This window comes from Streptomyces viridifaciens, assembly GCF_001888885.2.
GTDB lineage: Bacteria > Actinomycetota > Actinomycetes > Streptomycetales > Streptomycetaceae > Kitasatospora > Kitasatospora aureofaciens.
Map to the genome: position 1 here is coordinate 1450751 of NZ_CP090841.1, position 115343 is coordinate 1566093.

The 115343-nt window shown below is 72.4% G+C and carries 96 protein-coding genes and 2 pseudogenes (1 of these 98 cut by a window edge); 43 read left to right on the plus strand and 55 right to left on the minus strand.

What is annotated here, in order from left to right; genetic code table 11:
* Window positions 1–120 precede the first annotated feature (120 nt).
* The 7 genes from BOQ63_RS13985 to tgmC all read left to right on the plus strand — a co-directional run bounded on the left by BOQ63_RS13985 (window position 121) and on the right by tgmC (window position 5975).
* Window positions 121–615 carry a phage terminase small subunit P27 family gene (locus tag BOQ63_RS13985; RefSeq protein ID WP_079183598.1) on the plus strand — a complete coding sequence of 165 codons (495 nt, stop codon included), beginning with the start codon at window positions 121–123 and terminating at the stop codon, window positions 613–615.
* A gap of 165 nt (window positions 616–780) precedes the next feature.
* Entirely contained in the window at window positions 781–2001 is a 1221-nt protein-coding gene (locus BOQ63_RS13990; RefSeq protein WP_079183599.1) for a helix-turn-helix domain-containing protein, read from the plus strand.
* 94 nt (window positions 2002–2095) lie between these two features.
* Entirely contained in the window at window positions 2096–2419 is a 324-nt protein-coding gene (locus BOQ63_RS13995; RefSeq protein ID WP_072654347.1) for a DUF7848 domain-containing protein, read from the plus strand.
* Complete coding sequence (locus tag BOQ63_RS14000) at window positions 2416–2673, plus strand: hypothetical protein (RefSeq protein WP_072654348.1); 258 nt, start codon at window positions 2416–2418, stop codon at window positions 2671–2673. Before BOQ63_RS13995 ends, BOQ63_RS14000 begins: the two co-directional genes overlap by 4 nt.
* 928 nt (window positions 2674–3601) lie before the next feature.
* The gene (gene tgmA / locus BOQ63_RS14005; protein ID WP_072654351.1) at window positions 3602–3874 is read left to right on the plus strand and encodes a putative ATP-grasp-modified RiPP; all 273 of its coding nucleotides are present in this window, start codon (window positions 3602–3604) and stop codon (window positions 3872–3874) included.
* Window positions 3874–4836 (plus strand): ATP-grasp ribosomal peptide maturase, encoded by a 963-nt coding sequence (gene tgmB / locus BOQ63_RS14010; RefSeq protein WP_072654352.1) that lies wholly within the window; start codon window positions 3874–3876, stop codon window positions 4834–4836. The genes tgmA and tgmB overlap by 1 nt, the downstream gene beginning before the upstream one ends.
* Entirely contained in the window at window positions 4833–5975 is a 1143-nt protein-coding gene (tgmC, locus tag BOQ63_RS14015) for an ATP-grasp peptide maturase system methyltransferase (protein ID WP_030280113.1), read from the plus strand. Before tgmB ends, tgmC begins: the two co-directional genes overlap by 4 nt.
* A 114-nt stretch (window positions 5976–6089) precedes the next feature.
* On the opposite strand, the gene BOQ63_RS14020 is transcribed toward tgmC, so the two are convergent.
* Window positions 6090–6443: a VOC family protein gene (locus BOQ63_RS14020; protein ID WP_072654353.1), complete on the minus strand. Its 354-nt coding sequence runs from the start codon at window positions 6441–6443 to the stop codon at window positions 6090–6092.
* A 230-nt stretch (window positions 6444–6673) separates the two neighbouring features.
* Here BOQ63_RS14020 and BOQ63_RS14025 point away from each other — a divergent pair, with 230 nt between their 5' ends.
* Window positions 6674–6871, plus strand: coding sequence for a hypothetical protein (locus BOQ63_RS14025; RefSeq protein ID WP_030280111.1), 198 nt, complete (start codon window positions 6674–6676; stop codon window positions 6869–6871).
* 153 nt (window positions 6872–7024) lie between these two features.
* On the opposite strand, the gene BOQ63_RS14030 is transcribed toward BOQ63_RS14025, so the two are convergent.
* From BOQ63_RS14030 to BOQ63_RS14045, 4 genes and pseudogenes are all read right to left on the minus strand, one after another.
* Window positions 7025–7702, minus strand: a complete 678-nt coding sequence (locus tag BOQ63_RS14030) for a peptidoglycan-binding domain-containing protein (protein WP_454129795.1) — start codon at window positions 7700–7702, stop codon at window positions 7025–7027.
* Window positions 7676–7945, minus strand: a pseudogene (locus BOQ63_RS14035) (peptidoglycan-binding domain-containing protein); the annotation flags it as partial. The pseudogene BOQ63_RS14035 and the gene BOQ63_RS14030, both read right to left, overlap by 27 nt.
* 299 nt (window positions 7946–8244) lie before the next feature.
* Complete coding sequence (locus tag BOQ63_RS14040) at window positions 8245–8730, minus strand: YbaK/EbsC family protein (protein WP_072654355.1); 486 nt, start codon at window positions 8728–8730, stop codon at window positions 8245–8247.
* A gap of 7 nt (window positions 8731–8737) precedes the next feature.
* Window positions 8738–10489 carry a 2-isopropylmalate synthase gene (locus BOQ63_RS14045; RefSeq protein ID WP_150475887.1) on the minus strand — a complete coding sequence of 584 codons (1752 nt, stop codon included), beginning with the start codon at window positions 10487–10489 and terminating at the stop codon, window positions 8738–8740.
* Between the two features lie 169 nt (window positions 10490–10658).
* Here BOQ63_RS14045 and BOQ63_RS14050 point away from each other — a divergent pair, with 169 nt between their 5' ends.
* The 7 genes from BOQ63_RS14050 to BOQ63_RS14080 all read left to right on the plus strand — a co-directional run bounded on the left by BOQ63_RS14050 (window position 10659) and on the right by BOQ63_RS14080 (window position 17931).
* Window positions 10659–11345: a FadR/GntR family transcriptional regulator gene (locus tag BOQ63_RS14050; RefSeq protein ID WP_072654356.1), complete on the plus strand. Its 687-nt coding sequence runs from the start codon at window positions 10659–10661 to the stop codon at window positions 11343–11345.
* A 225-nt stretch (window positions 11346–11570) separates the two neighbouring features.
* Window positions 11571–14618, plus strand: coding sequence for a sensor histidine kinase (locus BOQ63_RS14055; RefSeq protein ID WP_223885930.1), 3048 nt, complete (start codon window positions 11571–11573; stop codon window positions 14616–14618).
* Entirely contained in the window at window positions 14615–15061 is a 447-nt protein-coding gene (locus tag BOQ63_RS14060; protein ID WP_030280103.1) for a roadblock/LC7 domain-containing protein, read from the plus strand. The genes BOQ63_RS14055 and BOQ63_RS14060 overlap by 4 nt, the downstream gene beginning before the upstream one ends.
* A gap of 5 nt (window positions 15062–15066) precedes the next feature.
* Complete coding sequence (locus tag BOQ63_RS14065) at window positions 15067–15618, plus strand: DUF742 domain-containing protein (RefSeq protein WP_072654358.1); 552 nt, start codon at window positions 15067–15069, stop codon at window positions 15616–15618.
* 3 nt (window positions 15619–15621) lie between these two features.
* Window positions 15622–16221 (plus strand): GTP-binding protein, encoded by a 600-nt coding sequence (locus BOQ63_RS14070; protein WP_046386597.1) that lies wholly within the window; start codon window positions 15622–15624, stop codon window positions 16219–16221.
* A gap of 65 nt (window positions 16222–16286) precedes the next feature.
* A complete protein-coding gene (locus tag BOQ63_RS14075; RefSeq protein ID WP_072654359.1) occupies window positions 16287–17423 on the plus strand; it encodes an FAD-dependent monooxygenase in 1137 nt (378 codons plus the stop codon).
* Between the two features lie 61 nt (window positions 17424–17484).
* Entirely contained in the window at window positions 17485–17931 is a 447-nt protein-coding gene (locus BOQ63_RS14080; protein WP_030280098.1) for a VOC family protein, read from the plus strand.
* On the opposite strand, the gene BOQ63_RS14085 is transcribed toward BOQ63_RS14080, so the two are convergent.
* From BOQ63_RS14085 to BOQ63_RS14105, 5 genes are all read right to left on the minus strand, one after another.
* Entirely contained in the window at window positions 17918–18679 is a 762-nt protein-coding gene (locus BOQ63_RS14085; RefSeq protein WP_030280097.1) for a serine hydrolase, read from the minus strand. The two genes, BOQ63_RS14080 and BOQ63_RS14085, sit on opposite strands and share 14 nt — an antisense overlap.
* 83 nt (window positions 18680–18762) lie before the next feature.
* Entirely contained in the window at window positions 18763–18948 is a 186-nt protein-coding gene (locus BOQ63_RS14090) for a DUF397 domain-containing protein (protein WP_030280096.1), read from the minus strand.
* The gene (locus tag BOQ63_RS14095) at window positions 18941–19444 is read right to left on the minus strand and encodes a DUF5753 domain-containing protein (protein WP_143174717.1); all 504 of its coding nucleotides are present in this window, start codon (window positions 19442–19444) and stop codon (window positions 18941–18943) included. The genes BOQ63_RS14090 and BOQ63_RS14095 overlap by 8 nt, the downstream gene beginning before the upstream one ends.
* 150 nt (window positions 19445–19594) lie before the next feature.
* Window positions 19595–20830: a hypothetical protein gene (locus BOQ63_RS14100; protein WP_143174718.1), complete on the minus strand. Its 1236-nt coding sequence runs from the start codon at window positions 20828–20830 to the stop codon at window positions 19595–19597.
* Between the two features lie 130 nt (window positions 20831–20960).
* Window positions 20961–21689 (minus strand): GbsR/MarR family transcriptional regulator, encoded by a 729-nt coding sequence (locus BOQ63_RS14105; protein ID WP_072656253.1) that lies wholly within the window; start codon window positions 21687–21689, stop codon window positions 20961–20963.
* A gap of 233 nt (window positions 21690–21922) precedes the next feature.
* On the opposite strand from BOQ63_RS14105, the gene BOQ63_RS14110 reads away from it, so the two are divergent.
* A complete protein-coding gene (locus BOQ63_RS14110) occupies window positions 21923–23152 on the plus strand; it encodes a serine hydrolase domain-containing protein (RefSeq protein WP_030280089.1) in 1230 nt (409 codons plus the stop codon).
* 75 nt (window positions 23153–23227) lie between these two features.
* Here the strand turns inward: BOQ63_RS14110 and BOQ63_RS14115 are convergent, their stop codons facing one another.
* The 3 genes from BOQ63_RS14115 to BOQ63_RS14125 all read right to left on the minus strand — a co-directional run bounded on the left by BOQ63_RS14115 (window position 23228) and on the right by BOQ63_RS14125 (window position 29118).
* On the minus strand, window positions 23228–24838 hold the full coding sequence (locus tag BOQ63_RS14115; RefSeq protein ID WP_191093560.1) for a hypothetical protein: 1611 nt from the start codon (window positions 24836–24838) through the stop codon (window positions 23228–23230).
* A 78-nt stretch (window positions 24839–24916) separates the two neighbouring features.
* Window positions 24917–25732, minus strand: coding sequence for a leucyl/phenylalanyl-tRNA--protein transferase (locus tag BOQ63_RS14120; RefSeq protein ID WP_050366478.1), 816 nt, complete (start codon window positions 25730–25732; stop codon window positions 24917–24919).
* Window positions 25729–29118 carry an amino acid adenylation domain-containing protein gene (locus BOQ63_RS14125; RefSeq protein WP_079183600.1) on the minus strand — a complete coding sequence of 1130 codons (3390 nt, stop codon included), beginning with the start codon at window positions 29116–29118 and terminating at the stop codon, window positions 25729–25731. Before BOQ63_RS14125 ends, BOQ63_RS14120 begins: the two co-directional genes overlap by 4 nt.
* Before the next feature lie 183 nt (window positions 29119–29301).
* On the opposite strand from BOQ63_RS14125, the gene BOQ63_RS14130 reads away from it, so the two are divergent.
* The 3 genes from BOQ63_RS14130 (at window position 29302) to BOQ63_RS14140 (ending at window position 33728) form a co-directional block, all read left to right on the plus strand.
* A complete protein-coding gene (locus BOQ63_RS14130; RefSeq protein ID WP_150475892.1) occupies window positions 29302–32469 on the plus strand; it encodes a putative bifunctional diguanylate cyclase/phosphodiesterase in 3168 nt (1055 codons plus the stop codon).
* A gap of 204 nt (window positions 32470–32673) precedes the next feature.
* Window positions 32674–32832, plus strand: coding sequence for a hypothetical protein (locus BOQ63_RS14135; protein ID WP_157846542.1), 159 nt, complete (start codon window positions 32674–32676; stop codon window positions 32830–32832).
* Window positions 32833–33014: 182 nt separating this feature from the next.
* Window positions 33015–33728: an MFS transporter gene (locus tag BOQ63_RS14140; protein ID WP_191093562.1), complete on the plus strand. Its 714-nt coding sequence runs from the start codon at window positions 33015–33017 to the stop codon at window positions 33726–33728.
* Between the two features lie 63 nt (window positions 33729–33791).
* Here BOQ63_RS14140 and BOQ63_RS14145 read toward each other — a convergent pair whose 3' ends face one another.
* Window positions 33792–34763 (minus strand): DUF4331 family protein, encoded by a 972-nt coding sequence (locus BOQ63_RS14145; RefSeq protein ID WP_030280072.1) that lies wholly within the window; start codon window positions 34761–34763, stop codon window positions 33792–33794.
* Window positions 34764–34954: 191 nt separating this feature from the next.
* Here BOQ63_RS14145 and BOQ63_RS14150 point away from each other — a divergent pair, with 191 nt between their 5' ends.
* Together BOQ63_RS14150 and BOQ63_RS14155 are read left to right on the plus strand one after the other, a co-directional pair.
* Entirely contained in the window at window positions 34955–35317 is a 363-nt protein-coding gene (locus BOQ63_RS14150; RefSeq protein ID WP_037828516.1) for a hypothetical protein, read from the plus strand.
* A 322-nt stretch (window positions 35318–35639) separates the two neighbouring features.
* On the plus strand, window positions 35640–36878 hold the full coding sequence (locus tag BOQ63_RS14155; protein WP_030551836.1) for an alpha/beta hydrolase: 1239 nt from the start codon (window positions 35640–35642) through the stop codon (window positions 36876–36878).
* A gap of 72 nt (window positions 36879–36950) precedes the next feature.
* On the opposite strand, the gene BOQ63_RS14160 is transcribed toward BOQ63_RS14155, so the two are convergent.
* Together BOQ63_RS14160 and BOQ63_RS14165 are read right to left on the minus strand one after the other, a co-directional pair.
* Complete coding sequence (locus tag BOQ63_RS14160) at window positions 36951–37691, minus strand: hypothetical protein (RefSeq protein WP_072654366.1); 741 nt, start codon at window positions 37689–37691, stop codon at window positions 36951–36953.
* A gap of 214 nt (window positions 37692–37905) precedes the next feature.
* The gene (locus BOQ63_RS14165) at window positions 37906–39948 is read right to left on the minus strand and encodes an oxidoreductase (protein WP_072654367.1); all 2043 of its coding nucleotides are present in this window, start codon (window positions 39946–39948) and stop codon (window positions 37906–37908) included.
* A 225-nt stretch (window positions 39949–40173) separates the two neighbouring features.
* Between BOQ63_RS14165 and BOQ63_RS14170 the strand changes: the two genes are divergently transcribed.
* Window positions 40174–41469, plus strand: coding sequence for an FAD binding domain-containing protein (locus BOQ63_RS14170; RefSeq protein ID WP_143174720.1), 1296 nt, complete (start codon window positions 40174–40176; stop codon window positions 41467–41469).
* 71 nt (window positions 41470–41540) lie between these two features.
* On the opposite strand, the gene BOQ63_RS14175 is transcribed toward BOQ63_RS14170, so the two are convergent.
* A complete protein-coding gene (locus BOQ63_RS14175) occupies window positions 41541–42116 on the minus strand; it encodes a TerD family protein (protein WP_030280061.1) in 576 nt (191 codons plus the stop codon).
* A 258-nt stretch (window positions 42117–42374) separates the two neighbouring features.
* Between BOQ63_RS14175 and BOQ63_RS14180 the strand changes: the two genes are divergently transcribed.
* Both BOQ63_RS14180 and BOQ63_RS14185 read left to right on the plus strand, forming a co-directional pair.
* Entirely contained in the window at window positions 42375–42668 is a 294-nt protein-coding gene (locus BOQ63_RS14180; RefSeq protein ID WP_072654369.1) for a hypothetical protein, read from the plus strand.
* Between the two features lie 29 nt (window positions 42669–42697).
* Window positions 42698–43072 (plus strand): MFS transporter, encoded by a 375-nt coding sequence (locus BOQ63_RS14185; protein ID WP_030280057.1) that lies wholly within the window; start codon window positions 42698–42700, stop codon window positions 43070–43072.
* 3 nt (window positions 43073–43075) lie between these two features.
* Here the strand turns inward: BOQ63_RS14185 and BOQ63_RS14190 are convergent, their stop codons facing one another.
* Entirely contained in the window at window positions 43076–44632 is a 1557-nt protein-coding gene (locus BOQ63_RS14190; protein WP_072654370.1) for a glycerol-3-phosphate dehydrogenase/oxidase, read from the minus strand.
* Window positions 44629–45219: a TetR/AcrR family transcriptional regulator gene (locus BOQ63_RS14195; RefSeq protein ID WP_030280053.1), complete on the minus strand. Its 591-nt coding sequence runs from the start codon at window positions 45217–45219 to the stop codon at window positions 44629–44631. The genes BOQ63_RS14190 and BOQ63_RS14195 overlap by 4 nt, the downstream gene beginning before the upstream one ends.
* Window positions 45220–45239: 20 nt before the next feature.
* On the opposite strand from BOQ63_RS14195, the gene BOQ63_RS14200 reads away from it, so the two are divergent.
* The 4 genes from BOQ63_RS14200 to BOQ63_RS14215 all read left to right on the plus strand — a co-directional run bounded on the left by BOQ63_RS14200 (window position 45240) and on the right by BOQ63_RS14215 (window position 49052).
* Complete coding sequence (locus BOQ63_RS14200) at window positions 45240–46865, plus strand: FAD-binding oxidoreductase (RefSeq protein ID WP_435820433.1); 1626 nt, start codon at window positions 45240–45242, stop codon at window positions 46863–46865.
* Window positions 46866–47169: 304 nt separating this feature from the next.
* A complete protein-coding gene (locus BOQ63_RS14205) occupies window positions 47170–48078 on the plus strand; it encodes a diacylglycerol kinase (protein WP_072654372.1) in 909 nt (302 codons plus the stop codon).
* 14 nt (window positions 48079–48092) lie between these two features.
* The gene (locus BOQ63_RS14210) at window positions 48093–48449 is read left to right on the plus strand and encodes a hypothetical protein (RefSeq protein ID WP_050366481.1); all 357 of its coding nucleotides are present in this window, start codon (window positions 48093–48095) and stop codon (window positions 48447–48449) included.
* A 183-nt stretch (window positions 48450–48632) separates the two neighbouring features.
* Window positions 48633–49052 (plus strand): hypothetical protein, encoded by a 420-nt coding sequence (locus tag BOQ63_RS14215; RefSeq protein ID WP_072654373.1) that lies wholly within the window; start codon window positions 48633–48635, stop codon window positions 49050–49052.
* On the opposite strand, the gene BOQ63_RS14220 is transcribed toward BOQ63_RS14215, so the two are convergent.
* Complete coding sequence (locus BOQ63_RS14220; protein WP_072654374.1) at window positions 49021–49773, minus strand: helix-turn-helix domain-containing protein; 753 nt, start codon at window positions 49771–49773, stop codon at window positions 49021–49023. The two genes, BOQ63_RS14215 and BOQ63_RS14220, sit on opposite strands and share 32 nt — an antisense overlap.
* An 86-nt stretch (window positions 49774–49859) precedes the next feature.
* On the opposite strand from BOQ63_RS14220, the gene BOQ63_RS14225 reads away from it, so the two are divergent.
* Complete coding sequence (locus tag BOQ63_RS14225) at window positions 49860–50801, plus strand: LLM class flavin-dependent oxidoreductase (RefSeq protein ID WP_072654375.1); 942 nt, start codon at window positions 49860–49862, stop codon at window positions 50799–50801.
* Here BOQ63_RS14225 and BOQ63_RS14230 read toward each other — a convergent pair.
* The 5 genes and pseudogenes from BOQ63_RS14230 to BOQ63_RS14250 form a co-directional block, all read right to left on the minus strand.
* Window positions 50779–52137, minus strand: a complete 1359-nt coding sequence (locus BOQ63_RS14230; RefSeq protein WP_030280042.1) for a DUF2252 domain-containing protein — start codon at window positions 52135–52137, stop codon at window positions 50779–50781. The genes BOQ63_RS14225 and BOQ63_RS14230 overlap by 23 nt on opposite strands.
* 151 nt (window positions 52138–52288) lie before the next feature.
* Window positions 52289–52432 (minus strand): annotated as a pseudogene (locus BOQ63_RS14235) (multicopper oxidase domain-containing protein); the annotation flags it as partial.
* 101 nt (window positions 52433–52533) lie between these two features.
* The gene (locus tag BOQ63_RS14240) at window positions 52534–53322 is read right to left on the minus strand and encodes an aminotransferase class IV (protein ID WP_072654376.1); all 789 of its coding nucleotides are present in this window, start codon (window positions 53320–53322) and stop codon (window positions 52534–52536) included.
* The gene (locus BOQ63_RS14245; protein ID WP_157846541.1) at window positions 53315–54271 is read right to left on the minus strand and encodes a GNAT family N-acetyltransferase; all 957 of its coding nucleotides are present in this window, start codon (window positions 54269–54271) and stop codon (window positions 53315–53317) included. The genes BOQ63_RS14240 and BOQ63_RS14245 overlap by 8 nt, the downstream gene beginning before the upstream one ends.
* Before the next feature lie 104 nt (window positions 54272–54375).
* Window positions 54376–55311: a DMT family transporter gene (locus BOQ63_RS14250; RefSeq protein ID WP_030551855.1), complete on the minus strand. Its 936-nt coding sequence runs from the start codon at window positions 55309–55311 to the stop codon at window positions 54376–54378.
* An 81-nt stretch (window positions 55312–55392) separates the two neighbouring features.
* Between BOQ63_RS14250 and BOQ63_RS14255 the strand changes: the two genes are divergently transcribed.
* The 3 genes from BOQ63_RS14255 (at window position 55393) to BOQ63_RS14265 (ending at window position 58428) form a co-directional block, all read left to right on the plus strand.
* On the plus strand, window positions 55393–56271 hold the full coding sequence (locus BOQ63_RS14255) for a LysR family transcriptional regulator (RefSeq protein WP_072654377.1): 879 nt from the start codon (window positions 55393–55395) through the stop codon (window positions 56269–56271).
* Between the two features lie 195 nt (window positions 56272–56466).
* On the plus strand, window positions 56467–57780 hold the full coding sequence (locus BOQ63_RS14260; protein WP_150475894.1) for a carbohydrate-binding protein: 1314 nt from the start codon (window positions 56467–56469) through the stop codon (window positions 57778–57780).
* A gap of 321 nt (window positions 57781–58101) precedes the next feature.
* On the plus strand, window positions 58102–58428 hold the full coding sequence (locus BOQ63_RS14265) for a hypothetical protein (RefSeq protein WP_030280034.1): 327 nt from the start codon (window positions 58102–58104) through the stop codon (window positions 58426–58428).
* Between the two features lie 9 nt (window positions 58429–58437).
* Here the strand turns inward: BOQ63_RS14265 and BOQ63_RS14270 are convergent, their stop codons facing one another.
* Both BOQ63_RS14270 and BOQ63_RS14275 read right to left on the minus strand, forming a co-directional pair.
* Window positions 58438–58980, minus strand: a complete 543-nt coding sequence (locus tag BOQ63_RS14270) for a hypothetical protein (RefSeq protein ID WP_072654381.1) — start codon at window positions 58978–58980, stop codon at window positions 58438–58440.
* Between the two features lie 420 nt (window positions 58981–59400).
* Window positions 59401–60843: a glyceraldehyde-3-phosphate dehydrogenase gene (locus tag BOQ63_RS14275; RefSeq protein ID WP_030289960.1), complete on the minus strand. Its 1443-nt coding sequence runs from the start codon at window positions 60841–60843 to the stop codon at window positions 59401–59403.
* A gap of 448 nt (window positions 60844–61291) precedes the next feature.
* Here BOQ63_RS14275 and BOQ63_RS14280 point away from each other — a divergent pair, with 448 nt between their 5' ends.
* Window positions 61292–61687 (plus strand): hypothetical protein, encoded by a 396-nt coding sequence (locus BOQ63_RS14280; protein WP_030551866.1) that lies wholly within the window; start codon window positions 61292–61294, stop codon window positions 61685–61687.
* Between the two features lie 29 nt (window positions 61688–61716).
* Here BOQ63_RS14280 and BOQ63_RS14285 read toward each other — a convergent pair whose 3' ends face one another.
* Window positions 61717–61893: a hypothetical protein gene (locus tag BOQ63_RS14285; protein WP_157846540.1), complete on the minus strand. Its 177-nt coding sequence runs from the start codon at window positions 61891–61893 to the stop codon at window positions 61717–61719.
* 136 nt (window positions 61894–62029) lie between these two features.
* Between BOQ63_RS14285 and BOQ63_RS14290 the strand changes: the two genes are divergently transcribed.
* From BOQ63_RS14290 to fdhD, 3 genes are all read left to right on the plus strand, one after another.
* Window positions 62030–62224, plus strand: coding sequence for a DUF397 domain-containing protein (locus tag BOQ63_RS14290; RefSeq protein ID WP_072654382.1), 195 nt, complete (start codon window positions 62030–62032; stop codon window positions 62222–62224).
* Window positions 62225–62655: 431 nt separating this feature from the next.
* The gene (locus BOQ63_RS14295) at window positions 62656–63123 is read left to right on the plus strand and encodes a GreA/GreB family elongation factor (RefSeq protein WP_030289963.1); all 468 of its coding nucleotides are present in this window, start codon (window positions 62656–62658) and stop codon (window positions 63121–63123) included.
* A 244-nt stretch (window positions 63124–63367) separates the two neighbouring features.
* On the plus strand, window positions 63368–64222 hold the full coding sequence (fdhD, locus tag BOQ63_RS14300; protein WP_030289964.1) for a formate dehydrogenase accessory sulfurtransferase FdhD: 855 nt from the start codon (window positions 63368–63370) through the stop codon (window positions 64220–64222).
* 33 nt (window positions 64223–64255) lie between these two features.
* Here the strand turns inward: fdhD and BOQ63_RS14305 are convergent, their stop codons facing one another.
* On the minus strand, window positions 64256–65554 hold the full coding sequence (locus BOQ63_RS14305) for a YhgE/Pip domain-containing protein (protein ID WP_030551874.1): 1299 nt from the start codon (window positions 65552–65554) through the stop codon (window positions 64256–64258).
* Between the two features lie 593 nt (window positions 65555–66147).
* Here BOQ63_RS14305 and BOQ63_RS14310 point away from each other — a divergent pair.
* Window positions 66148–67869, plus strand: a complete 1722-nt coding sequence (locus BOQ63_RS14310; RefSeq protein ID WP_454129785.1) for a hypothetical protein — start codon at window positions 66148–66150, stop codon at window positions 67867–67869.
* Window positions 67870–67925: 56 nt separating this feature from the next.
* On the opposite strand, the gene BOQ63_RS14315 is transcribed toward BOQ63_RS14310, so the two are convergent.
* The 8 genes from BOQ63_RS14315 to BOQ63_RS14350 all read right to left on the minus strand — a co-directional run bounded on the left by BOQ63_RS14315 (window position 67926) and on the right by BOQ63_RS14350 (window position 83680).
* Window positions 67926–70133: a tetratricopeptide repeat protein gene (locus BOQ63_RS14315; protein ID WP_150475898.1), complete on the minus strand. Its 2208-nt coding sequence runs from the start codon at window positions 70131–70133 to the stop codon at window positions 67926–67928.
* Window positions 70134–70244: 111 nt separating this feature from the next.
* On the minus strand, window positions 70245–70679 hold the full coding sequence (locus BOQ63_RS14320; protein WP_030551882.1) for an ArsR/SmtB family transcription factor: 435 nt from the start codon (window positions 70677–70679) through the stop codon (window positions 70245–70247).
* A gap of 479 nt (window positions 70680–71158) precedes the next feature.
* Window positions 71159–71815 (minus strand): LuxR C-terminal-related transcriptional regulator, encoded by a 657-nt coding sequence (locus tag BOQ63_RS14325; protein ID WP_030289971.1) that lies wholly within the window; start codon window positions 71813–71815, stop codon window positions 71159–71161.
* Window positions 71779–73095: a sensor histidine kinase gene (locus tag BOQ63_RS14330; protein WP_030289973.1), complete on the minus strand. Its 1317-nt coding sequence runs from the start codon at window positions 73093–73095 to the stop codon at window positions 71779–71781. The genes BOQ63_RS14325 and BOQ63_RS14330 overlap by 37 nt, the downstream gene beginning before the upstream one ends.
* A gap of 57 nt (window positions 73096–73152) precedes the next feature.
* Window positions 73153–75141, minus strand: coding sequence for a cytochrome d ubiquinol oxidase subunit II (locus BOQ63_RS14335; protein WP_150475900.1), 1989 nt, complete (start codon window positions 75139–75141; stop codon window positions 73153–73155).
* Window positions 75126–75902: an ABC transporter ATP-binding protein gene (locus BOQ63_RS14340; RefSeq protein WP_223885932.1), complete on the minus strand. Its 777-nt coding sequence runs from the start codon at window positions 75900–75902 to the stop codon at window positions 75126–75128. The genes BOQ63_RS14335 and BOQ63_RS14340 overlap by 16 nt, the downstream gene beginning before the upstream one ends.
* Window positions 75903–76107: 205 nt before the next feature.
* On the minus strand, window positions 76108–76752 hold the full coding sequence (locus BOQ63_RS14345; RefSeq protein ID WP_141763853.1) for a hypothetical protein: 645 nt from the start codon (window positions 76750–76752) through the stop codon (window positions 76108–76110).
* A 58-nt stretch (window positions 76753–76810) separates the two neighbouring features.
* A complete protein-coding gene (locus BOQ63_RS14350) occupies window positions 76811–83680 on the minus strand; it encodes an RHS repeat-associated core domain-containing protein (RefSeq protein ID WP_050366484.1) in 6870 nt (2289 codons plus the stop codon).
* A gap of 419 nt (window positions 83681–84099) precedes the next feature.
* Between BOQ63_RS14350 and BOQ63_RS14355 the strand changes: the two genes are divergently transcribed.
* Entirely contained in the window at window positions 84100–88566 is a 4467-nt protein-coding gene (locus tag BOQ63_RS14355) for a LamG-like jellyroll fold domain-containing protein (RefSeq protein WP_072654387.1), read from the plus strand.
* Window positions 88567–88760: 194 nt separating this feature from the next.
* Entirely contained in the window at window positions 88761–89606 is an 846-nt protein-coding gene (locus BOQ63_RS14360; RefSeq protein WP_030289980.1) for a sigma factor, read from the plus strand.
* 150 nt (window positions 89607–89756) lie between these two features.
* On the opposite strand, the gene rpmF is transcribed toward BOQ63_RS14360, so the two are convergent.
* From rpmF to rpmB, 4 genes are all read right to left on the minus strand, one after another.
* Window positions 89757–89930 (minus strand): 50S ribosomal protein L32, encoded by a 174-nt coding sequence (rpmF, locus tag BOQ63_RS14365; RefSeq protein ID WP_030289981.1) that lies wholly within the window; start codon window positions 89928–89930, stop codon window positions 89757–89759.
* 46 nt (window positions 89931–89976) lie between these two features.
* Entirely contained in the window at window positions 89977–91164 is a 1188-nt protein-coding gene (locus BOQ63_RS14370) for a CobW family GTP-binding protein (protein ID WP_072654388.1), read from the minus strand.
* Between the two features lie 111 nt (window positions 91165–91275).
* Window positions 91276–91581 (minus strand): 30S ribosomal protein S14, encoded by a 306-nt coding sequence (gene rpsN / locus BOQ63_RS14375; protein ID WP_030551897.1) that lies wholly within the window; start codon window positions 91579–91581, stop codon window positions 91276–91278.
* Entirely contained in the window at window positions 91581–91817 is a 237-nt protein-coding gene (rpmB, locus tag BOQ63_RS14380; RefSeq protein WP_030289985.1) for a 50S ribosomal protein L28, read from the minus strand. Before rpmB ends, rpsN begins: the two co-directional genes overlap by 1 nt.
* A 150-nt stretch (window positions 91818–91967) precedes the next feature.
* On the opposite strand from rpmB, the gene rpmG reads away from it, so the two are divergent.
* The gene (gene rpmG / locus BOQ63_RS14385) at window positions 91968–92132 is read left to right on the plus strand and encodes a 50S ribosomal protein L33 (protein ID WP_030289986.1); all 165 of its coding nucleotides are present in this window, start codon (window positions 91968–91970) and stop codon (window positions 92130–92132) included.
* Window positions 92133–92161: 29 nt separating this feature from the next.
* Window positions 92162–92425: a type B 50S ribosomal protein L31 gene (locus BOQ63_RS14390; RefSeq protein WP_030289987.1), complete on the plus strand. Its 264-nt coding sequence runs from the start codon at window positions 92162–92164 to the stop codon at window positions 92423–92425.
* Between the two features lie 250 nt (window positions 92426–92675).
* On the opposite strand, the gene BOQ63_RS14395 is transcribed toward BOQ63_RS14390, so the two are convergent.
* On the minus strand, window positions 92676–93611 hold the full coding sequence (locus BOQ63_RS14395; protein WP_030551900.1) for an AraC family transcriptional regulator: 936 nt from the start codon (window positions 93609–93611) through the stop codon (window positions 92676–92678).
* A 106-nt stretch (window positions 93612–93717) separates the two neighbouring features.
* Here BOQ63_RS14395 and BOQ63_RS14400 point away from each other — a divergent pair, with 106 nt between their 5' ends.
* The gene (locus BOQ63_RS14400) at window positions 93718–94746 is read left to right on the plus strand and encodes an aldo/keto reductase (RefSeq protein ID WP_072654389.1); all 1029 of its coding nucleotides are present in this window, start codon (window positions 93718–93720) and stop codon (window positions 94744–94746) included.
* Window positions 94747–94879: 133 nt separating this feature from the next.
* On the opposite strand, the gene BOQ63_RS14405 is transcribed toward BOQ63_RS14400, so the two are convergent.
* From BOQ63_RS14405 to BOQ63_RS14455, 11 genes are all read right to left on the minus strand, one after another.
* Window positions 94880–96433, minus strand: a complete 1554-nt coding sequence (locus BOQ63_RS14405) for a Na+/H+ antiporter (RefSeq protein WP_030289990.1) — start codon at window positions 96431–96433, stop codon at window positions 94880–94882.
* Window positions 96434–96596: 163 nt separating this feature from the next.
* Window positions 96597–98048 (minus strand): GlnX family signal transduction membrane protein, encoded by a 1452-nt coding sequence (locus tag BOQ63_RS14410; RefSeq protein WP_072654390.1) that lies wholly within the window; start codon window positions 98046–98048, stop codon window positions 96597–96599.
* A 302-nt stretch (window positions 98049–98350) separates the two neighbouring features.
* Window positions 98351–99025: a response regulator gene (locus BOQ63_RS14415; protein WP_030289994.1), complete on the minus strand. Its 675-nt coding sequence runs from the start codon at window positions 99023–99025 to the stop codon at window positions 98351–98353.
* Window positions 99022–101589, minus strand: coding sequence for an ATP-binding protein (locus BOQ63_RS14420; protein WP_150475902.1), 2568 nt, complete (start codon window positions 101587–101589; stop codon window positions 99022–99024). The genes BOQ63_RS14415 and BOQ63_RS14420 overlap by 4 nt, the downstream gene beginning before the upstream one ends.
* Window positions 101590–101707: 118 nt before the next feature.
* Complete coding sequence (gene kdpC, locus BOQ63_RS14425) at window positions 101708–102337, minus strand: K(+)-transporting ATPase subunit C (RefSeq protein WP_150475903.1); 630 nt, start codon at window positions 102335–102337, stop codon at window positions 101708–101710.
* A 17-nt stretch (window positions 102338–102354) separates the two neighbouring features.
* A complete protein-coding gene (kdpB, locus tag BOQ63_RS14430; protein ID WP_150475905.1) occupies window positions 102355–104475 on the minus strand; it encodes a potassium-transporting ATPase subunit KdpB in 2121 nt (706 codons plus the stop codon).
* Complete coding sequence (gene kdpA, locus BOQ63_RS14435) at window positions 104475–106139, minus strand: potassium-transporting ATPase subunit KdpA (protein ID WP_030290618.1); 1665 nt, start codon at window positions 106137–106139, stop codon at window positions 104475–104477. Before kdpA ends, kdpB (BOQ63_RS14430) begins: the two co-directional genes overlap by 1 nt.
* A gap of 1 nt (window position 106140) precedes the next feature.
* Window positions 106141–106230 carry a K(+)-transporting ATPase subunit F gene (gene kdpF, locus BOQ63_RS14440; protein ID WP_037831562.1) on the minus strand — a complete coding sequence of 30 codons (90 nt, stop codon included), beginning with the start codon at window positions 106228–106230 and terminating at the stop codon, window positions 106141–106143.
* A gap of 388 nt (window positions 106231–106618) precedes the next feature.
* Window positions 106619–108448 (minus strand): APC family permease, encoded by a 1830-nt coding sequence (locus BOQ63_RS14445; protein ID WP_030290616.1) that lies wholly within the window; start codon window positions 108446–108448, stop codon window positions 106619–106621.
* A gap of 229 nt (window positions 108449–108677) precedes the next feature.
* On the minus strand, window positions 108678–108755 hold the full coding sequence (locus BOQ63_RS14450) for a 50S ribosomal protein bL37 (RefSeq protein WP_370863322.1): 78 nt from the start codon (window positions 108753–108755) through the stop codon (window positions 108678–108680).
* A gap of 47 nt (window positions 108756–108802) precedes the next feature.
* On the minus strand, window positions 108803–109624 hold the full coding sequence (locus BOQ63_RS14455) for an SDR family NAD(P)-dependent oxidoreductase (protein ID WP_030557265.1): 822 nt from the start codon (window positions 109622–109624) through the stop codon (window positions 108803–108805).
* A 616-nt stretch (window positions 109625–110240) separates the two neighbouring features.
* On the opposite strand from BOQ63_RS14455, the gene kdpB (BOQ63_RS14460) reads away from it, so the two are divergent.
* The gene (gene kdpB, locus BOQ63_RS14460) at window positions 110241–112412 is read left to right on the plus strand and encodes a potassium-transporting ATPase subunit KdpB (RefSeq protein ID WP_079183603.1); all 2172 of its coding nucleotides are present in this window, start codon (window positions 110241–110243) and stop codon (window positions 112410–112412) included.
* A 45-nt stretch (window positions 112413–112457) separates the two neighbouring features.
* On the opposite strand, the gene BOQ63_RS14465 is transcribed toward kdpB (BOQ63_RS14460), so the two are convergent.
* Window positions 112458–112889, minus strand: a complete 432-nt coding sequence (locus BOQ63_RS14465) for a hypothetical protein (protein WP_141763854.1) — start codon at window positions 112887–112889, stop codon at window positions 112458–112460.
* 155 nt (window positions 112890–113044) lie between these two features.
* Window positions 113045–115343, minus strand: partial view of a sensor histidine kinase gene (locus tag BOQ63_RS14470; protein WP_030557268.1) — the 3' portion only. The gene runs 83 nt beyond the window's last position; the window shows 2299 of its 2382 coding nt (coding positions 84–2382); its start codon lies off the right edge, out of view — the gene reads right to left on this strand; the stop codon is at window positions 113045–113047.

Below are 115343 nucleotides of genomic sequence, written 5' to 3' on the forward strand. Positions count from 1 at the left end.
ACCAGGGGGGTACTCCCCTCCATGGCCAAGGTTGATCGGCAGGGAGGGAAAAAACTCGCGCCGGAGCTGTGGCCATTCTTGGGGCTCCGAGTGCCATTACAGCGAGTTGGAAAGGAGACTATGGCTGATCGGTACCGCCCCAAGCCAGCGGCAATACGGGCCCGCGAAGGGAACCCGTCCAAGGCTGAGATCAGAGAGGGGGTGATTGTTCCGCGCGCTGTTCTCGCCGAGCCCGATTGGCGAGATCTGTTCAAGGACTCGCCGGCCGCCGAGATCCAAGAAGCCAATATCCGCTGTCGAGAAATAGCCTCGGCTGAGTGGCGGCGCGTTGTGCCGATTCTCGAAGTGGCCGCAGGGCTCGGCGAAGTGGACCACTCGACCGTCAAGGACCTGTGCGTCTGTGTGGCCCGCATCGACCAGGCCGAGCGCGACCTGTCCGAACGCGGACTCATGGTCACGGCCGAGCGCGGGACCGTGAAGAACGGCGCCGCCACCATCGCGGCACAGTACCGCTCCCAACTCGCGCGCTACATCAGGGAATTGGGTCTCTCGCCGAGTGCGCGAGTGTCCATTGCCCCGCCGGAGTCAGCAGACGACTCCGATATCTGGGACTGACCGGTCCCACCTTCCGCGAACGCCCCCGTCCCTTCCTCCCTCATCGGGTGGTTGGGGCGGGGGCCTTCTTGCGTTCCCGCTTGCTGCCCTGCCGTCACTCGCCCCTTCCCACGTGCTCGGTTCGAGCCGGTGTTAGCCCGGCAGCGCTGGTCCTACTCTTACCCCATGGCTATGGCTGTCGATCCGGCGCTGTCTGTTGGTCAGCGCATCAAGCTTTTCAGGGAGCGCGCGGGCAAGTCCCGTGCCGTGCTGGCCGGGCTGGTAGGCCGCTCAGAGGGATGGTTGAAGGCAGTTGAGAACGGCCGCCTCCTGCCGCCGAGGCTGCCCGTGCTCGTCAAGATCGCAGAACACGTGGGCATCGAAGACCTGTCGGCCCTGACGGGGGACGTGTCGATGCCCCGAGCATTGTTCTCCGGGGCGGAGCATCCGGCGCTGTCGGTGGTCCGGCGGGCCGTTGACTCGGCGCCGCTGGGCCTGGCGGCTGGCCCGGTCCCGAGCGTCAATCACGTTGCGGCTCAGGTGGCTGCGGCTTGGCAGGCTCGGGACTCCCGGGGCGACCACCGTACGGCTCTTGGGGACCTGCTCCCGGCGCTGGTATCGGCTGCCTCGGCCGCCGCATCGCACCCTGACTGCCCGGATCGTCGGCGCGCTGAGGTGCTTTATGCCTCGGCTCTGAATCTTGTTCAGATGTTCGCCGCCTACCAGGGGGATGGAAACCTGGTCTGGCGCGTGGCTGAGCGCTCCTTGGCGACCGCCCGAGCCTCCGGTGATGCCGTCGCCGTTGCGCAGGCTTGTTGGTTCCTGGTGGAGGCGTTCCGGAAGTCTGGGCAATGGGACAGCGCCCAGACGCTCACGGAGGAGGCTCTGCGGCTGCTGGGACCGGCCCGGGGTGATTCTCCGTCGCTTGCTGCGGCATGGGCAGATATGGCGTTCCACGCGGCCATTACGCACGCTCGCGCGGGAGAGTCGGGCGAGGCTTGGGGCTGGTTCGATCGAGCCGAGGAGGTCGCCAGGACCCTGCCGGCTGACTTCTGGCACTCGCCGACCTCCGCATCTGCGCGGGTAATCCCGGTGCACGCTGTGACAGTCGCTGTCGAGCTGCGACAGGTCGGTACCGCCTTGCGGTGGGCTGACCGGCTGGCACCGGCAGAACTTCCTGCACGGCCGAGGCGGGCACGGCACTTGATCGAGGTCGCACGGGCATACGCCCTGCGGGGCGAACCGGATTGGGTGGCGTCGCTGCTCACCGACGCAGTGGAGGCAGCGCCCGACACCGCCCGGTGGAACCACGAAACCCATGACTTGGTAAGGGGCCTGCTGGACGGCCCTCCGTCTGTTCGACCCGCCGCCCGTGACCTTGCAACCGCTACCGGGCTTGCCGCCTGACTGATAGATAGGGGCACAAACTGTGCCTCTCGGCCGCCTTGAGTGCCCGTACCGTCCATGTGACGTGACGGGCATTCAGCGTTTTGGAGGCCGAATGAGCAGCATGCCGACCAGGGAACTCCCGTCGGTGCTGACGCACACGGACTGCCAGGAGACGAACCGGATCGTTACTCGGTTCGGGGGCTGGAAGTTGCGCCCGGATGACCCTCGGGCCGTTCCGGCGCGCTACGTCCTGTCCTGCGTTTCCGAGGACGAGGACGGCACCATGTGCGGCGAGACGTCCCGGCCGAGTGCGGACGTGGGGGCCGTGGCGGAGTGGGCGCGCACGCACACGTGGCTCAACCAGGACCACCGGTCGTTCAGCCTGGACGCTGCCTCGGTCCCGATGGTGCTGGTGCCCGAGGACGAACCGGCGTGAGCCGCAAGACCCTTGCTGCCTGCGCCCTGGCCGTGGCGGTCGCTCTCGGGCCCGCCGCTCTGGTGGTCGCCCTCGCCAGGCTCGACCCGTACGCCGCGCGTCGGTGGGTCTGGTGGTTCTTCGCCCTGGCGGTCGCCATGCTCGGCATCGTCTACGGCGGGGACTGGGAAACGTGGTGGCGCCGAAGACGTGCCGCCAGGCGGTCTCGGTTGCGGGTCACGGTGCGCCACGTTCGCCCCGGAGAGCCGCCGTGACCCTCGCTGCCGAGGTGTTGCCCACGCTGGCCGAGATCAGCGCGGGACGGCTGCCGGAGCCGCCCGAGACAGGCGACGGGAACCCGTGGGCGGTCGGGGACTGCTGGCTCTACTGCGGGCGCACCTCGGTCCGCGTGCTCTGGCTCGGCCCGGTCACAGCAGCCGGCGGAGTCACGGCCGGGCTTCTCGCCTGCGGCGACTGCATATCGACCCTGCACAGCAAGGCAGTTGCCGCGATGGCTACGCGGGACAAGTCCGCGACCGAGCGCACCCACCGCGCTCGGCATGCCCGGCCCCGGTCGAGATGGGGCACCAGCGCTCGGCAGTAACCCGACCGCTCGACTCCCGGTGTTGCCTGCGCTGCGCCGGGCTGCACAATCCCCGCCCCGGTGACGGGACTTGGACGGCCTGGACGACCGGGGCGGGGCACAGACGGATCACGATGTGGAGCGGAGATGCGCGAGTGCCCCGAGGGCGCCGGACACGAGGTCGAGACGACCACGGAACCGGGTGCCTTGTTGAGCGGTCCGGGCGGGCTGGTCTGGCGGTGCCTAACGTGCGGCCGGTGGGGCGGTGCCATGACCGCCGAGTGGGCCGCGCTGTTCCCGGGCGAACCGGTGCTGTTCCCCCTCGGGTGGACGGTTCCCGGCGAGTTGGCCCCGCTCCGCAAGGCACGTCCCCTCGGGCGCGGGTAGCCGCACCCCCAATGAACTCCCGTTCCGGCGGGCGGGGAAGGGTCAACACCCCCGCCGGGATGGGCCCCAACTCCCGCTCCGGGCACTTCAACCCCCATGCCCGGAGCGGGGCACGGCCACTCCGGCCAGTTCGGCCCTGGACAGGGCGACTCGGGCGGGGTGGGATTGGCAACTCGGCCTCACGGCCGAGGTGTTGAACTTCGACGTTCGCAGAAAACGGAGGTACAGCACAGATGACGCAGACGCCCGCACCGTGGGGCACCCAGCGGATGGGGCCGTACGCGGCCACCACCACGGTTCCGCAGTACACGCCCGTGATCGACCCCGAAACCCAGATCGCGGTAATCGTGGACGAGCACGGCCGGACGGTCGAGCTGGGCAGCCACGGCACCAGCACGAGCGGCCTGACGCCCACCACGACCACCCCGGGTGACGGGTCGGGCCCGGGTGGCGCGACCGACTCCGACAGCACCGAGTCGTACGACCAGGACCAGAGTTCCGGCTGATGCGTGACAGCAGGTCGGTACTGGTGCTGACCAACCCCTACGACGTGACTGCGGACGTGGTGCTGCGGCTTCTCGCCGAGCGCCGGGTTCCCGTGGTCCGTCTCGACCCCGGCACCGACCTGCACGCGGGTGCCTCGCTGACTGCCACGTACCGCACAGGCGACCAGCGGGGCACCCTGCGCACGGCGAGCCGGGAGATCGACACCACGCGGATTCGGTCCGTGTGGGTGCGCAGGCCCTCGCCCTACGAGGGACCGCCGGAGTTGAGCGGCCAGGACCGCCGGTTCGCCGCAGAACAGGCCCTGTGGGGCGCGGGGGGCATCCTCGCGTCGCTGCCTGGCGCGCACTACGTGAATCACCCGTGGAGCAATCGGGCCGCCGAGTTCAAGCCCGCGCAGCTCTCAACCGCGCAGGGCTGCGGGTTCCTGGTGCCCAGCACGGTGATCACCGACGACCCGGACGAGGCGCGGACGTTCGCCGCCCAGCAGTCCGGCGGAGTGGTCTACAAACCCGTGTGGAACACGCCCTACCGCGTGGACGATCAGCCGAACAGTGTGTGGGTCCGGGAGGTGCGCGCGGCGGAGATCACCGACGCCGTGTCCGTCTGTCCCCACATGTTCCAAGCCAAGGTGGACAAGGCGTTCGACGTGCGCGTGACCGCCGTGGGCGCCCGACTGTTCGGGGTCCGGATCGACAGTCCCGATCTCGACTGGCGTTACCGTCAAGACCTGATGACGTGTACACCGATCGAGGTACCCGCGTCGGTCGCGCGTGCGGTCGCGGCCTATCTCGCCGAACTCCGTTTGCATTACGGCGCGTTCGACTTCGCTGTGACCCCTGCGGGTGACTGGTACTTCCTTGAGTGCAACCCGAACGGCCAATGGGCGTGGCAGCCGGCGCAGACCACCGCCGCCATCGCCCAAGCTCTAACCGACCAACTGGAGAAAGGCCCCGACACGTGAGCACATCGGCTCAGCTTCGCAGCGCCCTGGCGGACAGACTCGCCGAGGACGGCACCCTCACCGAACCCGAGTGGCGCAGCGCGGCCACCACGGTTCCCCGCGAGCTGTTCACGGGGTCCTACTTCCTGCCGGTGGCGGGCAGCATGCCCACCAGTTACCGGCCCGTCCGGGAGGGCGATCCCGGGTGGCTGGAGGGTGTCTACTCCGACGAGACGCTGATCACCCAACTGGACGGCCGGATCAGGCCCGACGATGTGACCGAGGACGCCGTGACCGGCTCCCCGTCGTCGTCGTCCACCTTGCCGTCCCTGGTGCTGCGGATGTGGCAGCAACTCGGCGCGGAGGCGGGGCAGCGGGTGTTGGAGATCGGCACCGGGACCGGGTACTCGACCGCCCTCGGCGCGCACCGCCTCGGGGACGCCAACCTGACCAGCATCGAGTACGACCCGGTGGTCGGCGGGGCTGCCGCCACGGCACTCAAGGCGGCTGGTTTCGCGCCCCGGCTGATCATCGGTGACGGGCTGCGCGGCGACCCGCAGGGCGGCCCGTACGACCGGCTCATTGCCACCTGTTCGGTTCGGTACGTCCCGCTGCCCTGGCTGCACCAGGTGAAGCCCGGCGGGAAGATCCTGGCCACCCTCTCCGGGTGGAGCTACGCCAACGCCCTCGCGCTGCTCGACGTGACCGGCCCCGGAGAGGCCACGGGCCGGTTCCTCCCCGGGTACACCAGTTTCATGATCGCCCGGCCGCACGACCGGCCGCCCCGTCCGACGCTGGCCCTGCTGCCCGGGGAGGAGCGTCCGAGTCAGATCGACCCCGCGAAGCTCGACGACTGGACGGGCGGGTGGGTCGCGCAGCTCGCGGCCCCCTCGGCCGAACGCATGGGGGCGGGGGCGGAACAGATCCTCTGGGACGTGTCCACCGGTTCGCAGGCTCGGACGATGCCCAACCCTGACGGCGGGTGGACCGTTGTCCAGCGTGGTCCCGTCCGCCTGTGGGACCGGGTGGAACGAGCGGTGCAGCGCTGGCAGGCCGTCAACGAGCCTCACCAGGAACGGTTCGGGATCACGGTCTCGGCCGCCGGACAGCGGGTGTGGCTCGGCGCCGAGGACGGCCCCGGGTGGGACCTGCCGATCTGACGCACGCGGGCCCGTGGGTCAACATCGTGCACCGCCCTGTCGGGTGGTCAGACAGCAAAACGCCCCGTTCGGCCAAGTGCCGGGCGGGGCTCTGTCGTTGCCGCTGACCTGCGGCTAAGCTGCACAGAACTGGTAGTCACGTGTGTTGGGGTCGGCGAGCACCGCCCACCCCGAGCCGTCGGGGTTCCGCAGATCGCTGACCATCGTGGCCCCGAGCCCCAGCAGCCGCTCCACCTCCTCCCGCGAGGTCTCCGGCCGCAGGCACAGGTGGACCCGGTTCTTGACCGTTTTCGGCTCCGGCACCTGGCTGAAGTACAGGACCGGTCCCTCCGCCAACACCACCGCGACCTCCCGGTCCCCCGGCCCATCACCCGGGCCCAGCGGACGACCGGTCACCCGGCTCCAGAAGCGGGCCAGCTCATAGGCGTCCGCACAGTCGATCGCCACGTTCCGCAGTACCGAGACCATGCCCCCGAGCCTTCCCGATTTACCCTCCGGACGCCACTGCCTGCCGCCGGTTCCCCTCGCACGGGACGGTGGCCGTGGAGCTCGGCCACGAGCCCGCGACCGTCGTCGACACCCGAAGCGGCCGTGATCCTGATCACACCGGGGAATGCGCTCCTCCTATTCAATGTGCATGACAAAGGCCCTAGCGTCATGCGGGCCAGGCGAGTCAACTCCGCTCCTCAGGAGGAACGTTGAACATCTCGACCCTGCTCCGAGGCCGCACCGGTCGTACCGGCCGCACCAGTCGCACCGGGCGTATCGTGGCCGCCACCGCGACCGCGGTTCTCACGGCCGCCGGGCTCGGCATCTCCGCCGCAGGCACCGCGAGCGCCGCGGAGACCGGCCGGGACACCCCGCAGAGCCTGAACGGCATCACCTACAGCGCATGAACTTCCAGACGTTCAACTTCGTGTAGCGGCAGACCGCCTCCCGGCTCCCGGCTCCCCGGCTCCCGGCTCCCGGCTCCCCGGGAACGGCACGGGGCGGGGCCACCGGGAGTGTCCGGTGGCCCCGCCCTCGCGTTCCGCTCGCCGCGGCCGGCGTCAGTTCATGAAGGTGACGTCCCAGTGGCTGCCCTCGTTGGCGTAGATGTTGCCGGAGGGGGCGGTCCACAGGTCGGCGCCGTCACCGCGGGTGCCGCTGTGGGTGAAGGTGCCGTGGATGTAGTTGGTGAGACAGCTCATCATGGCGAAGTCCATCTTGTAGCCGGTGCCGTGGCTGTAGGTACCGCTGGCGTGGCCGGTCTCGGTGCCGCCGGTGATGTTCAGCGGGCAGCTGCCGACGGCGTGCTTCAGGTTGATGGCGCCGTCGACCGTGGCACGGCGGATGCCGTCGAAGGAGGTGCAGCTGCTGCTGTTGCGGTCGGAGCAGTTGCCCGAGGAGGACCAGGTGATCCCGGCGGACGAGAGCATCGAGGCGGCCTGCGACTGGCTCAGGGTGTCGCCACCGGAACCGCCGGAGCCACCGGTGCTGCCACCGCCGCCGAGCAGGGCGCCCCAGGTGGCCGGACCGACGATGCCGTCGACCGGGTTCAGGCCGGCGGACTGCTGGAAGTTGCGCACCTTGGAGTCGGTGCCGGGGCCGAAGGCGCCGTCCACGGCCAGGCTGGCGCCGTGGGCGTTGAGCTGCACCTGGAGCGCCTTCACGGCGTCGCCGTTGTCGCCGCTGCGGACGGTGACGATCAGCTTGGACCAGGTGTCGGAGCCGACGACGCCGTCCACCGGGGTCAGACCGCTGGCGCTCTGGAAGCTCTTGACCTTGTCCTCGGTACCGGGACCGAAGGCGCCGTCGACACCGGTCGCGAAGCCGCGGGCCGACAGCAGGTACTGGACCGTGGTCACGTTGTCGCCGCGGTCGCCGTTGCGGACGATCGGCCAGCTCGCGGCCTGGGCGGCGGGGGCGACGAGCACGGCCGCGAGCAGCGCGGCGAACATCGCGGCGACGAGGGCCGGGATGCGTTTCATGGCGGTTCCTCACTGGTGGGACTGAGTGCGGGAGAGGGGAGCGGAGGCACGGGCACGGGAAGGTTGTCCGTCCACCGCACCGGCCGCCGAGAGGAGACGCTAGGAGAGCCGGACGGCGTCCCTCTAGCGTTCCCGGCGTCCCTGGGACGGCGAATCGCGCTGGGGGCGCCCCCGAACCCACCACGGTCCCGAACCCACGCCCCCCGGGCCCGCAACGGCGGGCCCCGGACCCACGACGGCCCGGAACCCGCGACGGCCCACCGCCGGCATCCCGGTGGTGGGCCGTCGGCCGGAGCCCCTCAGTCCGTCGACACGACGGTGCTCTGCACGCCGCCGGTGACCCGCAGCAGTTCCTCGTACGTCATCGGCACGACGGTGTGCGGGTGCCCGGCCGCCGCCCACAGCACCTCGTACTGCCGCAGCGCGGTGTCGACGACCGTGCGCAGCGGAACCGGGTGACCGGTGGGGGCTACGCCGCCGATGGCCTGGCCGGTGGCCTCGCGGACCTGGGCGGCGGAGGCCCGGGTGATCTCGACCGCACCCAACTGCCCGGCCAGGAAGGCGGTGTCGACCCGATGGGCACCGCTGGTCATCACCAGCAGCGGCTCGCCGTCGCAGCTGAACACCAGGCTGTTGGCGATCGCGCCGACCTCGCAGCCGAGGGCGGCGGCGGCCTCGACTGCCGTCCGGGCGGAGTCGGGAAGGACGACGATCTCACCGGCGACACCGGCCGCCGCCAGCGCCTCGGCGACCGCGAGGCTGCGCACGGGAAGGGATGGACTCATCGCCCCATCATGCCCTTCCGCGCCCGGAGGTGAGCCGCCCGGCGGCGACCCGGTCGGTTCCGGCCCGCCCGACGCCCGCCCGCGCGGCGGCGCTCAGCACCGCCCGGACGCCCGCCGTCAGCACCGAGGCGTCCCGCCCGGCGCCCCAGACCACGGTGCCGCCGATCCGGGCCTCCACGTACGCGACCGCGTCGGGCCCCGATCCGACGGCATGCTCGTTGAAGGAGAGGATCTCCGCCCCCACCGCCGCCGCCACCGCGTCCACCGGCCCGGCGCCGGTGCCCCGGCGGCCGTCCACCTCGGCCCAGTCGTCGCCGACCCGCCACTCCCGCCCGGCCCCCGCGTCCAGGTACTCGGCCCGGAACAGCCCGTACAGCTCCTCGCCGGTGATCTCCAGCCCACTGTCGTCCGTCGCCTCCTGCACCACCCCGGCGAACTCGATCTGCAGCCGCCGGGGCAGTTCCAGCCCGGCGCCGGTCTGCAGCAGGTAGGCGATGCCGCCCTTGCCGGACTGGCTGTTGACCCGGATCACCGCCTCGTAGTCGCGCCCGAGGTCGGCCGGGTCGATCGGCAGGTACGGCACCGACCAGGGCGCCTCCCGTTCGGGCAGGCCCAGTTCGGCGGCGGTACCGGCGTGCCGGGCGAAGCCCTTCTTGATGGCGTCCTGGTGGGTGCCGGAGAAGGCGGTGTGCACCAGGTCGCCGGCGTACGGGTGCCGCTCGTGAACCGGCAGCCGGTTGCAGTGTTCGACGGTGCGCCGGATCTCGTCGATGTCGGAGAGGTCGAGCATCGGGTCGACGCCCTGGGTGTGGAGGTTGAGCGCCAGGGTCACCAGGTCGACGTTGCCGGTGCGCTCGCCGTTGCCGAACAGGCAGCCCTCGACCCGCTGGGCGCCGGCCAGCACCGCCAGTTCGGCGCAGGCGACACCGGTGCCCCGGTCGTTGTGGGGGTGGACGGAGAGGATCACCGCGTCGCGCCGGTCCAGGTGCCGGTCGACGTACTCGATCTGGTCGGCGTACACGTTGGGCGTGGCGATCTCGACGGTGGCCGGCAGGTTGTGGATCACCGGCCGGTCGGGATCGGCGTCCCACAGCGCGGTGAGGCCGTTGCAGACCTCCAGCACGTAGTCCGGCTCGGTCAGGTTGAACACCTCGGGCGAGAACTGGAAGCGCAGGCCGTCCCTTCGCTCCCCCAGCCGGGCCATCCGCTCGGCCGCCGCCGTGATCAGCGCCCGCAGTTCGTCCCGGTCCTTGCCGAGGACGACGTCCCGCCACAGCGGCGCGGTGGCGGTGTAGAGGTGGACGACCACGTTCGGCAGTCCCTCGACGGCCTCGAAGGTGCGGTCGATGAGGTCGGCGCGGGCGGCGGTGAAGACGACGACGGTGACGTCCTCCGGAACCGCCCCGGGCTGCTCGGCGAGCCGGCGGACGAAGTCGAAGTCGGTGCGGCTGGCGGAGGGGTAGCCGACCTCGATCTCCTTGAAGCCCATGGCCAGGAAGAGGTCGAACATCCGCTGCTTGCGCGCCGGGTCCATCGGCTCGGCCAGCGCCTGGTTGCCGTCGCGCAGGTCGACGGGCACCCACAGGGGGGCCCGCTCGATCCGGTGGCCGGGCCAGCGGCGCAGCAGCGCGGGAACGTGGACCCGCTCGTGGGCGGGGCGGTAGCGGTGGAAAGGCATGGCGCCGCCGCGCTGGGGGTTCCAGGCGGGGGCGTCGGCCGGGACGGGGCCGGCGGGGGCTTGCAGGGTCGGGAACCGCATGGGGATGTCCTCGGGTGGAGTACCGGAGACCGGCAGGACGGCGCCCCGCAGCGGGGTGCCGGTCCGGTCACGCCCCGCTGCGGCCGCCAAGAAGGAGTGCGCTCCACGGCTGCATGGCGGGTAGAGTAACCACGCCACAAGTACTCAGACAACCTGACAGGTGACGACGATGACCCCGCTCCGCCCCTCCCCCCTCGCCGGACAGGCCGCCGACCTGATCGAGCAGCGGATCCGGGCCGGGGAGTGGCCGGTCGGCGGCAAGCTGCCCGGCGAGGTGGCGCTCGCCAAGGAGCTGGGCGTCGGGCGCTCGACCGTCCGGGAGGCGCTGCGCACGCTCGCCGCGGCCGGGATGGTGCACAGCCGCCAGGGTTCCGGGGTGTTCGTGACGGCCGACCGCCCGGCCGCCGGGGACTGGACCACCCGGCTGCGCGCCGCCGAGCTGGCGCACGTCTACGAGGTGCGCACGATGGTCGAGGTGCAGGCGGCCCGACTGGCGGCCGAGCGGCGCACGGCGACGGACCTCGCCGCCGTGGACGCGGCACTGGCCGCGCGCCTGGCGGCGGGCGGGGCGGACGACACCGCCTTCGTGGACGCCGACATCGCGCTGCACACGGCGATCGTGGCCGCCGCCCACAACCCCGTCCTGGACGACCTGTTCGCCCAGTTCGCCCCGGTCCTGAGGGAGCATCTGGTCGCGCTGGTGGGCCTGTTCGGACTGCGGGAGGGTGATCCGAACCAGGGGTACGCCTCGCACGCGGAGCTCGTCCGGGCACTCCACGACGGCGATACGGCGGCCGCCGGACGGGTACTGGCGACGGAGCTGGAGTCGACCCGGGCGCGGCTGCTCAGCCCCTGACTCCGCCGGGCGACGGAGCGTCACACAGTTTTCACACGGCTGCCATCCAGCGGTCGCAGGCGGCAGCGACACTGCGTCAGGCAGGGCGGAGCCCCGTTGCTTCGAGCGCAAACGGTCAACGTGCGGGTGGCAATGTGTCCGGTCCGTGCACAATTGCGGCCGAGGTGGCGAACGGGCTTTCACTCCAATCACACGGTATGACTAATATCGCATCGTCAAAAGCCCGTGCCCGGACGGCCCGCCCTTCACCGGTCGGCCGCCAGCCCCAAGGAGTCTGCTCTGCGCGCGCGTGCGAATCGGCGGCCCCCGACGCCGAAGGCCCCCCGCAGGCGTCCACGCCTGTCCCTGCGGTCGGCGCTGCTCGTCCTGGCCGTCGTCCCCAGCCTCGCCCTGGTCGCCCTCTGGGCCGTCACCAGCGGCGCCACCGTCTTCGACTTCCAACGCCAGGCCGCCCAGGGCATGCTCGCCCAGAAGGCCGGCCAGCCGTCCAACATCGTCTACTACAACCTCCAGGAGGAGCGCCGGCTCAGCGCCGAGGCGCTCGCCCGGCCCGGCGCCAACACCGACCAGCTGCGCCACCAGCGGCAGTTGACCGACGACGCGGTCCGCCAGTTCCAGGCCCTGTCCGGGGAGAGCACCGAGAACGCCCCCGACGACGTCCGCAGCGCCGTCGCCGAGGCCCGGCAGGCGATGGGCAAGCTCGCCGAGCAGCGCGCCGCCGTCGACAGGGGCTCGGTCGACCAGCAGACCGTCTTCGCCTACTACACCGACCTGATCGCCGTCGACCTGCGGCTGTTCACCGCGCTCAGCCACGTCGACGCGGGGGAGGTCACCTGGGTGTCCAAGACCCTGGTCAACTCCTTCTGGGCCAAGGAGATGCTGGCCCGCGAGGACGCCGTGCTGGCCCGCGGCTGGCCCAGCGGCCGGCTCAGCACCGCCGACTACCAGCAGGTCCAGCAGCTGATCGGCGCCGAGGACCACCTGTTCACCGTCCAGGTCGTCCCGTACGTCCCCGACGGCGAGGCGGCCGCCTGGCACGACCTGATGAACGGCCCCGCCTGGCAGGCCAAGGCCGCCGTCGAGCAGCAGCTCACCCGGCCCACCGCCGCCGAGTCCAACGGCACCGTCAGACTGCCCGCCGCCCAGGACCAGTGGCGCCAGGCCGTCGACCAGCTCAACCCGCAGCTGGTCAAGGCGATCGAGACCCGCACCAGCGCCATCGTCGAGGTCGGCAAGGGAACCATCCTCGACCTGCTCACCCGCGTCGTGCTGACCGCCGTCATCGGCCTGATCACCGTCGTCGCCGTCGTCATCGCCTCCTGGCGGATCAGCCGCTCGCTGCGCCGCCGGATCAAGGAACTCCAGACCCAGGCCGAGGAGATGGAGCGCACCCTGCCCGAGGTGGTCGACCGCCTCGGTCGCGGCGAGCAGGTCGACGCCGCGGCCGAGAGCCGGGAAGTCACCACCGGCGAGCACGGCAACGGCACCGACGAACTCGCCCGCCTCGGCCAGACCCTCAACCTGGCCCGCTCCGCCGCCCTGGAGGCCGCCGTCCGGCAGGCCGACCAGCACCGCGGCTTCGAACGCCTCCTCCAGCGCATCGCCCGCCGCACCCAGCTGCTGATCGGCCGCCAGCTGCGCAAGCTCGACGAACTGGAGCGCAGGCACGAGGACCCGGAGGTGCTGGAGGGCCTGTTCGACCTCGACCACCTCACCGCCCGCCTGCGCCGCTACGAGGAGAACCTCGTCATCATGGCCGGCGGCCAGCCGCAGCGGCGCTGGCGCAAGCCCGTACCGCTGCTGGACGTGCTGCGCTCCGCCCAGGGCGAGGTGCAGGACTACCGGCGGATCGTGATCGACGTCGAGGGCCACCCCTGGCTCTCCGAACGGGCCGTCGGGCCGGTGGCCCACGTGCTCGCCGAACTGATGGAGAACGCCACCACCTTCTCCAAGCCGCCCACCCCGGTCGAGGTCCGGGCCGCCATGGTCGGGCGCGGGCTCGCGGTCGAGATCGAGGACCGCGGCCTCGGCATGGACCCGGAACAGTACGACGCGGCCAACGAGTTGATGAGCCGCCCGCCGCGCACCGACGTGCTCGCCCGGGCCGACGACATCCGCCTCGGCTTCTACGTCGTCGCCCGGCTCGCCGCGCTCACCGGCCTGAAGATCGAGTTCCGGCCGTCGGCCTTCGGCGGCACCCGGGTCGTCGTACTCGTGCCGGACGAACTGGTCATCGACGGCGACGCCGGGCTCCCGGACGCCGCGCCCGCCGAACCGATCCCGCTGGTCCGCCGCTCGCGCCGGGCGGTGCGCTCCGCCTCCGACGAGGCGCCGCAGCCGACGGGGCCGCTCGCACCGCCGGTCGCGCCGGTGGAGGCCTTCGGGCAGGCCGAGGCCTTCGGAAGCGGCAGGGCCCTCGTGAACGGCGGTACCGTCGGGAACGGCGGTGCCCTCACGAACGGCACGGCCGTCGCGAACGGCGGACCGGTGGAGTGCGTCGCCGAGGCGTTCCAGGACCCGGCGTACCACCAGGAGCAGCAGCCCTACCCGCCCGGCCTCGCCGAGCAGCCGATCCAGCACAGCTCCCCCGCCGACCCGCCCCCGGTGTACGCGGTCGCCCCGCCCGGCCACGGCGCGCCCGGCGTCCCGAGCACCCCGGCCGGCCCGCCCGTCCCCGCTGCCCCGAACACCCAGGCCGGCCCGCCGCCCGGCCCGGGCGCCGCACCGGCTCCTGCCCCCGACGCCCCCGCCCCGGCCTACCCGGACATCGCCTACGCCCGGGTCACCGAGGCCGAGGCCCCGTACGCCGACGAGCAGTACCGCCCGGCCGACCACTACCGGCTGGCCGAGCGGCGCCGGGGACGCGACTACCCCTCCGCCGTGCCGCTGAGCCCGGTCGAGGGCGGGCAGCCGCCGCTGCCGCAGCGCGTCCGGCAGGCCAGCCTGGCCGCCGAGCTGCGGGTGCCGCCGCCGGCCCGCCAGCAGTGGGTCGAGCCGACCGCCGGACAGCCCGCCGCCGGCCCGTCCCACCAGCCCGTACCGCCCGGGAACGGGCGGCCCGTCCGGCGCTCGGGCGCCACCATCGGCGCCTTCCAGCGCCAGTCCCGCGCGGCCCGGGCCCAGGACAGCGTCGAGCACCCGCTGCCCGCCTCCGCCACCCCGCCGGCTCCCCCCGCTCTGCCCGCCGGCCCCCCAGCCCCCGCGTCCGCCCCCTCCCCCTGGGCGCTGCCGGCCGCGGAACCCCGAACCACACGAACGGATGACCAGCCATGAACCGCACGACCGCCACCCACCAGGACCTGGACTGGCTGCTGGACGGGCTCGTCGACTCGGTGCCCGGCACCCGCAACGCCGTCCTGCTCTCCGACGACGGCCTCGTGGTCAGCCACTCCCGCACCATCGAGCGGGCCGACGCCGAGCGCCTCGCCGCCGTGGCCACCGGACAGCAGTCGCTCGCCCGGGGAGTCGGCCAGCTGTTCGACGGCGGCCCCGTGCACCAGGTGATCGTCGAGCTCGCCGAGTGCTGGCTGTTCGTCATCGCCGCCGCCCAGGGCACCCACCTGGCCGTGGTCGCCTCCCAGGAGGTGGACGCCGAGGTGATGTCCGTCGCCATGCACACCCTGGTGCAGCAGGTCGGCCAGAAGCTCACCACCCCGGCCCGCGCCGGGGGCGCCCCGGCCTCCTTCGACGCCTTCTCCTCCCGGAACCGGGGCTGACCCGGGTGGGCCCGTACACCGATGCCCCTTACGGCGAGGACCCGTACGGCGGCGTTCCCCACGGCGACGCCCTCCACGGCAGCCGCCACGGCAGTGGCCCGGTCAGCGGCGAGGGGGACGCCCGGGCGCGCGGCCGGGTGCCGCACTGGAGCGAACTGGAGGATCCGGACGCGGAGGACGAGACGGGCGTCATGGTGCGCCCGTACACCATCACCCGTGGCCGCACCGCACCCGAGCGCGACGACCTCACCCTGATCACCGTGCTCACCACCGCCGGGGCCGAGGCCGACGCGGCCCTGGCGCGGGGCAGCCGCGCCGGTGCCCGCGGCCTCCAGCCCGAGCACCGGCTGATCCTCGACCGCTGCCGGCGCCCGGCCGCCGTCGCCGAGGTGGCGGCCGGCCTGGACCTCCCGGTCTCGGTCACCAAGATCCTGCTGGGCGACCTGGTCGCCCAGGGCCTGCTGAAGGCGCGGGCGCCGCTCTCGGTGGCCCGCGCCGCCGGGGGCGTGGACCTCGGCCTGCTCACGGCCGTACGCGAAGGACTCCGGAGACTCTGAACGATGGCGACACCCCACTCCCGCAGTTCCGTCGACGAGCCCGCCGCCGCCCCGGCCGCCGTCAAGATCCTGATCGCGGGCGGCTTCGGCGTCGGCAAGACCACCCTGGTCGGCTCGGTCAGCGAGGTCGCGCCGCTGCGCACCGAGGAGTACCTGACCACGGCCAGTGTCGGGGTCGACGACCTGGCCGGCGTCGACCAGAAGGACACCACCACCGTCGCCCTCGACTTCGGCCGGATCACCGTCAGCCCCGAGCTGGTGGTCTACCTGTTCGGCACGCCCGGGCAGGAACGTTTCTGGTTCATGTGGAACGACCTGGTCAACGGCGCGCTCGGCGGGATCGTCATCGCCGACACCCGGCGGCTGGACACCAGCTTCGCCTCGATCGACTTCTTCGAGAGCCGGGGCATCCCGTTCGTGGTCGCGATCAACTGCTTCCACAGCCACAACACCCGCACCCAGGAGGAGATCCGGGCGGCCCTCGACCTCGACCCGCAGGTGCCGATGCTGATCGGCGACGTGCGCGAGCGCGGCTTCGGCCGCGACCTGCTGCTGGCCCTGGTCGACCACCTGATGGACCTCGCCGCCGCGCCCGTCGGCTGAAAACCCGACGGCTGAAACCCAGCGGCTGAACCCGACGGCCTCAACCCCCCTTGGAGTGCCCCTTCATGACCACCGCACCCCTTCGCGTCCTCGTCCACGGCGGCGGCATCGGCGGCCTCACCCTGGCCACCGCCCTCGCCCGGCGCGGCCACCACGTCGAGGTCGCCGAGCTGCGCGACCGGCTGGAGGCCCTCGGCGTGGGCATCATCCAGCCCTCCAACGCCCTGCACGTGATGCGCGAGATCGGCGTGCTCGACGAGTGCCTGGCCGTCGGCTTCGGGTGGGAGGTGCTGACCATCTGCGACCCGGCCGGCACCACCCTCGCCCAGATCCCCCAGCCCCGGATGGGCGACGCCCCCTCCAACAACGGAATACCGCGCCCCGCCCTGGCCCGGGTGCTGGCCGCCGCCGCCACCTCGGCGGGCGCCACCATCCGCTTCGGGACGTCCATCTCGGAGCTCACCGACGACGGCTCCGGGGTAGACGTCACCCTCACCGACGGCCACGGCGGCCGCTACAACCTGGTCGTCGGCTTCGACGGCATCGGCTCGCCGCTGCGCCGGCACCTGTACGGGGAGAAGTACGCCCCCGAGTACACCGGCTTCGCCAACTGGCGTGTCACGCTGCCGCGTTCGCCCGAGGTCAAGGGCGTGGTGATGTCCGCCGGAAACCTCCGGGCCAAGGCGCTGCTCACCCCGATCAGCGAGGAACTCATGTACCTGGGCTCGGTGTTCGCCGAGGCCGAGGACTTCCGCCCGGACCCGGCGACCGCCCACGAGCAGCTCCGCGAGCGGCTGGCCGGCTTCGGCGGCCCGATCGCCGAGGCCCTCGCCCAGGTCACCGACCCGGCCGCGGTGGTCTACTCCCGCATCTCCCAGGTCACCGTCGAGGAGCCCTGGCACGTCGGCCGCGTCGTCCTCGCCGGTGACGCCGCCCACGCCTCCACCCCGCACCTCGCCCAGGGCGCCGCGATGGCCGTCGAGGACGCCCTGGTGCTGGCCGAGAGCCTGGAGGCCGGCTCCGACGTCCCGGCCGCGCTCGCCGTCTGGGAGGAGCGGCGCCGGCCGCGCGCCATGTGGGTACAGGCGATGTCCCGGGCGATCCTCAAGCAGGAGACCGGCAGCCCTACCACGGCGGAGGAGGACGAGCTGCTGAAGATCGGCATCCCCGGCGCGGCCCACGTGTTGGTCAAGCCGTACTGAGGCGGTGTCCGTTCCCGCGCGGGGTTGTGCCTGCGCGGGACCACGTTGCAGGCTGGCGATCATGACCGCCTTCTACCACGTCTGCTTCACCGTCCCCGACCTCTCGGTCGCCATGGCCGACCTCACCACTGCGGCGGGGGTGGAATGGCGCGAGCCGGTGGCCGGGCGGATCGGCGAGTGGGACTACCGGATCGTGTTCACCGCCGGGGACGCTCCGTACATCGAGCTGATCGAGGCGCCGGCGGGCGGGCCCTGGGGTGACGCCTCTGGGGCCCGCTTCCATCACCTGGGTTTCTGGTCCTCGGACGTCACGGCGGGCGCGGCTCGGCTCGACGCGGCCGGGTTCCCGGAGGCGTTCTCGGGCTGCCCGTACGGTCGCCCCTTCGTCTACCACCGGCTGGACAGCATCGGCGCGCAGGTCGAACTCGTGGACCTGGCGCGACAGTCGGACTTCCTGGCCGCCTGGAACCCGGACGGCGCAGCGATGCCCGCGATCAGCGAGGAGTGATCTCCTTGCGGCGCTTCCACACCGCCGCCGAGACGCGGGCCAGCAGGCGGGCCGCCGGGTCACCCCGGTCCGCGCCGGAGGCGAGCGGGCCGGTGTAGCAGACCGCGATCAGGTACGGCGGGCAGTCGTAGGGGTGGACCAGGCCGACGCAGTGGCGGGCGCCGGGGATCCAGCCGTTCTTGAACGCGATCCGGGTGCCCGGCGGAAGACCTGCGGCGAGGTCCACCCGGAAGTCGTTTCGCTCCAGTAGCCCCAGCAGCTCCGGCTCGTCGGCCAGCGAGTGCAGGAGGCGCACGAGATCGCGGGCGCTGACCCGGTTGTGAATGCCCGCAGCGCGCGCCGCGTAGTCCTCGATCCCACGCGGGCTCGCGCTGTGGGTGGCTCCCGCCTGGCGCCACACCTCGGCGACGGCCCGCTGGTCGGTGCGGCCCAGGCAGAGGTTGGTGGCGAGGTTCGAGGAGTGGGTGATCATCCGCTCGGCGAGCAGGCGGAGTGGGACATGGGTACCGAGGAGCTCCCAGGGCAGCGGATCGCTGTCCCAGTCGGGATCGTTGCCGAAGTCGCCGCCCACGACGGACTCGAACCGGTTCACCACCGGCACCTCGGCATCGAGGTTCGCCCCGCTGCGGGTGAGCGCGGCGAGCACCGCGATCTTCATCGTGCTCGCGGCGTCGTGCAGTTCATCCGGCGCACGCATGAAGACCGGCTCCGCCTCGCCCGCCCAGGGGGCAACTACAACAGAGAGCATGGCGGAAGGGTAGGGCATTTCGGGCTGAAAGTACGCCAACGGCCCGCCGCCGGGGAGACGGTGGGCCGTTGAGGGAGATCCGATCAGACCTCGGCGGTGGCGGCGAACTTCACGAACGCCTCCCACGCGGCCAGCTCGAAGGCCAGCTGCGGACCACTCTTGTCCTTGGAGTCACGCACGTGGACGACACCGGGGGTTTCGGCGACCTCGACGCACTGGGCGCCCTCATTGGTGCTGTAACTGCTCTTGAACCATGCCAGCTCAGACATGGCGGCCGGGCGGAGTGAGAAGCGTGAAGGGTCCGCCCATCCCCGCGTTCTGCTCCTTGGCGAGGGGCATGATCTGCAGCTCCAAGCCTCGAATCTCCGCAACCTGGAGCAGGTGACGCAACTGCTCCTGATGCGTATCCCATCCGCCGAGGGGGCGCCGAAGCACGCTCTCGTCCACGACCCAACTGATCGATGACATAGGCCACTTGGCCAGAATCTCCTGACGCCCCAATCTGGCGGCAACCCACTTGTCGATCTGCTCAGTGGAGAGCCACGGCCTGCGCATCTCATACAGAGCCCGGGCGTGCGACGCGGTCTGAAGCAGCCCAGGAATGGCGAACATGCTGTACTCGTGGACCTCCAAGGCCTTGGCCTCCTCGGACGTGAAGGCCTTGGAGAATGCCGGGTGCCGCTCACTCATCCGGACCTTGGCCTTCATCACGTCATCCGCGATGAGCCTCAGCAGACCCCCCGCGTTCAGCAGGTCATCGGCCATCTCCAGGAACCGCGATCGAGGACTGACAGCGGCCCGTGAAAACGAGAGGAGTGGGAAGTCGGACAGGCCGACTTCCCACTCCTCCTGCACTCCCAGGTGAACGGCTCACGGAAGCTCGGCGGGCCCCGCTACCCGGTGTCGCCCTTCCGCTCAGCCCCGGCCGGTGAGGGCCAGGGGCTGGTAGTCCTGGGACTTGGGCGTGCTGCCGGCGCCCAGGGCGGTGAGGCGGTTGTCCGGGGCGACGACGGCCAGGTAGGAGACGTCCTCGTAGCCGGTCACCGAGAGGTCCAGGTTCTGCCAGCGGCCGTGGGTGTAGCGGAAGCCGATCGGGCGATCCTGAGCACCGCTCGGGTCCCAGCCGACGGTGGCCATGCCACCGGGGACGGCGGTGACCGACCACAGCTTGCCGGCGACGCCTTCGGGGGCCTGGACGGTCGTCCAGGTGCGGCCGTCGAAGTGGGCGACCAGCGGATGGCCGCGGTCCTTGTCGGCGAGGATGGTACGACCGACGACCCAGACGTCCTTCGGCCCGCTCGCGGCGACGCTCTGGTACTCGCCGGCCAGGCCGGTGAAGGCGGGAGCGGCGACGCGGCTCCAGGCCTGGCCGTCGTAGTGCAGGAGCACCGGTTTGTCGTCGGGGGCGGCGGTGTTGCCCACCGCCCAGACGTCGTCGCGGGCGATCTCGGTGACGGAGTTGAGCCACCAGTCGCCGTCGATCCCGTCGGCGCTCATGCGGTGCCAGGCGGAGCCGTCCCAGTGCTCGATCAGCCCGGCGGTGCGGGTGTTGATGATCGTGCCGCCGTTGGGGCCGGGGGTGCGGCCGGTGACGATGCTCGCGGCACCGACGGCCCAGGCGCTGTCGGGGCGCGGCGCCGAGGACCCGAGAAAGTTGAGGTCGTAGAGCTCACCGGGCGGCGGCTCGATCGGGGTGGACGCCCAGTGGGCGCCGTCCCAGTGCTCGGCGAGGATCCGACCGGTGGTGGGCTCGCGGTCGCCGAACACCCAGGCATCGTGCGTCGAGCTGCCGGCGATCGTGTTGGAGCGCATCTTGAAGTCCGGTGCAGGGAGAGGCAGTTCCGTCCACTGCTTACCCCGGCGGTCGTCGTGGCTCACGACCACGGGCGTGAAGCGCACGTGCGGTCCGGTGACGGTGACCTGGTAGCCCGTGGCCCACGTGGTGTGGCTGTCCAGCTGCACTCCGGAACTCAACACCGCTCCTGACACGGGGAGTTTGCCGGGAGTGAATCCGCCGGCGACGGCCGCCTCGGACGCATCCGGTGCGTTCGAGGCGTCCGGACCGTCCGCGGCCAGGGCGGGCGGGGCCGCCAGCGCCGTCACCGCGGCAACCGCCAATGCCACTGCCGCCCGGCGCAGTATTCGCTTCATCGTTCGGTCCCCTCGCATCTCGTCGGAGTCGGCGGGCCGTCAATCGGCCTGCCCCCAGGAGGAGATGAGGAAGACCGGGCGTTGTGTTACGCGAGGTACTCCCGCCCGGCCGGTGGAGGACCCCGGCCGGTCACCGCTCCCGCTCAGCGTTCCGGGCGTCCGTTCGCTGGCGCCAGCGGTCCATTACCTGCTGGAGGGCCTCGCTCATGAGGAGGAGGAACTCCGCGGAGGCGCCGAAGCGGGCACCGGCCGGGGTGGTGGCGCCGAGGATCTCCGCCCCGCGCTGCGATGCGGTGATCAGGGCGCCGTTCATCCGCATCGCGGCGAGGGCGGAGCGGAGCCAGATGTCGTCGTCGATGACGTAGCGCTCGCGGCGCTCGCCGGGTGCCCGCTCGCGCCGGACGATTCCCTGCTGCTCCAGGACGTTGACGGCCTGTGATACCGACGCCGGGCTGACCCGGAGGCGCTGGACCAGGTCGGCGGCGGTGAGGGTGCCGGAGTCGGTGACGCACAGGCACGTCAGCGCCCTGGCCGCCATCCTGGGCAGCCCCTGCTGTTCGACGAGGACCGTGAAGAACTCCGTGAACTCCTGGACCTGCTGGGGGTCGCGCCCATCGCCGCCGGCGGGAACGGTCGACGTCGGAGGCCGGTCCTGCCTCCGACGGCGCGCGCGTTGCCGCGTGGCTTCCTGCGCCCGGCTCGCCCGGTACTCCTCCGGCCCGCCGTTGCGGGTGACCTCCCGCATGACGGTCGAGGCGGGCCGCCCCAGGCGTCGGCCGATCTCGGTGTAGCCGAGCCCTGCGGCCAGTCCCTCGGCGATGAGCCGGCGGTCCTCGCCGGTGAGTCTGCCCCCGGGCATCGGCACTCGCCCCTCCCTGTCGGTCTTCGCAGTATGCGTTCACTCGCACCTCATTGCAACATGAGTTCCGATCGTCCATTGCGTTCAGCGCCATACTCATTGCAATAAAAGGCCAAGTTGCCTTAATTGAACGGCCATAGAGACCCTCACCCGGCATTGACGGATTCATAAACGCAATGTAGCTTCTCAAGCGTTCAGCGATTGCCGAACACTCAGTCAGGGGGAGATCCATGATGGGAAAGACCAACGGCGGTTTCTCGGAGGCAGGGCTGCGCAGGATGCGCGACGTGCTGACGCGACACGTCGACTCCGGGCGGATCCCCGGGGTCGTCGCCCTGGTCAGCCGGGGCGACGAGACGTACGTCGAGGCACTGGGCACGATGGGCCACGACGGCGGCGCCCCGATGCGCCGGGACACGATCTTCCGGATGGCCTCGACGTCCAAGCCGGTCTCGGTGGCGGCCGCGATGGTCCTGCTGGACGAGTGCCGGCTGCGGCTGGACGACCTGGTGGAGCAGTGGCTACCGGAGCTCGCCGACCGGCGGGTACTGAAGCGGATCGACGGACCGCTGGACGACACCGTCCCGGCCAAGCGGCCGATCACCGTGCGGGACGTCCTGACCAGCACCTTCGGTCTCGGCATGGATCTGACCTCGCTGGGCACCCCGATCATGAACTCGGTCTTCGAGCAGGGGCTCACCCCCGACCTGCCGACGCCGATGCCCGAGCCGGACGAGTGGATCCGCCGCCTCGGCACGCTTCCGCTGATGCACCAGCCCGGAGAGCAGTGGCAGTACCACATCGCCAGCGACCTCCTCGGCGTGCTCGTCGCCCGGGTCACGGGCCAGCCCTTCGAATCCTTCCTCCACGAACGAATCTTCGACCCGCTGGGCATGGAGGACACCGGCTTCCACGTTCCCGCCGGCAAGATCGACCGGCTGCCGCCCCTCTACGCCCCCGACCCGCGGACCGGGGCGTTCACCGTGTGGGACGAACCCGCCGACGGACGCTGGAGCAAGCCCCCGGCGTTCCCCGGCGGCGGTGGCGGGCTGGTGTCCACCGTCGACGACTACCACGCCTACTTCCGGATGCTGCTCGACCACGGCGTGCACGAGGGCGAGCGGATCCTGTCCCGCCCCGCCGTCCGGCTGATGACCACCAACCGCATGACGCCCGAACAGACCGCCGTCCGCCGCGCCCTGGCCGCCGACAACGTCCATATCTCGTACGGCCAGGGGCAGCACGGCGGTTGGGGCTTCGGCATGGCGGTGCGCACCTACCGCGGCGACTACGCGCCGGTCGGCCAGTTCGGCTGGGACGGCGGCAGCGGCACCTCGACGTACGCCGACCCGGAGAACGGGCTCGTCGGCATCGTGCTCACCCAGGTCGGGATGTCCGTGCCGCACTCGGCGCGGCTGATCCACGACTTCTGGACCACGGTCTACCAGGCGATCGAGGACTGACACCGGCCCGCACAACGCAAGAGGAGCGGGAAGTCGGACCGGCCGACTTCCCACTCCTCTCTCAGCTGTGATCGATCAGGTGCTGCTCGGACGCGGGGCCGGGAGGGTGGCCGAGCCGGTGAGGAGGGGCCACTCGCGGTGGAAGGGCGGGAACGGGAGCTTGCCCTCGATGATCGGGGTGCCGAAGACCTTCAGGTGGGCGGTCAGTGCGCCGCTCAGGTCGACACCGCCGACCAGCGACCAGCTCCCCTGCAGCTGCGGCGTCTTGCCGGGCACGTCGACGGCGAGGGAGCCGTCCGCCTTGGCGGCCAGGTAGGGGGCGACGGTGGTCTCGACGCCGACGGTGTCGTAGAGGCCGAGGCTGACCTCGGCTCCGAGGGCGGCGCGGACGGAGGCCTTGCCGTCGAGGCGGACGTGCACCGGGGAGACCTTGGTGTCGGCGCTGGTGGTCGAGGTCCAGCCCTTGCCGCCGGTGTAGTCGGCGCGCACCGCCCAGGTGCCGGTGGCGTCCTGCTGGGCCTCCAGGTGGACCTGGCCGTCGGCGCCGACCTCCAGGTAGCAGGTGAGGCCGAGGTTGACGACCACCGGCAGACCGGCGACGGTCAGCACCGGGCTGGCCTGCAGCTTGGCGAAGGGCACCCGGATCGGCGCCGCGCCGGTGTTGCGGGCGACGTCACCGGTGACCTTCCAGTTCGCGTGGGCGCCGAGGTCGAAGCCGACGGAGGCGGTGCGCGGGGCCGCGGCGCCTGCGCCGTGGTAGGCGAAGTGGACGGCCGGGTGGAGCTGGAGGGAGCCGGAGGCGTCCAGGCTGGCGCCGCCGGGCAGCGGCACGGGGGCCTTCACGTCGACCTCCAGGGTGCCGGAGGCGTCGGCCTTCACACCGCCCAGGTCGGCGCCGACGGTCGCCTTGACGTCCTTGACCAGCGGGGTCACCTGGATGCCGTGCACGTCGATCGGCACCTGGCCGTCCGCCTCGGTGCCGCCGAGGAGTTCGGACAGGGTGGCCGGACGGGTGGTGAGGTTGAGGGTGTTGCCCGCGCCGGGGTTGACGCCGGTGACGGCGACCAGCGCGCCCTGCGGCGCGGCGGGGGTGGGCGGGCTGGCGATCAGCTGGCCGGGCTGGACGGCCGCGGCCGGGGCGTTGACGGACGCCGAGGCCGACGCCGAGACCGACGGGGTCGCCGAAGCTGACGGGGCCGACGGGGTCGCCGATGCTGACGGGGCCGCCGGGGTCGCCGGGGCTGACGCCGAGACCGACGGGGTCGCGGTCGGCGAAGCCGTCGCACCGCCGCCGGTGAGCACCGCGGTGCCCTTCCCCGGGTCGTACGAGGTGAGTTGGAGGGCCTTGTTCTCGGCCGTGACCGCGCCACCGTCCTTGCCCGGGGCGCCGATGACGGCCTGCTTGTCCCCGGCCGGCGCGGCCGTGACATTGGTGCCGGTCGGCGTCGGACGGCCGGAGGCCGGGGTGCCGGCCCGGGCGTGCGGGGCGCCGGAGGCGCTCGCGGCGTCCGCCGGGCTGCCCCCGGCGGTGGTCGCGGCCGTGTCGGCGGTGCTGGTGGCGGCGGCGGGTTCGCCGGCGGCCCGGGAGGTGCTGCCGGGGCTGGTGGGCCCGCACGCGGCCGTCCCGGCGAGGATGAGGGTGAGCAGGGCTGCGGGCGCGGCCCGGCCTATCGAGGGCTTGAACACGCAGCGTCATGTTACTGACGAGGAATAAGTTTGTCTAAGGCAGGCCGAGGCGGGGCCGGAACGAGCGGGAACCGCAGGTCAGACCAGCCGCGCGACCGGCAGCCGGTCCGTCGGCAGGATGCCCGCGCCGGGGGCCCCGGCCAGTTCGGCGAGGTAGCGGGAGCGCTCCATCGACACCGCACCGAGGCTGCGCACGTACGGCCCGTCCCACTGGGCGTCGAGCAGCCGCCCGCCCGCGGCGCCGAACCGCGCGCCGAGGTCGGCGACGGCGACCCGGGCGGCGTCCGGCCGCCGGTGGAACATGGAGTCCAGGCTCAGCACCGGCCAGACGGCCACCCCGAACACTCCGCCGACCAGTTCCTCGCCCTCCCACACCTCCACGCTGTGCGCCGCGCCGCGCGCGTTCAGCTCCATCAGCGCCGCTCGTAACTCCTCGGTGAGCCAAGCCGGTTGGCGCCCTTCGGCGCAGGCCGTGAGCACCGCCCCGAAGGCGGCGTCGGCGGTCGTGAACCACTCGGCCGCGCCCGCCGCCCCTGCTGCATCCGCTACCTCCGCTGCGCCCGCTGCCCTCGACCGGCCCCGCAGCCGCCGGGCGAGCCTGCGGGGCAGCCGAACCGAGCCGGGGCGCAGCACCGGCCGCGGGTCGGGGGACCACCATGCGAGCGCGTACGGGTCCTCCGCGCCCGGCAGCAGGACCACTTCCCCGGCCTCGACCGCCTCGCCGTACACCGCCTCGTTGTAGGCGCTCGCGTACTCGTCCGCCGCGGGCAGCGGGAACAGCCCGTACCGGTACGCTGTCAGCAGCTGCTCCGGTCCGAGCACCCCGCCGAAGGCCACCGGTCCTTCACCGTCGGCCGGCTGGAGGTCCAGTGCGCCGAAACCGGTCACGGTCACAGGAACCCCTCGTCAGCCAGCCGCGCCAGGTAGTGGTCCAGCAACGCACCGTCCACCTCCGGCAGTTCGATCCCGCTGCCCTGAAGCGCCGCCTCCGCGTTGAGCCGGTCGAAGCGCGGGAACACCGGCTGGAAGTACAGCTCGCTGATGGACAGGTCCGCTCCCGGCGCCCGGTCGACGAACAGCGGGACGAAGGGTGTGATCGGGTGCGTCGGGTGCCCGGCGGCGAACCGCACCAGCCGCTGCACCCATTCCCGGTACGGGAGTTCGGCGATCCGGCGGCCGCGCGCCCGGAGCCGGTCGGCCAGGTCAGGGAGCCCGGCCGGGTTCGGCGAGGTGAGGTGGTAGACCTCGCCGTCGGCGGGCGCGTGCGCGGCGATGTGCGCGACCGCGCGGGTGAACCGGTCGGCCGGGACGAAGTCCAGCGGCAGCTGCACGTCCGGACAGGTGCCGCTGTCGGCGAAGTACTTGATCAGCGCACAGAGTTCGGTGCCGGTGTTCATCACCCCGGTCACGAGGTCCCCGGTGACGTCGTTGGTGCGCAGCACGGTGACCGGCAGTCCGCCCGCCGCCGCGTTGTGCAGCAACTGCTCGGCGACCCACTTGCTCTCGACGTAGCCGACGCCGAGCCGCTCGGGGTGGGCCAGCGGCGTGCGCTCGGTGACCTCGCGGACGCCGGCCGCGCCGAACCCGGCGAGCACGGCGAGGGTGGAGAGGTAGTGCACCGGTAAGCCCCGGCTGTACCCCGCGAGCCGGACCACCTCCCGGGTGCCGCCGACGTTGGGTGCGCGCAACTGGTGGTACGGGTAGAGGAAGTTGACCTGCCCGCCGAGGTGGTACACGGCGTCCAGGTGCTCGGCCAGCCACTCGAACTGATGCCCAGTCAGCCCAAGTCGCTCGGCGGCGAGGTCCCCGACCAGGGGCACCACCCGGGCGTCCGCCAGGTCCCGCCGCAGGAAGCGCTGTCGGCTCGCGCGCAGCCGTTCCAGCGCGTGTTCCTGGTCGGGCGCCCGGACCAGGCAGTGGATCCGTGCCCGGGTGGTGGCGAGCAGGACGTCCAGCAGGTGCGCGCCGCAGAAGCCGGTGGCGCCGGTGAGCAGGATCTCGGCGGGCTCGGCCCGGGACGGTGCCGGGCTCCAGGACTGGCCCACAGTGTGGGTGAGTTGGGCCTCGGCATGCCAGTCGACGGCGGCCTCGCCCTGGGCGACCCCGGTGCGGGCGGCCTGCAGCGCGGTGGTGAAGTCGCGCAGCACGGGCGAGCGCAGCAGCGCCCGGGTGAGGGTGCGGACGTGGCCGATGTCCAGGCCGAACATCATCCGGGCCCGGGCGAGCATCTCCATGGCGAGCAGTGAGGTGCCAGCGAGGGCGAAGAAGTCGTCGTCGGGGCCGACGTGTTCGGCGCCGAGGAGCTCCGCCCAGAGGTGGCCGACGGCCGCCTCCACGGCGCTGGGTCCGACGGCATCGGGCTCGACGGCGCCGGGTCCTAGGGCGCCGGATCCGAGTGCGCTGACGGCAGGGGACGTTCGCACCGGGGTCTGCTGCACCGGGGCCGTCCGCACCGGGGCGCGCGGCAGGGACCGTCGGTCGATCTTCCCGGCCGCGGTGAGCGGCATGGCCTCCAGCGGTACGAACTCCGCCGGGACGAGGTACTCCGGCAGCCGTTCCGCCAGGAAGGCGCGCAGCAGCTCGGGCCGCACGACGGCGTCGTCCCCGAGCGTGTAGTAGGCGGTGAGCACCCGGCTGCCGTCCGGCGCGCTGCCGTCGGCCGCGACCCGGGCCTGCCGCACCGCCGGGTGGTCGGCCAGCACCGCCTCGACCTCCGCCGGGTCGACCCGGTGCCCGCGCACCTTCACCTGGTCGTCGAAGCGCCCGAGGATCTCCAGCTGTCCGTCCGCCCGCCAGCGCCCGGCGTCGCCGGTGCGGTACATCCGCTCGCCGGGCAGCGGTGCGTACGGGTCGGGCAGGAACGATTCGGCGGTGAGCCCGGGCTGCCGCCAGTAGCCGCGGGCCAGGCCCGGCCCGCCGAGGTGGATCTCGCCCCGCTCGCCGGGCCGCACCGGCCGCAGCCGCTCGTTCAGCACGTGCACCCGCACCCCCGGCAGCGGTCGGCCGATCGGCACCGGCGCGGTGGGGGCGTCCAGCAGCTCCGGGGTGACCTCGCAGCGGAGGGAGGTGACGGCCGCCTCGGTCACCCCGTACGCGTTGAGCAGCCGCACCCCCGGCAGCCGCTCCCGGCAGGCCCGGCAGTCGTCGGCGTGCAGCACGTCCCCGCCGACCACCACCATCCGCAGCCCCGCCGCGGCGGGCCCGCCGCGCGGCAGCAGGTCGAGCACGTGGTGCCAGTACGCGGGCGTGAAGTCGGCGACCGTCAGACCGAGCCGGGGCAGTCGCCGGACCAGTTCGGTGGGCGCCCAGGTGTCCCGGCCGCCGAGCACGACGGTCGCACCCGCGAGCAGTGCGGAGAACACCTGCTCCAGCGCGGTGTCCGCGCCGAGCGCGGCCAGCTGGAGCACCCGCTCGCCGGGGGCGAGGCCGTAGGCACGGACGACCCGGTCGAGGGTGAACACCAGTGAACGGTGAGTGACCGGCACGCCCTTGGGGCGGCCGGTGGTGCCGGAGGTGTAGATCAGGTACGCGAGATCGTCGGGCGCGAAACCGTCCTCGGGTGCGGAGCCGTCCTCCGACGCGGAGCCGCCCTCCGACGCGGATCCGTACTCCGACAGGCGCGCCGAAACCCCTTCCGACGGCGCCACCACCTCCACCCCGTCGAACCCGGCGCCGTCCGTGACCGCCACCCGCGCCCCGCAGTCCGCCACCAGCCCCGCGAGCCGCCGCGGCGGATGCTCCGGGTCGAGCGGCAGGAAGGCCGCGCCCGCCTTCAGCACCGCCAGCCAGGCCACCACCAGCTCCACCCCGCGCCGCAGGCACACCGGCACCACCTGCTCCGGCCCCACCCCCCGGCCCCGCAGCGCCGCGGCCAGCCGGTCGCTGCGCCCGTCCAACTCGCGGTAGCTCAGCGTGGCACCCTCCCCCTCCACCGCGACCGCCGCCGGATCGTGCGCGGCCCGGGCCCGGAACAGTCCGTGCACCGTCTCCGCGAAACCGGCGCGGGCACCGCGGACCGGCTCCTGCCGCCAGTTCCGTTCCACCCAGGCCCGGCACTGGGCCCGCCCGGTCGGCCCGTACACCTGCCGCCAGCCGGCCGGCAGGGGCAAGTCCCCCGGCCAGATCGCGTGCTGACCGTCGTCGTTCCGTACCACGGCGTGACGCCCGGGGTTCACATCCGTGCGTACGCCCCTTGCGCTGTGGGCTGCGTCGTCCACCGGCTTGACCTCTTGCTGAAGCGGCAGAATGCTGGGAGGTGCGACATTTCCGACTATACGCACTCACGGCACCCCGACAACGTCCGTCGCACAGCCCGCCGGACGTCGCCGGGTCGTGGGTGGATCGGCCCCGACAGACCCGTCCTCGCCCGAACTCCCCCGCCCCCGCGGCGGGGTGGCGCCGCGGAGGAGGGAGCCTCTTTGACTTTCCGGCGACAACGCCTGATGGTGTGTTACCTGTGCTGGATGGTGCTGTTCACCGGCATCTACTTCGCCGATCCCGGGCTGCGGATCATCTGGTGGACGGGCATGGGCCTCGGTGGCGTCGCCGCCGTCGTGGCCGGCGTCCGGCTCAACCGCCCCCGGCACCCGCTGTTCTGGTACCTGCTGGCGCTGGCCAACCTCAGCTTCACCACCGGCGAGGCCGTGCAGGCCCTCCAACTCGACATCCTGCACCTGAACAACCCGTTCCCGTCCGTCGCCGACGGCTTCTACCTCGCCGAGTTCGTGCTGTACGCCGTCGGCCTGCTCGGCTTCATCCGATGGCGAACGGCCCGTCAGGACTGCGCCGGACTGCTCGACGCCCTGATCATCACACTCGGCCTGGCCCTGCTCGTCTGGATCTACCTGATCCTCCCGTACGCCCTGAACCCGGACCTCACCTGGTTCCAGAAGGCCTTCTCGATCGCCTACCCGCTCAGCGACGTGATCGTGCTCGCCCTGCTGCTACGGCTGTTGACCCCACGCGGCGGCAACTCCCGCTCCCTGCAGCTGCTCACCGTCGGTGCCCTCGGCCTGCTCACCGCCGACGTCCTCTACGGGCTGATCCAGCTGCACGGCACCTGGCGCATCGGCACCGGCGTCGAACTCGGCTGGGCCGCCTTCTACACCGCCTGGGGCGCGGCCGCGCTGCACCCCTCGATGGTCGAGCTGACCAGGCCCGTCCCCACCCAGCAGCCCGACCTCTCAGCCACCCGGCTCGCCCTGTTGACCATGGCCTCGCTGATCGCGCCCGCCATCCTGATCATCGAGTCGCTGGCCGGGAACACCCACAACGCGGGCGTGATCGGCGCCTTCTCCGCCCTCCTCTACCTGCTGGTGCTCGCCCGGCTGGCGGTCGTGGTGGTCGCCCGCCGCCAGGCGGTGGCCCGCGAGCGGACGCTGCGCGAGGCGGGCGCCCGGCTGACCGCGGCCGTCACGGTGGCGGAGGTCGCGGACGCCGTGCAGTCCGCCGTCTCGACCCTGATGCCCGCCGAGCGCGGGCACGTCGCGCTGCTCGGGGTCACCGAGTACGGGGTGCTGCACGTCCGGCGGGCCGGGAACGGCAAGGGCGGCGAGGACCCCGGTTCAGGAGGAGGCCCCGGCCCGGACGGCGACTCAGGCCCGGACGGCGGCACCGGCCCGGACGGCGGCACCGGCCCGCCCCGGGAGGACGAGGTGCTCACCCGCCTCGCCGCCCACCGCGAGACCCGACTGCTGCCCGTCGGCTCCGTCGACCTGCCCGCCCACCTCGGCGGCATGCCCGCCGCCCTGGTCTGCCCCCTCGTGCTGGCCGAACGCCCCTCCGGCAACCCGCTGATCGGCGCGCTCGTGGTCACCGGCACCGAACAGGAGCTGACCAGCCTCTGGGGCTCGCTGGAGATACTCGCCGCCCAGGCGGCCCTGGCCGTCGAACGCCTGGTGCTGAGCCAGGAGGTCGCCCGGCGCAACAGCGAGCTGTACTTCCGCACCCTGGTGCAGAACGCCAGCGACGTCATCCTGATCCTCGACGCCGACGACGGCATCCGCTACGCCTCCTCCTCCGCCGAACGCGTGCTCGGCCGCGCCGACCTGGACGGCACCCGGTTCACCGACCTCGTCCCGCCCGAGGACAGCCGGGAGGTCGGCAAGGCGCTGGCCCGGATGCGCGGCCCCGCCGACCCGCCCCGGGGCGACCAACCGCGCGAGCACTGGCGGCTGCTGCGCCAGGACCGCACCCCGATCGAGGCCGAGGTCCGCTACACCGACCTGCACGACGACCCGACGGTCGGCGGCCTGGTGCTCACCCTGCGCGACGTGACCGAGCAGCGCCAGATGGAGCGTGAGCTGACCCACCGGGCCTTCCACGACTCGCTGACCGGTCTCGCCAACCGGGTGCTGTTCCAGGACCGGGTCGGCCACGCACTCGCCCGCGGCGAGCGCAGCGGGGCCGTCACCGGGGTGCTGTTCATCGACCTGGACGACTTCAAGGTGGTCAACGACACCCAGGGCCACGCGGTGGGCGACGAACTGCTGGTCGCCGTCTCACTGCGGATCTCCACCGCGCTGCGCAGCTCGGACACCGCCGCCCGGCTCGGCGGCGACGAGTTCGCCGTCCTGGTCGAGGACGCGCTGTGCCCGACCGACGTGGACACCATCGCGGGCGTGGTGCTCGCGGTGTTCGCAGAACCGTTCAAGCTCAGCGCCGGCGCCGTCCGGGTCAACGCCAGCATCGGCGTGGCGACCACCGAGGACAGCGTGGACGCCGCCGAACTGCTCACCCACGCCGACCTCGCCCTCTACTCCGCGAAGGCGGCCGGCCGCCGACAGTGGTGCCACTACCGGCCGGCCCTGCAGGCGGGGCTGGTGGAACGCCACGAGCTGAACGAGAACCTGGACTCCGCCATCGCGGAATCGGCCTTCCAGCTGTACTACCAGCCGATCGTCGACCTGCACACGGGCGACCTGGTGGCCTTCGAGGCCCTGGTCCGCTGGCCGCACGACCGGCGCGGCATGGTGCTGCCCGACGAGTTCATCGCCCTCGCCGAGGAGAGCGGCCAGATCGTGCCGCTCGGCGCCTGGGTCCTGGAACGCGCCGCCGAGGAGGCCGCCGCCTGGCACGCCGCCAGCTCCGCAGCCCGCGCCGCTGCCGGGCGGCCCCCGTTGCGGGTCAACGTCAACGTCTCCGCCCGCCAGTTCCGCGACGCCGGCTTCGTCGACGTGGTCCGCCACGCCCTGGACTCCTCCGGCATCGACCCAAGCACCCTCGTCCTGGAACTCACCGAATCCGTCCTGATGCGCCGCGACGACCGGCTGCGCGCCGACATGGCCACCCTCGGCGACCTCGGCATCGGCCTCGCCATCGACGACTTCGGCACCGGCTACTCCTCGCTGTCCTACCTGCGCGAGTTCCCGATCTCCCTGCTGAAGATCGACAAGTCCTTCATCGACGGACTCGGCCTCTCCCCCCAGCAGCACGCCCTGGTCGAGGGCATCACCCGGATCGCCGACACCCTCGGCGTCCAGGTCATCGCCGAGGGCATCGAACACCCCGACCAGCGCGACCTGCTCGCCGCCATGGGCTGCCCCCTCGGCCAGGGCTACCTCTTCGCCCGCCCGATGGACGGCCCCCGCGCCCAGGCCCTGGTCCGCCGGGCAACGTACGAACCCGCCTGACAGCGTTCCCCGGGGACGGCCATCAAGAAGGCTCCGGCCCACGCGAACACCAACGCACGCCGGGCCACATCCACGTCCACGACTTCGTCAACAAGACGGTCGGTCACAGTCCGAACGAAGCGCGAAAGACGCGCATCAAAGTGGTTGCGCGCCATGGCAGGGTAATCACTGCCCATCCGTTCTGCCAGGAAGCTGGAGCTCACCATGGGACTGGATGTCTTCCGGCATTCCGAACTTCCCGATCTGACAAGCTGGGAGGCCCTTCTGAGGACGGTCACCGAATCCTTCGGAGACGAGGACGACGTGCTGATGGACATCGCCATGGGACTCCGCCACGCGGACTTCCCCGTCCTTTCCCGCTGAATTTCTTCTTCAAGCCGTTCAACTTCTAGATTGTCCGATCAGTGGGCATTGATCCGCTGAATCAACCTGCCGGGGCGCCGTCCGATCTCCGGACGGCGCCCCGGCGCACAACGTGACTGTGGTAATACCATGCAGAAGCGGCGCAGTCCGTGGGCGATCGTCTACTTCCTGATCGGCCTCGTGTGCGCGCTGACCGCGGTCTCCACGGCTTCGTCACCCTGCTCACCTATCTCCCGAGCTACCTGACCGCCGTCAACGGCCGGGACACCGGCACCGCCGGTCTGCTCATGCTGCTGCTGACAGCCCCGGTACTGGTCTGTCCGATGCTCGCCGCCAGGCTGGTCGGCCGGGGCGTCCGCCCGCTCACCCTGGTCTTCCTGAGCCTGGCCTGCCTGGTCCTCGGTGACCTGGCGCTCACCGTGCTCTCCTCCTCGGTCGGGGCGCCGGTCCTCGCCGGCCCGATGCTGGTCACCGGTGCGGGGATGGGCCTGTCCGCCGGGTTGGTCGACGGCCAGGCGCTGGCGCTGGTCGACCCGGCCAAGGCGGGCATGGCGGCGGGCTTCCTCAACACCCTGCGCCTGGGCAGCGAGGCAGTGGCCGTCGCGGTGTACGGTTCGGCGCTGGCCACCGCGCTCGGGCGGCGGGTCGGCGACGGCATCGACGGGTACCCGGGGGCCGCCGACGCCGCACGGGTCGCCGACCAGGCGGCCGGGGGCGACCTCGTCGGCGCCGCCGGGCTCTCGGACGCGGCCGACCGTACGGGCTTCGCCGAGTTCCTCACCCGCGCCTACGACTCCGCCTTCCGCTCCGTGCTCTGGGGCCTGGCGGCCGTCGGCCTGGTGCTGGCCGCGCTGATCGCGGTACTGCTGCGCGCCGGGCGCAGGCCCGCTGACTGAGCGGATGCGAACGGCCCGCCGAGGGGCATCGCGGCGGGCCGGTCAACTCGGTTCGGATTGGCGCTACTTGACGGGATGCGGGTGCCCGAGGTGCGGAAAGGTCGGGAGCAGGTCGGTGTGCGGGCCGATGTGGTCGGTGGGGATCTTGCCGCCGGAGACCATGGTGAGCCGGGCCGAGGTCACGTCGTCCACCAGGGTGCGGCCGTTGGGGTAGCCGGCCGGGCGGGAGCGGTCGTAGCGGAGGATGTCCGGCAGGACGAGTTTCAGCGTCTCGGTGGCGGCCGCGGTGGTGTAGTCGCCGGTGTGCTGGAGGACGGCCGTCCAGGCCTCGTGGTAGGTCTCCCAGTCGTCGGCGGGCTCGCCCGCGTTGTACGCGTCCTTGACCTCCTCGGCGTTGAAGTACGCGGTGAGCGACGGGTGGGCGCCCCGGTCGACGGAGACCAACTGGCCGTTCTGACGCAGGCTCACCCGGCCCCAGATGCCGATGGTCGGGTCCGGGCCGAGGTCGGCGTCCGGGGCTTCGAGGGCGATTCCGAAGACGTTGGCGTCGGCCATCGCGTCCTTGCCGGTCCAGGTGAAGTTGTCGACGATGCCTTCGAGGTCGGCGAAGAACGGGTCGCTGCGCAGGCCGACGGACAGCTTGTAGCCGTTCGCCTCGATCACGTCGGGCGCGTCGCCGAACGCCACCAGAGCCTCGGAGAAGAGCACGTCGCCGGTGGGTTCGTGCTTCCGGGCCGCGGCGCCGGTGGACCGGTGGACGGTGACGCGCTGCGCGCCGGTGCCGCTCTCCGGCGTCGAGAAGGTGAACGAGTAGGCGACGTCGGCGCGGTGGTCGCCGTCGTTGTCGACGTTGATCCGGTAGACGGCGTCGGGGTGGAACTCGGCTGCCTGGGTGGGCGCGTACGGGTTGACGTTGAGGATCAGGACGGTGCGGCCGGGTGTGTCGGCGGCCGGGAAGGCGAACAGGTCGGTCATGTCGAGGCGGGCGTCGCCGCGCGGGGAGCGGAGGTTGGGGCCGCTGAGGTGGTGGGACATGGGGTTTTGGTAGCAGTCGGACCGCACCCGGCCCCCTCGACACACCCGGACACCGCCTCACCGGACCCGGTAGGACCCGGCGGCGCGCCGCAGCTTCACCCGCACGAGTGATTGCGACGCTCCGCATACTGACCGACACTCGGAGTATTCGGAGAGCTCTTGAGGCTCTCCCGGCGTAAGGAGTTGCCGCCATGACCGCAACCGAATCCTCCGCCTCCGAGATCCCGCAGATCGCGGACCACTCCCAGCCCACCATCCACAGCGAGAACCTCGCGGACGTCGGCGGCAACGTCGGTGCCGTGTGGCGGGCCTGGTGGACCTGGACCCCGGCGCACGGGATCTTCAACCTCCGGCTCCCGTGGAACGTCATCGGGATCAACTCGACCGTCGTCATCACCGCCTCCGAGATCGACTCCAACGGGAACCGTTTCGTGGGCGCCGCCGCCTTCCAGGTGTCGAGCATCGCCCCCGGCAACGGCGAGGTGACGTTCAAGATCAACATCGACTGGGGCAGCTCGCTGCCGATGCGCACCGACGTCCTGGTCTTCAACTGACCTGAGGGACAAGGCCGGAGAACCCGCCGGCAACCGAAGCCCGGGGCCGCGGAACCCAGCGCGCACCCGGGCTTCCGCGCGCTTCACTCCCGCACGCGTCGCTGTCGCGCGCCTCGCTGTCCCACGCCTCACGGCCGCACGCGTCGCTGTCGCGCGCCTCGCCGTCCCACGCCTCACGGCCGCACGCGCCGCTCGCGCGCGCCTCGCTTCCGCCGGGCGCGCATCAACCCGGGGATGTAAACCCGTGGGCCAATGCGTGTGGGCGGGAGATCAATCGGTGGGCCGATGCTGGTCCCCGGCGTCGCGTGACAGCGTTCGGCGCATGGACACCACGCCGTTCACCAGCCCCAACGGACCGACCCGCCGTCGCATGCTGGGCGCCGCCCTGGCTCTGGGTGCCGCCGCCCCGCTCGGCCTGGCCTCCACCGCCCGGGCGGAGGCCCCCACTCCCCCGAGCAGCACCCCCGGGCCCGCGGCCGGGCGGCTCACCCTGCCCGGGCCCACCGGCCCGCACCGCGTCGGCACGGCCGCCCTCCACCTGCGCGACACCTCCCGGCCGGACCCCTTCGCCGGCCCCGGCCGCTACCGCGAGCTGATGGCGAGCGTCTGGTACCCCGCCGAGCGCGCCGACGAGCTGCCGCTCGCCCCCTGGATGACCGACGGCGCCATGAGGGCCTACCTGGACGACTTCGGCTTCAAGCTCCCGCTCTCCGCCACCCCGCTCACCGCGGGCCACCTGGGCGCGCCCGTCCACCGTACCGGCCACCGCACCGGTCACCGGCTGCCCGTCGTCGTCTACTCGCACGGCGCCCACTCCCACCGGGCGATCAACACCGTCACCGTCCAGGAACTCGCCAGCCACGGCTACGTCGTGGTCACCGTCGACCACACCTGGGACGCCTTCACCGAGTTCCCCGACGGCCGCGTCCTCACCCCGTGGATCGACGGCGCGCCCAGGCTGGGCCCCCGGGACTACGCCGCCGACGCCCGCTTCGTGCTGGACTGCGTCGAGGAGATCGCCGCCGGACGCAATCCCGACATGGACGGCAAGCCGCTCCCCGACGGCCTGCTCGGCGCCCCCGACCCGTTGGACGTCGGCATGTTCGGCTGGTCCAAGGGCGGCTCGGCCACCGCCGCCGTCACCATGGCCGACCGCCGTGTCCGGGCCGGCCTCAGCATCGACGGACCGATGCAGGCGATCACCGTCACCGACCTCGACCGCCCCTTCCTGATGCTGACCGCCGAGTTCGGCCGCGACCAGAACCCGGACGCGGTCACCTTCTGGAACCACCTGCGCGGCTGGCGGCGCAACATCCAGGCCGACGGCGTCCGCCACAGCTCGTACAGCGACGCGGCGCCGCTGATGCCGCAGGTCGCCGAGCTCCTGGGGCTTCCCGCGCAACAGGTCCAGCAGATGGTCGGCACCCTCCCCGCCGACAGCTCGGTGCGCATCCAGCAGGCCTACCCGCTCGCCTTCTTCGACCTCCACCTCCGCCACCGCCGTGGCTCCCTCCTCGACGGCCCGTCGCCGCGCTTCCCGGACGTCAAGTTCCTGCCGTGACCCCCGCAACGGGCGGCCGCCACGGGGGTGCGGCCGCCCGTCCGTCCTCCTGCGTGCCCGAGGCCGGCGGCGTCAGACGGACATGCCCTGGACGGCGGAGGCGGTGGGTGGGGTGGTGCTGCCGGCGGTGGTGCCGAGGGTGCGTTCGACCTTGGCGACGGCGGTGCGGTACTGCATCGAGGCGGTCTGGGCTTCGGAGGACTCGCGCTGGAAGAAGCCGTAGACCATGCCGACGGTGCCGAAGCGTTCGATGCCGACGAAGGCGTTGAGCTGGACGCCGGCGAGGGTGCCGTCGAGCCGGACGGCGGGGGCGTCCTGGCGGTCGCCGAGGGTGACGGGAGTGACGGTGAAGGTCACCGAGTCCTCGGTGCCGGCGTTGAAGGTGATGGTGTGGCAGGTCTTGAACGCGTCGGTGGCGGTGTTGAAGTCCGTGGTGAGCCTGCCCGGGTCCACGGCCGTCAGGGACTCGGTCACCATCGGGCTGCCGTCCTGGCCGTCGAGTTCGGTCTCGGCCTGCGGGGTCACGGGGCCGGGCGCGGTGGCGTGCATGGTGATCAGGGCGCTGAGCGCGTCGCAGCCGGTGACCGGGGTCGGGTCGGCGCTCGGGCTGGGACTGGGACTGGGACTGTCAGGAGTCGGCGCCTCGGTGTAGTCCGGGCCGAGGTCGTCCACGCCGAGCAGCGCCGACTTCAGCTGGTCGGCGGAGGGCAGCGCCGGAGCCGGATCGGCGCCGGCGGCGCCTGCCGGGCCCAGGGTGGCCACCGCGACCAGGACCGCGACGGTGAGGGCGTGGAGAGGCCTCGGGAGGGACATGCTGGCCCCCGGTCGAGAGTTCGGGCAGGGACAGGGCACCAGTCTCCCACCGGGGGGCGCACGGGGCGCGCGGGCGGGAACCGTCGCAGGTCAGCGGCGATGATGCGAACGAAGCAGGCGGAAAGACGGACGGTGCGCGAGGCGGCAGCGGCCGGGGCCCGCAGCGCGCGGCTGCGGGCCCCGGTGCGCCGGGTAGCCCCCCGGCTACCCGACGTCAGATGGTCGCGGCGAGTTCCGTGCCCTGCTTGATGGCCCGCTTGGCGTCCAGTTCGGCCGCCACGTCCGCGCCGCCGATCACGTGCACGGACAGGCCGCGCTCGCGCAGCGCCTCGTCGAGGTCGCGGCGCGGCTCCTGCCCGGTGCAGAGCACCACGGTGTCCACCGGCAGGAGTTGGCGCTCGCCGTCGACGGTGAAGTGCAGCCCGGCGTCGTCGATCAGGTCGTACGTCGCACCGGCGACCATGGTGACGCCGCGGTGCTTGAGCTCGGTGCGGTGGATCCAGCCGGTGGTCTTGCCGAGTCCGGCGCCGACCTTGCTGGTCCTGCGCTGCAGCAGGTGGACGCTGCGCGGGGGCTTCGGCCGCTCCGGCGTGCGCAGGCCGCCGCGCTCGCGGTACTCCGGGTCGATGCCCCACTTCGCCTGGAAGACCGGCGGGTTGAGGCTCGCCTCGTCGCCCTGGTCGGTGAGGAATTCGGCCACGTCGAAGCCGATCCCGCCCGCGCCGAGGATGGCGACCCGCTCGCCGACGGGTGCGCCGTCGCGCAGCACGTCCAGGTAGCCGAGCACGCTGGGGTGGTCGATTCCCGGGATGTCGGCGGGAGTTCGGGGCGTGACGCCGGTCGCGAGGACGATCTCGTCGTGCCCCTCCCCGGCGAGCTGCCCGGCGGTCACCAGGGCGCCGAGCCGCAGCGTGACGTCCAACTCGGCCAGCCGGGTGCGGAAGTAGCGCAGCGTCTCGTTGAACTCCTCCTTGCCGGGGATGCGCCGAGCGACGTTCAGCTGCCCGCCGACGCTCTCGGCGGCGTCGTACAGGGTGACGGCGTGGCCGCGTTCGGCGGCGGAGACGGCGAAGGACAAGCCGGCCGGTCCGGCACCGACGACGCCGATGCTCTTGCGCAACTTGGTCGGCGCCAGGACGAGTTCGGTCTCGTGGCAGGCGCGCGGATTGACCAGGCAGGAGGTGATCTGGAGGTTGAAGGTGTGGTCCAGGCAGGCCTGGTTGCAGCCGATGCAGGTGTTGATCGAGTCGGCGCGGTCCTCGCGCGCCTTGGCGACGAAGTCGGCGTCGGCGAGCAGCGGGCGGGCCATCGAGACCAGGTCGGCGTTGCCCTCGGCGAGCAACTGCTCCGCGACCTCCGGGGTGTTGATGCGGTTGGTTGTGACCAGCGGGATGCCGACCTTGCCCATCACGCGCTTGGTGACCCAGGCGAAGGCGCCGCGCGGCACGGAGGTGGCGATGGTGGGGATGCGGGCCTCGTGCCAGCCGATGCCGGTGTTGATGATGCTGGCGCCGGCGGCCTCGACGGCCTGCGCGAGTTGCACGACCTCGTCCAGGGTGGAGCCGCCGGGGACCAGGTCGAGCATGGAGAGCCGGTAGACGATGATGAAGTCCTCGCCGACCCGCTCGCGGACCCGGCGGACGATCTCCACCGGGAAGCGCATCCGCCGCTCGTACGGCCCGCCCCACTCGTCCTCGCGGCGGTTGGTCGCGGCGACGACGAACTCGTTGATCAGGTAGCCCTCGGAGCCCATGATCTCGACGCCGTCGTAGCCGGCCCGGCGGGCGAGTTCGGCGCAGCGGGCGAAGTCCTCGACGGTCTGCTCGACCTGCTCGGCGGTGAGCTCGTTGGGTACGAAGGGGCTGATCGGGGCCTGGAGGGCACTGGGGGCGACCAGGTCGCGGTGGTAGGCGTAGCGGCCGAAGTGCAGGATCTGCAGGGCGATCTTCCCGCCGGCCGCGTGCACGGCGTCGGTGACCACCCGGTGCTCGTCGGCCTCCTCCTCGGTGGTCAGCATCGCGCCGCCCTCCCAGGGGCGCCCGGCCTCGTTGGGGGCGATGCCGCCGGTGACGATCAGGCCGACGCCGCCGCGGGCGCGCTCGGCGTAGAAGGCGGCCATCCGCTCGTAGCCGCCGGGGGCCTCCTCCAGGCCGACGTGCATCGAGCCCATGACCACCCGGTTGGGCAGGGTGGTGAAGCCGAGGTCGAGCGGGCTGAGCAGGTGCGGGTAGCGGCTGCTGCCGGGGGTCGCACTCATCGACGTCTCCTGAAGGGGGTGGCCGGTGGGAGGTGTCTCCCGGTTTGTTACCGCAGGGTAGGGGACGTCCGCCAGCCTATGCAACTAGTTGCATAGGCTCCGCCGGGCGAGGATGCCCGTACGGGCTCCGCGGGCGGGCCCGGCGGCGTATCGTCATGTCCGGGCAGCGCCGGCGGCGCCGGCATCACGGGCTCGGGAGAGGGGGCGGCCGTGCGGGGTGGCTCGGTGGCCGTGGTCGGGGGCAGCATCGCCGGAAGCGCGTTCGCCGGCGCGGCGGCCCGGCTCGGCGCGGAGCGGGTCGTGGTGCTGGAACGCAGCCCGGGCCGGCTCGAGGACCGCGGCCTGGGCATCTGCACCCACAACGACCGCTTCGCCGAACTCGTCGACGCCGGCCATCTGGCGCCCGACACCCGCCGCCACCGGCTCACCGTGCGCAGCTGGGTCACCCGGGCACCCGCCGGCCGCGGCGACGGTGACGGCGGCACCCGGGGGCGCGGACGGCTGCTCTGGGCCCAGCCCTTCCCCTTCCACTCCCACCACTGGGCGGTGCTCTGGCAGGCCCTGCGCGAGAGCGCGCCCGCGGCGGTGGAGTACCGGCTGGGCAGCACGGTCACGGCCGTCGGCGACGAGGGCGGAGCGAGCGAGGCTGGAGGGAACGAGGGCGGAGGGAACGAGAGCGGCGCGAGCGCCGGCGCCTGGATCGAGGAGGCCGACGGCACCCGCACCCCGTACGACCTGGTGATCGGCGCGGACGGCTACCGGTCGGTGGTCCGCGCGGCCGTCTGCCCGCAGGCCGTGCCCGAGTACGCCGGGTACGTGTGCTGGCGCGGCAGCTTCGACTCCGTACTGCTGGCCGAACTGCCCGGCGGGGCCGGGGTCTGGCCGGAGGAGGAGTGCATCACCGTCTGCTACCGCGGCGGACAGGTGGTGATCTACCGCATCCCCGGGCTCACCCCCGGCACCACCCAGGTGAACTGGGTCTTCTACGCCCCCACCCCGGACTGGCTACGCCTGGACGGCCCGACCGCCGTCGCCGCCGGCGCCCTCAGCGATCAACAGCTCGACGGCATGCGGGAGTTCGCCGAGCGGCAGCTGCCGTCGTACTGGGCGGGCGTGATCGCCCTGACCCCGCGCGAACGGACCCTGCTGCAGCCCGTCTACGACCTGGCGACCCCGCACCGCACCGCCGGGCGGTTGCTCATCGGCGGCGACGCGGCGACCGTCGTCCGGCCGCACAACACCAGCGGCGCGGTGAAGGCCCTCCAGGACGCACACGCCTTCGAGCAGGCCGGACGGCGGCTCGGCGGAGGCTCGTGGTCGCCCCTGCTGGCCGCGTACGACCGTGAACGGACCGCCGCCGGGCTGGAGTTGGTGAACCTTGGCCGCACGCTCGGCCGGGCACAGGTCACCGGGGCGCCGGACTGGTCGGTCATGGACGAGGCGTCGATGGCCGCCTGGTGGCGCGAACAGCTCACCGGCAGCGGGGGCTTCGGCGGCCACGCACTCCGGCGGACCGGCTGATCTACCGATCTGCCGATCAGGACGCACTCGGGCGGACCGGCTGAGCCGGCCCGCCCGTCGAGCCGGGTGGATCAGACGTTCACGCCGTAGTCGGTGGCGATGCCGCGCAGGCCGGAGGCGTAACCCTGGCCTATGGCACGGAACTTCCACTCACCGCCGTTGCGGTACAGCTCGCCGAAGACCATCGCGGTCTCGGTCGAGGCGTCCTCGCTCAGGTCGTAGCGGGCGATCTCCTGCCCGTTGGCCTGGTTGACGATCCGGATGAAGGCGTTGCGGACCTGGCCGAAGTTCTGCAGCCGGGCGTCGGCGTCGTAGATCGACACCGGGAAGACCACCTTGGCGACGTCGGCCGGCACCCGGGCCAGGTCGACCTTGATCTGCTCGTCGTCGCCGTCGCCGCCGCCGGTCAGGTTGTCGCCGCTGTGCTCGACCGAACCCTCGGGGCTGCGGAGGTTGTTGAAGAAGACGAAGTGCTGGTCCGAGACCACCTTGCCGAGCGCGTTGCACAGCAGCGCACTGGCGTCCAGGTCGTAGTCGGCCCCGGTGGTGGTGCGCACGTCCCAGCCGAGACCCACGATCACGGCGCTCAGTCCGGGCGCCTCCTTGCTCAGCGAGACGTTGCCGCCCTTGGCCAGCGAAACTCCCACAATGCCCTCCTCGGATCTCTCCCTGCGGACGAATCTACAGCACTGTAGAGATCACGAGAATCCGCCTGCGGGCGGGGCCCGCCCCGGGGATTTCTCAGGGACGGGAAAGGGAACCGGTCACCCCCGGCCCGGATCCCGGATCCCGGATCCCGGATCCCGCCGATCACCGTACCGCCGGGGCGCCGCGCCGGTAAGGCCGCCCTAGACTGGCGGTGGATCCCCTGGCCGTCCCGTCCCGAGGCTTCGCGGGAGGTTCCCATGCGCCGGCGGTACAGCTTCCACCTCGACCGGAGCGGGCACTCGGTCACCGTGAACGTCCGCTCCGGCTGGATCACCGAGACCGAGCTGCTGGTGGACGGCAAGGAGTGCGCCTTCCACCGAGTCCACGGCCACGGCAGCTACCCGCTGACGCTGTCCGGGCAGTTCGCCGAGGAACCGCCGTGCCCGCTGTCCGTACGGCTGGACCGCACGGGCCTGCCGGAGCACCCGCTGACCTGCGTGCTGGAACTCGCGGGCGCCGAGCACCCGATGCCGGAAAGCACCGCGCGCTGACACGCCACTCCTGACCTGCGGTTCCCCTGGTGGCCTACCTCCTGGTGGTCACCGTTCCGGCCACCCAGGTGGGCCGGCTCGGCGACATGTACGGCCGGATGCGGACGGCCGCCCCACCCGAACGGCTGGGGATCGCCTCCGGCGTGCTGCGGACCTTCGCCAGCCTCGGCATGGTGTTCTCCTTCACCGTCGCGATCCTGGTCGCCGCGCACGCGGTGCCGCGCAGCACGGCCTTCGCCGTCTTCGTCGGCACCACCAGCCTGCACGGGGCGGACGCCGAGGCGTTCACCAGCGGTCTGAGCACGGCCTTCTACACCCTGACGGGCATCATGGTGCTCGCCGCCGCGCTCTCCGCGGTCCGCGGCCGACCGGGTGCCGTGCGCCGCACGACGCCGTCGAGTTGACGCTCAGGCACCAACGGCGCCGGCTATCACCTCCTCGACCGCCTGCCGGGCCCGTTCGGCGTCCTCCGCCACCAGGCCGATCCTGGTACGACGGTCGAGGACGTCGGCGGCGTCCAGCGCGCCCTCGTGGGTGACCGCGTAGGCGACCTCCGCGCGGGTCACGTCCAGGCCCTCCGCCAGCGGCGTCATCTCCCCCGCTGCCAGCACCTCGTGAGCCGCCCCGCCGTACCGGGCGAGCAGCGCGGCGGGCACCCCGCCGGCGGGGGCCGGACGGCTGTCTCGGTGGCCCGGGGCGCCGACCAGCGGCAGCCGGGCCGTCCAGCAGGTCCGGGCGGGCAGGCCGCGCAGCCGGACGGCGGCGTCCACCGCGTCCTCGGCCATCCGTCGGTAGGTGGTGAGCTTGCCGCCGACCACGGTGATCATCCCGGACGGGGACTCCAGCACCGCGTGCTCGCGGGAGATGTCGGCGGTGCTGCCGCCCCCGGTGTCGATCAGCGGACGCAGTCCGGCGTGGGCGCCGCGAACGTCCGCCCTGGTCAGCGCGGTGGCGAGGGCGGCGTTGACGGTGTCCAGGAGGAAGGTCAGCTCGGCCTCGGTGGGCTGCGGCTCGTCCGGGACCGGGCCCGGGGCGTCCTCGTCGGTCAAGCCGATCGCCACCCGGCCGAGTTGCTGCGGCAGCGCGAAGACGAAGCGGCTGGTGGAGCCGGGTACGGGCACGGTGAGCGCGGCCACCGGGTACCCGAGGGTCGCGGCGTCCACCAGCAGGTGGGTGCCGCGGCTCGGCCGCAGCTTGATCGAGGAGTCCACCTCGCCCGCCCACACCCCGGTGGCGTTGACGACCGCGCCCGCGGTGACGGTCAGCGCCTGGCCGCTCAGCGTGTCCACCAGCCGGGCGGAGGTGCCGGTCACCTCCTGCGCCCGCACCCGGGTCAGCACGCTCGCCCCGTACTGCGCGGCGGTGCGCGCCAGGGCCACCACCAGCCGGGCGTCGTCGACGAGTTGGCCGTCGTGGGCGACCAGCGCCCCGCGCAGCCCGTCCGTCCGCACGGCCGGGACCAGCTGCCGCGTCCGGGCCGCGTCGATCCGGCGCACCCTGGGCAGCAACGCGCCCGGCGTGCCCGCGCTCAGTCGCAGCGCGTCCCCGGCGTGGAAGCCCACGCGGATCAGCGCGGCCTGCCCGGGGCGCAGCAAGTCCGGGAGCAGCGGCACCAGTTGGGGCAGCGCGCGGATCAGGTGCGGGGCGGTGCGGGTCATCAGCACGTCGCGCTCGACGGCGCTCTCCCGGGCCACCTTGACCCGCCCGGAGGCCAGGTAGCGCAGGCCGCCGTGCACCAGCTTGGAGCTCCAGCGGCTGGTGCCGAAGGCGAGGTCGCGGGCCTCCACCAGGACGGTCCGCAGGCCGCGCGCGGCGGCGTCCAGCGCCACCCCGGCGCCGGTGACGCCGCCGCCGATCACCAGGAGGTCGATCCGCGGGTCGTCGGCGAGGGCGTCGAGCTCGAGCGTTCGGCGCCGGGCGTCGAGTCGGGCGGTACCGGCGTACGGGCCTGCGGTGGGCGTCATGGCGCGAGGTATCCGTTCAGTGCTCTGGCCAGTTCGCGCCGCCAGGCCGCCTCGGGCAGCAGGGAGGCGACCATGCGGTGCGACTGGACGGTGGACTGGGTGATCAGCAGGACCATCGCGGCCAGCTCGGTCGGCTCGCCGGCCCGGATCGAGCCCACGGCCTGGCCCTGCTCGATGCCGGTGCGCAGCGCCTCGAGCAGGCCGCGCTGGCTGGCGCCGAGCCGCTCGACCACGTACCGGAGCAGCAGGTCGGAGTCGTCGGAGTGGAGCAGCGCGCCGAGCACCGGGTGGTCGCGCAGCCGTACGGCGACCTCGACGACCCGGTCCACGAAGGTCTCCCGGTCGTGCACCTCCAGCGAGGTGCCCTCCAGGGTGGCCAGGATCTCGCGGGTGAGCAGCGCGCCGATCACCGCCTGGACGTCCGGCCAGCGCCGGTAGACGGTCGGGCGGCTGACCCCGGCGCGGCGCGCGATCTCCGCCAGCTGGGTGCGGCGGACGCCGAGGTGGACGATCAGGTCGGCGGCGGCGTCCAGGATCGCGTCGTCGGTGCTTCGCGGCGCTCCGGCCGTGGCGTTACTACTTGACATGATGTGTGAAACTGTAACGCATGGCACCTGAGACGCAAGCAGGGGCAGCCGGCGCCGCGCTGCCGCTCCCCCCGATGAAGTGGGACGCCTGGGGCGACCCGGCCCTCGCCAAGGAGCTGTCCGCCGACATCAAGGGGCTGCTCGCCGCCGCCCTCGGTGTCACCGGCGACGCCGCCCCCGGGCCGAGCGCCGCCGAGGTCGTGCTGCGTCCCTCCCGGATCACCGCCGACGCCCTCGAGGCGCTGGCCGCCGCCGTCGGCGAGGCGCACGTCAGCGCCGCCGACGCCGACCGCCTGCCCCGGGCCGGCGGCAAGTCCACCCCCGACCTGCTGCGCCGCCGCAGCCGCGAGCCGCAGGACGCCCCCGACGCCGTGGTCGTACCCGGCGACGAGGCTCAGATCGCCGCCGTCCTCGCCGTGTGCGCCGAACACCGGATCGCCGTCGTCCCGTTCGGCGGCGGCACCAGCGTCGTCGGCGGCCTGGACCCCGAGCGCGGCTCGTTCGAGGCCGTCGTCTCGCTCGACCTGCGCCGCCTCGACCGCCTCCACGCCCTCGACGAGACCTCCGGCGAGGCCGTCCTCGGCGCCGGACTCACCGGCCCCGCGGCGGAGGCGCTGCTCGCCGAACGCGGCTGGGAACTCGGCCACTACCCGCAGAGCTTCCGCTTCGCCACCATCGGCGGCTTCGCGGCCACCCGCTCCTCCGGTCAGGACTCCGCCGGCTACGGCCGCTTCGACGAGATGGTCCGCGGCCTGCGCGTGGTCACCCCCGCCGGCACGCTCGAACTCGGCCGCGGCCCCGCCTCCGCCGCCGGTCCCGACCTGCGCCAGCTCTTCCTCGGCTCCGAGGGCACCCTCGGCGTGATCACCGCCGTCCGCCTGCGGATCCACCCGCTGCCCGCCGTCAAGGCCTACGAGGCGTGGAGCTTCCCCGACTTCGCCAGCGGGACGGCGGCGCTGCGCGCCGTCGAGCAGCAGGGCACCGGCCCGACCGTCATCCGGCTCTCCGACGAGGCCGAGACCATGGTCAACCTCGCCATGACCGAGCAGATCGGCGGCTCCCCGGCGGTCAGCGGCTGCCTCGCCGTCACCGTCTTCGAGGGCGACGCCGAGCAGGTCGCCGCCCGGCACGACCTCACCCGCGAGGCACTGCTCGCGGCCGGCGGCACCTCGCTCGGCGAGGCGCCCGCCCGGGCCTGGGAGCACGGCCGGTTCAACGCCCCCTACCTGCGCGACTCGCTGCTCAACGCCGGCGCGCTGTGCGAAACTCTGGAGACGGCCGCCGGCTGGAGCGACCTGCCCCGGCTCCGCACGGCCGTCACCGAGGCGCTGACCGGCGCCCTGCCCGGCGCGCTCGTCCTGTGCCACATCTCGCACGTCTACCCGACCGGCGCCTCGCTCTACTTCACCGTCGTCGCCGCCCTCGGCGAGGACCCGCTCACCCGGTGGGGCGCCGCCAAGCGGGCCGCCGGCGACGCCATCGTCGGCGCGGGCGGAACCATCACCCACCACCACGCGGTCGGCGCCGACCACCGGCCCTGGATGACCGACGAGATCGGCGACCTCGGCGTACGCATCCTGCGCGCCGTCAAGGCCGAACTCGACCCGGCAGGCATCCTCAACCCCGGCAAGCTGATCCCTTCATGAGCGAGCGCAGCGAGCGAGTCATCCGAAGGGGCGGACGGGCGAATGCCCCTGGCGAGCGAAGCGAGGCGGGCACATGAGCGAGCGCAGCGAGCGAGTCATCCGAAGGGGCGGACGGGCGAATGCCCCTGGCGAGCGAAGCGAGGCGGGCACATGAGCGAGCGCAGCGAGCGAGTCATCCGAAGGGGCGGACGGGCGAATGCCCCTGGCGAGCGAAGCGAGGCGGGCACATGAGCGAGCGCAGCGAGCGAGTCATCCGAAGGGGCGGACGGGCGAATGCCCCTGGCGAGCGGAGCGAGGCGGGCGCATGAGTCGGAGAACCGCTGTCCGCAGGGTCGCCGTTCTCACCAACCCGGCGGCGGGCACCGGCCACGCCGAACCCGCCGCCCACCGGGCCGTCGCCCGGCTGCGCGCCCTCGGCGTCGAGGTCGAACCGCAGGCCGGGCGCTCCGCCGACGACACCGTCCGCCTCGCCCGCGAGGCGGCGGCCGGCAGGGTGGACGCGGTGGTGGTGGTCGGCGGCGACGGCATGATCAACCTCGCCCTCCAGGCCCTCGCCGACGGCACCGTCCCGCTCGGCCTCGTACCCGCCGGCACCGGCAACGACCACGCCCGCGAGTACGGCCTGCCGCTCGGCGACCCCGAGGCCGCCGCCGACGTCATCGCAGCCGGACGCACCCGCAGCGTCGACCTCGGCCGGATCACCGGCCCGGACGGCGCCGTCCGCTGGTACGGCTCGGTCCTCGCCACCGGCTTCGACTCCCTGGTCAGCGACCGCGCCAACCGACTGCGCTGGCCCCGCGGCCGGATGCGCTACAACCTCGCCATCCTCGCCGAGTTCGCCAACCTGCGGCCCCTGCCGTTCCGGATCACTCTCGCCGACGGCACCGTCATCGAACGCGACCTCACCCTCGCCGCCGTCGGCAACACCCGCAGCTACGGCGGCGGCATGCTGATCTGCCCCTCCGCCCGGCCCGACGACGGCCTGCTCGACCTCACCCTGGTCGACGCCATGCCCCGCCTGCGGATCGCCCGCTTCTTCCCCACCCTGTTCAAGGGCACCCACGTCGACCACCCCGAGGTCACCACTCTGCGCACCGAATCCCTGCGGATGGAGTCCCCGGGCATCACCGCCTACGCCGACGGCGAGTTCATCAACACCCTCCCGGTCGAGGTGACGCTACGGCGGGAGGCCCTGCGACTGCTGGTGCCCTGAGACACGGTCCCGGGGTGACGCTTCCGCTCCCCTCCTGCCGCGCGCACGGCCCCGGTCTGGACTGCGCCGCACTGGTCGGCCGCCGGTCCGTCCGGCTCGCCAGCGGGACGGACCGGTGCCTCATGGTCGACGCCGAACCGCCGTACGAGGGCTACGACATGGGCGATTGGGGCCGCATCGAGGTGCTCCCGGCCGACACCGGGAGCGCCTTCGACGCGCACCTCGGCGAGCCCGTGCTCGCCATCCGCGACGAGTGCGAGCAGATGACCGGACGGATGGCGCTGGAGCTGGACTTCCCTTCCGGCACCGTCCGCTGCGAGAGCTACGGCGGCGAGCTGATCGTCCGCGCCGTCCTCACGGATGCGCCCTGATCCGCCGCACTCCTCCGCCTGCTCGGCACGGCCGGGTCGTCGCGGAAGCCGTCCCGGGCGGGGACGGGCGGAAACGGGCGGGGACGGGCGGGAACGCCCATTCCCCGTCGGGAATTGTCCGGCCGAAGCGCCGCTCCGATGATGGGCACACAGTGACCGACCGAATCCGTGAAGGAGCCGAGCATGACCACCAGTGCCCAGCAACTCGCCGACCGCTACGCCGCCTTGTGGACCGAGCGGGACGCCGGAGCGCGCCGGAAGGCGATCGAGCGGCTGTGGGCCGAGGACGGCGTGCACCTGGTGCACCCGCCGGAGGAGATCCGGGCCGAGGCCGTTCAGGTCGGCTTCCCCGAACCGGTGCTGGAGGCCCGCGGCTACCGGGAGCTGGAGTTCCGCGTCGCCCGGGCGTACCAGGAGTTCGTGGCCCCCGGGGAGTTCACCTTCCGGGCTCGGGAGGACGCCGTGCGGCTGCGCGACGTCGTCCGGTTCAGCTGGGAGATGGTCTCCGTCGGGACGGGGGAACTCGCGGGCGGCGGCGTGGAGTTCGTCGTCCTGGACACCGACGGGCGGATCACCGCCGACTACCAGTTCCCCGGGCTCTGAGCAGCAGCTCGGCGGTCCGGGCGTCGGCGGGCAGGAAGGCCTCCAGCTTCAGTTCGGCGAGGGTGACGTCGACGGCGGTGGCGAAGGTGGTCACCGTCGTCATCAGGTGCAGTTCGCCGAGACTGGTCCGCAGTTCCAGTGGTACGGCGAATCCCAGGTGCTGGTCACCCACCGCCACTTCGGGCACGTAGGCGCTCAACTCCTCGTGCAGCTCGCCCAGATGGCGGGTGCGTTCGACGATGTGCCGTGCCCAGGCGGCGAAGTTGAGGATGCGCGGCGCCAGCCCGTCCGGGTGCAGGGCGAGCCGGTAGGCGTTGGTCCCGGGCCCGACCAGGCTCGGGTCGGCGCCCGCCGTGATCACGTCCAGCGCCTCGTTCGCCGCCACCACGTCGCCTCGGCGGTCCACCACCAGCGCGGGGTAGGGCAGGTGCCCGGCCAGCAGGTGGTCGATCGCCGCCCGGACGGGTGCCAGCCGCGGCCCGTCCAGTGGGCTCTCCGGGTAGGCGGGGGCGTAACCGGCCGCCAGCAGCAGCTCGTTGCGCTCGCGCAGTGGCAGGTCGAGCGACTCGGCGAGCCGCACCACCATGCCCCGGCCGGGGGTGGAGCGGCCGGACTCGATGAAGCTCAGGTGCCGTTGGGTGGTGCCGGCCCGGGTGGCGAGGTCGAGTTGGCTGAGCCGGCGGTCGGTGCGGCGCTCGCGCAGCGCCCGGGGGAAGTCCATCTCCCACTTCTACCCGGCCGCCGCACATCCTGCCATTCCCCCTCGGGAATTGAGCCCATGCCGCACCACGGCGAAGGATCGACGGCATGGACATCGGACTTTTCCTTCCCACCGGCCAGTCCCAGTGGCAGCCCGCCGGCGATCCCCGCGACCTGATCGGTTTCGCCCGCAGGGCGGAGCAGTTGGGCTTCGCCTCGCTGTTCGTCAACGATTCCCTGCTCACCCCGAGGATCGAGCCGCTCACCATGCTGGCGGCCGTCGCCCCGGTGACGGAGCGGATCCGGCTGGGCACCGGCGCCCTGCTGCCGGTGCTGCGCCGCCCGGTGCAGGCCGCGCAGGCGCTCGCCTCGGTGGACCTGCTCTCCGGCGGACGGCTGACGGTCGCGGTCGGTGCGGGCTTCCCGGGGCGCTTCGGGCAGCCGCTGCACGAGCTGTCCCAGGTGCCGTGGGAGCGCCGCTTCGCCCGGCTGGACGAGACGGTCGCCCTCTGGCGGGAGCTGTGGGCCGGCGCGACGGAGTTCCACGGCAAGTTCCACGACTTCCCCGAACTCCCTTCCGCCACGCGGCCGTTCGCGCTGCCAGGCCCGCCGGTCTGGCTGGGCGGGGCGACCCCGGCGGCGCTGGCCCGAACCGGTCGCCACTACGACGGCTGGCTGCCCTACCCGCCGGATCCGGCCGACTACGCCACCGGCCTCGCCGCCGTCCGCCGGGCCGCCCACGGGGCCGGGCGCGCCCCGGAGGCCGTCACCCCTGCGCTGTTCGTCAACGTCCGGATCGACGAGGAGCCGGAGGCGGCCCGCCGCACCATGGATGCCTACGCCCGGTCCAACTACGGCCTGCCGCTGGAGGAGGTGGCACGGATCCAGGCGATCGCCATGGGCACCCCCGCGCAGGTCGCCGCCACCCTGCGCGGCTACACCGAGGCAGGCGCCGAACACGTGGTCGCCCGGCTCGGCGCGCTCGATCTCGATGGCCAGTACGAGCAGTTGGAGCGGCTGGCGGAACTCACACGCCCCGGGCGGCGGTGATCCGCCCGGACTCGATCGCCTCGACCAGCTCCCGGTGGTCGGCCGCCGTACGGTCCGCGTAGCGCAGCGCGAAGTCGGCGACGGCCTCGGCGAAGGTGTCGGCGGCGCCCAGGTAGCCGGCGACGGCGAGGCGGTCGCCGGTGCGGGCGTGGGCGCGGGCGAGGGTGCGTCCGCACAGGTCGGCGTAGGCGCGCAGGCCGGATGGGGTCAGCGCACCGACCTCCACCGCGCCCTTCATGTCGCGCAGTTGGCGGCCGTAGAAGTGGCGCCCGGCTGGGCCGATGGTCCAGCCGAGGAAGATGTCGCTCGCCGCCTGCATCAGGTGCTGCCCGGTGACCACCCGGCGTCCGCCGTGGTGGACGGCGACCTCGGCGTCCACCCGGGTGCGCGGCAGGTGGTCCTCCAGGACCGACCGGCCGGCCTCCTTGAGCTGCAGGAACAGCGGGTCGCTGCTGTCCCGGCCCTCCAGCAGGACGATGTAGCAGCGGGTCCCGACGCTGCCGACGCCGACCACCTTCATCGCCGCGTCGACGAAGCGGTAGCGGCCGAGCAGGACCCGCCGGTCCTCGGCGAGGCTGGCCCGGTAGTCGCTGAACACCAGTCCCAGGCTGCGCAGTTCGCTCTTGGACAGTTCCTCGACCAGCGGCGGCGAGCTGATGATCCTCCGCCGCCCGTCCCGTTCCTCGGTGAGCTTGCCGAGGGCCTGCAGGCTGGTGCGCCGCCGGGCGTGTGCGAGCCCCTCCTCGACGGCCTTGCGCCGCCCCTTCTTCCGGATCAGCGGCAGCAGGTCAGCGGTGTCGATCCGGCTGTACCAGACGTCGAGTTCGCCGAGCCCGGCCAGCCGGCGCATCGCGGTCGCGTAGCCCTGGACGGCGGCCCGGGCGGCGCGCCGGGCACACCGGTCGTCCTGGCCGGCGTCGCGGGCGGCGACCGCGACGCTGGCGGCGAGGCGTTTGACGTCCCACTCGAAGGGCCCGGGGTGGGTCTCGTCGAAGTCGTTGACGTCGAAGAGCAGCGCGCGCTCCGGCGAGGCGTACACCCCGAAGTTCACCAGGTGGGCGTCACCGCAGAGTTGGACGGTCAGCCCGGTGTCCGGGACGGCCGCGAGGTCGGCGGCCATCACGGCCGCGGCGCCGCGCAGGTAGCTGAACGCACTGTCGGCCATCCGCCCGTACCGGATCGGCAGCAGCCGGGCGACCCGGTCCGCGCCCTGCGCCTCCAGTACGCCGAGCGGGTCGGGCCGGTCCGCGGCGGGGATCCACCGGCCGTGCTCGGACCGGGAGACGCGCTCCCGGGCGGTCCGCCCGGTTCGGCGGCGTTCGGCGGGGGTGGTCATGCGGCGGCTCCGTCCGTCACCAGGCGACCTTCAACGACTACACCTCTGCGCGGCGCCGGGACAGGGGTGCCAGCTCTGCGCAGCGCTGGGACAAGAGTGCCGGAGGGCGCGGCGAGCGCCCTCCGCCGTACGGCCGTCCGGGTGAGCCGGCTCACCCGACCGTGAAGTCGGCCATCATCGCCATGGACTCGTGTTCCAGGTTGTGGCAGTGCATCAGGCACGTCCCCGCGTAGTCGGTGAAGCACACCAGCACCTCCACCGCCTCGGCCGGGCGCAGGTCGACGGTGTCCTTCCAGCCGGTGTCTGCGGCAGGGTGGGCGGCTCATGTCGGGGGGCTGCTCTCTGCTTCGGCGGGGCGGGCGGGCGAGAGCGCCCGGGTTCCCCGGGTCGCCGCCGTTACACCGGGTCGGCGGCGATCCGGAGGTAGGCGGCGCGCAGCTCGGCGAGCAGCGGGTGGGCGGGGTCGAAGGCGGTGCCGTCGACGGCGGCCAGCGGGCGCAGGCCGCCGCCCGCGTTGAGCGCGAAGGCCGCGTCGAAGCGCGCCAGGTCAGCGGTGCGGACCGGCTCGCGGGCCTGCGGGCCGCCGTACGCCCCGGCGAGCAGCGCCTCGGTGACGCCGGGCAGGCTGGGGCCATCGGGCCGCACCAGCCGGTCCCCGGCCAGGAAGCCGACGTTCCAGGTCGCGCCCTCGGCCACCAGGCCGTCGTCGTCGACGAGCAACACGTCGTCGTATCCGGCGAGTTGGGCGACGCGGCGGTGGTGGACCAGGCCGAACAGGCCGACGTGCTTCACCTCGGGCAGCTCACGCCGGTAAGTCACCGTCCGCACCCGCAGCGGGGCGGGCTCGACCGTCGCGGCCGGGCGGGTGGTCACCAGCAGGGCGGGGGTGGCAGGGGCGGCGGGGCGCTCCAGGCCGAGCGCCGGGTCGTACACGGTGACCCGGACGATCACCGGCGCGCCGTCTGCGGGCAGCACCGCGCGGATCCGCTCCCTGACCGCCGCCCGGTCCAGCTCGGCGGCGAACAGCACCCGGCAGTCCCGGACCAGCCGGTCCAGGTGCAGCGCCAGGCCGCGGACGCCGCCCGCCTCGACCCGCAGAGTGGTGAAGTGCCCGTAGTTGAGCAGCCCCAGGGCGGCGAGCCGCGCCGGGTCGGCGGGCGCGCCGTCGATCTCGATTTCAGCCATCCCCCGAGTCTGCCAGCTGCGGGAACGCCGGAGGTGCCGGTTCGGGCAGCATCACCGGCCGGTACGGGCTGACGACCGTACGGCCCGCCCTGCTCCGGGCGGCCCGCTCGAACTCCTCGATCCTGGCCGCCAGCCCCTCCGGCTCGCCCGCGTCCGCCCAGCGCCACGCCTCCGCCCACCACTGCGGCCCGCGCACCAGCGGACGGCCGGCCAGCGCCAGGTACAGCGCCAGCGTCGAGCGCGCGTACTCGTGCACCCAGCCGTCGCAGCCCCGGTAGTCCGCCGTCTCGTCCAGCCGCAGCCAGCGGCCCTCCTGCCCGGCGGCCAGTATCGGCACCCAGCCGCGCTGCCGGTCGGCGACCAGCAGGAGCAGCCGCCCGTCCTCCTCGCGCACCCGGTGGAGCGGGAGTTGGGGCATCCGGGCGAACGACAGCGACCGCTTCCAGCCGACCACCCACAGCCCGCGGCGCAGGTAGTAGCGGACGGCCGGCTGCCAGCTCCAGTGGGCCTCCAGCCGGAAGCCGGGCAGGCCCTCGGCGGTGGCCGCCGCGTACACCTCGTCCAGCGCGGCCGCCGCCAGCCCCCGGCCGCGCGCGTGCGGCCGCAGGTAGAGGGAGGACACGGCGAGCTGGCTCGGGCCCTTGGTCCAGTTGTCCACCGCGACCGTCCCGGCGACCGCGTCGCGCTCGCCGAGGATCCAGTACCGGCGCCGGTACAGCTCCCCACCGGGCCACTCCCGGCCGCTCTCCCCCAGCTGCTCCCGCCAGCCCCGCTCGGCCCGCGGCGTCAGCGCGTCCGGGTCCACCACCTCGCCCAGCCCGCCCTCCACCAGGGAGGCCAGGTCCCAGAGGGCGAAGCGCCGTTCCTCCCCCTCGACGACCGCCCGCAGGCGCACCCCAGCCGCCAACCGGTCCTGCGCCCGCCCGACCGCCGCATCCCACGACCTCACCACGGTGCCACCCTAGCGGCCCTCCGGGCACGACTCGTAATCCATCGGGCACCGAACGTCAGACCGTGTGGTCCGGCCCTGTGCCGACCGGCCCCGGTCCTTCCCTAGCCGACCGGCTGGCGCACCCCCGGGGTGGCGGCGGCCGGGGTGCCGCGGGGGCGGGTGAGGGCCACGGCGGCGACGACCAAGGCGCCGCCGGCCAGGGCGTTCCAGCCGACCGGCTCGGCGAGCAGGGCCGCGCCGAGCACGGTGGACCACAGGGGCATGACGTAGGTGACGGCGGAGGCCACGGCGGTGCCGGCCGTACGGACCAGGCCGAGGTTGAGCAGGTAGGCCAGGCCCGTGCCGAGGGCGCCGAGCACCAGCAGGGCGGCGGCGGCCGGGACGCCGGGCCAGTGCGGGAGGCCTGCGGCGGCCGGGGCGAACAGGGCCAACTCCGCCGTGGCGCAGGTGGTCTGGAGCGTGGAGAGGGTGGTGACCGTCTGCGGGCGGCCGGCCAGGAAGCGGCGCAGGTAGGCGAAGCCCGCGCCGTAGCAGCAGGCGGCGGACAGGCAGGCGAGGGCGCCGACGGTCACGCCGGAGCCGAGGCCGTGCCAGACCCCGAGCACGGTGAGCACGCCGACGAAGCCCAGGGCGAGGCCGGAGAGCCGGCGGGCGCCGGGGCGGCGCTCCTCGGGGACGGTCAGCACCGCGAACAGCATGGTGAACAGCGGTGTGGTCGCGTTCATCACCCCGGCGAGCACCGAACTGACCCTGGTCTCGCCGAACGGGAACAGGGTGAACGGCACGGTGTTGAGCAGCACCGCGACCACCGCCGAGTGCCCCCACAGCGCCCGGTCCCGCGGGAGCCGCTCGCCGCGCAGCAGCAGGACCGCCCACAGCGTGGTGGCGCCCAGCGCACTGCGCCACAGCGCCACCCACACGGGCGGCACGCCCGCGTCGACGGCCACCTTGATCAGGGCGAAGCTGGCGCCCCAGATCGCCGACAGTGCCACGAAGCCCGGCAACCAGCGCCGCACCCCGACCACCTCCCCGTCCAACCCGTTGTCCTGGACAGAGCGTGGCGCGGCGGCGGAACATGAGTCCAACAAGTGGCAGTGCGGGAAGGATGAGGAACTCTCATGGCATCGGAGGTCAACCTGGCCCAGCTCAGGGCGCTGGTCGCGGTCGCCGACACCGGCGGATTCGGCGCGGCCGCCGACGAACTGGGCATCAGCCAGTCCGCCGTCTCGCACGCCGTCGCCGCGCTGGAGCGCTCGCTCGGCGCGCCCGTGCTGCGGCGCGGCACGCCCTGCCGGCCGACCCCGCTCGGCGAGCAGATCCTGCCGCACGCCCGTACCGCCGTCGCCTCCGCCGCCGCGGTGCGCACCATCGCCACCAGGCACTCCGGCGGCCCGACCGGCACCGTACGCCTGGCGGCGCCGACCACCGTCTGCCAGGCGCTGCTGCCCGGGCTGCTGCGGGACTGGAAGGCGGCGTACCCGCAGGTCACCGTACGGGTCTTCGAGGGCGAGGACGCCGAGCTGGCCACCTGGCTGGAAGCCGGCACGGTGGACGCCGCCGTCCTGGTCGACGCCGACCGGCCGCCGCCGGGGGCGGTGGCGCTCGGCGCCGACTCGATGCACGCGCTGCTGCGCCGCGACCACCCGCTCGCCGGCCAGGAGACCGTCCACGTCGGTGAGTTGGAGGACGACGACTTCCTGCTCTCCGAGGGCGGCTGCGAACGCCACATCCGCGAGGCGTACCGCCGGGCGGGCGCCCGCTTCGCGCCCCGGCACCGCATCCGCGACCTCAACACGCTGATCGGCATGGTGCACGCGGGCGTCGGGGTCTCGGTGATGCCCGCGCTGGCGCTGACCATGCTGCCGCCGGACTGCGTGCTGGTCCCGATCCGGCCCGCCGTCCACCGGACCCTGACCCTCACCGGGCCGAGCCACCGGCCCTGGTCCCCGGCGGTCACCGGCCTGCTCGCCGGGGTGGGGACGACCGTCCCGGTCTGAGCGGAGCGGCCGCGGGGCGGTCCCGGCGGCTTGACCTCTTGGGGGTTGACCACCGCTCCCTCATAGGTCTATACCAGTTGAGACCTTCGGCAACCACCCACCGCCGAGGGTCCGTTCGGCCTGATCCGCGCCGCCCCCACACCCGGCGCGACCAGGCCCGTCCTCCCCCGTCGCCGCTTCCTGGAAAGGCTTCCGATGGAACGCGTTCTTCCCCCACACCCCGCCCCCGCCACTCCCCGCAGACGCCGCACCGGCCGGGCCGCGCTCGCCGTGGCCGGCGTGCTCGGCCTGGTCGCCGGCGGGGTCGCCGCGCTGACCGCCACCGGCGCCGCCTCGGCCGCCACCACCGACGCGGGCACCGGCCTGGGCAGCAACTGGTACGCCTCGGCGCCGTACCTGATGCCCGAGGACAACAGCCCGCCGGACGCCGCCGCCGTGATGGACGCGACCGGGCAGCGGGCCTTCCAACTGGCCTTCATCCTCGCCCAGGGCAACAGCTGTTCGCCCGCCTGGGGCGGCACCTCCTCGATCGACTCCGACACCACCATGCCCGCCGTCATCCAGACCGTCCGCGGCAAGGGCGGGGACGTCTCGGTGTCGGTCGGCGGGTACGGCGGCACCAAGCTGGGCCAGGTCTGCGGCACGCCCGAGGCGACCGCCGCGGGCTACCAGCGGGTGATCACCAAGTACAACCTCAAGGCGGTCGACTTCGACCTGGAGGAGCCGGAGTACGAGAACACCGCCGCGATCCACAACGAGATCGGCGCCGCCCGCATCCTCCAGCAGAACAACCCCGGCCTGTACGTCTCGATCACCACCGCCGGGACGACCGCCGGCACCGGCTGGTTCGGCACCCAGATGCTCAACGAGGCCAAGTCGCAGGGCTTCACGCCGAACAACTTCTCGATCATGCCGTTCGACGGCGGCTTCAACGGCGCCGCCGCACAGACCGACGCGCTGGTGAAGTTCAACCAGATCCTGCAGACCACCTTCGGCTGGAACGAGGCCACCGCGTACGCCCACGAGGGCGTCTCGATGATGAACGGCCGCACCGACGCCGCCGAGTACTTCCGCCAGGCCGACTTCCAGGCCGTCCTGGACTTCGCCACCGCGCACGGCCTGGCCCGCTACACCTACTGGTCGGTGAACCGGGACCGCCAGTGCGCGGGCAACGTCGACCCGGGGCTGTCCGGCTCCTGCTCCAGCGTGGCGCAGAACGACTGGGACTTCACCAAGTACACGGTGAAGTTCGCCGGGGCGACGCCGCCCACCACCCCGCCGACCACGCCGCCGTCCACCCCGCCGACCGGCCCGGGCACGCCGAGCGGCACCCCGACCGGCAACCCGGGCGTCTGCACCGCCCCGGCGTGGAGCGCGAGCACCACGTACACCGCGGGCGCGAAGGTCTCGTACAACGGGCACAACTACCACGCCAAGTGGTGGACGCTGAACGAGGTGCCGAGCGCCAGCGGCCAGTGGGGCGTCTGGGCCGACGACGGCCCCTGCTGACCGCGGCACCGGACGAACGAGGGGCGGGCGCTCACAACGCCCGCCCTTTCCCGGTCAGTTGGCGGTCATCCGTGCCCGCAGCTCGGCCAGCGCCGGGCGCAGCGCCGTCCGGTCCCCGGCGGCGGCCTGCCCCAGCGCCTGGCGGACGGACTCGTCCCCGAAGGTCGGATCGAGCCCCGGCTCGGCCGCCCGGGCTCTCCGACAGTCCAGTCCGAACCCGAAAGCGCCGCCGCCCGGTCACCGGTGGCATCTTGCTGCCTGACAGCTTTCTGACACCGCGCACGCCACCGTCGGCGCCGACGATCAGTCAGTGTGGTTACCGTGCACGCCATTCGCTTCCACCTGCGCGCCCCGGACCGCCCCGACGGCCCCCCGACCTCGACCCCCGGGGCCGTCCACGACGGCCTGGCCCGCGGCCTGCCCGCCCCGGCCCGGATCGAGCACGCCCGGATCCTGACCGGCCCCGGCACGGTCGACGGGGTCGCCTTCGTCCTCGCCGACAACCTGCTCGCCGCCGAGGCCGCCCTCGCCGCCGCCTGCGCCACCCTCACCGGCCCGACCGGCCCCCTGCCCCACTGGGACGTACCGCACTGCGCCCTGGACACCCTGCTGGCCCTCGGCCTGCACGAACTCCCGGCCTGCCCGTGACCTGAACCCTCAGGCCGCACCGAGCCCGGCGTCCGGCGTCTTCCCCGCCTGCGCCTGCTCGATCCGCTTGACCAGCATCACGGCGAACCGCCGCGCGGCCGGCAGGTCCACCGGCCCGCCCTCCGTCGTCACGCTCGCCACCACGGTGCCCGAACGCACCACGGTGCTCACCCCGTCCCCCGCCGACAGCGGCCCGACGAACACCTGGCTCTCGCTGCCCAGCGCCGGAGCGTCCACCTTGTGGAACGGCCCGACGGGATACGACGCGTACGTCTCCTTCAACCGGTTCCTGGCCGCGTCCCGGCTGGGCAACGTCTCCACCAGGAACCGGGTCACCAGATCCCCCGAGGAGAACCGCACCGACCCGCTCAACGGCTTGCCCGTACACGGCGCCGACGCCGAACAGGTCACGGAGTGGTCGGCGGTGTCGACCTTGCGCTTCTCCTCGTCCCATCCAGCCATCACCTTGGCGTCCGGCAACACCTGCGCGACCACCTTGTCGTCCAGCAGCGTCCCCTCCAGATCCGCGCTCGGCGCCGCGACCGCCGGCACCGGCGTCGCGCTCCCGCCGGCGCCCGATGCCCCACCCGGCGACGCGGAGGCCACAGCGGACGCCGAGCCCCCGGCGCCCGTCGGCACCGCAGCAGCAGCACTCGTCACCGCCGAGGCCGCCGGACTCCCCGAACCAGCCGAACTCCCGGCCCCCACAGCCCCCTTGCCGTCCCCCGACCCCCCGGACGAGCACCCCACCAGCACCCCCGCCAGCACCCCGCCCGCCACCACGGCGACCATCCGCCGTCCACCCATCCCCATTGCCCGCTCCCTTTACGGCTGTCCGTGACCCCTCAAGATAGCGACCACCCCACCCCTCACCCGCGTCGGGTCCCCCGCACACGAACCGCCCGCCCCGGGAACGCCGAAGGGGCGGCGGCCTCCACGGCCACCGCCCCACCGGACATCCCGACCGAACGGTCAGACCGCCGGAACCGGGAACGTCGGGTACTCGACACCCGAGATGTACTGCACGACCCGCACGACCTGGCACGAGTAGCCGAACTCGTTGTCGTACCACAGGTAGAGGATCGCGTTGTCGCCGTCGACCTTGGTCGCCCCGGCGTCCACGATCGAGGCGTGGCGCGAGCCGATGAAGTCGCTGGAGACCGCGTCGGGCGAGTCGATGAAGTCGATCTGGCGCTTCAGCGGCGAGGTCAGCGAGATGTTCCGCAGGTAGTCGAGGACCTCCTCGCGGTCGGCCTCCCGCTTCAGCTGCAGGTTGAGGATCGCGATGGACACGTCCGGCACCGGCACGCGGATCGAGCTGCCGGTGATCTTCGCCTTGAGGTCCGGCAGGGCCTTGGCGACGGCCGAGGCGGCACCGGTCTCGGTGATCACCATGTTCAGCGGCGCGGAGCGGCCGCGGCGGTCGGCCTTGTGGTAGTTGTCCAGCAGGTTCTGGTCGTTGGTGAACGAGTGGACGGTCTCCACGTGGCCGCGCACGACGCCGTACTCGTCCTCCATCGCCTTCAGCGGCGGGACGATGGCGTTGGTGGTGCAGGAGGCGCAGGAGATGATCTGCTCGTCCGGCTTGATCATGTCGTGGTTGACACCGTGCACGATGTTCGGCACGTCGCCCTTGCCCGGGGCGGTCAGCACGACCTTGGCGATGCCGGGGCGCAGGTGCTTGGACAGGCCCTCGCGGTCACGCCACTTGCCGGTGTTGTCGATCAGGATCGCGTCCTTGATCCCGTACTCCGTGTAGTCGACCTCGCTCGGGTCGTTGGAGTAGATCACCGTGATCTCGTTGCCGTTGACGACGATCTTGTTGTTCGCCTCGTCGACGGTGATGGTGCCCTGGAACTGGCCGTGGATCGAGTCCCGGCGCAGCAGCGACGCGCGCTTGACCAGGTCGTCGCCGCCGCCGTTGCGCACGACGATGGCCTTCAGCCGCAGGCCGTTGCCGGAGGCCTTCTCGATCAGCAGACGGGCGACCAGCCGGCCGATGCGGCCGAACCCGTACAGCACGACGTCCTGCGCGGACCGGCGCTCCAGCTTGTTCTCACCGGTGGCACCGGCGACGGCGCGGGCGGTGAACTCCTCCACCGACAGGCCGTGGTCGTCCGCCCGGTAGGTCGAGGCGAGCATCCCGAGGTCGATCTGCGAGGGGCCGAGGTCCAGGGTGGTCAGCGCCTGCAGGAACGGCATCGTCTCGGTGACCGAGAGCTCCTCGCCCGCGATCTGCCGGGCGAAGCGGTGCGTCTTGAGGATGCTGACCACCGACTTGTTCACCAGGGAACGGCTGTGGAGCAGGACGGTCACGTCCTTCTCCCGGTGCAGCCGCCCGATGATCGGGATCATCGACTCCGCGATCTCCTCGCGGTTCTTCCAGTCCGTGAACACGTCGTCGTTGACAGTCACAAGTCCATCTTTCGAGCTGAGGGTGTTGCCCACATGGTAGCTTCGCCCGCCTCCGGCCCAACGGGCGGTCCCCTCCTTCCCCGCCCCGCCCGAGCCTCCCACCTGCGCTTTCCTCCGCACCCCCGTCCGCAAAGGTGATCACCGCCACCCGACGGACACAGGTCTACCCGGGTAGAACACGCCGCCTGTTCTTGTGGACCAAGTCAAGTTGTCACGGTGCATCCCGGCACGCCGGCACGGGACGTCGGACCGAGTAGTCGGGCCGACCCAACACCTTCCGGAGGCTCCGCCGCAGCCGCCGAACCGGTCGTCCGGGTGGCCCTCGCGGAGGTCTCGCATCGCCGGGGTCGGCCGCGCCGCCGTCGGCACGTCGAGGGCACGTCGGAACCGCTCCGACACAAGTGCGGCGGCCACGGGTTCCTGCGGCCTGCGCGGGGCGCCCGTCGCGATGCCCAGCGGCACCTGGACCTCTTACCGCGACGTCGGGGTCTGGGAGCAGCAGGGTGGCCGCGCCGACGAGACCAGTCGCTTCCCGATGCTCGACACCGGTACTCCCTCCCAGCCGCACCTGCTGTGGCCGCTCGCGCTCTACCCCGTTACGGGGGCGACCGAGGTGGTCTTCCAGTGTCTGAAGGACCGCAGCCCGTTCGATGACGCCGAGATTGGGCGGGAGCTGCTGCGACGGTTCGACGAGATCGACGGCATCGAGCTGGCGGAGGCCAACTGGACCTCCGCCCGTCCCTCCCGCTCCAGGTGTTCGCCGACCACCCGGAGGAGGTCTGCGCGTTGCTGGAGCTCGCGCAGCGCACCTGAGCCGGATTGCTGTGCTGCCGAGCCGAGTTGAAGAATTCGGCTCGGCGGCGCGCGGCGTTGTCAGACGGGTATGCGCCGGGACGGGGGCTGGTTCTGGCTTTCGAGGTCGGTGCGCTCGTCGTCGGGCGTGAGCATCCGGAGGGCGGTGATGACGCCGAGGGCGACGGTGGCGAACGCGAGCGAGAGGAGAACAGCGAAGGCGGCGCCGATCAGGAAGGCGGCGGTGCCGGCTCTCACCCGTGCTCACCCCCTCCGAGGTCGCGGAGGAGGTGGAGGAGGTGGAGGAGGTGGAGCAGCGTACTCACGGGTGCCCTCTCCGAAGGAGAGTCACACGCCCTCATTCGGTCCCTCAAAGACGAACTGGAAAGCAAGCATGGTTAGTTCCGCCTGGCAAAAGTCCAGCTACTCCGCCGCGAATGACAACTGCGTCGAGGTGCGTACCGCCGACGGGGTGGTCGAGCTACGCGAGTCCGACGACGGCGAGGTCATAGTCCGCACCGCCCCTGCCAAGTTCGCCGAGTTCCTCCGAGCCGCCAAGGCAGGCGAGTTCGACCACCACGTCAACTGACCGCCGGTGGTCCTTCGCTCCGTGGAATGGATGACCAGCCGTTCCGGTGCGACGGCGACCGCTTCCAGCGGCGGCCGGCCCTCCGGCGCAAGACCCAGGTGGACGTCCTCGGGGCGCAGATGAACGGTGAACTCCTGCTCGGCCCGGACGAACACCCCCATCACCCGTCGGCAGAGCTCACAACTCTCCGTGGTGAGATGCGCGAAAGGCCGGTACCTCTCGCCGGCTCGGTCCGGGACGCCGTCCCGCGGGCTCGAACTCGGATCGTCGCCGCCGGTCATGGCCGCCATCGTGCCGGACGGCCGTATCTGCGCGAACCGGTTCACCGAAAACGGGGCGACTTCGCGGAGGATTTGCCGGGGGCGCGGCGGGGTGGGGTAATGAGAGACGGCCGGTGTTTCAACGTCCCGTGAGAGACCCGGGAGCTTGTGATGAGCGGTGGGCCGGAACCGATCAGTGCCGAGGGGCTGCGCGCGGTGCGCGAGGAGTTGGCACAGCTGCGGGTGGAGCGGGGGGAGGTGGCCGCGACGCTTCGGGGGGACGGTCCGGCGGGTGATTCCGCGGATGCCGCCGACGAACTTCAGCGGGCCTCCGACGTGACGCGGCTGGACCGGCGGATCGCCGAGCTGGAGGGGCGGCTGCGGGAGGCCGAGGTGGCCGGGGCACCGTCGACCGAGGTGATCGGGGTGGGTTCGACCGTCACCGTGCGGTTCTCGGACGGCGAGGAGGAGACCGTCGAGATCTCGGAGCTGGCGGAGGAGCGGGAAATGACCCTGGTGACCTACGACAGCCCGTTGGGGAAGGCGCTGTTGGGCCGCCGGGCCGGGGAGACGGTGAACTACGAGACGCCGGGCGGCGCGGCGAGCGCGGTCGTGCTGGCGGTGGGGAACGGCCGGTAGGCCGAGGGCGGAATTCCCGGTCGGGGGTGCTCGCCCGGCCTCCGACGGGCGCGGCTCGTCGGCTTCACGGGAACCACCTCTTCGACGCCCCGGGGCGATGAACCACGGCGTGGCCGCGGTGGGCGTCCTCAGCCTGGCGGTCGCCGCCGCCACCAGCCGCCGCCACCTGCCCGAACCGCGCACCGCCGGCAGGAGGGAGGATTCATCCGTACCGACCGGATCGAACCCCGAGGAGCCGACGACGATGGGCCGAGTGACCGTTCCGCGCAGGATACTGCGACTGCGCCAGGGCACCCCCTCGCACCGCCCCGACACCCTCGCCGCCGAGGAGCCGATGGAGATCCGGGTCGGCGGCCGCCCGCTGACGGTGACCATGCGCACCCCCGGCAGCGACTTCGACCTCGCGGCCGGCTTCCTGGTGAGCGAGGGCGTGCTGCACGCCGCCGACCACCTGGCCGGGATCCGCTACTGCGCCGGCGCCACCGCCGACGGCGGCAACACCTACAACGTGGTGGACGTGGTGCTCGCCGCCGGTGTGCCCGCCCCGGACGCCTCGCTGGAGCGCAACTTCTACACCACCTCCTCCTGCGGCCTGTGCGGCAAGGCCAGCCTGGACGCGGTGCGCACCACCGCGCCGTGGAGCGTCGCCGAGGACGGGCTGCGGGTCACCCCCGAGCTGCTCTCCGCACTGCCCGACCGGCTGCGCGCCGCCCAGAAGGTCTTCGACAGCACCGGCGGCCTGCACGCGGCCGGCCTGTTCGACGCCGGGGGCCGGCTGCTCTGCCTGCGCGAGGACGTGGGCCGGCACAACGCGGTGGACAAGGTGGTCGGCCACGCGCTGCGCGAGGGCCTGCTCCCGGCGCGCGGCACGGTGCTGATGGTCAGCGGCCGGGCCTCCTTCGAGCTGGTCCAGAAGGCCGTGATGGCCGGCATCCCGATGCTCGCCGCCGTCTCCGCGCCCTCCTCGCTGGCGGCGGACCTCGCCGAGGAGAGCGGGCTGACGCTGGTCGGCTTCCTGCGCGGCGACTCGATGAACGTCTACACCCGCACGGACCGGATCGACACCGGCCCGGAAGACGCCTCCCGGGACGGCGAGTAGCCGGTCGGGCCGCCCGTAGCGGGCCGGCCCGGGTCAGTCGGAGGGCTGGGGCGTCCAGCGGTGCAGGCCCTTGCGGTCGTAGTAGCGGGTCATCCCGAAGCCGAAGGCCAGGGCCAGCACCACGCCGACGGCGATCATGATCCAGCCGCGGGCCAGTCCGGCGTCGGAGCGCGCGTCGAAGAAGAGGATCGCCCGGATGCCGTCGCTCAGCTGTCGCATCGGCTCGAAGGCGCCGAGGAAGCGGTAGAAGGCGGGCACCGCCTGCAGCGGGACGGTCGCCCCGGAGGACGGCAGGGCCAGGGCGATGAAGACGAACATGGACACCAGCTGCCCGATCCCGCCGAACGCGGCGTTGATCGCCTGCACCCCGAGGCCGACGGCCAGGCTGGCGCAGTAGGCGAAGAGCCAGAGCATCGCCATGTGCGGGGCGTCCATGCCGAGGATGCCTACGGTGCAGAGCAGCACCAGCGAGGTGGTGAGCAGCATGATCCCGGCGGTCATCACCATCTTGAGCAGCAGGGTCTGGGTGCGGCTGATCGGTACGGTCGGGCGGCGGGTGTGCCAGGGGCCGATCTCGCTGTCGCTGTAGCCGAGCGCGCCGTCGACGCCGTTGTGGATGATGTTGCCGCCGATGAAGCCGCTCAGGACGGACAGCAGGGTGTAGTAGAAGGCGCTCAGGCCGAGCCCGCTGTGGCTGCCGATCGGGCCGGCCTTGGTGGTGACGGCGAACGGGTCGGCGAGCAGCAGTCGGGCGGTGGCGCCGCCGTCCGGTCCGGAGGACTTGGTGGCGGGTACGGCGGCGAGCAGCTGCCTGCCGGTGGCGAGCGAGGCCTGGTGGGCGGCGCCCTGGGCGATCTGCGAGGCCATCGAGGCACCCAGGCTGCCCAGGGCCGGGTTGGTGAGGACGGTGAGGGTGGGCCGCGCGGTGGCCCCGCCGGTGGCCAGCCCGGTGACGGCGGCGGTGAAGTCCGCGGGGACGAGCAGTGCGGCGTAGACCTTGCCGGAGGAGATCAGGTCGTGGGCGCCGGCCTCGTCGGTCTGCTTCCAGTCGACGGTCTCGCCGGGTGTGCCGGCCACCACCGCCCGGGTCAGCTCGGTGCCGGAGTTCACCGCCCGGCCGGGCGGCGGGGCGCCCCGGTCGGCGTTCACCAGGGCGATCGGCAGCCGGTGCAGGTTCCCGTTCGGGTTGACGATGCCGCCCATGTAGAGCAGCGAGAGCAGCACGGCCACCAGGGCGCAAAGGACGCTCGGGAAGAGCCACAGTTTCGGTCGCCGGGCGAGTGCCAGCGCCCTCGCCTGCCGGGGAGCCCCCGGGGAACCCGTGGTCGCCATGCCACCCCTCGGTTTCGGGCAACGGGCGGGTGCCGTGCCGCTGCGGGTACGGCGGGAAGTCGTTCCGTGGGCGCGTGGCGCTCAAACCCGCGTCACCCGGGCGGTGGCACCTCCACACCCCCACCAAAGGTAAATATTCTACCAAGTGCGCAAGTATCGCGCTCCGGCCGGTCCATGCCACTCTCCCCACTCGCACAACTGACGATGCGTCAGCGCCGCACGGCGCACGCATCATCGACGCACGCGGCTCCGCCGTGCCCGCACGGGCGCGCACCACCGCGCGCCGATGCGCCGTGCTCGTACGCAGGGAGGGGCTGCTGCCGTACACCCCCAACCGCCCCGCGCGCCCGGGGCCCACGGGAGGAACGCCATGACCACCGGCACCACTCTCAACTCCTGCGCGACGGCGGCGACGAGGAGGCCTCCGGGCGGTACGGCGCACGCCCGCGATCGCTTGATCGCTAAGCTTCCCCGGGCGGGGCGGGGAACGACGGGCGACGACCTGGGAGGGCGGCGGCTTGCGGGACGGGTGGATCAGGGTGCCGGTCGGCGCCGACGCCGACCGGTGGGCGACGCGGAGCGGGTGCCGGCGGGTGCTGCTGATCGTGCACAACGTGACCTCGGCGACCCGGCTGCTCGACGTGGTCGGCCTGTTCCGGGACGACCTGCGCGTGCAACTGCTGGCCACCTGCCCGGAGACGTCGCCCTTCCGCTCCGGAACGTCCGAACTGCTGGCGGCGCTCGGCGTTCCCGTGCTGCCCTGGGAGCAGGCGCTGGACGTCGGGGCGGACCTGGCCGTCTCGGCCAGCTTCGGTGGTCAACTCCACATGGTCAAGGGGAGTTTGGCAGTGCTCTCGCACGGCGTTGGCTACAATAAGAGGCTCGCCACACCGGACACCGGACACCGGACACCGGACACCGGACACCGGGCGCCCTCTGCCCTCGGTGCCGACACCGGCGCCGACCCCGTCTTCGGGCTGTCGCCCGAGTGGGTGCTCGCCGAGGACGGCGCACCCGTCGCCGACGCCATGGTGCTCTCCCACCCCACCCAGCTCGACCGGCTGCGCGAGTCCTGCCCGGAGGCGGCCGATACGGCGGTGCTCTGCGGTGACCCGTGCTTCGACCGGATCCTGGCCGCCCGCCCCCGCCGGAGGGCGTTCCGCCGGGCGTTGGGCGTCCGCCCGGGCCAGCGCCTCGTCCTGCTGAACTCGACCTGGAACCCCACCTCCCTGTTCGGCGACGGCGGCGACGACGGCGACGATGACGCGCGCGTGCGGGACGCGTCGAAAGGCGCGCCGTCGGACGTACTGCCGCTCCTCCTGTCACACCTGCCCGAGCTGCCCGTGGACGAGTACCGGATCGCCGCCGTCCTGCACCCCAACGTCTGGCACGGCCACGGCCCCGGGCAGATCAGGCTGTGGCTGGACGGCGCCGCCCGGGCCGGCCTGACCCTGGTCGATCCGGTGACGGACTGGCGGCAGGCGCTGATCGCCGCCGACGCCGTCGTCGGCGACTTCGGCTCGGTCAGCTACTACGCCGCCGCGATCGGCACCCCGGTGCTGGTCGCCGCGCCCGGCGTCACGGTCGTCGAACAGGCCTCACAGATCGCCGAGTTCGTCCGCGAGGCACCCCGGCTGGACCCGTACGCCCCACTGCGCCCCCAGCTCGACGCCGTCCTCACGGACGGCCGCGTCCCGCCCGGACCGGCGGCCCTCACCACGTCCTGCCCCGGCGAGTCCGCCGGGCGCCTGCGGGAGCTGTTCTACCGGCTGATCGGCATCCCGGAGCCGGCCGCGCCCGCGCTGCTGGATCCGCTTCCGCTGCCCGCCCACCGGCCGGCCCGGGCCACGGCGCCGCTGCGGGTGCTCACCGAGGTGGGCCACCGGGAGGTGTCGCTGCGCCGGTTCGCCGCGGCCCGGTACGAGCCGGACGGCCCCGGCGACGGGCACCTGGCCGTGCACGAGGACACCCTCGACCCCGGCGCGCTGGACCTGGCCGACCTGATCCTCCAGCACACCCCGCCGGGCCGACCCGACGACCCTCGGCTCGGACCGCCCCGCCAGTGGGCGGCCGAGGTGCTGGACCGTCACCGCTCCTGCGCCCTGGCCGCCCTGGTCACCGGCCCCGACGGCTGTACGGCGGTCGACCGCACCGGCCGCGCCTGGGAGTTGACCGGCCACGGCCTCGATCCCGCCGCGGCCGCCTCCGCCCTGCTGGCCTGGCGGGCAGCACACTCCGGAGGAGTGGAACCCGCCGAGTTGGCGGTACGAAGTGGGGGCACCGTCCACCGGGTGGCGGTCACTCCGTCCCGTTGACCGTCCCGGTGCTCGGCCCGGCGCCCGTCCCGTTGCCTGTCCCGCTGCCCGTCCCGTTACGTCCCGTTGACGCACAACGAGCGCAGCACCCCCAGCGGCGCGAGGTGGAACCGCGCGCCCTGCCGCTCCAGCAGGGTGCCGGCCTCGTCCAGCAGCGGCAGCGCCTGCGCGCCGTGGCCCTGCTCGATCAGCGCCTGGGCGAGGTCGGTGAGCGCCCGGGCGGTGTTGTAGCCCTCGCCGGTGCCACGGAAGAACGCCACCGCCTCCTCCAGTGCGGCCCGCGCCCGGTCGAAGCGCCCGAGGCCACGCAGCGCCCGGCCCCGGTGCCGGCTCAACAAGGCCCGGGCGCGCGGCAGATCGGCACTGCCGTCGCCGTCCGGACCGATGCCGTCGAGCAGGCCGACGGCCCGGTCGAAGCAGTCCAGGGCCTCGGTGTAGCGCCACTGCCGCAGCCGCAGCAGTCCCAGCGATTCGACGGCGGTGGCCTGGCCGCGCAGGTGCCCGTCCTTCTCCTCGGCCTCCGCCGCCAGCAGCAGCTGCCGTTCGGCCTCCGGGTACTCCTGCAACTCAACGAGGGCGAGGGCGAGTTGGCCGTGCATACGGCCGGCGAAGCGCGGAGCCGTCCCGGGCGCGGCGGCGGCCCGGGCACCAGCGCGCAGGGCGGGCAGCAGTTCGTCGTGCCGGCCCGCCTTGAGCTGGACGGCCCACAGTGCCTCGACGAGCTGGCAGACCAGCTCGGGGGCCGCGAACTCCTCGGCGGCACGGACGGCTTCGACCAGGTTGGGCAGTTCGGCACCGAGCGCGGCGAGCGCCTGCGCCTCGTCCGGGTAGCTGTCCGGGGAGCCCTCCGGGTAGCCGTTCCGGCAGAGGACGGCGTACAGCGGGCCGAGGTGCCAACGCTGCGGCAGCGCGGCGCAGTCGGCGGCGACGGCGAGGCGTAGCAGCGTGTCCACGGTGCGGGTGACGGCGGCGGCACACGCGGCCAGCCCGTCCTCGCGGACGGCCAGGGCCTCGGCGTGCCGGCGGACCAGCGGGCGGAAGTGGTGCCGGCCGTCGACGGCGGTCTCCAGCAGGCCCGCCTCGGCGAGTCCGGCCAGCGCGGTGGCCGCGCTCGGCTCGGCGAGGCCGGTGGCCGCCGCGGCGACCCGGGCGGTCAGTCCCGGCCAGGGGCGCAGGGCGCAGCGGCGGTAGGCGAGGGCGGCGTCCGGCGAGAGCTGCCGGTAGCAGTCCTCGGCGGCGGCCTCGGCCGGGTCGGTCGTGGCGGCCGATCGCCCGGCGGACGCCGGTCCGGCGAGCGCGGCCTCGGCCAGGCCCGGGGCGGCGGCGCGCAGGGCGAACGGGTAGCCGGCGCAGCGTTCCAGCACGCCGGGCAGCGCGGCCCGAGCGGCGGTGACGGCGTGCTTGCCCGCGACCTCGGTGAGCAGTCGGCGGGCGTCCTTGTCGGCGAGCGGACCCACCGGGATGTTGACCGCGTCCAGCCCGGCCAGCGGGCGGCGGGCGGTGATCACCGTGAACACCCCGGCGGCGGAGGTGAGCAGCGGCCGGAGCTGGGCGGCGGAGTGGGCGTGGTCGAGCACGACCAGCAGCCGGCGGGTGGCCAGCAGCGCCCCGAACAGGTCGGCGCGGTCCTCCACCGTGGCCGGCAGGTGCTCGGCGGGCACGCCCAGGCGGTGCAGGAAGCGGCGCAGTACGGTCGCCGGGTCGGCGGCGCCCTGCGGCCCGGCGGCGCGCAGGTCGGCGTAGAGCTGGCCGTCCGGGAAGCGGGCGGTCTCGCGGCTGCCCCAGTGGATCGCGACGGCGCTGGTGCCGATGCCGTCCGGCCCGTGCAGCAGGGCCTGCCGGGGTCGGCCGTCCGGCTTGCGGCCGCCCTCCTTGTCGAGGGCGGCGAGCGGCCCCTTGCGGTCGGTGAAGTAGCGGGTGGAGGCGGGCAGCAGGCGCGGCACCGCGCCCGGGCCGCTCGCGCCGCCCGCCCCGCCGGGCGGGACGCCGCCCGGAATGCCGGAGTGCACGCCGGAAGACACGCCGCTCATCCAGGCGGCCAGCGCACGGGCCTGCGCCGGGTCGTTGCGGGCCCCCTCGACCAGCAGCCGGGCGACGGCCTCCCGCTCGGTGGCCCCGGCGGGCGCCAGGACCTGGCGCCCGGTCGCCCGCTGCACCAGGCCGCCGAACGCCTCCCACGCCCACTTGCCGGCCTCCCCGGCCATCGACGAACTGACCGCCCCCAACACACCCGAGACCGCCGAGATCGACAGCGGATCGACCATGCCCCCACCACCCCCAGCACCACGCGCGGCAGGCTCCGCCCTCCGCCTACGTCTCCTGACCCGCCCAACGGTAGCGTCTCGCCCGCCCGCCTCCGGCCGGATGACGGTTCGTCAGGCGGGTCGATCGGTCACCGGTCGGCGCCGCACTCCGCGGACGGCCCGGGCGGCCCGGGCGAACGGCTGCTCCACCGTCGCGGCGGCCGGGGCCGCGCCGCCGTCCCCACCGCGGTCGGCGCCCCGCGCCGGCAGGTCGTTCGCGATCACGGCGGCCTCGGTCAACAGGCCGCGCACCTCGGCGGCCCGGTAGAAGATCCGCGTCCCCTCCCGGCGCGCCACCACCAGGCCCGCCGCGCGCAGCTTCGCCAGGTGCTGCGAGGTCGCGGCCACATGGGCACCCAGCAGCTCGGCCAGCTCGCTGACCGGCAGCTCCCGCCGGCTCAGCGCCCACAGCAACCGGTACCGCGACGGATCCGCCACCGCCTTCAGCACCGCCACCGCCCGCTCCGCCGCCTCGGCGTCCCAGGCCTCATCCTCCGCACCACCCATACCCCGATCGTACCGACGCCCCCGGGAAGCCCCCGCCCCCGCACAGGAAGCCGACCCCGCCGACTTCTCGCGCAACCAGCCCCGCGCCGCGCCCCACCCGTGACCGACAAGCGAGCCCCACCCCCCCTGGCGTAGGAAGTCGAACCGGCCGACTTCCTATGCCAACCTCGCCCCGGCAGACCAGGGACAGGCGGTAGGAGCGGACCTCCGGAAACCGCTGCGCAGAAAGTCGGACCGGCCACTTCCTGCGCAAACGAGCGCCGTCGAGGCAGGACAGGAGAACCGGCGGCGGGGGCTGGCCATCGGAACCTCCGCGCAGGAAGTCGGCCCGGCCACTTCCTGCGCCGGCCAACACCCGCCCGGGAAGGCCGGGGGCCGGCGGTAGGGGCCTCGGGAAAGCCCGGCGCGGGGGCGCGGGCCGGGCAGCTTTGTGCGGCGGGATGGCGGGGCGGCGGTAGGGCGGCCCTGGGCCGGAGGGTCTACGGCTGGCGGGTTCCGTCGAGGTACGCGAGGACGGCGAGGACGCGGCGGTTGTCGTCGTCGGAGGCGCCGAGGCCGAGTTTGGCGAAGATGTTGGAGGTGTGTTTGCTGACCGCGCCCTCGCTGAAGTGGAGGCGTTGGGCGATGGCCGCGTTGGAGCGGCCCTCGGCCATCATCGCGAGGACGTCGCGTTCGCGCGGGGTGAGCATGGCGAGGGGCTCGTCGTAGGCGTTGCGGGCGAGGAGGCGGGTGATGACCTGGGGGTCCATGACGGTGCCGCCGGCGGCGACGGTGTGGACGGCGTCCACGAACTGGTCGGCCTTGGAGACCCGGTCCTTGAGCAGGTAGCCGACGCCGCCGGCGCCGTCGGCGATCAGTTCGCGGGCGTAGAGCTGCTCGACGTGCTGGGAGAGGACCAGGACGGGCAGGCCGGGCTGTTCGCGGCGGGCGGCGAGTGCGACCTGGAGGCCCTCGTCGGAGTAGGTGGGGGGCAGGCGGACGTCGACCACGGCGATGTCGGGGCGGTGTTCGGCGAGGGCGGCGGCCAGTTGGGGCCCGCTCTCCACGGCGGCGACGATGTCGTGGCCGTGGGCGCTCAGCAGCAGTTCCAGTCCGTCCCTCAGCAGGACGAGGTCCTCGGCGAGGACAACGCGCACGGCAGCTCCATGATCAGCCTGGTCGGGCCCCCCGGGGGGCTGGTCAGCGTGAGCGTACCGTCGAACACCGAAAGTCTGCGCTGGATGCCCCGCAGGCCGCTGCCGCCGGCGGGGTCGGCGCCACCCCGGCCGTCGTCGGTGACCTCGGCGCGCAGCAGTCCGGCCGCGTGGCTGAGTTCCACCGTGGCGTGCCTGGCGTCGCCGTGCTTGACCGCGTTGGTGAGCGCCTCGCTGACGGCGAAGTACACCGCCGACTCCACCGGGGCCTCGGCCCGGCCGGGCAGTTCGGCCCGGACGTCGACCTTCAGCGGCACGTCCAGTGCGAGCGCCCGTACCCCCTCGGCGAGGCCGCGTTCGGCGAGCACCGGCGGGTGGATGCCGCGCACCAGGTCGCGCAGTTCCTGCAGGGCCTGGGTGACGTTCTCCTGGGCGTCCGTCACCACCTGCTTCGCCTTCTCCGGGTCGCGGTCGATCAGCGGCACGACCGCGCCGAGCCGCAGGCTGACCGCGACCAGCCGGGCCTGTGCGCCGTCGTGCAGGTCCCGTTCGATCCGGCGCAGTTCGGCGGCCTGGGCCTCGGTGGCGTCCAGCCGGATCTCGGTGAGCTGCTCGACCCGCTGGGCGAGCCGGGAGCGTTCGGTGGGGCCGAGTAGGCTGCGGGTCCACCGGCCGTGCAGGTGCAGGGCGGGCCGGGCGAGGGCGAGTCCGGCGGGGACGAGGACGAGTCCGAGGAGCGGCCCGAGGAGGCCGGGCATCGGCAACAGACCGTAGCCGAGGCCGGGTTGGGGCAGGACGGGCTGCGCCAGCCCGTACAGGCCGTAGCCCGCCAGCAGCGGGGGCGTGGCCGCGACGGCGCCGCCGACCAGTGGGTCGGCGAGCAGCCAGCCGGCGTCGCGCCAGGTCGCCGGGTCGTTCCAGAGCCAGCGCAGGGTGCGGGCGAAGGACGCGAACCGGCGGTTCTTGTGGTAGTCGTGGCCGGTCCAGAACCAGCCGTGCAGGGTGCGTTCCAGCGGCGGGAGCGGCACGTACGGCACCGGTACGGGCACCTGCGACCAGTGGCCGGAGGCCCACCGGGCGGCGCCGGCGAGGGAGCGGACCACCCTGGTGGCCACCGGGAACAGCGGGACCATCCCGAGGCAGCCCCAGAGCAGGAACGAGACCAGGTAGAGCACGGCCAGCACCGCCCCGACCGGGACGAGGAGCGTGAGGACGGCGAGACGCCCGAGCGCCCGTACGGCGGTGCGCAGCGCCTCGGCGCCTCGGGACTGCGGGGTGCTCACGGGGCCTCCGGACGGGTCAGATGCTGGACGATCATGATGGCAGCGGGCCCCGTGCGCCTACTCACGGGCGGTGGCGTGCTTGGCCCGGATCAGCCGGTACACAACGAAGAGGCAGACCGTGCCCAGCAGGACGAACCCCGCCGCCACCGGCACCTGCCACTCCGGCGGCAGGTAGAGGGCCAGGAACCAGCTCCGGTTCGCCGGTGGGAGGAGCGACATCGCCAGCGCCACCCCGCCCTGCGGGGCGACGCTCAGCATTCCGACGGTGACCAGCAGCCCGGCGAGCGCCGTGCGGCGGCGGGACAGGCCGTCCAGCAGGTCCTGCTGCTCCTGCTCCTCCGGCGAGCGGGCCGGCGCCGGCTCCGTCCCCCGCCGCACGCCCTTGCGCATCACGTCGAGCAGCTCCGGCCCCCGGGTCTCCAGCCGGTGACGGGCCGCCCGGCCGAGCCACCCGGCGTACAGCAGTCCGGTGCCGAGGCCGACCGCCGTCCCCGCCCACCGCAGCGGCGCGTTGTGCAGCAGCGTGCCGGCCAGTACGACGCCGGCGGCGGGCAGGGCGGCGGCGAGCTGGAGCAGCAGCACGGCCAGGCTCTGCATCCGGGCCTGGTCGCCACTCTCGTCGCTGAAGCCGTCCAACGGGTTGCCGCCGGGCAGGTCCGGGAACGGTGCCGGGCCGAGCAGGGACGTCAGCGGGGTCAGGCCCGCCCCGGCGCCGAGCACGGCGGGCAGGGTGGCGAGCAGCCAGGGCCAGGCCCAGCCGTTGGGGACGGCGAGGGTGACGGCCACGGTGAGCAGCAGGGCGGCCGGCCCGACCACCAGCAGCCAGGCCCACTGCCGGGCCCGGACGTCGATCCGCTCGGCGCCGGGGGCGACCAGGGTCAGCCACAGGGCGCCGGCATCCAGGCCGTACAGGCTGGAGCCGAGCGCGCCGGCGTACAGCGCGAGAACGACACCGCTCCACGGCAGCACGGTGGAGAAGCCGCCGAGCATCGGCAGCAGACCGGTGAACAGGCCGCTCCACAGGGCGATCCGCAGGAACCGGGCCCGGCGCGGGTCGCGCGCCCACAGCCGCAGCTCCTTGCCGAGGACGGCGCCCGCGGGGCTGTCCGTGACGGCCCGCAGCCGGGCGCTCCGACGGGCGGCGCCACGGCGGGCAGCGGTCCGGCCACCGTCGGCCGTGCCGCGCGCCAGCTGGCGGGAGAGCAGGGCGGTCCAGGCGGCGAAGAGCAGCGCGCAGAGGGCGAGCAGTCCGCCGAGGCAGGCGCCGGCCAGGGCCCAGTCGGAGCGCCGGGCGGCGTCCACGGCGACCACCGACCAGCCGGACGGCAGAGCGCGTACGACCGTGCCGATCACCGGTGCCCAGTGGCCGCCGAGCAGCTCGAAGAAGAAGGCGAGACCGAACCAGCCCGTGTTGAGGAACCCGCAGACCAGCCCGACCAGCAGCGCGGAAAGCTCCCAGCCCAGCCGCGTACGGGCGACGCTGCCGAGGCACTGCAGGCTCAGCTTGGCGAGCACCACGACGAGCAGCAGCTGCAGCAGGGTGGCCGGGACGGAGACCAGCGCGGGCAGCAGGCCGAGCCCGGCGCCGAAGACGATCAGCACCGAGAAGGCGATGAGGCCGACGAGCGGGGTGATGCCGACGAACGAGGCGGCCAGCAGGCCGAGGGCGAGCCGGCGCGGGCGCTGCGGCACCAGCGTGAAGTAGGACAGCCGCAGGGTCGGGTCGCCGCCGGTGAGGGTCGGGCCGAGCGCCCAGCCGACGGTCCAGACCAGCAGCACCAGGGCGATCGTGCCGACGCCGGACTCGGGAGCGGGGAAGTCCACCAGGCCCAGCAGGGCGGTGCCGACGGCCGTCAGGACGCCGCCCACGCCCCCGGCGATCAGGCTCGCGGCCCGGGGGCCGGACATCGACCGGCGCAGGACGGCCAGCTTCATCCCGGTCAGAACGACCGCGGGGTTCAGGGGGCCGCCGGAGTGCCGGGGCCCGCCGGGGTGCCGGGGACCGCCGGGGTTCGGCACATCCGAGGGCTTCAGGACGCCAGCCACGACAGCCCCTCCTCCCCGCCCGCACGGCCGCCCACCAGCTCGACGAAGACCTCCTCCAGCCCCCGCCCCGCCCGGACCTCCTCCACCGGCCCGGCCACCAGCACCCGGCCCGCAGCGATCACGCCGACGTGATCGCAGAGCTGCTCGACCAGGGCCATCACATGGCTGGAGAACACCACCGAGCCGCCGGCGGCGACGAAGCGCTTCAGAATGACCCGGATCGTCGCCGCCGACACCGGGTCGACGGCCTCGAAGGGCTCGTCCAGCACCAGCAGCCGGGGTGCGTGCAGGAGTGCCGTCGCCAGACCGATCTTCTTGCGCATCCCGGTGGAGTAGTCGATCACCGGGGTCCGCCCGGCCTCGTCCAGCTCCAGGACCCCCAGCAGCTCCTCGGCCCGGGCGTCCACGGTCGCACCCGGCAGACCGCGCAACCGGCCCAGGTAGTGCAGCAGTTCGGGCCCAGTGAGCCGCTCGGGCAGCATCATGCCGTCCGGCAGCACCCCGACCAGCGCCTTGGCCCGCACCGGGTCGCTCCACACGTCGACCCCGAAGACGGCCGAGCTGCCGGCGTCCGGCCGCAGCAGGCCGACCGCCATCGACAGCGCCGTCGTCTTCCCCGCCCCGTTCGGACCGACCAGCCCGTAGAACGAACCGCTCGGCACCACCAGGTCCACCCCGTCCACGGCGGTGTGCGCCCCGAACCGCTTCCGCAGCCCCACCAGCCGCAGCGCGGGCGCCCCCTCCGCCACTGTTCCCTCCACAGCGCCCTCCCCGAACCCGATCCCTTACGCCCGCCCCGTCCCGGGGGGCGGCTCGTGATCGAATCTAGGGACCGCAGATCAGCGGCAGAATCCAGCTGCACCCCGGTTGGGGGTGGGCCTGGACCCACCCCCGGGCCACGGACGACAGGAAGGTGCCCCGCCTCCCATAAAGGGAGACGGGGCACCGCCGGTCATGGCCGACCGCTCAACACTGCGCTGGCGGGCCGACCTTGTCCATGTTGAGGTCGAGGCGTTCCTCGGCCGACTCGCTGCCCCGACGGACCGCCACCTTGTACTCGCCCTGGAGGTTCCTCGGGATTGCGACGGTGTAGACGGTGCGCAAGGCGCCCGCAAGGTCGGCTGAGTACACCTTCAGGACCGGGAAGTCCTTTCCCTGACAGGACAGATGGTCGACCGCCTCCCCGCTGGCGACCAGCCGGATGGCCCACGAGGATTCTCCATGGTGGTCGGTCAACCCGCTGTCCTCGAAGACGTCGACCCCGGGAACCGGTGCCTCCGCCGTCCGCTTCGCGGTCTGACACATCCCGGCCGTGACGGTCTCCGATGCGACGCAGAGATCGCCGGTCCTCTCCGACACCCAGATCAGCTCCGGCCCGTGCGCGCCGTCGTACTCGGTGAACCGGCCACCGGCCGGCGCCGTCCCGTTCTCCGTCGCGAACTTCAGGACCAACTTCTTGATGTTCTCCGGAAATGCCGGACGGGCAGTGACCGTCGCCGCACCGCCACCCGCGGCGGTCGGCCCGCCACCTCCGGGCAGCGAAGCGCACGAGCTGACGCCGCACACCAGGCCCACGAGTACCACACCGAGCTTCACAGGACGTCCCGCCACGTGGCTCATCCTCCTTCCTCATGAAGTCGTTTCTCCATGCCGTCCCGCGACCGCGCCGTCACCTGTCGACGTGCATCTCGGGCGGCGAATCGAAGGTAACGCGGTTCCAGCTGACGAACTGAATGGTCGACCACTCCTTCCGCGTCACCGTCCCGTTCTTGTGGTAATAGGTGGTCTGGTAGGAATTCTTGTGGAACAGCGGCGCCCACCCATATTCCTGTCCGGCCTTGACCTTCACAGGCTCCGTCATAGTGACCGTGTTCGCATCGGTCGTGGCGTCGGTCGTCTGGCTGCCCGTCTCGGTGGTGGTGTTCCAGTTTCCCTCGGCCTCGATCTTGACGACGTCCCAGGCCTCCAGCGATCCGGCGATCTTCCGGCCTTCGGACTTGGTGGTCTTGTCAGCGAGTTGCTTGGTCCACTGCTTGGTCTTCGACCTGCTCTCGGTGAGCTGTTTGACCGTGTCCTCCTTTGCCATCTGCACCTCTGCCCCGATGTTCATGTTGAGATAGTCGTCCCACGTCTTCTCGGTGGAGGTGGCCACGACATCGTCGCCGCCCGAGGGCATGTCCTTGATCACGTCGGAGGCGGGGACCGGCTTCAGCTTCTTGTTGTTGGCGGGGCTGCCTGCCGGCGGCGCACCGTGGATGTACGTCTCGTAGCCCGCCCGGCGGGTGGCCTCCCCGGCCTTGATCTCGGCGACGACCTGGTTGTAGATCGGGCTGTCCTTGGAGGTGTCGATCACGGTCCCATGGTTCGTGCACACGGCCATCCCGTTGGCACACTCCTCCAGGGCCAGACCGGTGGGGTCCGAGTAATTCACGGGGTTCCCGTTCGCATACCCGTAGGCGTTCCACTGATTCGGGTCATCGGGGAGCATCAGCGGGTCGGCGCTGAGGAAGCGGCCGGTGCTGGGTTGGTACTGGCGGGCGCCCAGGTTGGTGAAGCCGGTCGCGTCGTCCTTCAGGCCGTTGACGAAGCCCTTGTCGCCGGCCCAGGAGTTGGCCGCGCCGGAGCCGCGCAGCACTCCGAACGGGTCGGTCCACCGGCGGGTCTCGCTGGTCGTGGCCGAGTCGATGGACAGGGTGCCTGTCCCGTGGTTGTCAGTGAACTGGTAGGTGAGCTTGGTCGGGCCCTGGCGGACGAGGGTGACGCCGCCGGGCAGGGCGTAGTAGCGGGTCCCGGTGCTGGTCTTGGAGCCGCTGTCGTAGGTGAGTTCGTCTCCGTCGCCGAGGTTGACGGTGACCTTGCCGGGGTTGCGGCGGATCAGCTGGTTGCCGTCCGCGTCGTAGACGTAGGACGTCGTGGCGCTACCCTGCTTCAGCGTCGCGAGCTTGCCCTCGACGTCCCAAGTCAGGTCCGCACCGTTGGCCGCGTCCACCGTCGTCCAGGTGTGGGAGTCCCACTTCGGCACCCAGCCCGGCGCGTACACCATGAACTTGCCGTCGTCCTGAACGACCGCGAAGTACTTGCTGTTCGGGCCGACCCACGACTGGGAGGACCACAGCGGCACGCGCTGCGGGTCGTAGACGACGAAGTTGCCGTCGTCCTGCATCGTCGCCCACGCACCCGGATGGTTCGCGGTGTTCGTCGACCACGTGACCAGCCCGGTCCGCAGCGACGTCAGCACCAGGTTGCCGTCGGTCTGCATCGTGAGCTGCACGCTGCTGGAGCGCACCGACTCGCCCGGGTTGAGGACGAAGCCGGCGCCCAGGGTCTTGTTCGCCCCCGGGTTCGCGATCTTCGTCGTGTTCCCCGCCGCGTCGTACTGGTAACCACCCGGTGTGCTGCCGTTGTTGGGGAAGGTGGACTTGACCGTGGTCGGGACGTGCACACCACCGGTGCCGCCGCCCGTGCCCGCCGCCGAGGTCGGCGCGTTGCGCGAGCCGGCCGCCGGGAAGACCTGGTCGATGGCCAGGTCCTTCGACTGGTCGCCGGTCGGGTTGTGCATGACCAGCCGGGTCCGGTTGCCGACCGCGTCGTAGGTGTAGTCCTGCCAGTACGGCGCACTGCCACCGACCGTCGTCGTCCCGGCCGTCGAAGCCCCGCTCGTGGGAGTGGAGTTGGCGCAGGCGCCCTGCCCGGCCAGCGACGGGGTCGGCTGGTTCAGATTCCCGGTGTCCGACCACGCCGTCGTCACCCGACCGAGGTAGTCATAGGTGAAGCACTGCAGGTCCGTCTGGTCCGGACTGTTGTCCGGGACCGTACGGATCGCCGTGATCCGACCCGCCGGGTTGTACGCGTACGTGGTGTTCTGGACCGTACCGGTCGTGGACGTCTGCTTGTCCACGTACTGGGTCAGCAAGCGGCCCGTCGACTCGTCGTACGTGTTCGTCGCCACGACCTGGGTGCCCCAAGGGTTCACCGTGTCACGGACGTTGCGCCCGTACGCGTCCCAGTCAGCCTGCCGCAGATACGTGTACCCCGAACCACTGACGTCGTTGAGCTGACCGTAGTCCTCATAGTTGTAGTTCACCGCCTCCTGCGCCAGATCACCCGCCGCAGCCCGGCCCTCCGACACGATCGAACCACTGAGCGGATTGAAGGCCGCCGTGTAGTCGAAGGTCACCTGCCCGGTCTTGCCGATCTCCGCACCCGGAATGGAGACCGAGGTCTTGGTCGCCCGGTACGCCACGTCGTACTCACCGACCGACTTGGTGTACGCCGCACCGCCCGCTCCACCGACGTACCGGGTCGACGCCGTCGGCTGCCCCTTCACAACCGTGTCGTAGGTGTAGCCCGTCAACTGGTTCCCCGGAGCCACCGAACCGTTGAACGTCCCCGTCTTGCGACCCAGCAGGTCGTACGTGATCACGACCGTCTGACCACGCGCATCCATCGTCGACGCCAACCGCCCCGCACCGTCGTAGGTTCGCGTCGACACACCCGTGTCCGGATCGTCGGCGCGCACCACCCTGCCGCGCTGGTCGTAGCCAAAGCTCCAGGTGTTCCCAGCCGGGTCCACCCGGGTCGCCGCCTGACCACCAGGCGTGTAGGTGTAGTTGGTGACGTCCGCGTCAGCCGGGTTACCCGTCGCCGAAGCCGTCCTGTACTGCCACAACTGTGTCTTGCGCCCACGCGCGTCCGTAACCGTGCTGGTGGCCGTCGCACCCGCAGGCGGCGACACGTCCACCCGGTCCGCACCGGGATACGCCGTCGTCGTCGTGGTCTGCACCTTCCCCAGCGCCACGAACTGCGTGCTCACCGCACGCCCCAGACCGTCGAACTGCACCACGCTCTGGCTCGGCACCATCGCGCCGTCCGGGATCCACCGGGTCGTGTTCGGCTTGTTGGTGTCCTCGTAGTAGGTGCTGAAGGTACGGCCCACCTGCCCCTGAGAGTCATAGAACGTGTCCGCGATCAGCCGGCCCTGGTACGCCGAGACCGCCGGATCGCGCTGCGTCTGCACGCCACGGCCGAGACCATCGAGGATCTGCGTCGACGTGCCGTAGGCGGTACCACCCGGTCGCAAGGTCTTCGTCGTGACAGTGGACGGCGACTGGGTACCGCTGACGGCGTAGTCGAAGGTGACGCTCGCACTCGCCCCGGTGTCGCGCCCAGGAATCCAGAGCGCCCGAAGGCGACCCAGGCCGTCGTACGCCTTGGTCGTGGTGCGGCCGTTGAGATCAGTGGCGGTGAGTGGCAGGGCGCGGCCCGGGTCGACCGTGACCGTGGACGTCCGGGGCGTACCCGCATCCGGCGCACCGGCCGGCGCCGGAGTGCCCGTGACCACCTTGTTCGGCACCTCGCCCGGATTCGCCGAACTGTACGCCGTCGTCGTGATGGCACCGTTCGGGTTGGCGCTGTCCGTGACCGTTGGTCCGGCCACTGAGGTGACCCGGCCGTAGGCGTCATACGTGCTGGTCGTCGTGGTGACGTACTCGGCAGTGCCCCCGCCGTCGTAGCGGTCCAGCACCTGGGTACCGGTGACCTCACCCTTGGCTCCCGCACCGCCGAAGCCCTGGCCATCGAAAAGCGTGCGCGTGGCGGACACCGTATTGACCGAAGTCTGGTCGGCAGTACAGGCGTTGGCGCCCGACACCACGAGCACTTCGGATACCAGGCCGGTCATCTGCGAGTTGGCACCGGTCGCGTAGCTGTTACGCGTACAGACGTCCGGTGTACCGTCTGCGGTGCTCAACGAGCTGATGACCCTGTCGTTGTTCGCCGGGTCGCTCGTCGTCACCGTCGATGAAGTACGGGTACCGGTCGTGGTCTTGGCAGTCGTGGTCGAGGTCACCCTGGTGGCCTGGAACCGGGCGACGAGGTCCGGCAGGCCCGCGCGGTTGTGCGTGGCCTTAACTGCGGGAGCCTCATAGGCATTGACGGTATACGAAAGCGGCGATGCCACGTCGGCCGAAGCGTCCGGGTAGGTGTCCGTCTCCAGGACCTGCCCCGCCAGCCAGTCGGAGTCGGGCCGGTTTCCGCTCTTCACCCCGGCGATCGAGGCCGCCCTGGGCTTGCCGTCGGACTTGATGTCGCCGTCCATGCCTTGGTAGTAGCTGGTCGTCGACTTCGACTGCGGGCCGTCCTTGCCCGACCCCGTCACCGCGGTCACGCTCGCGAAACCGCGGAACTGGTCCCAGGTCCGGTAATCGGACTCGACCAGCGGACTGTCGTTGCGGCGCCACGCGGCCGGACCGTAGGTGTAGGAGGTGGTCATCGGCACAGAACCGGCGATGAGGTTGCCGTTCGGGTCGACGGTGACCGTGTCGACCGGGTAGCGCAGGAACCAGTCGTCCACCGTGGACTGCAGCTGCGGGTCGAACCACCTCACGTTGAAGCAGGCCATGGTGTCGCTGTCCGCCGAGCCCGGCATCCGCCCGGCCGCGCGCGAGCACGAATCCTTGGTGTAGGAGACCGTGATCGTGCCGCCGGTCTCATTGGTGATCACCGCCATGCGCGGCCGGTTGTAGCGCGGACGCGCCGGCACCAGACCGTCCACCCGGTTCGGCAGCAGCAGGTCCGCGAAGGTGACCTCAGGAAGCGACTGCTCGGCCTGGCCGTTGGCGGTGTCCTTGCCGGTCCGCTTCACCGACTGCAGCCACGCGATCGGCGCGTTCTCCGTCGCGTTCTGCGGCGTCTTGAAGACGTGGGTGAACTCGTACTTGTCCACCGGACGGTAGGAACCCCCGGAACGGATCGAGGTCGTGATCCCGTTCAGCCACCGCGTCGACCAGTACGTGGGGCCATAGTTGGTGCAGGCGCCGCTCTCCTGGCACAGCTTGTCGAGCGGAGCGTCCGGCCAGTTGGCGGCGTTCGCCGCGGTCCGCTGCGACGGGTCACACGCCGCGGCCCCCGAGACGCACCGCTCACCCGAGTCGAAGTCGACCCGGGCCGCCGCCTGGTACGAGCCCCCCGCGCCCAACTGGTCGGACAGCAGCTGCCCGTACGTGATCGCCGACAGCACCCCGCCCCGCGTGTACGGGGTGTTCGTTCCCTTGCCGCCGTTCTGCGCCCCGCCGCGCGCGTACCAGTTGATCTCGGGAGTGTAGGAGTACGTGGTCAGGTTGCCGTGCGTGTCGACCACGTAGTCCAGATTCCAACGCCAGGCCGTCTGGCACCACGAGCCCTTGCCCTTCGACCCGTCGTAACACGGGTCACCGGGGTTCGGCGAGTACACCGGCACCGTCCACGCCGACTTGCTCTCCGGCCCGACCTTGCTCGGCGAACCATCTGCCGCCGGAAGCTGGTTGAGACCGAGGTAGTACACCGTCCCGAAGGTGTCCGTCACCTTCAGGTACGAACCGTTCCACGTCCCGTTGTTCGCACCGGTCAGGAACTCGACCTTCGTCCCGTCATCGTCCTTCAACCGCCAGGTGCACTTCGACTGCTCATCGGTCGCGGTACCACTAACGCACGAGGCATCGTCCGGTACCAGCTCACCAGAATGCCCACCCAACGACAGCGACAGGTTCGGCCCTCCCCAGCACTGGTCCGCCGAACCCGTGATCCCTGCCTTGTCGCACACCCCGTACGAACGCTCGACGAAACCCGCGCTCAGGTCCCAGCCGTCACCGATCCAAGACGCCTGCGCGTTCGTGGACGCCGTTTTGCCGTCCACCGACGCCGAGTCGTATCCGAGGGCCAGCGAGGGCGCCGACCCGCCGAGCGAGGGCGGCACCACGATCGGGTAGCTGTACGTGAACGACCCCGACGAGCTTCCGGCCGTCCACTTCTGACTGGAAGCCAACGGCGTGGCGCTGTAGGTGCCCGTCCCGCCCGAAGGCGTGGCGTCCAGCGCCAGCAGCACCTGCCCCGGCGCGGCGAGCGACTCCGCCGCGACGGCGGACTCCGTCCGTGCGCCCTTCGACTTGCCACCCGCGGCCGGTAGATCGACATCCGCCACCAGCCGTTTCGCCTGCTCGTCGTAGCGCGACGCGACCGGCGTGCGAGTCCGACAACCTTCGGCGGACGGTGTGGTCAGCGCGCACTCGGGCAGTGCCACCAGCCGCGCGCGGGGGGCGAAGTCGCCGCCGACGCCCAGCGCTCCGAGATCGAGACCGACCTGCACCTTGCCGGCCTCGGCCGCCTCACCCCTCGACAGCGCGACGATCGTGCTCTGCGCGCCCTTGTCGGCCTCGGCAGGCGGCGCCACGACCTTCACCCGCACGAGCACGGCTGACGTGACGTCACCTCCTGCCACCGGCGCCAGCCAGACTGGCAGGTCGCCCGCCTGCTTCGATGCGCCGGTTCTCGGGTCCAGCGCGACGTCCGCGCTGCCCTGCTTGGGCTGCGGCACCGACTTCGGCGGCACCCAGTTCGGTGAACCGGTCTGCGGCGCCACCGACTTCACCTTGTCCGTCGCGCCGCGCACCGAGGCCGTCTTGGACAGTGGCGTGCCGGGCGGTGACCAGATCCGGTCCTTGTCCGCGCCGCCCCCGGGCGCCGCAACGGCACTGCCGAGCGGAGCCGCCAGGACGGTCAGCACGGCAAGTGTGCTCAACACCGCCAAACGGGATTTTCGCCACCGCGACGGCGAAGTCTCCCACCCGGCATCACCGGGTGGTCGTTCGGGAAAAGAGGACATTTCCACCCCCATGAGAAGTCCGCACCGCGGCTCGGCGCGGACAGGTCTCGCTGGAGGGTAGGGGGCTAACGATCCAGCAGTCGAGCGGCTTGAGGATCCTCTGAGGTAGTGATTGAGATCACAGTCGAACGAAATCGGCGGACGGCCCGTCAAAGCGGACATCAAGCGCGGCAAGTCAATTGACGATGAACCAGCAATGCGGCAGCTTGCTGCAATACCTCCGCAGACGATCCGATTACCACCGGAGTCCGCGGCCGATCTCACACACCTCTCCTCGAAGGGGCTTCACCATGCCCGCTCCCTCCGGAGCCTCCTCCGGCATGCGCAGAACCAGGCACCCGTCGCGGCGCTCCTACGCCGTCGCGGTCGGCCTGGCGCTCGCACTGACCTCGCTCGGGCCGGTCACACCGCTGGCGTTCGCCGGCGACTCCCCGTCCGGCACGACCCCTGGAGCCGCCTCCGGCATCCCGAAGGCACTGGCCGACCAGATCTCCGCCGGTGACGCCAAGTTCGGCGGCGAGAAGCCCCAACTCCCCGGTGACAAGGCCCTTGCGGAAGCGAAGCGGACCGGGAAGCCGGTTTCCGTAACAGAGTTGACCGACGAGTCCAGCGAAACCGTCGCCCTCCCCTCCGGCCACTTCTCCCGTACCCAGCACGCCGAACCCCAGCGGGTGAAGCAGAACGGCGCCTGGGCGGACCTGGACGGCACCCTGGTCCCCGACGACCAGGGCGGCTACCGGCCGAAGACCGCCGTCGCGGGCGTCCACCTGTCCGGCGGCGGCAGCGGCCCGCTCGGCACCCTCACCAGCCCGGACGGCGAGTCCCTCACCATCGACTCGCCCTTCCCCCTGACCAAGCCGACCCTCGACCCGGGCGGCCAGGCGCTCGTCTACCCGGAGGTCGCGCCCGGCATCGATCTCAAGGTCACCGCCTCCAAGCTCGGCGGCCTCTCAACCGTCCTCGTCGTCAAGACCGCCGAAGCGGCGAAGAACCCGGCTCTGAAGACGGTCCGCTTCCCCACCAAGGCCAAGGGCGTCACCGTCAAGGCCGACGACGCCGGAAACCTCACCGCCACGGCCAAGGACGGCAAGACCCGCTGGCATGCCTCCACTCCGCAGATGTGGGACAGCACTGTCGCGGCCACCAGCACTCCCGGCACGCCCAAGGGCAAGGCCTCCGCCGCCCAGCGCGACGGCGACGACCCGCGCCAGGACCAGGACCGGAACAGCACCGCCGAAGGCCCCGGAGCCGGCGCCAAGGTCGCCACTATGAAGACCACGGCCTCCGGCGACGCCGTCGAGCTGACCACCGACGACTCCGTCCTCGGCAAGGGCCAGGGACCCTGGTTCATCGACCCGGGCTGGCTCTACGACCGCCGCGAAGCCAACGCCTGGACCTGGACCCAGTCCCAGTACCCGGGCACCTCCAATATCGGCCGCACCGTCGCCAACTCCGGTGACCAGTACGCGCAGCCGGGCGTCGGCTACCAGGGCTGGCGGACCGACAAGGGCATCGAGCGCTCCTACTTCCAGTTCGACACCCGCTGGTACAACGACATCGTCATCAACAAGGCGGTGCTGTCCGTCTGGGAGGCCAAGTCCTCCGACATGTCCTGCACCAACCAGTACCAGGTCGACCTCGCCCTCACCGGGCCGATCGACAACAGCACCACCTGGAACAACTCCCCCGGCGTGGTGGCCTGGTCCGGCTCGGCGAACGTCGGCGGTGCGGGCCAGAACGGCTGCGGCGGCAACACCCAGTTCGACTACGACGTCACCGGCGTCTACCGGCAGTACGCGCCCAGCCACGACACCCTCACCTTCGGCCTCTTCGCCCACAACGAGTCGGACAGGATGGCGTTCAAGCGCCTGACCTACAACCCCGCCGTCGTGGTCGAGTACGACCGGGTGCCCAACACCCCGACCAACCCGTACGTCTGGCCCGCCCCCTCGACGGCCGTGCCGTGGGCGGAGAACCAGGGATGCGACGGCAACAGCATCGGCTGGATCAACTCCGACGCCGGCTTCCCCGGTTACGTCACCCTCAACGCCAAGGTCAGCAGCAACGCGCAGTCCTCGCTGTACGGCTGGATGCACATCTGGGACTACGCCGACCTCAGCGCCGACGTCGACTCCGGCTACACCGCCGAGGTGCCCAACGGCGGCAACGCCGGCTTCCAGGTCAAGCAGGGCGTCATCAAGGACGGCCACGTCTACGGCTGGGGCGCCATGGCCTCCGACAAGCTGGTCCAGCTGTCCGCCTCGACCCCGATGTGCCGCTTCGGCGTCGACCTGACCCCGCCGACCATCTCCGTCCCGAGCGTCTACAACGTCCTGTCGGCCGCCGAGCTGGCGGACAAGTTCCCGCCGTCCGGCAACGGCCAGGTCACGAAGAAGCACGTCGGCGAGCAGGGCCTCGTGCCCTACACCGCCACCGACCCCGCACCGGGCGGAAACGCCTCCGGCGTCATCTGCGCCCGCTGGGGCTGGGACCCGCAGCTCGGCAACGTGAGCTGGTCGTGCGGCGGCTCCATGCCCAAGGACGGGATTCCGGTCACTCCCGGCCGTTGGGGCACCAACATCCTGTACATGCAGGTGATGGACAACGCCCGTAACGTCTCCCCTGTCGCCCAGTACTCCTTCTACGTACCGTGGAACCCGGACGGCCCGCCGCCGGTCTTCGGTGACGTCACCGGCGACGGCGCGCCCGACATCCTCACGGCCGACCAGGCCGGCTACCTGCGCGCCTACGACGCCCCGGGCAACCCGAACGCCAAGAGCCCGTCCGTCTCCCCCGTCTCGACCCCGGCCGAGGCCCCGGGCGGCAAGAGCTGGACGGGCGTCCAGCTCACCCACCGCGGCACCCTCACCGGCGGCAACAACATCGACGACGTCATCGCCCACGCCACCGGCGACCCCGAACTCAAGCTGTACCCCAACCCCGGCAACACCGGCGTCTACGGACGCGTCGACAAGCCGGTCGCCCTCGCCAAGCCCAAGTGCGCCAAGACGTCCACCGAGGACTGCTCCTGGCTGACCGCCGCCGGCTACAACGCCAACGACTGGTCCACCACCCTGCGCATCGCCGCCCTCGGCGACCCGGTCAACGCCGACCTCGACCCCAAGCTCGGCTTCAAGAACAAGACCGGCCTGCTGACCGTCGAGTCCACCAACAACGGTGCCGACGCGGCCCTGTGGTACTACCCGGCGACGAACGCCAACACCCTGGGCAAGCCCGTCCAACTCGCCGCCTCGGGTTGGAAGGACAAGGAGCTCATCACCCCCGGCGACTGGGCCAAGCAGGGCCACCCCGGCCTGTTCACCCGCAACCTCGCCGTCACTGCCGACGGCGGCGCCAAGGACGACCTCAACGGCATCACCTTCAACACCAGCACCGTCCTCGGCACCGACAACCAGGGCCAGCCGATCAACGACCCGTCCGGCAAGCCGCTCATGGTCCCGACCCTGACCGGCATCGCGACCTCGACCAAGATCGGCGGGGTGCCCAGCGACACCTGGACCACCCTCGGCTCCGACGGTGACCTCACCGGCAACGGCAACTCCACCCTGTGGGGCAAGAAGGCCGACGGCACCATCGACATCTGGTGGGGCAAGCCCACTACCCCCGGCACCCCGACCGCCGGCTACACCTGGCAGGTCGGCCCCAGCACCATCGCCAACACGGCCGTCAACCCGGCCCAGTGGGCGCTGGACGGCCGCACCGGCGGCGACACCGGGGACACCAACAAGCTGTACAAGAACGGTGACGCCCCGGGCACCACCTACCCGACCGGAGCCACGCTCACCGACGACCACAACCGCGCCGCCAACAAGGCCACCTCCTTCGACGGGGCGTCCGTCTACCGCACCACCGCACCCGTCAACGCCGGCGCCGTCAACCCCGGACTCGACACCTCCCGCAACTACAGCGTCTCGGCCTGGGTGAAGGTCAACAACACCAACGGCTACCAGACCGCCGTCTCGCTCACCGGCGACGTCGCCAGTCCCTTCTACCTGCAGTACTCGAAGGTGTTCAACAACTGGGCCTTCGTCGCGCCGAGCAACGACAGCCAGAGCCCGACGGCCTGGTACTCCGCCTACGACCGCACCGGCCGCACCGGCGTCACGGTCGGCCAGTGGACCCACCTGACCGGCACGTTCAACGCCGACACCTCGACGATCACGCTGTACGTCAACGGCAACGCCGTCGGCACCGACAAGATGCCCGCCGGTTGGAAGCCGGCCCCCGGCAGCCTGAACGTCGGAGGCGTCACCTACAACAAGGCCACCCCCGGCGACCTGCTCAACGGCGCGATCAGCGACGCTCGGGCCTACCCGTACGCGCTGACGGACCAGCAGGTCAACACGCTCGCCACCACCGACTCGTCCATCCAGATCCGCAGTGCGGTCGACAGCGGCAAGTGCCTCGACAACTGGGGGGGCTCGGCCGGAGCCCCGCTGCGGATCTACGACTGCTGGAACGGCGACAGCCAGCACTTCACGATGACCAAGGACAACCGGATCAAGCTCCCGGTCTCCGGGCGCTGCCTGGGCACCGCGGACAGCCCGGCCGTCAACGGCACCGCAGTCGTCGCGCAGGACTGCGGCAGCAACCCGGGCGCCCAGACCTGGGTCCGCCGCTACGACAACTCGCTGTACAACCCCGGCTCCGGCCTCTGCCTCGACCTCCACGGCTGGAACACCACCAACGGTCAGGGCCTGGACGTCTGGCAGTGCGCGGACCAGGCCAACCACCACTGGATCTTCGAGGCCCAGCAAACGGTCTGACGGCCCCGGGAACCACCGCGGCCCCTCGTCGAGCCACCGCTCGACGAGGGGCCGCGCCGTTCTGCCGGCAGCGGTCGCTGATCGCAGGCGGGGTGTCTTCGACGAATCCCTCAGTACCACCCGGTGTGATCAACCGGGATCTCCGAGTAAGGTCCACCCACGACGACGCGCCCCCGGGACCGAGGAGTGTGACCGTGCCCGACCATGAGCGGCAGGCAGGCCAGTTCGAGCACCTTCGGCCGCGGATGCGTGCTCTCGCCTACCCGCTGCTGGGGTCGTTCGACGAGGCCGAGGAGGCCGTGCGGGAGGCCTGGGTCAGGCTCGGCCGGATCAATCCGGAGGAGGTGGCGGACCTGTCCGCGTGGCTGGCGGTGGTGACCGGCCGGGTGTGCCTGGGCCTGCTGGACGCGCGGACGGGACGACCGCGGCTGCGCCTGCCGGACGTGGTCGTCGAGCCCGAACGGTCCGGCGGGGAGTCGCAGGCCGCCCCGGTCGGTCTCACCCTGTTCGTCGCGCTGGACGGGCTGGCCCCGGCCGAGCGGGTCGCCTTCGTGCTGCACGACCTGGTGCGCCTGCACGTCGACCAGGTCGCGACCGTTCTGGAGCGGACCACGGCGGACACCCGCAAGCTCGCCGAGCAGGCCCGCCGCCGGGTGCGGGCGGCGCGCGAGGCGGACGGTGACGACAGGCCGGCCGCCCGCCGCAGGCTGGTCGACGCGTTCTGTGCGGCGGTGCTGGACGGCGACCCGGCGGCACTGGCGGCCGTCCTGGAACCGGAGGCCGAACTGCGCGCGGACGGCTGGCACCCGCTCCGCGGCGCCCACGAGGTGGCGGAACACACCGTGGCGCTCTGCCAGGGCGGCGGACCGGCATTCACCCCGGTGCTGGTCGACGGCTCCCCCGGCGCCCTGGTCACCCGGGACGGCGTGCCTGCGGCGGTGCTCGGCTTCGCGGTCCGGGGGGGCCGGATCAGCCGGGTCCACCTGCTGCTGGCCCCGGAACGGCTGGCGGCGCTCGACGCCGACGCCCTCGGCCCCTGAGGCCGCCCGCGGAAGGCTGGACCGGGCCCTCGGACAGCCGGAACGGTCCGGGCGCGTCAGGGCACGGGAACACGGCGGCCCGACCCCCTCGGGTGTCGAGGGGACCGGGCACCGGGCGTATTGCGACACTGGCGATGTCATTGACCCGTGTCAGATCTGCTCGGGTGTCAGCAGGCCGCGCTGGTAGGCGCGGACCAGGTGCTTGGGGACGAGGTGGCGACGGCCGTCGGTCTCGATCGGGACCAGGTCCGGGGCGGTGGCCTTCCACTGGGCCCGGCGGTGCCGGGTGTTGCTGCGGGACGTCTTGCGCTTGGGTACGGCCATGGGTGATTCCCCTTTCGGAAGTTGGTGTTGAACGGGCTGCCGGTGCTCAGGCCACCGGGTCGAGCATGTCGTCGAAGGCGTCCGGCAGGTGCTTCCAGCCCTCCTCTCCGGAGGCGAGTTCCTCGTCGGTGAGCAGGCACGAGTCGAGCAGCTCGACGATCCCGTCGGCGTCCAGGCCCTCGGCGGTGAAGCAGAGTTGCTGCACCCGGTCGCCGTAAACCGGGTCCCAGTCCAGGGCGGCCGCCGCCCGCCGCTGCGGCGGGTACAGCTCCCAGCAGGCATCCGGCAGCGAGGCCAGCCACGGGCCGCACTCCTCGACCACGAGGCTCGCCCCCGCCGCGTCCCACCCCAGCAGCAGATCAGGCCGGTTGGCGAGCCAGAACCGCCCTCGGCTGCGCTGGGCGGCCGGGACGAGCAGGTCGAGCGCCTCGTGGAACCGAGCCGGGTGCAGCGGGCGCCGGCGCTCCCACACCAGGGTCGCGACGCCCGCCTCGTCCTGCGGGTACGGGAGCAGTGCGAGCGCCGGGTTGACCCGGTCCCGGGCGGCGGGCACGTCGAACCCGGCCAGCGCCGCGGGGGCGAGCGTGCCCGTGCCGAGTGCGACCGTACGGGCGGCGGGGTGCAGCTGGCGCAGCATGGCCAGACCGGCATGGAGCCCGGACGAACCGGCGGCGTCACCCGCCTCGGGGACCGCGTGGACGGTGGCGTACTCGATCTGCCGCGTGAGCGCCTCCGCACGGGTCCGGGTGTCGTCGGCACAGGTGTCGGCCGCGTGCTCACGGAGTGTGTCGGGCACTGACAACTGGGGAACGAGGCGCAACGGATCGACGGCGGCGACCACCCCGGCCACCACCACCGCCTCGGACAGGCAGCGGCCGTCCACCTCGCCCTCGGCGATCACCTCGACCGCCGGGTGCGGGTCGCTGCCGCCCCACAGCTCGACCACCGCCAGGCGGTACCGGCCGGCGTCGGCTGTCCGCAGCAGTTCGGGGAGCAGGTCCTCGCGGAGCGCGCAGCAGGGGCAGTCATCGGTCAGCGGGACCTCCGCCTCGCGGCGGGTGCCGGCGGCGTCCAGGATGTCCCGCCGCACCCGGCCGTGGACGGCGTCGGTGAGGTCGTGGTGCAGCACGATGGTGTTCCCGCCGCTGCTCAGCAGTTCCAGGACCGCCTGGCGGCGTTCGGCCTCGTCGAGGCCGGCGACGACCACCACGGGAAGGCGGGTGTCGTCAGGCATGGCGTATTCCTTTCGGCGTTGCGGCTTCCGGCCGTGCGGTGGGAGGAGGGGTCGCGCCCCGGGCGGCGGCGGTCCGGGAGCAGCCCGCGGCGCGACCGTCGGCGGGCCGGGCTACCAGCTCGACCTGCGCACTCCGGGCAGCTGGCCGGCATGCGCCAGGGTGCGCAGGTTGATCCGGGAGAGGCCGAAGGCACGGAGGTAGCCGCGTGGGCGTCCGTCCACGCTGTCGCGGTTGCGGACCCGGGTGGCGCTGGCGTCGCGGGGCTGGCGCTGCAACTCGGCCTGAGCAGCCGCCCGCTCGGCGGGGCTGCCGGCCGGGGAGGTGATGGTCCGCTTCAGCTCCGGCCGCCGCTCGGCATGCCGGGCGACGACGACGCGGCGCTGCTCATTCTTGGCGATCTTGCTCTGCTTGGCCATCAGACCTTCTCCCCGCGGGCGCGGATGCGGGTGACGGCCGCCTCGATGCCGATCGTGTCGACGGTCTTGATGCCCTTGGCACTGAGGGTGAGGCGGACGTACCGGCCCTCGCTGGGCAGCCAGTAGCGCTTGCGCTGGATGTTGGGATCGAACCGGCGGCTGGTGCGACGGTGCGAGTGGGAGATGGTGTTGCCGAATCCCGGCCTCCGGCCGGTGAGCTGGCAGTGGGCGGACATCGCGCCTCCGAAAGAGCAGGACTGGTCGCGGCCTCGGCCCGGGAATGCCGTGGCCGCAGGTGACGTTGCCACACTACACGCCTAATGGAAACGAAAACCATTTCGCTATAAGGTGGCTCAACCGTCACCGATCCGCCCCAGGAGGACACCGTGGCCCGCAACGACCTGCGCCCGATCATCAAACTCCGCTCCACCGCCGGTACCGGCTACACGTACGTGACCCGCAAGAACCGGCGCAACGACCCGGACCGGCTCGTCCTGCGCAAGTACGACCCCGTGCTCGGTCGCCACACCGAGTTCCGCGAGGAACGCTGACCCCACCCCGCCCAGCCAAGGAGAACGTGATGAAGCCCGGCATCCACCCCGCCTACCGCCCCGTCGTCTTCCGTGACCGCGTCGGCGGGCTGACCTTCCTCACCCGGTCCACCGTCCCCAGTGACCGCACCATCGAGTGGGAGGACGGCAACACCTACCCCGTGATCGACGTGGAGATCTCCTCCGCCAGCCACCCCTTCTACACCGGCCAGTCCCGCGTGCTCGACACCGCGGGCCGCGTCGAGCGCTTCGAGCGCCGCTACGGCGCCGCGGCCGCCCGCCGCAAGGGCTGAGACCGGGACCACGTACGAATGCCGGTGTGCCCTCTCGGATCCGAGGGGGCACACCGGCGTTCGCGCGTACCGGGGCGGGATCGCAGCCGCAGGTGCTCGATGTGGGCGGCGTCGGCCCGCCACGGGGCGACTGGGGCATGGGCCGGCGCGCATGTCGGGAGTGCCGTGGAGACATCGGCTCCATGACCCGCTACGGATGAGCCCGGACAGGTACCCGAGGCGCGCCGGCTCCGCCCAGGGCCGATCTCCGTCACCGGCCCGCGATCGGAACGGCCTTCTGGCGCACGCGCGCCCGGTAGCGCTGCGGCGACTCCCCGACAACGCGCTTGAAGGCCGTGCTGAACGCGCTCTCCGAGCCGTAGCCCAGCTCGGCGGCGAGCGCTGCGACGCGGGCGTCGCCGTTCCGCAGCGCGCGCTGGGCCAGCAGCATGCGCCACCGGCCCAGGTAGGTGAGCGGCGGTACACCGGCGGCCTCGCGGAACCGCTCCGCGAATGTGGTCCGGGACATCGCGGCGGCGCGCGCCAACTCCTCCAGCCCCCAGGCGCGTTCGGGGCGGCCGTGGAGCAGGTCGACGGCGGGGCGCAGGCGCTCGTCGACGAGCAGGCGCAGCCAGCCGGAGGGCAGGAGGGTCTGGTCGACGTAGCAGCGCAGCACCTCCAGCAGGAGCAGTTGGCCGTACTGCCGGATCGCGAAGGCCGAGCCGAGCCGGTCGCCGGTCGCCTCGTCGAAGAGCCGCAGCAGGGCGGCGAGCAGCCGGTCCCCGTCCGCGGCGGAGGACCGGATGTGGGCCACCGGCGGAAGCGACTCCAGCAGTAGTGTCCGCCCGGCCTCGTTCACGCTGACGCACCCGCCGATCACGACGTCGTCGACGGCAGGGTCCGAGCCCGCGAAGCGGGCGGTGGCGAAGTCCGACTCCGGTCGGACCTCGCGGCGCGGCGCCGCGCCGGCCTCGAAGGCCACCCACGAGCGCCCGGTGAGGATCGCCACGTCACCCGCCACGAGGTCGATCGGTTCGACGACGCCGTCGGTGGTGAGCCGGGTGCGCCCGCTCACCACCGCGAAGAACTTGACCGGATCGGTCAGCGGACCGCGGCCCCACCAACCGCCGCGGGCCGCGATCCCGCCGGTCAGCACGCTGCGCACCTCGACCAGGTCGAGCGCCTCGGAGAGTCGGTCGGGATCCATGTCCGTACTCTCGCGCAAGAAATCGGGATTCACAAGGATTCAAAGTCCGGCGACCGACAGACAGGCTGGTGTCAGCGACCCAGCAGGAAGACCTGAAGGAGACACTGTGCGCTACCGCAGCCTCGGCCGGACCGGAATCAAGGTCAGCCCCTACGCCCTCGGCGCGATGATGTTCGGCGCCCTCGGCAACCCCGACCACGACGACTGCGTCCGCATCATCCACCGGGCGCTCGACGCCGGCATCAATCTCGTCGACACCGCCGACAGGTACGCTCACGGCGAGTCGGAGGAGATCGTCGGCCGGGCGCTGAAGGGACGGCGGGCCAACGTCGTGCTCGCGACCAAGGCCCGGAGCCCGATGAGCGACGAGCCGAACCACCAGGGCGCGTCCCGGCGCTGGCTGGTGCGCGCGCTGGAGGACTCGCTGCGCCGCCTCGACACCGACTACGTGGACGTCTACCAGATCCACCGCCCGGACCCCGACACGGACATCGAGGAGACCCTCGCGGCCCTCACCGATCTGCAGCGGGCCGGCAAGATCCGCACCTTCGGCACGTCGGCCCTGCCGGCCTCCGACATCGTCCGGGCGCACTGGGTCGCCGAGCGGCGCGGGCTGGCCCGGCCGCGCACCGAGCAGCCGGTCTACTCGATCCTGAACCGGGGCATCGAGTGCGAAGTACTCCCGGTGGCGCAGGAGTTCGGCATGGGCACCCTGGTCTGGTCGCCCCTCGGCGGCGGCCTGCTGACGGGGCGGTACCGCAAGGGCCGGGCGGCCGCGACGCACCGGTCCAGGTACGGCTTCCGGCACCTCGCGGACGACCGCCGGCTCGACGTGGTCGAGCAGCTCATCCCGCTGGCCGAGGAGGCCGGCCTGCCGCTCACGCACCTCGCGATGGGCTTCGTGCTCGCTCACCCGGGCGTGACGTCCGCCCTCCTCGGACCGCGGACCATGGAACACCTGGAGGACCTGCTCGCGGGCGTCGACGTCGCCCTCACCGACGACGTGCTGGACCGGATCGACGCGATCGTGCCGCCCGGCACCGACACCGGCACGCTCGACATGGCCTACCAGCCGCCGGCCCTCCAGCGCCCCGAACTGCGCCGCCGACCGAGCGGCGAGCGCGCGGCGGCATGACGTCGGCTCCGGCCGGAGCCCGGCCTGTGCCTGTGGCGCCCCGGCCGGTGTGAGGAGCAGCGGAAATCACCGTGACGTCCGAGCGGTGGGCGTTCCTGCCGCGCCGGCGCAAGGCCGCCGCCCTGTGGCCGCGTCACGGAGCGCCGAGGGCTGCTTCCTGCCGGTCGAGGTCGTGCTGGAGGCGTCGGCGGGTGGTGTCGCTGATGCGGTGCTCCTCGTAGAGGCGGTGCAGCTCGGTGCTCTGGACGGCGATGACCTCGTGGCGCAGCTGGCGGTAGGCGGCGTCGGCGGTGGTGCCGTCGGCGGTCTCGGCGGTGCGGTCGAGGCGGGCGGTGAGGCCACGGCGGACCCGGTCGATGGCGGTGTCCGGTACGGCCTCCAGTTCGGCGAGGTGCTCGACGTGGTCGAGGGCGGCACGGTTGAGGGCGTCGTGGGCGTCCTCCTCCTCGCGGGCGGTGTGCTCGGGTTCGAGGGCGAGCCCGGAGCGGTTGACGACGGCGGCGAGGGTGAGGCCCTGGACGACGAGGGTGAACACGACGACGGCGGTGGTGAGCACCAGGACCAGCGGCCGTCCGGCGAGCTTGGTGCCGTCGTCGGCGAGCAGCGGGATGGAGAGCGCGGCGGCGAGCGGCATGACGCCCCGGGTTCCGGCCCAGGTGACCACCCCGGCGACCCGCCAGGACAGTCGGCCGCCTCCCTGGCTGGGCTTGACCGCCCGGGTCAGCGGCAGTGTGGAGAGCACCCGGACGGCGATCAGCACAGCAGCGAGCGCAAGTGCCTGCAGCGGCCACCAGCCGGTTCCGGAGGGCAGGTCCCGCACCAGGGTGGGCAGTTCCAGACCGACGATGCTGAACACGACGCTCTCCAGCAGGAACACCACCACCGCGTACACGGCGTGCAGCTGCAGCCGGATGTGCGCGTCGGTGAGCCGGTGGCCGGAACGCCCGAGCAACACGCCCGCGACCACGACGGAGGTGACGCCCGAGGTGTGCGCGGACTCCGCGAGCACGTACGCCGCGTACGGCGTGACGAGGGCGATCACCGTCTCCAGCACCGGGTCGGTGGTGCGGCGTCGCACCAGCCAGACCAGACCCGCGACGGCGGCGCCGACCACGCTGCCGCCCCCGCCGAGCAGCAGGAACTCCCCACCCGCCGCCGGCAGGCTCACCGAGGCGCCGACGGCCACCGCGATCCCGATGGCCACCTTGAACAGCACGAGCGAGGTGGCGTCGTTGAACAGGCTCTCCGCCTGCACCAGGACCTGGACCCGCCCCGGCAGCGCCAGCCGACGACCGAGCGCGGTGACGGCCACCGGATCGGTGCTGGAGAGCACGGCACCCAGCACGAAGGCCATCGCGGGCGGAAGCCCGGCAACGGCCACGGCCACGAAGCCGACGGCGGCAGCGGAGGCGAAGACCAGACCGAAGGAGAGGATCGTCACCGGCCGCCACACCGTACGCAGGTCGCGCAGGGACAGTTCCTCGGCGGAGGCGTACAGCAGCGGCGGCAGGACCACCATGCCGATCACCTGGGGCGGTACGTGCAGCGCGGGGACGCCGGGTATCAGCGCCACCCCGATGCCCGCCAGCACCAGCAGCGACGGCGCGGGCACACGCAGGCGCTGGGCGAAGGTGGCCACGGCCGTGGCCAGAACCACCAGAACGAGAACGATCGCCACAACGTGCATCGGTGGAAGGACCCCATCGCAAGAACCGGGGTCACCGCCGCCGATCGCCGCAGTCATCCCCCGCGCCGACCAGGCTTCCCGGCACACCTGCGGTCATCTTATCGGAGCATTAGCGGGGAGCGGCAGGGCAGATTCACGGGCGCGCGGCGGCCGGCTTCCCCGATCAGGCGAACTCGCGCAGGCGCGGCCGCACTCCCAGCGCGGTCAGGGCGAGCGCCGCCCCCAGGGCCGCCGCGCCCAGGCCGGCCGTGGTGGCGCCGAGGTCGTCGTCGGTGGCGGCGACCGCTCCGTCGAAGGCGCGCTGATTGATGGCCTGGTTGTCGTCGAGGGCGGCGCTGAGCACGTCGAAGTCGGCGTTCGACTGGCCCGGGGTGGTGCCGGTGTCGAAGGTGACCGCCTCCTTGAGCTTGCCCTGGGCGTTCAGCTCGCGGATCTTCCGGTCGTCCCGCTGGTACTGCTGGAAGGCGGTCAGCACCCGCTCCGCCGCGTCCTGTTCGCCGGGGAAGGTGATGTTGCGCAGTTCGTCGCCGAGGTACCCGCCGAAGCCCACCTGGCCGTGGTCGGCCCGGTGCTTGTCGGCCAGGGCGGCGAGCTTGTCGTCGTACGTGGCGAGCGCGGCGCCCTCGACCCGTGCGAAGGACTGGGTCTTGTCGAGGAAGCTCTGCTCGTAGGCGGCCGCCCGGGCGGGGTCGGTCAGGTAGCGGCTCTCGTCCGCGTTCAGGTCGTACGCGACCGCGCGTGCCCGGCTGAGGGCGACCACCGAGTCGAAGGAGTTGCTCTTGGCGACCACCAGCTGGTGGTCCGCCCGGGAGGTCAGCGTCAGTGCGGTGATCAGCCCGGCGAGAGCGAGCAGGGTGGTGGCGGCCAGCGGCACGTTCACCAGGCGCCGGAAGCGCACCGCGAGCACCCGCTGCAGCAGCCCGAGGCCGGCCAGGGCCAGCAGCCCGGTGACCAGGATCGTCCACCAGCCGCCGGACAGGGCGTCGCGCTGGTCGGTGTAGTTGCGATCCACGACGGCCGCGTTGGCCCTGGTCACGTCGTCGACGGCCGGCAGCAGGCGCTGGCGCAGCAGGTCGGTGGCCTGGTGATAGGCGGCGAGGGCGTCCGCCGAGGGGCGGCCGGCCGGGGCGTGGGCCTGCTCCTCCAGCAGCTGGGCGCGGGCCACCAGCGCCTCGTACTGGCCGAGTTCGCCGATGACGGTCTGCACGGCCCGCTGCCCGGCCGTATCACCGGCCACCGCCTCGGTGACGCGCTGCAGGTCGTTGTCGGCCTGGGTGCGGCGCTGCTCGTAGGTGTCCAGGGTCTCCTTGCGCGGCGCCGTGTAGTCCGGGTCGGCCCCGAACAGCAGCAGGTTGGCCGCCTGGGCGTCCATGTCGTTGAGCGCGAAGTAGAGGTCGGCCGAGCGCACCACCTGCGGGGCGGCCTGGTGGCCGATGACGTCCGTGCCGTCGCGGGCGCCGCCCAGGACGGTGCCGGTCGCCGTGCCGGTGGCGAGCAGGGCCACCAGGCAGAGCCCGGTGAGTCCGCGCACCAGGCGCGGGGTGTTCCACCACGTCCGGCTGCGCCAGGAGTGGCCGGACCGGTGACGGGGGGCGCGCGGCTCGGGCAGTGGCACGGCTGCCTCCGGTCGCGCCGTCTCCGACGCGACTCTGTTCCCCTCGACAGCCGTACCGCTCGACGTTCCCGTTGGCATCGCCGCGCGCCCCCTCCCCCTGTTTTTCACTGGCCGCCGAACCTTCCCCGGAGGAACCCGCCGGGGGCCGGGGTTCGGCAAACGGTTCGCCGTCAGGCCCCACGCCCGGACGGCGAACCGTTTCCTCGCAGCTCAACCTAGGTTCTGTCGAACGTCCGTCCGTCGTTCCTGATGCGTCCTTGACGCCTTCGACGACCGTCTTGACGCAGCATTGGCGCCGAAGGTCAGGGCTCGTACCGGTAACCGATCCCGGGCTCGGTGATCAGGTGGCGCGGCCGGGCCGGGTCGGGTTCGAGCTTGCGCCGCAGGCCGGAGAAGTAGACCCGCAGGTAGTTGCCGCGGCTCTCCGCCTCCGGCCCCCAGACCTCGGTCAGGATCTGCCGCCCGGGCACCAGCCGGCCGGGATTGGCCAGCAGCAGGGCGAGGATGCGCCACTCGGTCGGGGTCAGGCGGACCGGGCCGTCCGGGCCGGTGACGGTGCCCGCGTCGAGGTCGACGGCGTTCGGCCCGATCCGCGCGGCCGACTGGAGCGCGGGTGCGGCGGGCCGCCGCAGAACCGCGCGCAGTCGGGCCATGAGCTCGTCCACGATGAACGGCTTGGTCACGTAGTCGTCCGCCCCCGCGTCGAACGCGCGGAGCTTGTCCTCGATGCCGTCCCGCCCGGTCAGCACGATGATCGGCACGCTCAACGTGGAGCGGATGCCCACGATCACGTTCACCCCGTCGAGGTCCGGCAGGCCGAGGTCGAGCAGGATGGCGTCGGGCGGCGCCTGGCCCGCCGAGTCCAGGGCTTCCTGGCCGGTGGCCGCGGTGAGCACCGAGTAGTGCCTGGCCTGCAGGTTGATCCGTAGGGTGCGCAGCAGCGCCGGCTCGTCGTCCACCACGAGGATGTGGCTCACTGGACCGCGCTCCTCTCCGGTCGGGCGGTGCCCGGCTCCACCATCCGCGGCTCCGACACGGCCGGCAGGGTGAGCAGCATGGTGGTGCCGCCCCCGGGGGTGTCCTCGACCTCCAGGCTGCCGCCCATGGCCTCGGCGAGGCCGCGGGAGAGGGCGAGGCCGAGGCCGACGCCGGTGGTGTTGTCGGTGTCGCCGAGGCGCTGGAAGGGCAGGAAGACCCGGTCGCGGTCCTCGGGGGCGATGCCGGGGCCGCGGTCGATCACCCGGACCTCGACCAGGTCGGCGTGGTGGCTGGCGGTGACCAGGACGGGCGCGCCGGGGGCGTTGTGGCGCAGCGCGTTGGTGATCACGTTGGCGAGGACGCGTTCCAGCAGCGGCGGGTCGGCGAGCACCGCCGGCGCTGTGTCGAGGTCCAGCGGCTGGATCGGGGCCTGCGGATCGGACAAGGAGTCCATGGCTCGTACCAGCATCTCCTCGAGTGAGGTCGGCGCCAGGTGCAGGGTGAGCGCGCCGGCCTGGAGGCGGCTCATGTCGAGCAGGTTGTCGACCAGCCGGGTGAGTTTGACCAGTGACTCGTCGGCGGTGGCGAGGAGTTCGGCCTGGTCCTCGGGCGAGAACTCGACGTCGGGGCTGCGCAGCGAGCCGACCGAGGCGCGGGCGGCGGCGAGCGGGGTGCGCAGGTCGTGGCTGACGGCGGCGAGCAGGGCGGTGCGCATCCGGTCGGCGGCCTTGATCGGCTCGACCTCGGCGGCGACCACGGCCAGCCGGTCGCGTTCCAGCGCGGCGGCGACGTGGGCGGCGAAGGCGGTGAGCACCCGCTGGTCGGCGGCGGGCAGCCGGCGGCCGGTGAGGAGCAGGACGGACCGCTCACCGACCGCGACCTCGGTCACCTCGCCCGCAGGGCTGTCGCCACTGCCGTCACTGCGGGCGACCGTCTCGCCGGTGAGGCTGTCGAGCAGGGCGACGGAGTCCATGCCGAAGGCCGTCCTGGACTTCTCCAGCAGGGCGGGTAGGGCGTCGGCGCCGCGCAGCACGCTGCCGGCCAGGGTCGAGAGCGTTTCGGCCTCGGCGGTGGCGCGGGCAGCGCGGGAGGTGAGCTTGCCCGCGTGATCGACCACCGTGGAGACGGTCAGGGCGACCGTGGCGAACACCAGCAGGGCGACGATGTTGTTGGTCTCGTCGATGGTCAGGGTGTGGACGGGCGGGATGAAGAAGTAGTTGAGCAGCACCGAGGCGATGACAGCCGCCACCACCGCGGAGACGGCCCCGCCGAGCAACGCCACTGCTACCACACCGAGTTGGAAGATCAGCGCGTCCGTGGTCAGGTTCAGCCGGGCGTGGAACTGCGAGAGCACGGCCGTGAGCAGCGCGGGAACGATCAGGCCCGAGGCGAATCCGGCGATGGTGCGGCGCTTGGAGTGGCGGCGGCCGAGCGAGGGCAGCTTGCCGCGACCGGTGAACTCGTGGGTGACCATGTGGACGTCGATGTCCTCGGAGGCGTCCACGGTGGTCTGCCCGGTGCCGGGGCCGGTGAGGAAGCGGCTGATCCGGCCTCGGCGGCTGGTGCCCAGCACCAGCTGGGTGGCGTCGTGGGCGCGGGCGAAGGCGAGCAGCGCGGTGGGGACGTCGTCGCCGACCACCACGTGGTAGCTGCCGCCGAGGGCCTCCACCAGCTGCCGCTGCTGGGCGAGCGCGCCGGAGGAGGCACCGGCCAGGCCGTCGCTGCGGGAGACGTGGACGGCCAGCAGGTCACCGCCGGCGGTGCGGTCGGCGATCCGGGCGGCGCGGCGGATGATCGTCTCGCCCTCGGGGCCGCCGGTGAGGGCGACCACCACCCGTTCACGGGTTTCCCAGACACGGTCGATGCGGTGGTCGGCCCGGTAGTCGCGCAGTCCCTCGTCCACCCGGCCGGCCACCCAGAGCAGGGCGAGTTCGCGCAGGGCGGTCAGGTTGCCGACCCGGAAGTAGTTGGAGAGCGCGGCGTCCACCTTCTCGGCCTTGTAGACGTTGCCGTGGGCCATCCGCCGGCGCAGCGCCTGCGGGGCCATGTCGACGAGTTCGATCTGGTCGGCCCGGCGGACCACCTCGTCCGGGACGGTCTCGCGCTGCGGGATGCCGGTGATCTTCCGGACGACGTCGTTCAGCGATTCCAGGTGCTGGATGTTGACGGTGGTGATGACGTCGATCCCGGCGGCGAGCAGTTCCCTGACGTCCTGCCAGCGCTTGGCGTGCCGGCCGCCGGGGATGTTGGTGTGCGCCAGCTCGTCGACCAGGACGACGGACGGGCGGCGGGCGAGCACCGCGTCGAGGTCCATCTCCTCGAACTCGGCCCCGCGGTAGGAGCGGTGAACCCGCGGCAGGACCTCCAGACCCTCCAACATCCGCCGGGTGTGCTGGCGCCCGTGGGTCTCGATGTACCCGACCACGACGTCGGCCCCGCGTTCCTGTCTACGCCGCGCCTCGTCCAGCATCCGGTAGGTCTTGCCGACCCCCGGGGCGGAACCGAGGTACACCCTCAGCCGACCGGTGCGGACGCCGGAGCCGGGTGTGAAGTCGCGGGCCATGGGCACTGCTCATTCCTTCGGGATGTGCACGTCTGCGGACACGGGTCAGCCGGCCCGGGCACGGGAGACGCGCTCCCACACCCGGGCCGGCCAGGTCATGCGATGAGGTGGCGTAACGTCACTTCGACTCGCCCAGCGCCTTGTTGAGCAGGACGACGTTGACGCCCTCGTCGCCGAGGAAGCCGAGCGAGCGGCCTTCGGTGTAGTTGCCGACGAGCTTGGCGACCGTCTCGACCGGCAGCTTGCGCTCCTTGGCGACCCGGTTGACCTGCTCCTTGGCGTAGGCCACCGAGATGTGCGGGTCGAGGCCGGAGCCGGAGGCGGTCAGCGCGTCGGCCGGGACGCTCGCCGGGTCGACGCCGTCGAAGGCGGCGACGGCGGCGCGGCGGTCGTTGACGGCCTTGAGCAGGTCCTCGCTGTTCGGGCCCAGGTTGGAGGCGCCGGAGTTGTCACCGGCGTAGTTGTTGGCGGAGGGCCGGGGCTGGAACCACTTCGGGTCCGGCACCGGGTCCTCCTTCGGGTCGTCAGGGTTCTTCTTCGGCAGGTTGTAGTTCTGGCCGAGCAGGCTGGAACCGACCTCCTTGCCGTCGGACTTCACGATCGAGCCGTTGGCCTTGCCGCTGAACGCGACCTGGGAGATCCCGGTGACCAGCAACGGGTAGGCGATCCCGAGGATCACCGTGAGCACCAGGAGCACGCGCAGCGCGGTGAAGTGGGTCCGCACGACGGCGGGCAGGGGCTTGGACATCGCGGTGGGCTCCTTTCTCAGCTGAGGCCGGGGATGAACTGGACGATCAGGTCGATCAGCTTGATGCCGACGAACGGCACGATCAGACCGCCGACGCCGTAGATCCCGATGTTCCGGGCCAGCAGGGAACTGGCGTCGGACGGGCGGTACTTCACGCCGCGCAGGGCGAGCGGGATGAGGCCGATGATGACCAGGGCGTTGAAGATGATCGCCGAGGTGATCGCGGACTGGGGGCTGTGCAGGCCCATGATGTTCAGGTGCTTCAGGCCCGGGTAGACCCCGGCGAACATCGCGGGGATGATCGCGAAGTACTTGGCCACGTCGTTCGAGATCGAGAAGGTGGTCAGCGCGCCGCGGGTGATGAGCAGCTGCTTGCCGATCTCGACGATCTCGATCAGCTTGGTCGGGTTGGAGTCGAGGTCGACCATGTTGCCGGCCTCCTTGGCCGCCATGGTGCCGGTGTTCATCGCGACGCCGACGTCGGCCTGGGCGAGCGCGGGGGCGTCGTTGGTGCCGTCGCCGGTCATCGCGACCAGCTTGCCGCCCTCCTGCTCCTTCTTGATGAGGGCCATCTTGTCCTCGGGCGTGGCCTCGGCGAGGAAGTCGTCCACGCCGGCCTCCTCCGCGATCGCCTTGGCCGTCAGCGGGTTGTCGCCCGTGATCATGACGGTCTTGATGCCCATCCGGCGCAGCTCGTCGAAGCGCTCCCGCATGCCCTCCTTGACCACGTCCTTGAGGTGGATCACCCCGAGGACCCTGGCGGGAGCCTCGCCGACCTTCGTCGCGACGACCAGGGGCGTGCCACCCGCCGCCGAGATGCCGTCGACCAGCGTCGACACCTCGTCGGTCACCGAACCACCGTTGGCGGTGACCCAGTTGGACACGGCAGCCGCCGCGCCCTTGCGGACCTGGTGCACGCCGTCTGCCTCGTCCAGGTCCACACCCGACATCCGGGTCTGGGCGGTGAACGGCACCCAGGTCGCGTGGGTCAGCTCGCCCTGGGCGCGGGCCCGCAGGCCGTACCCGGTCTTGGCGAGCACCACGATCGAGCGGCCCTCGGGGGTCTCGTCCGCGAGCGAGGACAGCTGCGCGGCACTGGCGAGCTCGTCGGTGGAGACGCCGCTCACCGAGAGGAACTCGGCGGCCTGGCGGTTGCCCAGGGTGATGGTGCCGGTCTTGTCGAGCAGCAGGGTGTTGACGTCGCCCGCGGCCTCGACGGCGCGCCCCGACATCGCCAGCACGTTGCGCTGCACCAGCCGGTCCATGCCCGCGATGCCGATCGCGGACAGCAGCGCGCCGATCGTGGTCGGGATCAGCGCCACGATCAGCGCGACCAGCACGACCATCGACTGCGGGGCACCCGCGAACGTCGCCATCGGCTGGAGCGTGACCACCGCGACCAGGAAGACGATGGTCAGCGACGCCAGCAGGATGTTGAGCGCGATCTCGTTCGGCGTCTTCTGCCGGGCGGCACCCTCGACCAGGGCGATCATCCGGTCGATGAACGACTTGCCGGGCTCCGAGGCGATCTTCACCACGATCCGGTCGGACAGCACCTTGGTGCCGCCGGTGACGGCACTGCGGTCACCGCCGGACTCGCGGATGACCGGCGCGGACTCGCCGGTGATCGCCGACTCGTCCACCGAGGCGACGCCCTCGACGACGTCGCCGTCGCCGGGGATGATCTGCCCGGCCTCGACCACGACGTGGTCGCCGAGTTGGAGCGCGGTGCCGGGGACCTCCTCCTCGGCGTCACTGCCCGGCCAGTTGGTCAGCCGGCGGGCGACGCTCTCGGTCTTGGCCTTGCGCAGGGTGTCGGCCTGGGCCTTGCCGCGGCCCTCGGCGACGGCCTCCGCCAGGTTGGCGAAGACGGTGGTCAGCCAGAGCCACACCGTGATCGCCCAGGCGAACACCGACGGGTCCGCGATCGCGGAGACGGTGGTGACCACCGAGCCGACCTCGACCACGAACATGACCGGGTTCTTGACCATCACCCGGGGGTCGAGCTTCTTCACCGCGTCCGGCAGCGAGGAGAGCAGCAGCTTCGGGTCGAGCAGACCGCTCGACACTCTGTGGGAGGAAGCGCCCTCGGCCTGGTCACCCGGCGTGGGAGAGGGAGTGAGCGTTGACGAGGACATCAGGAGGAGAGACCTTCCGCGATCGGCCCGAGAGCCAGGGCCGGGAAGTAGGTGAGACCGACGACGATCAGGACGACGCCCGACAGCAGGCCCACGAACAGTGGCTTGTGGGTGGGCAGGGTGCCCGGGGTCGCCGGGACCGGCTGCTGCTGGGCGAGCGAGCCCGCCAGCGCCAGGACGAAGACCATCGGCAGGAAGCGGCCGAGCACCATGCACAGACCGAGCGCCGTGTCGTACCAGTCGGTGTTCACGGTGATACCGGCGAACGCCGAGCCGTTGTTGTTGGCCGCCGAGGTGAACGCGTACAGCACCTCGGAGAAGCCGTGCGCACCGGAGTTGAGCATCCCGGCCCGCTCGCCCGGCAGCGCCATCGCGATGCCCGTGCCGACCAGCACGATCGCCGGCGTCGTCAGGATGTACAGCGAGGCGAACTTCATCTCCCGGCCGCCGAGCTTCTTGCCCAGGTACTCCGGAGTGCGCCCCACCATCAGACCGGCCACGAACACCGCCACGATCGCCAGGATCAGCATGCCGTACAGGCCCGAACCCGTACCGCCGGGCGCGATCTCGCCCAGCATCATGTTGAACATTGTGATGCCGCCGCCGAACGGCGTGAACGAGTCGTGGAAGGAGTTCACCGCACCGGTCGACGTCAGCGTCGTCGACGAGGCGAACAGCGTGGACGCGGCGATGCCGAACCGCTGCTCCTTGCCCTCCATCGCGGCACCCGCGGCCTGCAGGGCGGCACCGGAGTGCTGCGACTCGGCCAACGTGAGCAGCGCCGTCGACGCGACCCAGAAGATCGCCATGACAGCCGCGATCGCGTAGCCCTGGCGGTTGTCGCCGACCATCCGGCCGAAGGTGCGCGGCAGGGCGAACGGGATCAGCAGGATCAGGAAGATCTCCAGCCCGTTCGTGAACCCGGTCGGGTTCTCGAACGGGTGCGAGGAGTTGGCGTTGAAGAAGCCGCCCCCGTTGGTGCCCAGCTCCTTGATGACCTCCTGCGAGGCCACCGGCCCGCCCGGGATCTTCTGGACGTCACCGGCGAGGCCGGCCACCTCGTGGAAGCCGTGGAAGTTCTGGATCACGCCGTTGGCCGCCAGGACCAGCGCGAACACGATCGAGATCGGCAGCAGCAGGCGCAGGTTGATCCGGACCAGGTCGACCCAGAAGTTGCCGAGCCGGTCCGTCCTGTTGCGGGTGAATCCCCGGATCAGCGCCGCCACGATGGCGATGCCGACGGCCGCGGAGACGAAGTTCTGCACCGCCAGGCCCGCCATCTGCACCAGGTGGCCCATCGCGGACTCGCCCGCGTAGGACTGCCAGTTGGTGTTGGTGACGAACGAGATCGCGGTGTTCCAGGCCTGGTGGCCCTCCATCTGCGGAACACCGAGGTTCAGCAGCAGGAAGGTCTGCAGACGGATCAGGCCGTAGAGGAACAGCACCGAGACGGCCGAGAAGGCCAGCACCGAGCGCAGGTACACCGGCCAGCGCTGATCGGCGTCACCGTCCACACCGATCACCTTGTAGATGCCGCGCTCGGCTCTGAGGTGCTTGGAGGTGGTCAGGATGCGGGCGATGTAGTCGCCCAGAGGGCGGTAGCACAGGACCAGCGCGGCCACGAGGGCCAGGACCTGCAGCCAGCCCGCGAGAGTGGAGCTCATGTCAGAACTTCTCCGGGTAGATCAGCGCGAGAATGAGGTAGCCGACGAGTGCGACGGCCACGATGAGACCTGCGATGTTCTCGGCGCTCATGCGCCCACCTCGCTGCGCTCGGCAGGCGCTTCGCGCAACCCGCACCTCTCGATGGTTCGCTCGCTGCACTCACTCACAGCTTCTCCACCCCCCGCGCGATCAGGGCGATGACGGCGAACACGGCGACCGTGACACCGACGTAGATGAGATCGGACATGGGCTCCACCAGACTGGCTAGAGGATGTGCTCACGAGCGGACAGGACGGCCTCGCGGCACCGGCTGAAACCGGCGGGAGCAGCAAATCAGCCGTGAAGAGCGCATCAGGCTTCCCTGATGCCGTCCATACGGGTGGTCCGGAAACCTTGACGCGGCGTTGATGTCCGCGTCATGCACCCGAGACCGCGGCTTGTCCTGAACGTTTCGGTCGGCCGACGGCTGAGCTCACTGCTACATCCGCATCCGCAGCCGGCAGACCACCGCATCGGTGTGCCGCCGCAGGGCGCGGTCGATCACCACGCCGCGCCGGTTCTGCAAGGGCCGCTCCCACCAGTGCGCGGGCTCCACCTCGGGGATCAGCACGGTGAGCCGGTCGTAGGCGTGCTCCGCGCCGAGCTCGTTGACGAAGTCCGCGATCGGCCGGCCAAGGCGCCGGTGGTCGTCCGGGATCTCCACCAGCGGCACGCCGGGCTGCCACAGCTCCCAGTCCCGGCGCAGCGCCTCCGCCTGGGCCCTCTCGTGCACCACGGTCACCGCGAGCACCTCGTCGCCCAGCGACAGCGCCGCCGACAGGCCGTCCCGGGTGAGCCGGGTGATCGCCGTCACCGGGACCAGCACCAGGCTGCGCCGGCGGGTCACCGCGCCTGGCACCCGGCCCAGCTCCAGCCGCTCGCCGATCCGGGCGTAGCTGCGGTGGATCGCCTCGAACAGCACCACCAGCAGCGGCAGGGCCACCACGATGCCCCAGGCGCCCTCGGTGAACTTGGTGCCGGTGACGACCAGGGTGGCGACGCCTGTCAGCAGTGCGCCGAAACCGTTCAGCAGGGCCTTCCACCGCCAGCCGTCCGGCCGGCCGCGGAACCAGTGCCGGACCATCCCGACCTGGCAGATCGTGAAGCCGACGAACACGCCGATCGAGAACAGCGGCACCAGGCTGTTGACGTCGCCGCCGGAGCCGACCAGCAGCCCGGCCGAGACCACGGCGAGGAACAGCACGCCGTGCCGGTGGACCTGGCGGTCGGCGCGCAGCGCGAAGACGTGCGGGAGGTGGTTGTCCCGGGCCAGCAGGTCCATCAGCACCGGCAGGCCGCCGAAGGAGGTGTTGGCGGCCAGCCCGAGCAGCACCACGGTGGAGAACTGGACGACGAAGAAGCCGACGCCGTGGCCGAGCGAGGCATCGGCGAGCTGGGCCAGCACGGTCACCCCCTCGACCGGCTGGAGGTGGAAGCGCCCGATCAGCACGGCCAGCCCGGTCAGCATCACGCCGAGCAGGGCGCCAAGCGCGACCTCGGTGTGCTGCGCCCGCTTCACCCGCGGGGTCCGGAAGGACGGGACGGCGTTCGCCACCGCCTCCACCCCGGTCAGTGCCGAGCACCCTGCCGCGAAGGCCTTCAGCAGCAGCAGCGCACCGACCGCGGTGGCGTTCCCGGCGAGTACCGAGGCGTGACCCGCGGCGGCCTCGGTGCTCACCGGGGCGTCCCGGAACAGACCGACCACCACGATCGCCAGGATCGACAGCACGAACACGGCCGTCGGCACCATGAACCAGCGCGCCGACTCGGCTATCCCGCGCAGGTTCACCGCGGTGACGAGCGCGAGCACGCCCAGGCAGAGCCAGACCCGGTCGTCGTACAGGCCCGGCACGGCCGAGGTCAGCGCGGCCACGCCGGCGGTCACCGACACCGCCACGTTCAGGACGTAGTCGATGACCAGCGAGGCGGCGGCGGTCAGCGCCGTCCGGCGGCCCAGGTGTGCCTTGGCGACCGCGTAGGAGCCGCCGCCGTCCGGGAACGCCGCGATCACCTGCCGGTAGGAGGCCACCAGCACCGCCAGCAGCACGGCGATCGCCACCGTGACCGGCAGGGTGAAGCCCAGCCCGTACGCGCCGGCGGCGGCCAGCACCAGCACGATCGACTCCGGGCCGTAGGCCACCGAGGCCATCGCGTCCAGCGACAGCGCCGCCAGCCCACCCATCACGGTGAGCCGGTGCCGCTCGTCGCCCGCCCCGGCATCCGGCGGTTCGAGCTCGGCCGTCACGGCCGGGGTAGTGGTGTCGGACATGCGTTCTCCATCGATCGTGTTTGCCACGATCGTGGAGCGCTGCCGTCCCTCGTATTCCGTTTGCTACGCGCCCCTGATGCGGGCGGCGCGCACCTTGACGCGATCTTGACGGCGCCGACCTGTCGCGGCCCCCGGGGCTCTCGTCCTCCGCGGTCCGGACAAGTACCGCCAGGGGCCGCGAGGGTGCACCCGGTGTCGGTGGCACGCGACACCGGGTGGCTTCAGGGGGTCAGCTCTGCCCGGCCCTGCGACCGTGGTTCGCCTTCTTCTTCCTGCGGGCCCTCTTCTTGCGGGCGCGCTTGGACATCGTGATCCTCCTCGCGATCGTCGGGTTGAAGCGTCGGTCGGTACGGTTCAGGCGGCCCGGCCGACCAGTTGGTCGGCGAGCTTGGCCAGGCGCTTCAGCGAGCGCTCCTCCTGGGTGACCGGCGCAGGCGACGCGATGACCTCACCGTCGAAGTAGGCGCCGTTGGCGACGACCGTCTCGGGCAGGCAGAGCCGTACCACTGCTGCCGCGCCCTCGGCGGCCGGGGCGCCGACCCGCCCGTACAGCGGCAGCAGCGCCGTGTCGCACAGACCCGGGTTGACACTGACGGCGGTGACGCCGGAGCCGGCCGGGGCCATGTCGGCCGTCGCCATGGTCAGCGCGAGCTGCGACTGCGCGTACGCGGCGACCCGCGAGTACTTCTTCACCCGGTGCGGGTCCGACCAGTTCATCGAGGCGGTGCGGTGCAGTGAGGACGACACGTTGACGATCCGCGCATCGCCGGCCGCCGACAACGGGGCGCGCAGCAGCTTGGAAAGGAGGTGTGCGGCAAGGAAGTTGACCTGCAGCGAGACCTCGTTGCCGTCATCGGTGAGCGTGCAGCGCTCGGGGGCCGTCGCGGCGGCGTTGTTCACCAGCAGGTCGAGTGACGGGTAGCGCTCGACGACCGTGCCGGCCAGCACCGCGACCTCCGACAACTTCGTGAAGTCCGCTGCGAGCTCGACGAGTTGGTCGCGCCGGGCGCCCGCGGCGACCAGGCGCTCCACGGCAGCCTCCGCCTCGGCGGTGGTGCGGGCGTGCACGAGCACGGTCGCGCCGTGCCCGGCGAGGAGCCGGGCGGTCTCCCAGCCGATGCCGGAGGACGCGCCGGTGACGAGGGCGGTGCGGGCGGACAGAACAGCGTCGGACATGGCCCATCCAAGGGTGGAAGGCGCCGGCGGGGCGCGAAGGCGGGGCAGCACGAAGCCGCCCGCCTCCGGGGCTGCCGGCGCGGAAGTGATGTGATGCGAGGAGAGCGCTCGGCCGCCCCCTGCCCCTCGGAGCCGCTCAGGACAGGGGACGGTCGGCGGTGATCGGCACGGGCGACGGCGAACGGAGCCGGGCCCGTGCGCGCGGCCGGTGACCAGCGGGACGGAGTTCGGTCCTACCGGACGGCGGCGGCGACCGCGACAGCGACGATCCGCGGCCGGCTATGCGGCGGGCGGTCGTGGTGGCGTGTCGAGCGGTGCATGTCCCCCATCAAAGCCCTCCGCGATGCCCGGGGCAAGCCCGTTCGGTCTCCCTGACGAACCCCTGACGTGCCGCCGGCGCCTCGTTGACGGTGTAACGGGCCGGCCCGGCCCTTCCCTGCCGACGAACACACGTCCGACACGGCGTCAGGGGGCTGTCAAGGAAGTCGCGCCGCACGCCAAACCCTCGTCAAGACGTGCCTGTCGCGTGACGATCCGGTGCTTCGCTGTGCGGCGTTCCCCGTCCTCCCCGAACCGCCGCCCTCCTCCCCGGGCGGCCCGGAAGGTCCCCGAGACGATGCGCCGTTCGGCCCTCAGCACACCGGACACCACCGACGACCAGCAGGACTGGTTCCGCCGCCCGGTCCCCGAACCACCGGCGAGCCATCGGCCGTCCCGGCCCGCAACCGGCCGCCGCCGGCTGATCACCCGCCGGCAGCTCGCCGAGGCGCTGCCCGCCGCCGTCCGCAAGCTGAACCCGCGCGCGATGGTGCGCAACCCGGTGATGCTCGTGGTCGAGACCGGCTCCGCCCTCACCACCGTCACCGCCGTCATCCACCCGAGCGTCTTCGCCTGGGTGATCTCCTTCTGGCTCTGGCTGACCGTGCTCTTCGCCAATCTGGCCGAGGCCGTCGCCGAGGCACGCGGCAAGGCGCAGGCCGACTCGCTGCGCGCAGCCCAGGCCGGTACGACCGCCCGGCGGCTGCTGCACTGGCGGGTCGGCACCCGTGACCACCGCCACGAGGTGCTTCCCGCCGAGGAGTTGATGCTGCACGACATCGTCCTCGTACCCGCCGGCGAGGTGATCCCGCAGGACGGCGAGGTGGTCGAGGGCGTCGCCAGCGTCGACGAGTCGGCGATCACCGGCGAGTCCGCGCCGGTGATCCGCGAGTCCGGCGGCGACCGCACCGGCGTCACCGGCGGCACCAGGGTCCTCTCCGACCACCTGGTCATCCGCGTCACCGCCCGGCCCGGACAGAGCTTCATCGACCGCATGATCGACCTCGTCGAGGGGGCGAACCGGCAGAAGTCCCCCAACGAGATCGCGCTGAACATCCTGCTCGCCTCGCTCACCATCGTCTTCATCCTCTCCGTCGTCTCGCTCCAGCCGATGGCCATCTACGCCCACGCCACGCAGACCACCATCGTGCTGGTGGCCCTGATGGTCGCGCTCATCCCGACCACGATCGGCGCGCTGCTCTCGGCCATCGGCATCGCCGGGATGGACCGGCTGGTGCAGCGCAACGTCGTCGCCCTCTCCGGCCGGGCGGTGGAGGCCGCCGGGGACGTGGACGTGCTGCTGCTCGACAAGACCGGCACCATCACCCACGGCAACCGCCGGGCCGTCGCGCTGCACCCACTGCCCGGCGCGACGACGGAACAGCTCGCCGAGGCGGCCCAGTTGGCGTCCGTCGCGGACGAGACCCCGGAGGGACGCTCTCTCGTCGAGCTGACCGAACGCCAGTACTGGGTGCCGCCACGCTCCCCCGGCGAACTCGGCGAGCAGCGGCCCGTCCCGTTCACCGCGCACAGCCGGATGAGCGGCGTCGACCTCGCCTGGCCGGACGGCACCGCCTGCCTCATCCGCAAGGGCGCGGCCGCCGCCGTCGCCCGCTGGGTGATCGACTCCGGCGGGCACCTGCCCATGGAGGCCAAGCCCCTGGTCGACCGGATCGCCGAAGCCGGCGGCACCCCCCTCCTCGTCGCCGTCCACGACCGCCACGGCGCCCGCGCGCTCGGCGTCGTCGAGCTCAAGGACGTCGTCAAGGAGGGCATCGCCGAACGCTTCGCCGAACTGCGCCGGATGGGCATCCGCACCGTCATGGTCACCGGCGACAACCCGCTCACCGCGAAGGCCATCGCCGAGGAGGCCGGGGTGGACGACTTCCTCGCCGAGGCCACCCCCGAGGACAAGCTCGCCCACCTCAAGCGCGAACAGGCCGCCGGCAACATGGTCGCCATGACCGGCGACGGCACCAACGACGCCCCCGCCCTCGCCCAGGCCGACGTCGGCGTCGCGATGAACTCCGGGACCCCGGCCGCCAAGGAGGCCGGCAACATGGTCGACCTCGACTCCAACCCGGCCAAGCTCATCGACATCATCCGGGTTGGCAAGCAACTCCTCATCACCCGGGGAGCGTTGACCACCTTCTCGATCACCAACGACGTGGCCAAGTTCTTCGCGATCATCCCCGCGATGTTCGCGAACGCCCACCCCGGACTGCACCACCTCAACATCATGGAACTGCACAGCCCCACCTCGGCGATCGCCTCCGCGATCATCTTCAACGCGCTGATCATCGTCGCCCTGATCCCGCTGGCCCTGCGCGGCGTGCGCTACCAGCCCGCCTCCGCCACCGACCTGCTCCGGCGCAACCTGCGCGTCTACGGACTCGGCGGGCTGATCCTGCCCTTCCTCGGCATCAAGGCCATCGACCTGCTGATCCAGTTCGTCCCCGGCCTCGGATAGCCACACCGGCCCGCCGCCTCCGGAACACCACCGGGGCGGCGCGCCTCAACCAGGACGGCGCTCGGTCCCCTCGCCCACCGGAAGGCGCTCGACGCGGATCGCCCGGCGCGGCAACGCGGCCGGCAGCGACAGCACCAGGGCGGCGGCGGTGAAGAGGACGAAGTGCTCGCTCTCGATCCCCGTTCCGGACCAGCCGAGTTCGGCATGGCGGTGTTCGGCGAAGGCGTTGCAGCACAGCCATGCGGACATGCCGACCACCGGCGCGGCCAGCGGCCGGGAGAAGCCTCCGGCCAGTGCGGCCAGCCCGGTGTACGCGATGTACGGGAACCAGCCGGCGTGGAGCTCGCCCAGCCGGCCGAGGCCGAGCGCGAGCGCACCGCCGGCGACCAGGGCCACCGTGCCGGACACCGCGACCGGCAAGCGGTCGAGGACGGGGCGGTAGCGACGGCCGCCGGGGCGGGCCGAGTACATGCGCATGGTCCTGTCCCAGCTTCGCCGCAAGTTCGTTCGACGCCACCCAACCCGACGGCCACAGGCCCGCAGCCCACCCTTGACGGAATCCTGACGCCGCCGCCCGAGATCCCAACGCGGTCTTGACGCCCCGGGTCGCCGACCAGCCCGGTCCCACGGCATCAGGCCACCGCTCGGGCCAGGCTGATCACGTAGGCGGTGCCGCCGCCAGGTGCCTCCTCGACGGTCAGCTCACCGTTCATCGCTTCCACGAAGCCCCGCACCACCGCCAGGCCCGCCGGTTCCCGGGCGGGATCCTCGTGGACGGTCATCCGGACGTCCACCCGCCCGGCCACCACACCGGCGTCGACCACCGCCCCCGATCCGGCCGCCCCCCAGGCCAGGACGTCCGCGAACACCCGTTCCAGGAGCCCGGCGTCGGCGAGCACCCGTGGCAGCCCCGGCTCCAGGTCGACCCGAACGCCCGGTACGCCCTCGGCAGCGGACCGCACCACCTCGGCCACCACCGTCGGCCGCAGCACCACCGGCATCACCCCGGCCCGCAGCCGGCTCAGGTCCAGCAGGTTGGCGACCAGCCGCTCCATCCGCTCCACCTCGGCGCCGACCCGCTGCCCACCCGGGCCCGGCATCCGTTCGGCCTCCTGGCGCACCGCCGCCAGCGGCGCCCGCAGGTCCTGCCCGACGGCCTCCAGCAGCGCGGTGTGCAGCGCGTCGGTGTGCGCGAGCACCTCCGCCGCCGACGCCTGCGCGGCCAGCCGCTCACGCTCCCGTGCCAGCTTCAGCTGGGTGACGTACGGCCCGAGCAGTCGGGTGTCCTCCTCGTTGAGCGGTGCGCCGCGAAGGACCAGCACCGCGTCGTCGCCGAGGTCGACGGAGAAGGACGCCTCGTCGGGCCGCAGCGGCACCTCCGCCCCGGCCGAAGCCGCCGGTTGCCAGAGCGCGCCCGTACGCACCAGCACGGCAGCCGCGTCCAGCCCGAACACCTGCCGCAGCTCCGCGACCAGATCGGGCAGCACCCGCGGCCCCGACTCCACCGTCTCCCCCGCCAGCCTGGTGAGGACGGCCGCCTCCGCTCGCGCCCGGCCCGCCTGCTGCGAGCGCCGCGTCAGGCCGTCGATCAGATGGGAGATCACCCCGGCCACCGCGAGGAACACCAGCAGGGCCGCGACGTCCGCGCCCCGATTGACCGTCAGGCTGTGCCAGGGCGTGGTGTAGAAGTAGTCCGCCGCCAGCGCCCCGGCCGCCGTGCTGCCCGCCGCCGGCAGCAGCCCGCCCAGCCGAGCCGTCCCCGCCACCACCAGCAGCAGGCACAGCAGCACACCGGACAGACCCAGCGAGCCGCGCAGCGGCGACAGCGCCCACGCCAGAGCAGCCACCCCGACCGGACCGAACAGCCACGCCATCCGGCGCCGCCGGACCGGGACCAGTGCCGGGCGCCGACGCCGGGGCGCGGGCGGCACCGTCAGCAGCCCCGGCTCCGGCGGCGGCAGCACCCGCACGTCGATCGGCCCGGCCAGCCGGATCACCCGGTTGATCACCGAACCGGAGACCAACTCGCGCAACCGGCTGCGGCTCGTCGGCCCCAGCAGGATCTGGGTGGCGCTCTCCGACCGGGCGAAGTCCACCAGCGCCCGGGCCGGGTCACCGCCGCTCACCTCCACGTAGCTGCCGTGCAGCTCCCGCAACAGCGTCCGCTGCGCCGCCAGGCCCGGCGGCTCACGCTGCGCCGTGCCGTCGTCCAGCCGGACGTGGACGCCGATCAGGTCCCCGTGCACCCGGGCCGCCGTGCGGGCTCCCCGCCGGATCAGGTGCTCGCCCTGCGGGGCGCCGTTGAGGGCGACCATGATCCGTTCCTTGGTCTCCCAGGGCGCCCGGATGCCGTGCCGGGCCCGGTAGTCGGCCAGCTCCTCCTCCACCCGGTCCGCCAGCCACAGCAGCGCCAGCTCCCGCAGGGCGCCCAGGTTGCCGGCCCGGAAGTAGTGGTCCAGCGCCACGTCGATCCGGTCCGGCGCGTAGATCTCGCCCTGCGCCATCCGCGCGCGCAGCGCCTGCGGGCTCAGGTCGACCAGCTCGATCCGCTCGGCCGCCCGAACCACCTCGTCGGGGATCGTCTCGCGCTGCGCGACACCGGTGATCTGCTCGACGACGTCGTTGAGGCTCTCCAGGTGCTGGATGTTGAGCGTCGTCGCCACGTCGATCCCGGCGTCCAGCAGCTCCCGCACGTCCTGCCAGCGCTTCGCGTGCCGCCCGCCGGGCACGTTGGTGTGCGCGAGCTCGTCCACCAGCGCGAGAGCCGGGCGGCGCGCCAGCAGGGCTTCCACGTCCAGCTCGGTCAGCTCCGTCCCCCGGTACGACACCGGCCGCCTCGGCAGCACCGGCAGGTCACCCAGCTGCTCCTCCGTACCGCGCCGGCCGTACGTCTCCACCAGGCCGACCACCACGTCCAGCCCCTCAGCGCGC

Bases quoted from the DNA above. Each gene is read 5' to 3' on its own strand.
- tgmB (WP_072654352.1), top strand. From the start codon at position 3,874: ATGCGTGACAGCAGGTCGGTACTGGTGCTGACCAACCCCTACGACGTG.
- BOQ63_RS14045 (WP_150475887.1), bottom strand. From the start codon at position 10,489: ATGCGGTTCCCGACCCTGCAAGCCCCCGCCGGCCCCGTCCCGGCCGAC.
- rpsN (WP_030551897.1), bottom strand. From the start codon at position 91,581: ATGGCCAAGCAGAGCAAGATCGCCAAGAATGAGCAGCGCCGCGTCGTC.
- BOQ63_RS13990 (WP_079183599.1), top strand. From the start codon at position 781: ATGGCTATGGCTGTCGATCCGGCGCTGTCTGTTGGTCAGCGCATCAAG.
- BOQ63_RS14075 (WP_072654359.1), top strand. From the start codon at position 16,287: ATGACCACCGCACCCCTTCGCGTCCTCGTCCACGGCGGCGGCATCGGC.
- BOQ63_RS14225 (WP_072654375.1), top strand. From the start codon at position 49,860: ATGGACATCGGACTTTTCCTTCCCACCGGCCAGTCCCAGTGGCAGCCC.
- BOQ63_RS14320 (WP_030551882.1), bottom strand. From the start codon at position 70,679: ATGGGTGGTGCGGAGGATGAGGCCTGGGACGCCGAGGCGGCGGAGCGG.
- fdhD (WP_030289964.1), top strand. From the start codon at position 63,368: ATGGGCCGAGTGACCGTTCCGCGCAGGATACTGCGACTGCGCCAGGGC.
- BOQ63_RS14155 (WP_030551836.1), top strand. From the start codon at position 35,640: ATGGACACCACGCCGTTCACCAGCCCCAACGGACCGACCCGCCGTCGC.
- BOQ63_RS14315 (WP_150475898.1), bottom strand. From the start codon at position 70,133: ATGGTCGATCCGCTGTCGATCTCGGCGGTCTCGGGTGTGTTGGGGGCG.
- kdpF (WP_037831562.1), bottom strand. From the start codon at position 106,230: ATGAGCGCCGAGAACATCGCAGGTCTCATCGTGGCCGTCGCACTCGTC.
- BOQ63_RS14095 (WP_143174717.1), bottom strand. From the start codon at position 19,444: ATGGCCGATGACCTGCTGAACGCGGGGGGTCTGCTGAGGCTCATCGCG.
- BOQ63_RS14240 (WP_072654376.1), bottom strand. From the start codon at position 53,322: ATGGCTGAAATCGAGATCGACGGCGCGCCCGCCGACCCGGCGCGGCTC.
- rpmF (WP_030289981.1), bottom strand. From the start codon at position 89,930: ATGGCCGTACCCAAGCGCAAGACGTCCCGCAGCAACACCCGGCACCGC.
- BOQ63_RS14450 (WP_370863322.1), bottom strand. From the start codon at position 108,755: ATGTCCAAGCGCGCCCGCAAGAAGAGGGCCCGCAGGAAGAAGAAGGCG.
- BOQ63_RS14455 (WP_030557265.1), bottom strand. From the start codon at position 109,624: ATGTCCGACGCTGTTCTGTCCGCCCGCACCGCCCTCGTCACCGGCGCG.
- BOQ63_RS14230 (WP_030280042.1), bottom strand. From the start codon at position 52,137: ATGACCACCCCCGCCGAACGCCGCCGAACCGGGCGGACCGCCCGGGAG.
- BOQ63_RS14295 (WP_030289963.1), top strand. From the start codon at position 62,656: ATGAGCGGTGGGCCGGAACCGATCAGTGCCGAGGGGCTGCGCGCGGTG.
- BOQ63_RS14370 (WP_072654388.1), bottom strand. From the start codon at position 91,164: ATGCCTGACGACACCCGCCTTCCCGTGGTGGTCGTCGCCGGCCTCGAC.
- BOQ63_RS14215 (WP_072654373.1), top strand. From the start codon at position 48,633: ATGACCACCAGTGCCCAGCAACTCGCCGACCGCTACGCCGCCTTGTGG.
- BOQ63_RS14190 (WP_072654370.1), bottom strand. From the start codon at position 44,632: ATGACGCCCACCGCAGGCCCGTACGCCGGTACCGCCCGACTCGACGCC.
- BOQ63_RS14180 (WP_072654369.1), top strand. From the start codon at position 42,375: ATGCGCCGGCGGTACAGCTTCCACCTCGACCGGAGCGGGCACTCGGTC.
- BOQ63_RS14070 (WP_046386597.1), top strand. From the start codon at position 15,622: ATGGCGACACCCCACTCCCGCAGTTCCGTCGACGAGCCCGCCGCCGCC.
- BOQ63_RS14445 (WP_030290616.1), bottom strand. From the start codon at position 108,448: ATGTCCGACACCACTACCCCGGCCGTGACGGCCGAGCTCGAACCGCCG.
- BOQ63_RS14085 (WP_030280097.1), bottom strand. From the start codon at position 18,679: ATGCTCTCTGTTGTAGTTGCCCCCTGGGCGGGCGAGGCGGAGCCGGTC.
- BOQ63_RS14355 (WP_072654387.1), top strand. From the start codon at position 84,100: ATGCGCAGAACCAGGCACCCGTCGCGGCGCTCCTACGCCGTCGCGGTC.
- BOQ63_RS14390 (WP_030289987.1), top strand. From the start codon at position 92,162: ATGAAGCCCGGCATCCACCCCGCCTACCGCCCCGTCGTCTTCCGTGAC.
- BOQ63_RS14060 (WP_030280103.1), top strand. From the start codon at position 14,615: ATGAACCGCACGACCGCCACCCACCAGGACCTGGACTGGCTGCTGGAC.
- kdpB (WP_079183603.1), top strand. From the start codon at position 110,241: ATGCGCCGTTCGGCCCTCAGCACACCGGACACCACCGACGACCAGCAG.
- BOQ63_RS14135 (WP_157846542.1), top strand. From the start codon at position 32,674: ATGGGACTGGATGTCTTCCGGCATTCCGAACTTCCCGATCTGACAAGC.
- BOQ63_RS14465 (WP_141763854.1), bottom strand. From the start codon at position 112,889: ATGCGCATGTACTCGGCCCGCCCCGGCGGCCGTCGCTACCGCCCCGTC.
- BOQ63_RS14110 (WP_030280089.1), top strand. From the start codon at position 21,923: ATGGGAAAGACCAACGGCGGTTTCTCGGAGGCAGGGCTGCGCAGGATG.
- BOQ63_RS14290 (WP_072654382.1), top strand. From the start codon at position 62,030: ATGGTTAGTTCCGCCTGGCAAAAGTCCAGCTACTCCGCCGCGAATGAC.
- BOQ63_RS14205 (WP_072654372.1), top strand. From the start codon at position 47,170: ATGAGTCGGAGAACCGCTGTCCGCAGGGTCGCCGTTCTCACCAACCCG.
- BOQ63_RS14305 (WP_030551874.1), bottom strand. From the start codon at position 65,554: ATGGCGACCACGGGTTCCCCGGGGGCTCCCCGGCAGGCGAGGGCGCTG.
- kdpC (WP_150475903.1), bottom strand. From the start codon at position 102,337: ATGTCCAAGCCCCTGCCCGCCGTCGTGCGGACCCACTTCACCGCGCTG.
- BOQ63_RS14260 (WP_150475894.1), top strand. From the start codon at position 56,467: ATGGAACGCGTTCTTCCCCCACACCCCGCCCCCGCCACTCCCCGCAGA.
- BOQ63_RS14090 (WP_030280096.1), bottom strand. From the start codon at position 18,948: ATGTCTGAGCTGGCATGGTTCAAGAGCAGTTACAGCACCAATGAGGGC.
- BOQ63_RS13985 (WP_079183598.1), top strand. From the start codon at position 121: ATGGCTGATCGGTACCGCCCCAAGCCAGCGGCAATACGGGCCCGCGAA.
- BOQ63_RS14145 (WP_030280072.1), bottom strand. From the start codon at position 34,763: ATGTCCCACCACCTCAGCGGCCCCAACCTCCGCTCCCCGCGCGGCGAC.
- BOQ63_RS13995 (WP_072654347.1), top strand. From the start codon at position 2,096: ATGAGCAGCATGCCGACCAGGGAACTCCCGTCGGTGCTGACGCACACG.
- kdpB (WP_150475905.1), bottom strand. From the start codon at position 104,475: ATGTCCTCGTCAACGCTCACTCCCTCTCCCACGCCGGGTGACCAGGCC.
- BOQ63_RS14420 (WP_150475902.1), bottom strand. From the start codon at position 101,589: ATGGCCCGCGACTTCACACCCGGCTCCGGCGTCCGCACCGGTCGGCTG.
- BOQ63_RS14080 (WP_030280098.1), top strand. From the start codon at position 17,485: ATGACCGCCTTCTACCACGTCTGCTTCACCGTCCCCGACCTCTCGGTC.
- BOQ63_RS14150 (WP_037828516.1), top strand. From the start codon at position 34,955: ATGACCGCAACCGAATCCTCCGCCTCCGAGATCCCGCAGATCGCGGAC.
- BOQ63_RS14200 (WP_435820433.1), top strand. From the start codon at position 45,240: ATGGCACCTGAGACGCAAGCAGGGGCAGCCGGCGCCGCGCTGCCGCTC.
- rpmB (WP_030289985.1), bottom strand. From the start codon at position 91,817: ATGTCCGCCCACTGCCAGCTCACCGGCCGGAGGCCGGGATTCGGCAAC.
- kdpA (WP_030290618.1), bottom strand. From the start codon at position 106,139: ATGAGCTCCACTCTCGCGGGCTGGCTGCAGGTCCTGGCCCTCGTGGCC.
- BOQ63_RS14165 (WP_072654367.1), bottom strand. From the start codon at position 39,948: ATGAGTGCGACCCCCGGCAGCAGCCGCTACCCGCACCTGCTCAGCCCG.
- BOQ63_RS14195 (WP_030280053.1), bottom strand. From the start codon at position 45,219: ATGTCAAGTAGTAACGCCACGGCCGGAGCGCCGCGAAGCACCGACGAC.
- BOQ63_RS14100 (WP_143174718.1), bottom strand. From the start codon at position 20,830: ATGAAGCGAATACTGCGCCGGGCGGCAGTGGCATTGGCGGTTGCCGCG.
- BOQ63_RS14020 (WP_072654353.1), bottom strand. From the start codon at position 6,443: ATGGTCTCGGTACTGCGGAACGTGGCGATCGACTGTGCGGACGCCTAT.
- BOQ63_RS14160 (WP_072654366.1), bottom strand. From the start codon at position 37,691: ATGTCCCTCCCGAGGCCTCTCCACGCCCTCACCGTCGCGGTCCTGGTC.
- BOQ63_RS14040 (WP_072654355.1), bottom strand. From the start codon at position 8,730: ATGAGTCCATCCCTTCCCGTGCGCAGCCTCGCGGTCGCCGAGGCGCTG.
- BOQ63_RS14395 (WP_030551900.1), bottom strand. From the start codon at position 93,611: ATGGATCCCGACCGACTCTCCGAGGCGCTCGACCTGGTCGAGGTGCGC.
- BOQ63_RS14220 (WP_072654374.1), bottom strand. From the start codon at position 49,773: ATGGACTTCCCCCGGGCGCTGCGCGAGCGCCGCACCGACCGCCGGCTC.
- BOQ63_RS14130 (WP_150475892.1), top strand. From the start codon at position 29,302: ATGGTGCTGTTCACCGGCATCTACTTCGCCGATCCCGGGCTGCGGATC.
- BOQ63_RS14405 (WP_030289990.1), bottom strand. From the start codon at position 96,433: ATGCACGTTGTGGCGATCGTTCTCGTTCTGGTGGTTCTGGCCACGGCC.
- BOQ63_RS14105 (WP_072656253.1), bottom strand. From the start codon at position 21,689: ATGCCCGGGGGCAGACTCACCGGCGAGGACCGCCGGCTCATCGCCGAG.
- tgmA (WP_072654351.1), top strand. From the start codon at position 3,602: ATGACGCAGACGCCCGCACCGTGGGGCACCCAGCGGATGGGGCCGTAC.
- BOQ63_RS14280 (WP_030551866.1), top strand. From the start codon at position 61,292: ATGCCCAGCGGCACCTGGACCTCTTACCGCGACGTCGGGGTCTGGGAG.
- BOQ63_RS14050 (WP_072654356.1), top strand. From the start codon at position 10,659: ATGACCCCGCTCCGCCCCTCCCCCCTCGCCGGACAGGCCGCCGACCTG.
- BOQ63_RS14255 (WP_072654377.1), top strand. From the start codon at position 55,393: ATGGCATCGGAGGTCAACCTGGCCCAGCTCAGGGCGCTGGTCGCGGTC.